The 112485-nt window shown below is 69.5% G+C and carries 109 protein-coding genes, 2 tRNA genes, 1 other RNA gene and 1 pseudogene (2 of these 113 cut by a window edge); 59 read left to right on the forward strand and 54 right to left on the reverse strand.

Annotated features, from left to right (window positions below):
- From ACGFK0_RS12780 to ACGFK0_RS12795, 4 genes are all read right to left on the reverse strand, one after another.
- Nucleotides 1–648 carry the 5' portion of an MFS transporter gene (locus ACGFK0_RS12780; RefSeq protein ID WP_392903778.1) on the reverse strand. It extends 663 nt beyond the left edge of the window, so 648 of the gene's 1311 nt are visible here — the first part of the coding sequence; its start codon is at nt 646–648; its stop codon lies beyond the left edge, outside the window.
- Nucleotides 649–782: 134 nt separating this feature from the next.
- Entirely contained in the window at nt 783–2552 is a 1770-nt protein-coding gene (locus ACGFK0_RS12785; RefSeq protein WP_392903780.1) for an ABC transporter substrate-binding protein, read from the reverse strand.
- A gap of 254 nt (nt 2553–2806) precedes the next feature.
- Nucleotides 2807–3886, reverse strand: a complete 1080-nt coding sequence (locus ACGFK0_RS12790; RefSeq protein WP_392903783.1) for an inositol-3-phosphate synthase — start codon at nt 3884–3886, stop codon at nt 2807–2809.
- Nucleotides 3887–3949: 63 nt separating this feature from the next.
- Nucleotides 3950–4597: a helix-turn-helix transcriptional regulator gene (locus ACGFK0_RS12795; protein WP_392903786.1), complete on the reverse strand. Its 648-nt coding sequence runs from the start codon at nt 4595–4597 to the stop codon at nt 3950–3952.
- Nucleotides 4598–4698: 101 nt separating this feature from the next.
- Here ACGFK0_RS12795 and ACGFK0_RS12800 point away from each other — a divergent pair, with 101 nt between their 5' ends.
- The 4 genes from ACGFK0_RS12800 (at nt 4699) to ACGFK0_RS12815 (ending at nt 12979) form a co-directional block, all read left to right on the forward strand.
- The gene (locus tag ACGFK0_RS12800) at nt 4699–4956 is read left to right on the forward strand and encodes a DUF5318 family protein (protein WP_392903788.1); all 258 of its coding nucleotides are present in this window, start codon (nt 4699–4701) and stop codon (nt 4954–4956) included.
- A 942-nt stretch (nt 4957–5898) separates the two neighbouring features.
- Nucleotides 5899–8481, forward strand: a complete 2583-nt coding sequence (locus ACGFK0_RS12805) for a transglycosylase domain-containing protein (RefSeq protein ID WP_392903790.1) — start codon at nt 5899–5901, stop codon at nt 8479–8481.
- Between the two features lie 286 nt (nt 8482–8767).
- Nucleotides 8768–11305: a transglycosylase domain-containing protein gene (locus ACGFK0_RS12810; RefSeq protein WP_392903792.1), complete on the forward strand. Its 2538-nt coding sequence runs from the start codon at nt 8768–8770 to the stop codon at nt 11303–11305.
- A 207-nt stretch (nt 11306–11512) separates the two neighbouring features.
- Complete coding sequence (locus ACGFK0_RS12815) at nt 11513–12979, forward strand: glycosyltransferase family 87 protein (protein WP_392903794.1); 1467 nt, start codon at nt 11513–11515, stop codon at nt 12977–12979.
- A gap of 35 nt (nt 12980–13014) precedes the next feature.
- Here ACGFK0_RS12815 and ACGFK0_RS12820 read toward each other — a convergent pair whose 3' ends face one another.
- The 4 genes from ACGFK0_RS12820 to ACGFK0_RS12835 all read right to left on the reverse strand — a co-directional run bounded on the left by ACGFK0_RS12820 (nt 13015) and on the right by ACGFK0_RS12835 (nt 15864).
- Nucleotides 13015–13965, reverse strand: a complete 951-nt coding sequence (locus ACGFK0_RS12820) for a MerR family transcriptional regulator (protein ID WP_392903796.1) — start codon at nt 13963–13965, stop codon at nt 13015–13017.
- 206 nt (nt 13966–14171) lie between these two features.
- The gene (locus ACGFK0_RS12825; RefSeq protein ID WP_392903798.1) at nt 14172–14549 is read right to left on the reverse strand and encodes a DUF4190 domain-containing protein; all 378 of its coding nucleotides are present in this window, start codon (nt 14547–14549) and stop codon (nt 14172–14174) included.
- Nucleotides 14550–14739: 190 nt separating this feature from the next.
- On the reverse strand, nt 14740–15507 hold the full coding sequence (locus ACGFK0_RS12830; protein WP_392903801.1) for a deoxyribonuclease IV: 768 nt from the start codon (nt 15505–15507) through the stop codon (nt 14740–14742).
- 51 nt (nt 15508–15558) lie between these two features.
- The gene (locus ACGFK0_RS12835; protein ID WP_392903803.1) at nt 15559–15864 is read right to left on the reverse strand and encodes a hypothetical protein; all 306 of its coding nucleotides are present in this window, start codon (nt 15862–15864) and stop codon (nt 15559–15561) included.
- A gap of 232 nt (nt 15865–16096) precedes the next feature.
- Between ACGFK0_RS12835 and ACGFK0_RS12840 the strand changes: the two genes are divergently transcribed.
- The 6 genes from ACGFK0_RS12840 to ACGFK0_RS12865 all read left to right on the forward strand — a co-directional run bounded on the left by ACGFK0_RS12840 (nt 16097) and on the right by ACGFK0_RS12865 (nt 19325).
- Complete coding sequence (locus ACGFK0_RS12840) at nt 16097–16264, forward strand: hypothetical protein (protein WP_392903805.1); 168 nt, start codon at nt 16097–16099, stop codon at nt 16262–16264.
- Nucleotides 16265–16532: 268 nt separating this feature from the next.
- Entirely contained in the window at nt 16533–16823 is a 291-nt protein-coding gene (gene rpsF, locus ACGFK0_RS12845) for a 30S ribosomal protein S6 (protein WP_392903807.1), read from the forward strand.
- Nucleotides 16824–16860: 37 nt separating this feature from the next.
- The gene (locus tag ACGFK0_RS12850) at nt 16861–17427 is read left to right on the forward strand and encodes a single-stranded DNA-binding protein (RefSeq protein ID WP_392903810.1); all 567 of its coding nucleotides are present in this window, start codon (nt 16861–16863) and stop codon (nt 17425–17427) included.
- A gap of 78 nt (nt 17428–17505) precedes the next feature.
- Nucleotides 17506–17742 carry a 30S ribosomal protein S18 gene (gene rpsR, locus ACGFK0_RS12855; protein ID WP_019631633.1) on the forward strand — a complete coding sequence of 79 codons (237 nt, stop codon included), beginning with the start codon at nt 17506–17508 and terminating at the stop codon, nt 17740–17742.
- A gap of 16 nt (nt 17743–17758) precedes the next feature.
- Nucleotides 17759–18205, forward strand: coding sequence for a 50S ribosomal protein L9 (gene rplI / locus ACGFK0_RS12860; RefSeq protein WP_358453198.1), 447 nt, complete (start codon nt 17759–17761; stop codon nt 18203–18205).
- 292 nt (nt 18206–18497) lie between these two features.
- Complete coding sequence (locus ACGFK0_RS12865; RefSeq protein WP_392903814.1) at nt 18498–19325, forward strand: peptidoglycan recognition family protein; 828 nt, start codon at nt 18498–18500, stop codon at nt 19323–19325.
- 21 nt (nt 19326–19346) lie between these two features.
- Here the strand turns inward: ACGFK0_RS12865 and ACGFK0_RS12870 are convergent, their stop codons facing one another.
- Nucleotides 19347–19535, reverse strand: coding sequence for a hypothetical protein (locus tag ACGFK0_RS12870; RefSeq protein ID WP_052357975.1), 189 nt, complete (start codon nt 19533–19535; stop codon nt 19347–19349).
- Between the two features lie 57 nt (nt 19536–19592).
- Entirely contained in the window at nt 19593–20921 is a 1329-nt protein-coding gene (locus tag ACGFK0_RS12875) for an MATE family efflux transporter (protein ID WP_392903817.1), read from the reverse strand.
- A 340-nt stretch (nt 20922–21261) separates the two neighbouring features.
- Here ACGFK0_RS12875 and dnaB point away from each other — a divergent pair, with 340 nt between their 5' ends.
- The 3 genes from dnaB (at nt 21262) to ACGFK0_RS12890 (ending at nt 25404) form a co-directional block, all read left to right on the forward strand.
- Nucleotides 21262–23694, forward strand: a complete 2433-nt coding sequence (gene dnaB / locus ACGFK0_RS12880) for a replicative DNA helicase (protein WP_392903820.1) — start codon at nt 21262–21264, stop codon at nt 23692–23694.
- Between the two features lie 136 nt (nt 23695–23830).
- A complete protein-coding gene (locus tag ACGFK0_RS12885; RefSeq protein ID WP_392903823.1) occupies nt 23831–24388 on the forward strand; it encodes an RNA polymerase sigma factor in 558 nt (185 codons plus the stop codon).
- 32 nt (nt 24389–24420) lie between these two features.
- Nucleotides 24421–25404 (forward strand): CU044_5270 family protein, encoded by a 984-nt coding sequence (locus ACGFK0_RS12890; protein WP_392903825.1) that lies wholly within the window; start codon nt 24421–24423, stop codon nt 25402–25404.
- 90 nt (nt 25405–25494) lie between these two features.
- Here ACGFK0_RS12890 and ACGFK0_RS12895 read toward each other — a convergent pair whose 3' ends face one another.
- Complete coding sequence (locus ACGFK0_RS12895; protein WP_392903828.1) at nt 25495–26361, reverse strand: helix-turn-helix domain-containing protein; 867 nt, start codon at nt 26359–26361, stop codon at nt 25495–25497.
- A 155-nt stretch (nt 26362–26516) separates the two neighbouring features.
- Between ACGFK0_RS12895 and ACGFK0_RS12900 the strand changes: the two genes are divergently transcribed.
- Nucleotides 26517–27470 carry an alpha/beta fold hydrolase gene (locus ACGFK0_RS12900; protein ID WP_392903830.1) on the forward strand — a complete coding sequence of 318 codons (954 nt, stop codon included), beginning with the start codon at nt 26517–26519 and terminating at the stop codon, nt 27468–27470.
- A gap of 11 nt (nt 27471–27481) precedes the next feature.
- On the opposite strand, the gene ACGFK0_RS12905 is transcribed toward ACGFK0_RS12900, so the two are convergent.
- Nucleotides 27482–28414, reverse strand: coding sequence for an NADP-dependent oxidoreductase (locus ACGFK0_RS12905; RefSeq protein WP_392903832.1), 933 nt, complete (start codon nt 28412–28414; stop codon nt 27482–27484).
- Between the two features lie 134 nt (nt 28415–28548).
- On the opposite strand from ACGFK0_RS12905, the gene ACGFK0_RS12910 reads away from it, so the two are divergent.
- The 3 genes from ACGFK0_RS12910 (at nt 28549) to ACGFK0_RS12920 (ending at nt 32442) form a co-directional block, all read left to right on the forward strand.
- Nucleotides 28549–29085, forward strand: a complete 537-nt coding sequence (locus ACGFK0_RS12910) for a MarR family winged helix-turn-helix transcriptional regulator (RefSeq protein WP_392903834.1) — start codon at nt 28549–28551, stop codon at nt 29083–29085.
- Nucleotides 29086–29326: 241 nt separating this feature from the next.
- The gene (locus ACGFK0_RS12915) at nt 29327–31009 is read left to right on the forward strand and encodes an NAD(P)/FAD-dependent oxidoreductase (RefSeq protein WP_392903837.1); all 1683 of its coding nucleotides are present in this window, start codon (nt 29327–29329) and stop codon (nt 31007–31009) included.
- Nucleotides 31006–32442 (forward strand): hypothetical protein, encoded by a 1437-nt coding sequence (locus ACGFK0_RS12920; RefSeq protein ID WP_392903839.1) that lies wholly within the window; start codon nt 31006–31008, stop codon nt 32440–32442. Before ACGFK0_RS12915 ends, ACGFK0_RS12920 begins: the two co-directional genes overlap by 4 nt.
- On the opposite strand, the gene ACGFK0_RS12925 is transcribed toward ACGFK0_RS12920, so the two are convergent.
- Nucleotides 32443–32805 (reverse strand): hypothetical protein, encoded by a 363-nt coding sequence (locus ACGFK0_RS12925; RefSeq protein ID WP_392903841.1) that lies wholly within the window; start codon nt 32803–32805, stop codon nt 32443–32445. It lies immediately after the preceding gene.
- 472 nt (nt 32806–33277) lie between these two features.
- Between ACGFK0_RS12925 and ACGFK0_RS12930 the strand changes: the two genes are divergently transcribed.
- The gene (locus tag ACGFK0_RS12930) at nt 33278–33859 is read left to right on the forward strand and encodes a hypothetical protein (protein WP_392903844.1); all 582 of its coding nucleotides are present in this window, start codon (nt 33278–33280) and stop codon (nt 33857–33859) included.
- 73 nt (nt 33860–33932) lie between these two features.
- Here the strand turns inward: ACGFK0_RS12930 and ACGFK0_RS12935 are convergent, their stop codons facing one another.
- Entirely contained in the window at nt 33933–34121 is a 189-nt protein-coding gene (locus ACGFK0_RS12935; protein ID WP_392903846.1) for a DUF397 domain-containing protein, read from the reverse strand.
- A complete protein-coding gene (locus tag ACGFK0_RS12940) occupies nt 34109–34999 on the reverse strand; it encodes a Scr1 family TA system antitoxin-like transcriptional regulator (RefSeq protein ID WP_392903849.1) in 891 nt (296 codons plus the stop codon). Before ACGFK0_RS12940 ends, ACGFK0_RS12935 begins: the two co-directional genes overlap by 13 nt.
- Nucleotides 35000–35081: 82 nt before the next feature.
- Between ACGFK0_RS12940 and ACGFK0_RS12945 the strand changes: the two genes are divergently transcribed.
- Nucleotides 35082–35474 carry an ATP-binding protein gene (locus ACGFK0_RS12945; protein WP_392903852.1) on the forward strand — a complete coding sequence of 131 codons (393 nt, stop codon included), beginning with the start codon at nt 35082–35084 and terminating at the stop codon, nt 35472–35474.
- Nucleotides 35475–35624: 150 nt separating this feature from the next.
- Here the strand turns inward: ACGFK0_RS12945 and ACGFK0_RS12950 are convergent, their stop codons facing one another.
- From ACGFK0_RS12950 to ACGFK0_RS12960, 3 genes are all read right to left on the reverse strand, one after another.
- Nucleotides 35625–36272, reverse strand: coding sequence for a dihydrofolate reductase family protein (locus tag ACGFK0_RS12950; RefSeq protein ID WP_392903855.1), 648 nt, complete (start codon nt 36270–36272; stop codon nt 35625–35627).
- Nucleotides 36273–36547: 275 nt separating this feature from the next.
- The gene (locus ACGFK0_RS12955; protein WP_392903857.1) at nt 36548–37051 is read right to left on the reverse strand and encodes a GNAT family N-acetyltransferase; all 504 of its coding nucleotides are present in this window, start codon (nt 37049–37051) and stop codon (nt 36548–36550) included.
- Nucleotides 37048–37506 (reverse strand): MarR family winged helix-turn-helix transcriptional regulator, encoded by a 459-nt coding sequence (locus ACGFK0_RS12960; RefSeq protein ID WP_392903860.1) that lies wholly within the window; start codon nt 37504–37506, stop codon nt 37048–37050. Before ACGFK0_RS12960 ends, ACGFK0_RS12955 begins: the two co-directional genes overlap by 4 nt.
- 89 nt (nt 37507–37595) lie before the next feature.
- Here ACGFK0_RS12960 and ACGFK0_RS12965 point away from each other — a divergent pair, with 89 nt between their 5' ends.
- Nucleotides 37596–37979 carry a nuclear transport factor 2 family protein gene (locus ACGFK0_RS12965; protein ID WP_392903863.1) on the forward strand — a complete coding sequence of 128 codons (384 nt, stop codon included), beginning with the start codon at nt 37596–37598 and terminating at the stop codon, nt 37977–37979.
- A gap of 615 nt (nt 37980–38594) precedes the next feature.
- On the opposite strand, the gene ACGFK0_RS12970 is transcribed toward ACGFK0_RS12965, so the two are convergent.
- Nucleotides 38595–39752: a methyltransferase gene (locus tag ACGFK0_RS12970; RefSeq protein ID WP_392903866.1), complete on the reverse strand. Its 1158-nt coding sequence runs from the start codon at nt 39750–39752 to the stop codon at nt 38595–38597.
- A 74-nt stretch (nt 39753–39826) separates the two neighbouring features.
- On the opposite strand from ACGFK0_RS12970, the gene ACGFK0_RS12975 reads away from it, so the two are divergent.
- The gene (locus tag ACGFK0_RS12975; RefSeq protein ID WP_392903868.1) at nt 39827–40171 is read left to right on the forward strand and encodes a YrdB family protein; all 345 of its coding nucleotides are present in this window, start codon (nt 39827–39829) and stop codon (nt 40169–40171) included.
- Between the two features lie 87 nt (nt 40172–40258).
- Here the strand turns inward: ACGFK0_RS12975 and ACGFK0_RS12980 are convergent, their stop codons facing one another.
- A complete protein-coding gene (locus ACGFK0_RS12980) occupies nt 40259–41116 on the reverse strand; it encodes a helix-turn-helix domain-containing protein (RefSeq protein WP_392903870.1) in 858 nt (285 codons plus the stop codon).
- Between the two features lie 101 nt (nt 41117–41217).
- Here ACGFK0_RS12980 and ACGFK0_RS12985 point away from each other — a divergent pair, with 101 nt between their 5' ends.
- Together ACGFK0_RS12985 and ACGFK0_RS12990 are read left to right on the forward strand one after the other, a co-directional pair.
- A complete protein-coding gene (locus ACGFK0_RS12985) occupies nt 41218–42606 on the forward strand; it encodes an MFS transporter (protein ID WP_392903872.1) in 1389 nt (462 codons plus the stop codon).
- Nucleotides 42607–42617: 11 nt separating this feature from the next.
- A complete protein-coding gene (locus ACGFK0_RS12990; RefSeq protein ID WP_392903874.1) occupies nt 42618–43370 on the forward strand; it encodes an SDR family NAD(P)-dependent oxidoreductase in 753 nt (250 codons plus the stop codon).
- Nucleotides 43371–43426: 56 nt separating this feature from the next.
- On the opposite strand, the gene ACGFK0_RS12995 is transcribed toward ACGFK0_RS12990, so the two are convergent.
- The 3 genes from ACGFK0_RS12995 to ACGFK0_RS13005 all read right to left on the reverse strand — a co-directional run bounded on the left by ACGFK0_RS12995 (nt 43427) and on the right by ACGFK0_RS13005 (nt 45104).
- The gene (locus tag ACGFK0_RS12995; protein ID WP_392903877.1) at nt 43427–43789 is read right to left on the reverse strand and encodes a nuclear transport factor 2 family protein; all 363 of its coding nucleotides are present in this window, start codon (nt 43787–43789) and stop codon (nt 43427–43429) included.
- An 86-nt stretch (nt 43790–43875) separates the two neighbouring features.
- Nucleotides 43876–44475, reverse strand: a complete 600-nt coding sequence (locus ACGFK0_RS13000) for a hypothetical protein (protein ID WP_392903879.1) — start codon at nt 44473–44475, stop codon at nt 43876–43878.
- Nucleotides 44472–45104, reverse strand: coding sequence for a TetR/AcrR family transcriptional regulator (locus tag ACGFK0_RS13005; protein ID WP_392903881.1), 633 nt, complete (start codon nt 45102–45104; stop codon nt 44472–44474). The genes ACGFK0_RS13000 and ACGFK0_RS13005 overlap by 4 nt, the downstream gene beginning before the upstream one ends.
- Nucleotides 45105–45208: 104 nt before the next feature.
- Between ACGFK0_RS13005 and ACGFK0_RS13010 the strand changes: the two genes are divergently transcribed.
- The 3 genes from ACGFK0_RS13010 to dnaN all read left to right on the forward strand — a co-directional run bounded on the left by ACGFK0_RS13010 (nt 45209) and on the right by dnaN (nt 48439).
- Nucleotides 45209–46681 carry an AlkA N-terminal domain-containing protein gene (locus ACGFK0_RS13010; protein ID WP_392903883.1) on the forward strand — a complete coding sequence of 491 codons (1473 nt, stop codon included), beginning with the start codon at nt 45209–45211 and terminating at the stop codon, nt 46679–46681.
- Between the two features lie 18 nt (nt 46682–46699).
- On the forward strand, nt 46700–47209 hold the full coding sequence (locus tag ACGFK0_RS13015; RefSeq protein ID WP_392903886.1) for a methylated-DNA--[protein]-cysteine S-methyltransferase: 510 nt from the start codon (nt 46700–46702) through the stop codon (nt 47207–47209).
- Between the two features lie 81 nt (nt 47210–47290).
- Nucleotides 47291–48439 (forward strand): DNA polymerase III subunit beta, encoded by a 1149-nt coding sequence (gene dnaN, locus ACGFK0_RS13020; RefSeq protein WP_392904063.1) that lies wholly within the window; start codon nt 47291–47293, stop codon nt 48437–48439.
- A gap of 15 nt (nt 48440–48454) precedes the next feature.
- Here the strand turns inward: dnaN and ACGFK0_RS13025 are convergent, their stop codons facing one another.
- Nucleotides 48455–49018, reverse strand: coding sequence for a helix-turn-helix domain-containing protein (locus ACGFK0_RS13025; protein ID WP_392903888.1), 564 nt, complete (start codon nt 49016–49018; stop codon nt 48455–48457).
- A 137-nt stretch (nt 49019–49155) separates the two neighbouring features.
- On the opposite strand from ACGFK0_RS13025, the gene ACGFK0_RS13030 reads away from it, so the two are divergent.
- Together ACGFK0_RS13030 and ACGFK0_RS13035 are read left to right on the forward strand one after the other, a co-directional pair.
- Complete coding sequence (locus ACGFK0_RS13030) at nt 49156–49821, forward strand: B3/4 domain-containing protein (RefSeq protein WP_392903891.1); 666 nt, start codon at nt 49156–49158, stop codon at nt 49819–49821.
- Nucleotides 49821–50702 (forward strand): EamA family transporter, encoded by an 882-nt coding sequence (locus ACGFK0_RS13035; protein ID WP_392903893.1) that lies wholly within the window; start codon nt 49821–49823, stop codon nt 50700–50702. The genes ACGFK0_RS13030 and ACGFK0_RS13035 overlap by 1 nt, the downstream gene beginning before the upstream one ends.
- 169 nt (nt 50703–50871) lie before the next feature.
- Here the strand turns inward: ACGFK0_RS13035 and ACGFK0_RS13040 are convergent.
- From ACGFK0_RS13040 to ACGFK0_RS13060, 5 genes are all read right to left on the reverse strand, one after another.
- Nucleotides 50872–50956, reverse strand: a tRNA-Ser gene (locus ACGFK0_RS13040).
- A gap of 10 nt (nt 50957–50966) precedes the next feature.
- Nucleotides 50967–51404, reverse strand: a complete 438-nt coding sequence (tadA, locus tag ACGFK0_RS13045; protein ID WP_392904066.1) for a tRNA adenosine(34) deaminase TadA — start codon at nt 51402–51404, stop codon at nt 50967–50969.
- A 163-nt stretch (nt 51405–51567) separates the two neighbouring features.
- The gene (locus tag ACGFK0_RS13050; protein WP_392903895.1) at nt 51568–52005 is read right to left on the reverse strand and encodes a tRNA adenosine deaminase-associated protein; all 438 of its coding nucleotides are present in this window, start codon (nt 52003–52005) and stop codon (nt 51568–51570) included.
- Nucleotides 52006–52119: 114 nt separating this feature from the next.
- Entirely contained in the window at nt 52120–52605 is a 486-nt protein-coding gene (locus tag ACGFK0_RS13055) for a tRNA adenosine deaminase-associated protein (protein ID WP_392903898.1), read from the reverse strand.
- A 154-nt stretch (nt 52606–52759) separates the two neighbouring features.
- On the reverse strand, nt 52760–52975 hold the full coding sequence (locus ACGFK0_RS13060; RefSeq protein ID WP_392903900.1) for a hypothetical protein: 216 nt from the start codon (nt 52973–52975) through the stop codon (nt 52760–52762).
- 345 nt (nt 52976–53320) lie between these two features.
- On the opposite strand from ACGFK0_RS13060, the gene upp reads away from it, so the two are divergent.
- The 5 genes and pseudogenes from upp to ACGFK0_RS13085 all read left to right on the forward strand — a co-directional run bounded on the left by upp (nt 53321) and on the right by ACGFK0_RS13085 (nt 57082).
- Entirely contained in the window at nt 53321–53959 is a 639-nt protein-coding gene (gene upp / locus ACGFK0_RS13065) for a uracil phosphoribosyltransferase (RefSeq protein WP_392903902.1), read from the forward strand.
- Between the two features lie 226 nt (nt 53960–54185).
- Nucleotides 54186–54446 (forward strand): hypothetical protein, encoded by a 261-nt coding sequence (locus tag ACGFK0_RS13070; protein ID WP_392903904.1) that lies wholly within the window; start codon nt 54186–54188, stop codon nt 54444–54446.
- Between the two features lie 115 nt (nt 54447–54561).
- Nucleotides 54562–54720: a hypothetical protein gene (locus tag ACGFK0_RS13075; RefSeq protein ID WP_392903907.1), complete on the forward strand. Its 159-nt coding sequence runs from the start codon at nt 54562–54564 to the stop codon at nt 54718–54720.
- 7 nt (nt 54721–54727) lie between these two features.
- Nucleotides 54728–55225 (forward strand): annotated as a pseudogene (locus ACGFK0_RS13080) (PH domain-containing protein); the annotation flags it as partial.
- Between the two features lie 408 nt (nt 55226–55633).
- Nucleotides 55634–57082, forward strand: coding sequence for a helix-turn-helix domain-containing protein (locus ACGFK0_RS13085; RefSeq protein WP_392903910.1), 1449 nt, complete (start codon nt 55634–55636; stop codon nt 57080–57082).
- Between the two features lie 37 nt (nt 57083–57119).
- Here the strand turns inward: ACGFK0_RS13085 and ACGFK0_RS13090 are convergent, their stop codons facing one another.
- The 4 genes from ACGFK0_RS13090 to ACGFK0_RS13105 all read right to left on the reverse strand — a co-directional run bounded on the left by ACGFK0_RS13090 (nt 57120) and on the right by ACGFK0_RS13105 (nt 59363).
- Nucleotides 57120–57428 carry a type II toxin-antitoxin system VapB family antitoxin gene (locus ACGFK0_RS13090; RefSeq protein ID WP_392903912.1) on the reverse strand — a complete coding sequence of 103 codons (309 nt, stop codon included), beginning with the start codon at nt 57426–57428 and terminating at the stop codon, nt 57120–57122.
- Between the two features lie 176 nt (nt 57429–57604).
- Nucleotides 57605–58741 carry a hypothetical protein gene (locus ACGFK0_RS13095; protein ID WP_392903914.1) on the reverse strand — a complete coding sequence of 379 codons (1137 nt, stop codon included), beginning with the start codon at nt 58739–58741 and terminating at the stop codon, nt 57605–57607.
- Between the two features lie 182 nt (nt 58742–58923).
- Nucleotides 58924–59008 (reverse strand) — tRNA-Ser (locus ACGFK0_RS13100).
- A 10-nt stretch (nt 59009–59018) separates the two neighbouring features.
- Complete coding sequence (locus ACGFK0_RS13105; RefSeq protein WP_392903917.1) at nt 59019–59363, reverse strand: DUF952 domain-containing protein; 345 nt, start codon at nt 59361–59363, stop codon at nt 59019–59021.
- Nucleotides 59364–59422: 59 nt separating this feature from the next.
- Here ACGFK0_RS13105 and ffs point away from each other — a divergent pair.
- The 5 genes from ffs (at nt 59423) to ACGFK0_RS13130 (ending at nt 63341) form a co-directional block, all read left to right on the forward strand.
- Nucleotides 59423–59518, forward strand: an RNA gene (ffs, locus tag ACGFK0_RS13110) — signal recognition particle sRNA small type.
- Nucleotides 59519–59586: 68 nt separating this feature from the next.
- On the forward strand, nt 59587–61590 hold the full coding sequence (locus ACGFK0_RS13115) for a DNA polymerase III subunit gamma and tau (RefSeq protein WP_392903921.1): 2004 nt from the start codon (nt 59587–59589) through the stop codon (nt 61588–61590).
- Nucleotides 61591–61777: 187 nt separating this feature from the next.
- Nucleotides 61778–62167, forward strand: coding sequence for a YbaB/EbfC family nucleoid-associated protein (locus ACGFK0_RS13120; RefSeq protein WP_392904068.1), 390 nt, complete (start codon nt 61778–61780; stop codon nt 62165–62167).
- Between the two features lie 30 nt (nt 62168–62197).
- The gene (gene recR / locus ACGFK0_RS13125; RefSeq protein ID WP_392903923.1) at nt 62198–62797 is read left to right on the forward strand and encodes a recombination mediator RecR; all 600 of its coding nucleotides are present in this window, start codon (nt 62198–62200) and stop codon (nt 62795–62797) included.
- Complete coding sequence (locus tag ACGFK0_RS13130; protein ID WP_392903926.1) at nt 62790–63341, forward strand: DUF5063 domain-containing protein; 552 nt, start codon at nt 62790–62792, stop codon at nt 63339–63341. The genes recR and ACGFK0_RS13130 overlap by 8 nt, the downstream gene beginning before the upstream one ends.
- Here the strand turns inward: ACGFK0_RS13130 and ACGFK0_RS13135 are convergent.
- Nucleotides 63338–63724 carry a hypothetical protein gene (locus ACGFK0_RS13135; protein ID WP_392903928.1) on the reverse strand — a complete coding sequence of 129 codons (387 nt, stop codon included), beginning with the start codon at nt 63722–63724 and terminating at the stop codon, nt 63338–63340. The two genes, ACGFK0_RS13130 and ACGFK0_RS13135, sit on opposite strands and share 4 nt — an antisense overlap.
- Before the next feature lie 68 nt (nt 63725–63792).
- Nucleotides 63793–64287 carry a winged helix-turn-helix transcriptional regulator gene (locus ACGFK0_RS13140; protein WP_392903931.1) on the reverse strand — a complete coding sequence of 165 codons (495 nt, stop codon included), beginning with the start codon at nt 64285–64287 and terminating at the stop codon, nt 63793–63795.
- A gap of 113 nt (nt 64288–64400) precedes the next feature.
- Here ACGFK0_RS13140 and ACGFK0_RS13145 point away from each other — a divergent pair, with 113 nt between their 5' ends.
- The gene (locus tag ACGFK0_RS13145; RefSeq protein WP_392903933.1) at nt 64401–65822 is read left to right on the forward strand and encodes an MFS transporter; all 1422 of its coding nucleotides are present in this window, start codon (nt 64401–64403) and stop codon (nt 65820–65822) included.
- Nucleotides 65823–65940: 118 nt separating this feature from the next.
- Here the strand turns inward: ACGFK0_RS13145 and ACGFK0_RS13150 are convergent, their stop codons facing one another.
- Both ACGFK0_RS13150 and ACGFK0_RS13155 read right to left on the reverse strand, forming a co-directional pair.
- Nucleotides 65941–66219, reverse strand: a complete 279-nt coding sequence (locus ACGFK0_RS13150) for a peptidoglycan-binding protein (RefSeq protein ID WP_392903935.1) — start codon at nt 66217–66219, stop codon at nt 65941–65943.
- A gap of 153 nt (nt 66220–66372) precedes the next feature.
- Complete coding sequence (locus ACGFK0_RS13155; protein ID WP_392903937.1) at nt 66373–67470, reverse strand: hypothetical protein; 1098 nt, start codon at nt 67468–67470, stop codon at nt 66373–66375.
- 394 nt (nt 67471–67864) lie between these two features.
- Between ACGFK0_RS13155 and ACGFK0_RS13160 the strand changes: the two genes are divergently transcribed.
- Together ACGFK0_RS13160 and ACGFK0_RS13165 are read left to right on the forward strand one after the other, a co-directional pair.
- On the forward strand, nt 67865–69139 hold the full coding sequence (locus ACGFK0_RS13160; RefSeq protein WP_392903939.1) for an aspartate kinase: 1275 nt from the start codon (nt 67865–67867) through the stop codon (nt 69137–69139).
- Nucleotides 69140–69235: 96 nt separating this feature from the next.
- A complete protein-coding gene (locus ACGFK0_RS13165; RefSeq protein WP_392903941.1) occupies nt 69236–69904 on the forward strand; it encodes a TetR/AcrR family transcriptional regulator in 669 nt (222 codons plus the stop codon).
- A gap of 19 nt (nt 69905–69923) precedes the next feature.
- Here the strand turns inward: ACGFK0_RS13165 and ACGFK0_RS13170 are convergent, their stop codons facing one another.
- The 3 genes from ACGFK0_RS13170 to ACGFK0_RS13180 form a co-directional block, all read right to left on the reverse strand.
- Complete coding sequence (locus tag ACGFK0_RS13170) at nt 69924–70775, reverse strand: hypothetical protein (protein ID WP_392903943.1); 852 nt, start codon at nt 70773–70775, stop codon at nt 69924–69926.
- A 151-nt stretch (nt 70776–70926) separates the two neighbouring features.
- Entirely contained in the window at nt 70927–72699 is a 1773-nt protein-coding gene (locus ACGFK0_RS13175; protein ID WP_392903946.1) for a prolyl oligopeptidase family serine peptidase, read from the reverse strand.
- A gap of 77 nt (nt 72700–72776) precedes the next feature.
- Nucleotides 72777–73538, reverse strand: coding sequence for a MerR family transcriptional regulator (locus tag ACGFK0_RS13180; RefSeq protein ID WP_392903948.1), 762 nt, complete (start codon nt 73536–73538; stop codon nt 72777–72779).
- Between the two features lie 144 nt (nt 73539–73682).
- On the opposite strand from ACGFK0_RS13180, the gene ACGFK0_RS13185 reads away from it, so the two are divergent.
- On the forward strand, nt 73683–73898 hold the full coding sequence (locus ACGFK0_RS13185; protein WP_392903950.1) for a hypothetical protein: 216 nt from the start codon (nt 73683–73685) through the stop codon (nt 73896–73898).
- A gap of 54 nt (nt 73899–73952) precedes the next feature.
- Here ACGFK0_RS13185 and ACGFK0_RS13190 read toward each other — a convergent pair whose 3' ends face one another.
- The 3 genes from ACGFK0_RS13190 to ACGFK0_RS13200 form a co-directional block, all read right to left on the reverse strand.
- Complete coding sequence (locus tag ACGFK0_RS13190) at nt 73953–74096, reverse strand: hypothetical protein (RefSeq protein ID WP_392903952.1); 144 nt, start codon at nt 74094–74096, stop codon at nt 73953–73955.
- Nucleotides 74097–74142: 46 nt separating this feature from the next.
- Nucleotides 74143–74418, reverse strand: coding sequence for a hypothetical protein (locus tag ACGFK0_RS13195; RefSeq protein WP_392903955.1), 276 nt, complete (start codon nt 74416–74418; stop codon nt 74143–74145).
- A 219-nt stretch (nt 74419–74637) separates the two neighbouring features.
- Entirely contained in the window at nt 74638–75525 is an 888-nt protein-coding gene (locus ACGFK0_RS13200) for a LysR family transcriptional regulator (RefSeq protein ID WP_392903957.1), read from the reverse strand.
- Between the two features lie 93 nt (nt 75526–75618).
- On the opposite strand from ACGFK0_RS13200, the gene ACGFK0_RS13205 reads away from it, so the two are divergent.
- Nucleotides 75619–76752, forward strand: a complete 1134-nt coding sequence (locus ACGFK0_RS13205; RefSeq protein WP_392903959.1) for a diaminopropionate ammonia-lyase — start codon at nt 75619–75621, stop codon at nt 76750–76752.
- A gap of 145 nt (nt 76753–76897) precedes the next feature.
- Nucleotides 76898–77350, forward strand: a complete 453-nt coding sequence (locus ACGFK0_RS13210; protein ID WP_392903962.1) for a hypothetical protein — start codon at nt 76898–76900, stop codon at nt 77348–77350.
- 21 nt (nt 77351–77371) lie between these two features.
- Here ACGFK0_RS13210 and ACGFK0_RS13215 read toward each other — a convergent pair whose 3' ends face one another.
- Nucleotides 77372–79030 (reverse strand): catalase, encoded by a 1659-nt coding sequence (locus ACGFK0_RS13215; protein ID WP_392903964.1) that lies wholly within the window; start codon nt 79028–79030, stop codon nt 77372–77374.
- A 208-nt stretch (nt 79031–79238) separates the two neighbouring features.
- On the opposite strand from ACGFK0_RS13215, the gene ACGFK0_RS13220 reads away from it, so the two are divergent.
- Nucleotides 79239–79532 (forward strand): hypothetical protein, encoded by a 294-nt coding sequence (locus tag ACGFK0_RS13220; RefSeq protein ID WP_392903966.1) that lies wholly within the window; start codon nt 79239–79241, stop codon nt 79530–79532.
- A gap of 32 nt (nt 79533–79564) precedes the next feature.
- Here the strand turns inward: ACGFK0_RS13220 and ACGFK0_RS13225 are convergent, their stop codons facing one another.
- Complete coding sequence (locus ACGFK0_RS13225; RefSeq protein ID WP_392903968.1) at nt 79565–81520, reverse strand: BTAD domain-containing putative transcriptional regulator; 1956 nt, start codon at nt 81518–81520, stop codon at nt 79565–79567.
- Nucleotides 81521–81578: 58 nt separating this feature from the next.
- Between ACGFK0_RS13225 and ACGFK0_RS13230 the strand changes: the two genes are divergently transcribed.
- Nucleotides 81579–82442 (forward strand): alpha/beta fold hydrolase, encoded by an 864-nt coding sequence (locus ACGFK0_RS13230; RefSeq protein ID WP_392903971.1) that lies wholly within the window; start codon nt 81579–81581, stop codon nt 82440–82442.
- On the opposite strand, the gene ACGFK0_RS13235 is transcribed toward ACGFK0_RS13230, so the two are convergent.
- Nucleotides 82420–83043 carry a hypothetical protein gene (locus ACGFK0_RS13235; protein WP_392903974.1) on the reverse strand — a complete coding sequence of 208 codons (624 nt, stop codon included), beginning with the start codon at nt 83041–83043 and terminating at the stop codon, nt 82420–82422. The two genes, ACGFK0_RS13230 and ACGFK0_RS13235, sit on opposite strands and share 23 nt — an antisense overlap.
- An 81-nt stretch (nt 83044–83124) precedes the next feature.
- Complete coding sequence (locus ACGFK0_RS13240) at nt 83125–83760, reverse strand: N-acetylmuramoyl-L-alanine amidase (RefSeq protein ID WP_392903977.1); 636 nt, start codon at nt 83758–83760, stop codon at nt 83125–83127.
- Between the two features lie 944 nt (nt 83761–84704).
- Between ACGFK0_RS13240 and ACGFK0_RS13245 the strand changes: the two genes are divergently transcribed.
- Complete coding sequence (locus tag ACGFK0_RS13245; protein WP_392904072.1) at nt 84705–84983, forward strand: MerR family transcriptional regulator; 279 nt, start codon at nt 84705–84707, stop codon at nt 84981–84983.
- A 128-nt stretch (nt 84984–85111) separates the two neighbouring features.
- Here the strand turns inward: ACGFK0_RS13245 and ACGFK0_RS13250 are convergent, their stop codons facing one another.
- Together ACGFK0_RS13250 and ACGFK0_RS13255 are read right to left on the reverse strand one after the other, a co-directional pair.
- On the reverse strand, nt 85112–85453 hold the full coding sequence (locus ACGFK0_RS13250) for a hypothetical protein (RefSeq protein ID WP_392903980.1): 342 nt from the start codon (nt 85451–85453) through the stop codon (nt 85112–85114).
- Nucleotides 85454–85466: 13 nt separating this feature from the next.
- Entirely contained in the window at nt 85467–85937 is a 471-nt protein-coding gene (locus ACGFK0_RS13255; RefSeq protein ID WP_392903983.1) for an RNA polymerase sigma factor, read from the reverse strand.
- A gap of 344 nt (nt 85938–86281) precedes the next feature.
- On the opposite strand from ACGFK0_RS13255, the gene ACGFK0_RS13260 reads away from it, so the two are divergent.
- The 8 genes from ACGFK0_RS13260 to ACGFK0_RS13295 all read left to right on the forward strand — a co-directional run bounded on the left by ACGFK0_RS13260 (nt 86282) and on the right by ACGFK0_RS13295 (nt 95162).
- Nucleotides 86282–87190 (forward strand): endonuclease/exonuclease/phosphatase family protein, encoded by a 909-nt coding sequence (locus tag ACGFK0_RS13260; RefSeq protein ID WP_392903986.1) that lies wholly within the window; start codon nt 86282–86284, stop codon nt 87188–87190.
- Between the two features lie 192 nt (nt 87191–87382).
- Entirely contained in the window at nt 87383–88567 is a 1185-nt protein-coding gene (locus ACGFK0_RS13265) for a hypothetical protein (protein ID WP_392903989.1), read from the forward strand.
- A 62-nt stretch (nt 88568–88629) separates the two neighbouring features.
- Nucleotides 88630–90264 (forward strand): SWIM zinc finger domain-containing protein, encoded by a 1635-nt coding sequence (locus ACGFK0_RS13270; RefSeq protein WP_392903992.1) that lies wholly within the window; start codon nt 88630–88632, stop codon nt 90262–90264.
- 42 nt (nt 90265–90306) lie between these two features.
- Entirely contained in the window at nt 90307–91020 is a 714-nt protein-coding gene (locus ACGFK0_RS13275; RefSeq protein WP_392903995.1) for a helix-turn-helix domain-containing protein, read from the forward strand.
- 258 nt (nt 91021–91278) lie between these two features.
- Nucleotides 91279–91698 (forward strand): transposase, encoded by a 420-nt coding sequence (locus ACGFK0_RS13280; protein WP_392903997.1) that lies wholly within the window; start codon nt 91279–91281, stop codon nt 91696–91698.
- 66 nt (nt 91699–91764) lie between these two features.
- Nucleotides 91765–92631 carry a transposase gene (locus tag ACGFK0_RS13285; protein ID WP_392903999.1) on the forward strand — a complete coding sequence of 289 codons (867 nt, stop codon included), beginning with the start codon at nt 91765–91767 and terminating at the stop codon, nt 92629–92631.
- Between the two features lie 539 nt (nt 92632–93170).
- Nucleotides 93171–94514, forward strand: a complete 1344-nt coding sequence (locus ACGFK0_RS13290) for a tyrosine-type recombinase/integrase (RefSeq protein WP_392904002.1) — start codon at nt 93171–93173, stop codon at nt 94512–94514.
- 123 nt (nt 94515–94637) lie between these two features.
- A complete protein-coding gene (locus ACGFK0_RS13295; protein WP_392904004.1) occupies nt 94638–95162 on the forward strand; it encodes an HAD domain-containing protein in 525 nt (174 codons plus the stop codon).
- Here ACGFK0_RS13295 and ACGFK0_RS13300 read toward each other — a convergent pair.
- Nucleotides 95143–95427, reverse strand: a complete 285-nt coding sequence (locus ACGFK0_RS13300; RefSeq protein WP_392904007.1) for a hypothetical protein — start codon at nt 95425–95427, stop codon at nt 95143–95145. The two genes, ACGFK0_RS13295 and ACGFK0_RS13300, sit on opposite strands and share 20 nt — an antisense overlap.
- Before the next feature lie 486 nt (nt 95428–95913).
- Between ACGFK0_RS13300 and ACGFK0_RS13305 the strand changes: the two genes are divergently transcribed.
- The 4 genes from ACGFK0_RS13305 (at nt 95914) to ACGFK0_RS13320 (ending at nt 109085) form a co-directional block, all read left to right on the forward strand.
- Complete coding sequence (locus tag ACGFK0_RS13305; protein ID WP_392904010.1) at nt 95914–101121, forward strand: DEAD/DEAH box helicase; 5208 nt, start codon at nt 95914–95916, stop codon at nt 101119–101121.
- 34 nt (nt 101122–101155) lie between these two features.
- On the forward strand, nt 101156–104080 hold the full coding sequence (locus ACGFK0_RS13310) for a helicase-related protein (RefSeq protein WP_392904012.1): 2925 nt from the start codon (nt 101156–101158) through the stop codon (nt 104078–104080).
- On the forward strand, nt 104077–108189 hold the full coding sequence (locus tag ACGFK0_RS13315; RefSeq protein WP_392904014.1) for an Eco57I restriction-modification methylase domain-containing protein: 4113 nt from the start codon (nt 104077–104079) through the stop codon (nt 108187–108189). The genes ACGFK0_RS13310 and ACGFK0_RS13315 overlap by 4 nt, the downstream gene beginning before the upstream one ends.
- Before the next feature lie 191 nt (nt 108190–108380).
- Nucleotides 108381–109085 carry a DUF1707 domain-containing protein gene (locus ACGFK0_RS13320; RefSeq protein WP_392904017.1) on the forward strand — a complete coding sequence of 235 codons (705 nt, stop codon included), beginning with the start codon at nt 108381–108383 and terminating at the stop codon, nt 109083–109085.
- Between the two features lie 960 nt (nt 109086–110045).
- Here the strand turns inward: ACGFK0_RS13320 and ACGFK0_RS13325 are convergent.
- From ACGFK0_RS13325 to ltrA, 4 genes are all read right to left on the reverse strand, one after another.
- Nucleotides 110046–110240, reverse strand: a complete 195-nt coding sequence (locus ACGFK0_RS13325; protein ID WP_392904019.1) for a DUF397 domain-containing protein — start codon at nt 110238–110240, stop codon at nt 110046–110048.
- A 1-nt stretch (nt 110241) separates the two neighbouring features.
- On the reverse strand, nt 110242–111117 hold the full coding sequence (locus tag ACGFK0_RS13330) for a helix-turn-helix domain-containing protein (RefSeq protein WP_392904021.1): 876 nt from the start codon (nt 111115–111117) through the stop codon (nt 110242–110244).
- 296 nt (nt 111118–111413) lie between these two features.
- Nucleotides 111414–112010: a methyltransferase domain-containing protein gene (locus ACGFK0_RS13335; protein WP_392904023.1), complete on the reverse strand. Its 597-nt coding sequence runs from the start codon at nt 112008–112010 to the stop codon at nt 111414–111416.
- Nucleotides 112011–112046: 36 nt separating this feature from the next.
- Nucleotides 112047–112485 carry the final stretch of a group II intron reverse transcriptase/maturase gene (gene ltrA / locus ACGFK0_RS13340; RefSeq protein ID WP_392904026.1) on the reverse strand. It continues 1349 nt past the right edge of the window, so 439 of the gene's 1788 nt are visible here — the last part of the coding sequence; its start codon lies beyond the right edge, outside the window; it ends in the stop codon at nt 112047–112049.

Genomic DNA, 112485 nt, shown 5'->3' on the forward strand with positions numbered 1-112485 from the left:
CAGCCCCGCCACGGCGTCCTCGGACGGGTGCGGCCCCAGCAGCCCCTTCGGCAGCAGGGTCGCGATCGAGCCCGCCAGCAGGAACAGGGCCGCCGCCGCCAGGAGGATCAGCGCCGTCCCGTCGTGCCCGCCGCCGAACAGCAGCCGCAGCAGATAGCCGATCCCGCCGCCGGCGAACGCGATGACGGTCCCGGACGTGACCGAGAACGCGTTGGCGGTGACCAGTTGATCGCGTCGAACCACGAGGGGAAGCGCCGCCGACAGCGCCGAGAGAAAGAACCGGTTGACGCCGAGCACGACCAGCACGCCGAGGAAGAAGCCCGCCCCGTCCTGCCCGGCCACGACCAGCCCCGCGACAAGGAGCACCAGCACGGCCCGCACTACCGGCGTCCACACCAGGATCTGCCGCCGTCGCCACCGGTCGATGAACACCCCGGCGAACGGACCGAGCACCGAATACGGCAGCAACGTCACCGCGAACGCCGCCGCGGCCTTGCCCGCCGTCGTCTGCCGCTCGGGGGAGAAGAACACGTAACCGGCCAGGGCCACCTGAAAGACACCGTCGGTCAACTGCGAGGCCAGCCGCGTCGCATAGAGCCGCCGAAAATCCCGCCCACGCAGGATCTCCCGCAACTCGCCAGAACGCATCAGATCACCATATGTGCTCCCTTGCCCAAGAAGAGCCGCTTCCGCCCACGCCAGCCCCCGGGCCCGAGGGCTTCGCGTTTGAACCCGTGTCAGCGACCCCAGCCCGCACCCCGGCCCCGCGCCGACCCTAAGAATCACTGCAAATAAACGCGCGTGTAGTCGTAGCCGGCGGTGGTGGGGAGGAAGTAGGCGTTGCGGACGCGGGACGAGTGGAAGATCGTGTGGGCGCGGTCGAGCAGCGGAATGATCGCCGCGTCCTGCATGATCTTCTGGTCGGCCTGCTGCCAGTAGCCGGCGGCGCGGGACGGGTCGGATGCGGTGAGGGCCGCGTCGATGAGGGCGTTGACTTCCGGGTTGTCGTAACCGCCGTAGTTGGTGGAGTTCTGCCCGTAGGTGCGGCCGTCGAACAGCGGCTGGATGATCGAGCGGCCGTTGTTGCCGTACCAGTCGGGTGTCCAGCCGGGGGCGGCGATGTCCCATTTGCCTTCGCGGGCGTTCGCGGGCGTGGAGATCGTGCCGGCGTAGAAGGAGCCGCCGGAGTCGGCGCTGAGTTCGGTCTTCACGCCGCAGGCGTCGAGGTTCTCGGCGATGGACTGGGCGATGAGCTTGTGGACGCTGTTGGTGCGGTAGGGGAACCGCAGCGTGAGGTCGGTGTGGCCGGTCTTGGCGAGTAGTTCCCGGCATTTGGCGGGGTCGCCGGATTCGCCGGGCGTCGGGTAGTGATTGGCGGGCGCGTGGCCGGAGTTGCCGGGCGGGATGACCGTGTGCAGCGGCTTGGCCACCGACGGGCCGCCGACGAGCTTGATGAGGGCGCTGCGGTCCACGGCGTACTCCAGCGCCTGCCGGACCTCGCGTTCGCCCAGCGCGCCGCCGTTGCTCGGGCTGAGCGTGTTGAACACCAGGTACGGGCTGTTGCTCGGGGTGTCCCTGATCGCGAACCTGGGATCGTCGCGCAGCCGGGGGATCGCGGACGTCGGGACCGGCTGGTCCCAGGCGAGATCGGCGACGCCCTGCTCGATCTGCTGCTGCACGGTCTCCGGTGAGTCCTGCCCGAGCGTGACCTGGATCTTCTCCACATGCCGTTCGCGGAGGGGGTCGCTGTTCTGCCGCCATGCCGGATTATGGGTGAGCAGGTACGACATGCCGGGACGGTACTCGCTGATCCGGTACGGGCCGTTCGAGATCGTGTTCTGCCTCAACTCCGCCGAGTCCGGGATGTACGTGTCGTACTCCTTCGGCGCGGCGGCCGTGTACGGCAGCGAGAGCAGATGGAGGAAGTCGCTCGCGGGCTGCTTCAGTTCGAAGACGAGCGTCCGGTCGTCCTTCGCGCGGACACCCTCGATCTCGTGGTCGCGCTGGTAGGCCGCCATCGCCTCGGCGTCCTTGGCGTCCACGGAGCCGAAGCCCGCGCAGAACTCCTCCATGCCCTTGAGCGTGGAGACGAAGTACCCCTTGCCGGCGGACGGCGACGCCGGGTTGCACAGCCGCTCGAAGCCGCGGACGAAGTCGTGCGCGGTCACCGGACGCGGCGGGTCGGTGTTCCACTGGACGCCGTCGCGCAGCCGCACCGTGTACGTGCTGCGGTCCTTGTCGACGTCGCCGTTCTCCCGGGTCGGGATCCGCGCGGCCACGTCGGGCCGGACGGGGATCGTCTCCTGGAAGTCGTTTGACGCCCGCGTCCCGAACAGCGTCCGCGCGAACGTGCGGGCGAGCCCGTATGCGCCGACGCTGGCCACGGACGTGGGGTCGAGGTGCTCGACGTCGGACGAGCCGACGATCTTCAGCGTCCCGCCGTCGCGGGGACTGCCCGCCGCGGACGCGTCGTCACCTCCCCCGGCGCACCCCGCAAGGCCGAGCACGAGCCCCGTCAGCCCCACCGTCACCTTGAACATCTCGCGTGCCATCAGGTTCTCACCTCGAAGACTCGGAACGTGGCCGTAGTCACCGGCGGTGTCACAGTAGGGCCGGAGCGTGACGAGGGGCCGGTACATCACCGTTTTCTCTACAAAAGTAAGGACGCCCTGACAGTGGAATGTCCACTGCCAGGGCGTCCCCGGGAGTTTGTGATCAGACTCTCAGCGGTCGAGCCGCCGCTGGGGGGACGACCCCCCAGACCCCCCGGGCAGAGCCGCTCCTTCGCTGGCGCTCAGTCGACGGCTCAGCGGTCGACGTCGCCGCGGATGAAGCTCTCCACGGCCTCGTGCGCCTGGTCGTCGGTGTACTGCTCCGGCGGCGACTTCATGAAGTAGGAGGACGCCGACAGGATCGGGCCGCCGATGCCGCGGTCCTTCGCGATCTTCGCGGCGCGCACCGCGTCGATGATCACGCCGGCGGAGTTCGGGGAGTCCCAGACCTCCAGCTTGTACTCCAGGTTGAGGGGCGTGTCACCGAACGACCTGCCCTCCAGCCGGACGTAGGCCCACTTGCGGTCGTCCAGCCACGGCACGTGGTCGGACGGGCCGATGTGCACGTCCGCCTTCGCCATCTCGTGCGGGATCTGCGAGGTCACCGACTGCGTCTTAGAGATCTTCTTGGACTGGAGGCGCTTGCGCTCCAGCATGTTCATGAAGTCCATGTTGCCGCCGAAGTTGAGCTGGTAGGTGCGCAGCAGCTCAACGCCGCGGTCCTCGAACAGCCGGGCCATCACGCGGTGCGTGATGGTCGCGCCGACCTGCGACTTGATGTCGTCACCGACGATCGGGACGCCCGCGTCGGTGAACTTCTGGGCCCACTCGGGGTCGGTGGCGATGAACACCGGCAGCGCGTTCACGAACGCGACCTTGGCGTCGATCGCGCACTGGGCGTAGAAGCGGTCGGCGTCCTCCGACCCCACCGGCAGATACGACACCAGGACGTCCACCTCGGCGTCCTTCAGCGCCTGCACCACGTCGACCGGCTTCGCGTCCGACTCCTCGACCATGTCCAGGTAGTACTCGCCGAGACCGTCGTAGGTCGGGCCGCGCTGGACGGTCACGCCGGTCGGCGGGACGTCGGCGAACTTGATCGTGTTGTTCTCGCTCGCGTGGATGGCCTCGGACAGGTCCATCCCGACCTTCTTGGCATCCACGTCGAATGCCGCGACGAACTCGACGTCACCCACGTGGTACTCGCCGAACTGGACGTGCATCAGGCCGGGGACTCGCGTCTCGGGGGCCGCGTCCTTATAGAACTCGACACCCTGGACGAGCGAAGAGGCGCAGTTGCCCACACCAACGATGGCTACGCGCACCGAACCCATCCTGTTGCTCCTTCTCTCTTGTGGAACATGTGGTGTTTCTTCACCCGACCCCGGTGCCACCGCTCAGCGGTCGTTCTCCCGAGGCATGTCCTGTGTGGTTTCTGAAGACCTGGTTTGCTGTTCCTGCTTGGCTTGCTGTTCCTGCTCGGCCTGCTCGGCCCGCTCTCGGCCGATGAGCTCGTTGAGCCATCTGACCTCGCGTTCGACGGACTCCAGCCCGTGGTTCTGCAGCTCCAGGGTGTAGGAGTCGACCCTTTCGCGAGTGCGCGCCAGGGCCGCCCGGAAACCCTCCAGGCGCTCCTCGAGCCGGCTGCGCCGGCCTTCGAGGATCCGCAGCCGGACGTCGGCGCGGGTGTGCGAGAAGAAGGCGAAGTGCACGCCGAACCCCTCGTCCTCCCACGACGCCGGACCGGCCTCGGTCAGCAGTTCCTGGAGGCGTTCCTTGCCATCGGCGGTGAGCTTGTAAACGATCTTCGACCGGCGGCTCTGCAACGCCAGCGCCGTGTTCGGTTCCTCCGGCCGGTCCTCCATGATCAGCCCGCTGGCCAGGAGCTGCTTGAGGCACGGATAGAGGGAGCCGTAGGAGAACGCGCGGAACATGCCGAGCAGGGCGTTGAGCCGCTTGCGCAGTTCGTAGCCGTGCATCGGATACTCGTGCAGCAGGCCGAGCACGGCGAGCTCAAGTACGCCCGCGCCCTTCCTGGCCGCCATCCGGTCACTCCTCAGCAGAGCCGATGTCTCGATCCGATGTATCGAGCTAATGTATCGGCTCGATACATCGACACGATACGTAGACCGGCCCGTCCTGGCAAGTGGCGACCTGTCCCGGCCCGCCGGGCGGGCCCTGCTCCGTCTGCCGTCATGAACCCTTGACCCACGTCACCTACGTATACGGGGATGAGTCGGGACGCTACGCGGGGCGCGTGAAGGACGCCGCCGAGCTGGCAGAGATGGACCGCGAATACGGCGAATTCAGGGTGTATGTGGTGGAAGTGTGTCAAAGTTGCGCTTGGAATCATCTGGCGATGTCGTACGTCCTCGGCCACGGGGAGCAAGGCCCCGAGCGGTAGACGAACAAGGAGGATCCCGCCGACCGCAACGTCCGGCGGGGGCGTGACCAGCCAGGAGGTAGCTTCGACGTGCACATGCTCCCCCCGCTCACCAGCCCGCACAGTACCCTTCGGACGGCACACGAGTCGTGGCAACGCTGGGGAGCGATCCCCTGCCCTCGGCATCGATCAGCTGTCCCCTGTTGATGAGGTCGCGTGAGTAATCCAAGCCAGCCCCGACCGGAACCCGGGTCGCAGAGGCCGGGCGGGCAGCAGGTCCCCCGTCCCGGCGACTCTGACGACCCCGGCCATCCGGGAGTCCACCGCGAGTCCGCCGCGGGCTTCCCCGGCGTGCCGGGCGATGCCGGCGCGCAGGTGACACCGGCCGGACCGCCGGACAACCTTCAAAGCCCGGGCTTCATGGGCGGCCACGCCGTCCCCGGCGGGCCGGGGGCCCCCGGCCCCTTGAGCGGCCCCGGCGCCGGCTCCGGTGCCCCGCCGACGGCCCCCGGCCCCGCCATCCCCGCGGACTCCGGCCTTCGCGGCGCCCCGGGCGGCCCCCACCTTCCCGCCGCGCCGAATCAGCCCGGCGGCCATGGCGGTCCCGGCGGTTCCGGGATGAGCGGTGGACCGGGTACGCCGAGCGCCCCAGGTGCCTTTGGCGGCCCAGGTGCACCCGGCGGCCAGGGCGCTTTGAGCGGCTCCGGCATGGGCGGAACGCCGAGCGGCCCCGGCGGCCCTGGTGGCCCTGGTGGTGTGGGTGGTTCCGCCGGTCCGGGGAGCCCAGGTGGTTTCAACGGTCCCGGAATCGGGCGTGGTCCAGGGGCAGCGGGCGGTCCCGGTGGTCCCGGGATTCCGAGTGGAGCCGGTGGGGCAGGTGCTCCAAGGCCGCCCGGTAGGCACACCATGGGGAGCGTGCCGGGCGGTCCCGGTGGTCCTGGCGGTGGTCCCGGTGGGCCGGGGATGGGCGGCGTCCCGGGTGCCGCGGGTGCGGCCGGGTTCGGGGTCGCCGGCAAGCCCGGTGTCAAGGGGAAGCTCGGCGAGCTCGGGAAGGCCGGCCAGGATCTCGGCTCCAAGGTCACCGCGAAGTTCCGTGGCGGCGGCGTCCGCGCGGCCAACCGGTCGGGTGGGGCGAACCGCCCTGCGGGACCCGGCGGCCCCGCAGGACCCGGAGGCCCCGGCGGGCCGGGCGGTCCCGGACGGCCTGGTGGTCCCGGACGGCCCGGTGTGCCCGGTGGACCCGGTGTGCCCGGTGGCCCCGGGCAGAAGAAGACCGGCTTCATCGATCACCTGCGGTCGCGGGAGTCGGGCTGGCGGCGGTACCTCCCGTCATGGAAGGTCGTGGCCGGTGTCTGCGGGCTGGGGTTCGCGGCGTTCATCACCCTGATCTGGGTCGCGTACGCGAACACGCCGACGCCCGAGGAACCCACGGTCGCGGGTGTCGAGGACCAGGCGTCGATCTTCTACTACACCAACGGCCAGGAGATCGGCCGGATCGGCAAGAAGCGGCAGAGCGTCGAGCTGGACAAGATCCCGCCGCACGTCCAGGAGGCGGTGCTGGCGGCGGAGAACCGCAGCTTCCGCACCGACCCCGGGTTCTCGGTCAAGGGCACCACGCGGGCGGTGTGGGACAACCTGACCGGCGGGTCGGGCGGCGGGTCCACGATCACGCAGCAGCTGGCGAAGAACTACTACTCCGACCCGAACAACCGGACGATGAGCCGGAAGTTCAAGGAGCTGTTCATCTCGCTGAAGCTGGAGGACAAGCACAGCAAGGACGAGATCCTCAAGCTGTACCTGAACACCATCTACTTCGGCCGCAACACCTACGGCATCCAGGCCGCGTCCCGGGAGTACTTCGGGACGGACGTGTGGAAGCTCAACCCCGACCAGGCCGCCCTCCTCGGCGGCATCATCCAGAACCCCAACCGGGATCCGGGTGCCAAGGCGAACGCGGCGTGGGCGAACGCGAGGTACGAGTACACGCTCAAGGGCATGGTCTCGATGGGCAAGCTCAGCCAGGCCGACGCCGACAAGTACCTCAAGCAGGGGCTGCCCGACGTCCGGAAGGCGGGTACCAGCGACCAGCTGTTCGGCGGCCAGCGCGGGTACATGCTGATGCGCGCCAAGGAAGAGCTCCGCCGGATGGGGATCGACGAGAAGGAGCTGACGACCAAGGGCCTGCGGGTCTACACGACGTTCGACCGCAAGCGGATGGCGATGGCCAAGAAGGCGGCCGAGAAGACCGTTCCGCAGGTGAACCCGAAGAAACTCGCGAAGAAGAAGATCCGCGTCGGGCTGGTGTCGGTGAACGCCGCGAACGGCGAGGTCGTCGCGTTCTACGGCGGCCCCGACTATCTCGACCAGTCCTTCAACAACGTCTGGCAGGGATCGGCGCAGGGCGGGTCGGCGATGAAGCCGTACGTGCTCGCGACTGCGCTGAAGCAGAACTACAGCCTGAAGAGCACGCTTGAGGGACGGTCGAAGACGCCGATCGGCCCGGACGGCAGCGTGGTGTCGAAGGACGCCCCGAACGCGGTGATCGTCCCGAACAGCCATGACGTGGGCACGCCGATCAACATGATCACGGCGACGAAGGACTCGGTGAACACGGCGTTCATCCAGCTGATGGGCAAGGTCGGCATCGAAGAGGTGATCAAGACCGAGACCGATGCCGGGATCGAGAAGTACCTGCTGGAGCCGCACGACTGCTGCCTGAACCTCGCGCTGGGCGTCAACAACATCCGGCCGATCGAGCAGGCGGCGGGCTACGCGGTGTTCGCCAACGGCGGCGTGTACCACGAGCCGCACGTGATCCGCCAGGTGAAGGAGTCCGACAACAAGACGGTCCGGCTGAAGCCGAAGTACGAGAAGCGCCGGGTCTTCCAGGCGCCCGTCGCCGCGGACGCCACGTACGCGATGCAGCAGGTCGTCAAGGGCGGTACCGCGACGGCGGCGGCGCTGCCGAACCGTCCGGTGGCCGGCAAGACCGGTACCACCGACCGGAACGTCGCGACGTGGTTCGTCGGGTACACCCCGCAGATCTCCACCGCCGTGACGATCTACAACGACGACACGGGGCCGGACGGGAAGAAGAAGTCGGTGGTCCTTCCCGGGATCGGCACGGTGGAGGGCGGTACGATCCCCGCCCGCATCTGGCGGTCCTACATGGCGAATGCGATGCAGGGCATCGAGGTCGAGGCGTTCCCGCCGCCGGCGTGGGGCGGAATCGTGCAGAAGTGGGCGAGGCCGCCGAAGAAGAAGAAGGACGACAGGCCGCCGTGGTGCGACAACCCGATCGGCCGGTTCGACCCGCGCTGCCAGGGCGACGGTGACGGCGGCGACCGGGGCAGGAAGCCGCCGTGCCAGTCGCCGATCCCGAACGACGACTGCGACCCGAGCAAGCCGCCGAGCAACCCGCCGCCCCGGTGGTGGTGCCAGCTTCACCAGGGTGACCGCGCCTGCCGCCCGCGGGGTGGCCGCGCCACGGAACCCAACGCGGCGAGCATCGCGCCGCTGTTGCCGCTGTCAAGGCCGCCGGAATGAACCCGGGGGGCCGTCGCGTGCGAACCGTCCTATGGAGGCGGTGGTGTGACATGAAGCATGTTCGCGGATTGCCGCACGCCAGCGGGCATGATCGAGTGCGTCCGGACGGGCGCGGGACGGGGAGCATCGCTCCCTCGGCCCCCGCGGCTCCGGGTGCGCAGTACCCTCTGACGACGCACAGCCGTATCCCAGTTGATGAGGTCGCGTGAGTAACCGAAGCCGATACGGACCGGAACACGGAGATGGCCCCGGCCGCAGGGGCGCCCCCCGCCCCGGCGGTTCGGGCATGCCCGCCGGTGCGCCGCGCGGCGGGCCGTCCGGCTCGCCCGCGCCCGGCAAGGGCCCACGTCCCGGCGGCAGGCCGGGTGGGCGGGGCGGCGGGCCCGCGAGGGTGGGCGGCTCCGGCGGCGGCCGGCGCCGTGCCGCGCCGTCGGCCATGCGTTCGGGCCCGGGCGGCCGTCCACCCGGGCCGGGTGCCCCAGGCGGTCCCGGTGGTCCTGGTGGCCCCGGTGGACGTGGTGGTTCGGGCGGCTCCGGTGGTTCCGGTGGCGGCGGCTTCTGGGACGAAGAAGGCCGCGGCAAGCGGTCGGACGATCCGGACGCGAAGACCGGCTGGCGGCGGTACATCCCGTCCTGGAAGATCATGGTCGCCGTCGTCAGCGTGATGATCCTCGGGATGGCGACGCTCGTCATCGTCGCGTACGCCAACACCCCGATCCCGACGGAGAAGCAGCAGGACGCGATCCGCCAGGAATCGGTGATCACGTACGCGGACGGCTCGCCGCTCGCCCGGATCGGCACGCACCGCGAGAACATCCCGCTCGAGAAGGTCCCCAAGCACGTGCAGAACGCGATCCTCGCCGCAGAGGACCGGGGCTTCTGGACCGAGCCGGGCATCTCGCCGACCGGCATCGCGGGCGCGGCGTACCGGGCCCTGAGCGGCGGAGAGATCGCGGGCGCCTCGACGATCACCCAGCAGATGGCCCGCAACTACTACGCGGGCCTCAGCCAGGAGCGGACGGTCAGCCGCAAGCTCAAGGAAATCCTCATCTCCGTCCGCCTCGGCAAGGAGATGAAGAAGGAGAAGATCCTCGAGCTGTACCTCAACACCGTTCCCTTCGGGCGCCGGTCGTACGGCATCCAGGCGGCGTCCCGGGCCTACTTCCACAAGCCCGTCACCAAGATCAACGAGTCGGAAGCGGCGGTGCTGGCGGCGATGATCCAGCGCCCCGGATACTTCGCGACCTACGGCCCGGCGTCCAACCCGCGCAAGCAGGCGCTGATCGACCGCTGGAACTACGTCCTCGACGGGATGGTCGAGGAGGGCTGGCTCGACTCGGGCAAGCGCGCGGCGGCGAAGTTCCCGCAGACGCAGCAGAACTGGAGCGACGTCCCGGACGACCCGAACGCCGGCTATCTGGAGGCGCGGGTGATCGCGGAGCTGAAGGCGCTCGGCATCAACGACCAGATGCTGGAGACCGGCGGCCTGAAGATCAAGACCACGTTCAACAAGGATCTGCAGGACTACACCAACAAGGCCGTCAAGCAGATCAAGAAGGAGAACGGCCTCGGCAAGGAGATCCACTTCGGGCTGGCGGCGGTCGAGCCGAAGACGGGAGCGGTGGTGGCCGCCTACGGTGGCCCCGACTTCCGCAAGCAGCAGTTCGACAACTCCTTCCAGGGAAATGTGCAGCCCGGTTCGTCGTTCAAGCCGATCGTCCTCGCCACCGCCCTCGATCAGGGCATCAGCCTGAAGACGACGATGGACGGCAGCTACAAGCGGACGATCAACGGCGCGACGTTCACCAACGACAACCGGGCGGAGAACGGCGTCTACACGCTCAAGCAGATGACGGCGATGTCCATCAACACGGCGTACGTCGAGCTCGGGCAGAAGGTCCAGTTGTCCAATGTCGTGGAGATGGCCAAGAAGATGGGCATCCCCAAGGACACCGAGAACCTCAACCCCAGCTACACGTCGCTGCCGCTGGGCGTCATCGACACGACACCCGTCACCATGGCCTCGGTCTACTCGACGTTCGCCGCGGATGGGCAGCACCGCCAGTCCCACGTGATCGCCAAGATCACCGACAACCAGGGCAACCCCATCACGAACGAGGAAGGCGAACTCCTGGAGAAGCTTCCCTGGGAGACGCCGGTGAAGGCGTTCTCCCAGGGCGTCGCGCGGGACGCCACGTCGGCGATGCAGGCGGTCGTCACGTCCGGTACCGGTAAGCGCGCGAGCCTCGGCACCCGCCCGGTCGCCGGCAAGACCGGTACGACGGACGAGAACAAGTCGGCCTGGTTCGTCGGCTACACACCGGAACTCGCGACGGCGTCGGCGATGTGGCGCCAGGACAAGAACGGGAACCGCAAGTCGCTGATCGGCGTGGGCAACTACAGCCAGGTCTACGGTGGTACGGTCCCCGCCGACCTGTTCAAGACGTTCATGCTGAAGGCGCTCGAGGGCAAGGAGATCAAGCAGTTCCCCCCGGCGGTCTACGGTGGCGAGATCGCCCCGTGGGCGAAGGCGAGGCCGGAGCCCAGCCCGTCGACGACGCCGTCCCCGTCGACCACGCCGGACTGCCGGCCGGGCCAGCCGACCCCGGCGCCGGGCTGCCAGACGAGCTCGCCGGGTCCGACGTTCTCACCGACGCCTCCGCCCGGGCAGGGGGAGCCCTGCAACCGGATCGGCATGCCGGTCGGCTGCGATCCCAACCTGCCGCCCGAAGGTGACAAGGACTGGTGGTGCGCGCAACCCCAGCACCGGGACGATCCCGCCTGCCGTCCGGCCGACGACCCGAACAGCGGCACCCAACAGTAGCCGCCGCGGCGGGGACGACCGTCCCGGCGTCCCCGCCGAAGTGAAATGGTCCGGAGCCCGCAGCGGCTCCGGGCCGTTCCGTTTTGATAAGGCGTCGGTGCTGAGCATTCGTCCCACGACTCTCCGTTCTATGAGCCCCTGTTCATGAGCGTCTGTTTCGGAGCGTCCGGACCGAGGTGGGTGCCATGACCAATAGTCTTTCTGTTCATGTCGTCGTCTTCTGAGAGGCTCGCGATGTCCGCCGCCGACACCGACACCGACAGCGACGAGGCGGATGGTCCGCCGTCCCGCCGCCGGGACCGGTTGATGCGGTCGGTGCCGGTGCTGACGGGCCTCACCGCCCTGGTGTGCCTGCTCGGCTGGCTGCAGAAACGGCCGTGCGCGTCGACGAACTTCGACTTCATCAAGACGACGACGAACGCCTGCTACACCGACATCTATCCGCTCTACTACGTGCGTGGGCTGAGCGACGGCAAGCTCCCGTACTTCGACTCGTTCGCCGGGTCCGACATCCATTACGTGGAGTACCCGGTCCTGAGCGGCGCCTTCATGCAGCTGGTCGCATGGCTGGTCCAGCCGTTCGGTGTGGACGCCCGCGGGATGGCGTTCTACAACGTCACCGCTCTGCTCCTCGCCGTCCTCGCCGTCGTGGCCGTGCTCGCGACCGCGTACGTGGCGGGTCGGCGTTCGCTGCGCGCCGGGCTGATGGTGGCGCTGTCCCCCGCGCTGCTGCTCACCGCGTACATCAACTGGGATCTGCTCGCCGTGGCGCTGTCCGCGCTGGCCCTCGCCGCCTGGTCGGCGCGGCGCCCGGCGCTCGCGGGCGCGATGCTCGGCCTGGCGATCGCGGCGAAGTTCTACCCGCTGCTGTTCCTCGGCCCGCTGGTCCTGCTGTGTCTGCGCGCCGGGCAGTGGCGCGCCATGGGACGGGTGCTCGCCGGCACCGCCGCCACCTGGCTGCTGGTCAACCTGCCGGTGATGGTCTTCGCGTGGGACGGGTGGAAGGAGTTCTACACCTTCAGCCAGGGCCGCGGCGTCGACTGGGGTTCGATCTTCTTCTACCTGGGGGACCACGGGCTGGACGGGCCGGCGTCCGATACGGAGCTGCTCAACCTCCTCGGGACGGGCACGTTCCTCGTCCTCGCGGCGGGCATCGCCGTTCTCGCCCTCGCCGCGCCGCGCCGGCCGCGTCTGCCGCAGCTGATGTTCCTCGTGCTGGTCGCGTTCATGCTGCCGAACAAGGTCTGGTCACCGCAGTATGTGCTGTGGCTGCTGCCCCTCGTCGTCCTGGCGCGCCCGAAGCTGCCCGCGTTCGTGGCCTGGCAGGTCGGGGAGATCATCTACTTCTTCGGCATCTGGTGGTTCCTGCTGTCGGTCTCCGCCCAGACGCCCGGCGCGAACCTTCCGGACACGGTGTCGGCGGTGTTGGGTTTGGGCGCGCCGGAGGGCGGTATCAGCCAGGACGTGTACCACCTGGCCCTGCTCGCGCGGTTCGTGACCGTTCTGGCGCTGGCGGCTCTGGTGGTGTGGGACGTGCTGCGCCCGTCCAGCGACGTCGTGCGGTCCGACGGAGTCGACGACCCCGCGGGCGGCGTGCTCGACGGCGCGAAGGACGTGATCTCACTGGGACGCTGGCGTGGCCGCCACCACGCCGGCGTCCCAGTGCCGTCCTGACCGGGCGCAGCGTCACCCAGGAAGAAGCCTTCGCCCTATTCGGCGTCCTGGCTGCGCAGGGCCTCGATGAACCATTCGAACGACGGGGTCATCGCCGGCCACACAGGCCATCCGTTGATGACGGCGAGCAGCTGCCAGTACCGCTCCGCGCGCGGGTCGGTGCCGAGTTCCGTCCGCCTCAGCAGCTCACGCCTGAACTCGGTGCCGTCCGTGGCGCCGTAAGCCCGCGCGTAGGCGGTGGCGAGCTCGTCGACGATGGGGCGGGCCGCGTCCGAGCCCGGCTCGATCCCGTTCTCGATCGCCGCCGCGATCTTCTCCCCCGTGAGCCGGCCGAGCTGCGCCGGGTCCTCCGGGTACGCGCCCTGTTCGATCTCGGCGGCCTGGGCCTCGGCCATCCGCCGTACCGACGCCCGGAATCCGGGGTCGCCGACCAGCTCGGCCAGCTCCACCCACGCGTCGACCTGCTCGGGCTCGGGGTCGTCGGGCAGTTCCGGCAGCGCGGACCGCATCTTGGCCTCGAAGCCGGGGTCGACGTCGAGTCCGGCGAACGACTCGTCGATGAAGTCGGTGATGATGCGCCGCCGCTCTTCGTCGGAGAGGCGTGCGAGCTTGTGCATGAGTTCCATCTCCTCGGGACTGGATGCTCGTTCGGCGACGGCCCGCAGCACGGCGCGGCGCAGCCGGAGCGTGCGGATCTGCACGTCCAGCGCCTCGGCGTGCGCCGCCGCGACCTCTCCGACGCCGATCTCGCGGTCCAGCACCCGCTGGACCGTCCCGAGATCTACGCCGAGGTCGCGCAGCGTCCGCACCAGGTCGAGGCGTGCGACGGCGTCCATGTCGTACAGCCGGTAGCCGGCGGCGGTACGGGATGTCGCCGGCACCACGCCCGCGTCGGAGTAGAACCGGATCGTGCGCACCGAAAGCCCGGTGCGCCGCGCCAGCTCACCGATCGTGTACCGGGTGTCGCCTTCCATGCCGTCCACCATGAGGCCTCCAGTCACTGGAGACTCAAGCGCTCGTCCCCGAGGAGTCGCTGGACGAGGGGAACTGGCACGCCCCGTGAGTTTCTGGACGAGTCGGTGAAGGTGTGGCGGGACACCTTCACCCCCGTGACCGTCCTGATGTCGAGCGTCGGTGTGAATCCGAGTCTGGAATCAAGCCGCAGGCGTCCCCCGCCCTGCCTGACCGGACGTCAGTAGGTGCTCGTGCTGCCCGTCTCGGCGGCGAACATCGCCAGGCCGAGGATGTAGAGGAACCAGAAGACGATCCAGCCCGCCGAGATGAGGTAGCCGAGGATGAGGCCGGTAACGGCCATTCCGTGGCCGCCCTCACCCGTCCGCTTCATCTGGCTCTGTGCCACATGCCCGAAGATGATCGCGAGGATGGACGTCAGTCCGCAGGCGAAGAAACCGATGAGCCCGCACACCATCGACGCGGTGGCCATCCCGTTCGTCGGCGGGGCGACGGGGGCCGAGGGCCCGTAGTAGTGGTGCTGCACGGCGGGCGGCTGCTGGGAGTAGGACTGGCCGTAGGGGTCCTGAGAGCCGTAGCCGTAGGGGTCGTATGCCATGTGCTTCCCGATCGGTTCGCGCGCCCGCCGCCGAGAGTACGCGCGTGCGCTGAGGCTGGGTTCCGGATTATGCCAGTGTGACGCGACCTTCGGTTTTTGTCGCCATGCTGGTCTTACACGTTCTTAGATGACGTGCCCGCCGGAAGGGTTCCATCGTCCGGCTCCGCGTGGTCGGGCAGGCTACGCGGGGTCAGAGATTCGAGCGCAGCCAGGAGATGTCCTCCGCCTGGCCGTCCGCCGGCGTCTCCACCACGACCGGCGCGCCCGCCGCCCGCACCACTCCCAGGATCAGCTCGGGGTCGATGCTTCCGCCGCCCAGGTTGGCGTGCCGGTCGGCGCCGGACCCGAACGCGTCGCGGCTGTCGTTGCAGTGCACCAGATCGATGCCGCCGGTGATGGCCTTGATGCGGTCGACGGCGTCCACGAGTTCCTCCCCCGCCGCGTGCGCGTGGCAGGTGTCGAGGCAAAAGCCGATCTTCGACTCCAGCCCCGGGACTCCGGACAGCACCTCCCACAGCCGTGCGATCCGGTCGAACCTGCGCGCCATGGCGTTCCCGCCGCCCGCGGTGTTCTCGATGTAGACGGGGATGGGGCACTCGACCCGCTCGAACACCTTGCGCCAGTTCTCGAACCCCATCTCGGGGTCGTCGTCCTTCAGCACATGGCCGCCGTGCACGATCAGCGCCTTCGCGCCGATGGACGCGGCGGCCTCCAGTTGCTGGGCGAGGTTCTTACGGCTCGGGATGCGGATCCGGTTGTTCGACGTCGCCACATTGATCGTGTAGGGCGCGTGGACATAGACGTCCACCCCTGAACCCGCCAGCGCCTCGACGCCCTCCGGCAGGACGGGCTTCTTCCAGCCCTGCGGGTCGCCCAGGAAGAACTGAACGACGTCCGCCCCGATCGCGCGGGCGTTGTCGAGCGGGTTGGTCTGGTCGACATGGGCTCCGATGCGCATGCCACGAGACTAGCCCGGCCATCGGACAACGCACACGAACGGAAACGGGGGTCAGAACGTGAGGCCGCCGTTGTTCAGTGCGAAGCCGATGCCCAGGAACGATGCCACCATGCCGATGACGTTCAGCCACCGCTCGTTCGTGGTCTCGGAGATCATCTGGGAGTACAGGGCGAGCGGCAGGCCGATCAGGCCGGCGACGGCTCCGGGAAAATGGGTCGCCGGGATCCAGCCGAGGATGAGCGCGGCGAGCCCGATCGTGATCGACGCCACCGCCAGCACGTCCTGGAGCCGGTGCCGTTCAGGTCGGCCGTCGAGGCCGATGGCCTGCCTCTTGGTGCCTGCTGCCTCCTGCGGCATCGGGACCCTCCTCCACGTCGAGTCTCCCGCGTGAGGGGCACACGCTGCCCGCGGGGAACGGACGGACCGTGCTCGTAGGGATTCCCAGCCGGACCGAAGATCAACCGGTGCGGACGCCCGGAAATTGTCGGCGGCACCCGGTAGTGTCGAACACAGATTCGAGAACATGGATTCGAGAACACCGGCCCGGTACGGCCCCCGGGGGGAAGCGGGGGAGAGCAGGAGGTGAACCATGGTGACGAAAGCGGAGCTGGGGCTCATCGGTGACGCGGAGCTCGTGGAGGAGTTGTCGCTGCTGACGACCCAGGCCGCCCGCATGCGCGCCCGGATGGCCGACATCATGGCCGAACTGGAGCGCCGGCGCTGTACCAAGAACGCCCGGCCGAGCATGCGGCGCTGACGGTGGGGTCCACCGGGGGCCGGCACGGGTTTCGCGGCGAAGGCCGGTCCCTCACCGCACCGCGGGGGTGGCGTGCGAGCCGGCCCCTCCGTCTCGCCGGTGCTCCACTTCCGAACCGGCTCGTACGCTGCCAACTGTTGGTAGCCTGGAGCGGTCTCGCGGCAGGTGCGCCCGGCGATCCGGGGTCCGGCGCCGCCGCGGGAGACGCAACAGCCCTCCTGTCACGGAGAGACCGTGACCGCATCAGTCCAGAGGAGGTAGGGACAGCATGCGTCGTTACGAACTCATGACCATTCTCGACCCCGCCATCGACGAGCGCACCGCGAGCGCGGCGCTCGACCCGTTCCTGAAGGTCGTCAAGGACGACGGCGGCAGCGTGGAGAAGGTCGACGTCTGGGGCCGCCGGCGCCTGGCGTACGACATCCAGAAGAAGTCCGAAGGCATCTACGCGGTGGTCGACCTGTCGGCTGAGCCTGCCACGGTCAAGGAGCTCGACCGGCAGCTCAACCTGAGCGAGTCGATCCTCCGTACCAAGGTCATCCGCCCCGAGGTCCACTGAGCCAGGCTCAGCCCTCTCACCAGCCGGAGCGAGCCCCATGGCAGGCGACACCGTAATCACGATCGTCGGGAACCTCGTCGAGGACCCGAATCTGCGCTTCACCCCGAGCGGCCAGGCCGTCGCGTCCTTCCGCATCGCCTCGACCCCGCGGTACTTCGACCGCCAGTCGGGTGACTGGAAGGACCGCGAGGCCCTGTTCCTCACCTGCAACGTCTGGCGGCAGGCCGCCGAGAACGTGGCCGAGACCCTGCAGCGCGGCATGCGCGTGATCGTGCAGGGCCGTCTCCAGCAGCGGTCGTACGAGACCCGCGAGGGTGAGAAGCGCACCGTCTTCGAGATCGAGGTCGAAGAGGTCGGTCCGTCACTGCGCAACGCCACCGCCAAGGTCAACAAGACCCAGCGGCAGGGCGGCGGCGGTGGCGGCGGTTTCGGCGGCGGCGGCAATGGCGGCGGCCAGGGCGGCGGCGGTTTCGGCGGTGGTGGCGGCGGCCAGCAGGGCGGCGGCTTCGGCGGCGGCCAGCAGGGCGGCGGCGCCCCTGCCGACGACCCCTGGGCCACCGGCGGTGGCGGCGGAGGCGGATTCTCCGACGACCCGCCGTTCTAGACCGGCCGTTTCCGGACCAGCAAGATTAAGTACACGTCCATTCCCGCGTGAGCGGGGCTCTCCCAAAGGAGCACCACGATGGCGAAGCCACCTCCCCGCAAGCCGAAGAAGAAGGTTTGCGTTTTCTGCCAGGAGAAGATCTCCTACGTCGACTACAAGGACACCGGCCTGCTGCGGAAGTTCATCTCCGACCGCGGCAAGATCCGTGCCCGGCGGGTGACCGGCAACTGCACCCAGCACCAGCGCGATGTCGCCACGGCGATCAAGAACGCCCGCGAGATGGCGCTGCTGCCCTACACCAGCACCGCGCGCTGAGGCAGGGGGAACGATCATGAAGCTCATCCTGACCCAGCAGGTCTCCGGGCTCGGCGAGCCCGGGGACGTCATCGAGGTCCGGGACGGCTACGGCCGCAACTACCTCGTCCCCCGCGGCTTCGCGATCAGGTGGACCCGGGGCGCCGAGAAGGAGATCGACTCGATCAAGAAGGCGCGTTCGTCCCGCGAGATCGCGACGGTCGAGCACGCCAAGGAGGTCGCCGGCCGGCTGGCGGCGCTGCGGGTGACGCTGCGCACCCGCACCGGCAGCGGCGGCCGCCTCTTCGGCGCCGTGACCGCCGCCGACATCGCCGAGGCGGTCCGCGCCGCCGACGGACCCGACCTGGACCGCCGCCGCATCGAGATCGGCAACCCGATCAAGACGGTCGGCACCCACCGGGTCAGCGTCCGCCTTCACAGCGACGTCAACGCCACCATCGACGTCGACGTCGTCGAGGCCTGACACGCTCCACCGAACGACCCTCGCGCCCCGGGACCACCCGAGGCGCGAGGGTCGTTTCGTGTTCGCCACGACACCTTCGCCGCCGAGAACCGCTCGACACGAGGGCCGCATCGGGGGCCGGGCGGCTCTCATGTCGGCAATCTCTGTTGCAAGACCTGGCGTTGCCCTGTTCAAGCGAGGGTGCTGTGCCCGGGGTTTCATGTGAAACGTCCGCGAACCGCCCTGTGTTTGGTTGATCAACTGAGCGGCCAATACGTTCCGTAACCAGATCGACGCGGAACGAAGGGGGACGGTGTTGATCGCGCATTCGGGGGACGGCGCGGACGGCCGGGAGCGGTGCGGCCCGCCGGTGACGCGCCGGTCGCTCATCGGCGGCGTGGTGGGGGCGGGCCTGCTGGAGGCCCTGGCGATGGGGTCTTCCGTCCAGAATGCGGCCATGGCGGACGAGCTTTCCGCGGGGCCGGGTTCCATGGCGGGCGAACACGTCGCGTTCAAGGCGGACGCCCCACACGTGTACACGCGCGCACAGTGGAACGCGCGGCGGCCGCGGCGTCCCGCAAAGGTGCTCGACCGGCCGCCCGACCGCATCATCGTGCATCACACGGCGACGGCGAACTCCGGTGACCGTTCGCTCGGCCACGCGTTCGCCCTGTCCCGGTTCATCCAGGACTTCCACATGGACAAGAACGGCTGGGACGACACGGGCCAGCAGCTCACGATCAGCCGCGGCGGCATCGTGATGGAGGGACGCAACAGGAGCCTGAAGGCGGTCCGGGCGGGCGATCTCGCCGTCGGCGCGCAGGTCCTCCACCACAACGGGCACACCATCGGGATCGAGAACGAGGGCACGTACACGAAGAAGGCGGTTCCGGGCCGGCTGTGGGATTCGCTGGTGGAGGTGTGCGTCTGGCTCTGCCAGTCCTACGACCTCGACCCGTCCGAGGCGATCGTCGGCCACCGGGACTACAACAGCACCGCGTGCCCCGGCGATGTGCTCTACGCCCGGTTGCCGAAGCTCCGCAGGGCGGTGGCCGGCCGCCTGGACGGTTCCCCGAGCTCGGGCGGCGGCCCCGGCGGGCAGGAAATGCCGGTGTTCCCGCCCTTCGACGACTTCGGCTGACCGGCCCGCCGGTCAGCGCCGCTACGTTTCGGGGGTGGTGTAACGGGTGCGGCGGCGGGCGATCTCGGGGTCGATGCCCTCGACCAGGGACCAGATGCCCGCGACGCGTTCCACCAGGGTCTCCGGGGGCAGTCCTGCGAGGCCCTCCGCCGCCAGGTCGTCGATCGCCTGTGTCAGCCGGGCCATCCGCTCGCCATGCGTGGAACACATGTTCGAATAGTAGCGAGTGTGGTGGGCGGTGCGGGTGTGCTTCGCGGAAATCGGCCCTCAGCGGACGGCGCCGGTGACCATCCAGCGGTCGCCGCGGGCGCGCAGGCCCAGGGTGAGCATCCGGGTCAGCATCCACAGGCCGATCGCCGCCCAGAGCCCGATCAGTCCGGCGTCCACCCGGTAGAGGACGATGGCGGCGGGCAGGAAGACGACCGTCGCGATCAGCGTCGTCGCTGCGAGGTAGGTGCCGTCGCCCGCCCCGATCAGGATTCCGTCCAGGACGAACACCACGCCCGCGACGGGCTGCATCAGCGCGACGAGGAGCAGCGAGGCCAGCAGCAGTTCGCGGACTCCGCCGTCCGATGTGAACAGGCCCGGCAGCCACGGACGCACCAGCAGGATGATCAGTCCGAAGGCCATGCCGCAGCCGATCCCCCACCACACCATCCGGCGTGTGACGGCCCGCGTGCCGGTGATGTCGGACGCGCCCAGGTAGCGCCCGGTGATCGCCTGCCCGGCGATCGCGATGGCGTCGAGCGCGAACGCCAGGAGCGTCCACACCTGGAAGCCGACCTGGTACGCGGCGATCTCCTCGTCCCCCATGCGGGCCGCGATCGAGGTGCCCACGATGAGGACGACGCGCAGGGCCGCCGTCCGGAGCAGGAGCCCGAACCCAGCCGTAGCGGACGTCTTCAACCCGGCCATGTCGGGACGCACCGGCGCCGAATGCCGCCGCGCCGCCCGCAGGACGACCAGGACGTAGACGGCGGCGCTTCCCGTCTGGGCGATCACGGTCCCCCATGCCGAGCCGGCGATCCCCCAGTTCAGGACGATCACGAACAGCACGTTGAGGACGATGTTCAGTGAGAACCCGCCGATCGCGACCAGAAGCGGTGTGCGGGTGTCCTGCAGGCCGCGCAGCACGCCCGTCCCGGCCAGGATGACCAGCATCGACGGGATGCCGAACAGGCTCACCCGGAGGTAGGTCTCGGCATAGGGGGCGACGACGGGGGATGCGCCGAACGCGTTTACGATCGGCGGGATCAGCGGCCAGCAGGCGACGATCAGCGCGACCCCGATGGCGAGCGCGAGCCACATGCCGTCGATGCCCTGCCGGATCGCGGCGCGCAGGTCCCCCGCGCCGACCTGCCGGGCCACCCCGGCCGTCGTTCCGTAGGCGAGGAAGACGCACAGGTAGACCAGCGTGCTCAGGGCCTGCCCGGCGACTCCCAGGCCGCCGAGCTGTGCGGTGCCCAGATGCCCGACGATCGCCGAGTCCGACAGCAGGAAGAGGGGTTCGGCGACGAGTGCGCCGAACGCCGGGACGGCCAGGCGCAGGATCTCGCGGTCGTGCGCGGTCGCGGGCCGCTGCCGGGAGGTCGTCACCGCGCCGAGAGTACCAGCCTTGTAATTCTCGTCAGCGACTTGACCCCTTACATCGGATGGGAAGGCCGACTTTCTTTACCGCACACCCGGTGGATGACGTTTTCGCAGTTCAGCAGGCTGCTGCCGGAGTCTTCCACGATGAATCCACAGAGTTTTCCACAGGTCGTGCACAACCTTTCCGGCGTGTCTGCACAGGGACTCCACAGCCTCGTCCACAGGACGCTTTGCTCGCCGCCGCGTGGGCTCGGGAGAATGTCCGACGCGTCAGGTAGACGTGTGATGAACGGTCGGCGATGAGGCGGACGGGGCCGCAGGCGACCGAGATGAAGGGGGTGCGACGGTGAGCGTGGCCGAGCTTGGACCGCACGAGCCGGAGTTCGAGCGCACTCCACCGCACGACATCTCCGCGGAACAGGGCGTGCTCGGCGGGATGCTGCTCTCACCGGACGCCATCGCGGAGGTCGTCGAGCTCCTGCGCACCCCGGACTTCTACCGTCCCGCGCACCAGATCATCTACGACATCATCCTCGACCTCTACGGCCGCGGCGACCCCGCCGACGCCGTCACCGTCGCCGGCGAGCTCACCAAGAACGGCGAGATCGGCCGCATCGGCGGCGCCCCCTACCTGCACACCTTGATCTCCCTGGTGCCCACCGCGGCCAACGCCGGGTACTACGCCAAGATCGTCCACGAGCGTTCGATCCTGCGCCGCCTGGTCGAGACCGGCACCCGCATCGTCCAGATGGGCTACGCCGCCGACGGCGCCGACGCCGACGACGTCCTCGACCGCGCCCAGGCCGAGGTCTTCGCCATCGCCGAGAAGCGCGCCGGTGAGGACTACGTCGCCCTCAGCGAGATCATGCCGGGCGCGCTGGACGAGATCGAGGCGATCGGCAGCCGCGGCGGCCAGATGGTCGGCTGCCCCACCGGCTTCGCCGACCTGGACGCCCTGACCAACGGCCTACATCCCGGACAAATGGTAGTAGTCGCTGCTCGGCCTGCGATGGGAAAGGCGATTTGTCTAAAAACTCCCCTTCCGACCCCAAAGGGTTGGACCACTATGGGCGAAGTGTCTGTTGGGGACTACCTGATCGGAGCCGACGGCAAACCGACTCGCGTTGTCGCCGCGACCGAGGTGATGCACGACCGTCCGTGCTACGAGATCGAGTTCTCAGATGGCGAGGTGATAATCGCCGACGCCGAGCACCAGTGGCGAACGACAACCCGAGCAGCCCGTCGCCAGCAGAGTGAGACGCGTACGACCTATTACTGGTCCGATGAGGCGATCAACCGGGTCCGGTGGGTGACGGCGGATGCTAACGAGAGACCTCGTCGCCTCCTTACGCATCGCGAGGCGACGGAGACGACCGAGGATATCGCCGCGACGCTGCGCTGCGACGGCGACAACCGCCTCAATCACGCGGTCGAGGTGGCCGCGCCATTCCAGTTTCCGACCGCCAAGTTGCTCATTGATCCTTATGTTCTCGGTGCATGGCTCGGTGATGGATGTCGCACTCACTGCTCCATCACTTGTTTTGACGAAGAGATCCTGGAAGAGATTGAAGCGGCAGGTCAGCCGGTCTCACGACGAAAGACGCCGGGAAGCTTCGGCCTTCCCGGTCTGGTCACCATGGTCAAGGAACTTGGGCTGTGGCGAAACAAGCACATCCCGGCCGAGTATCTGCGGGCGTCTGAGGAGCAGCGGCGGGCGTTGCTGGCCGGGATGCTCGACACCGACGGATACGTGTCGGAGATCGGGCAGGTGCAGCTCGGGTTCGTCAACAAGCGCCTTGCGGAGGGGGCGCACGAGCTGATTCTCAGTCTCGGCTACCGCGCGACGATGACGACCGAGCCGGTTGCGGGACGCTCTCCAGAGACCTCGATCTTCTACCGCATCAACTTCACGCCGACCGAGACGGTGTTCCGGCTGTCGCGCAAGGCGGCTCGGCAACGGAAGAACGTCCATCCGAAAGCGCGGGTGCGGTACATCGTGGACGTCCGGCCGGTAGAGAGCGTGCCGGTCCGGTGCGTCCAGGTCGACAACGCCGACCACATGTACCTGGCGGGGCGGTCGTGCATCCCGACGCACAACTCGACCCTCGCCCTCGACTTCGCTCGGGCCGCGTCCATCAAGCATGGGCTCACATCCGCGTTCTTCAGTCTGGAGATGGGGCGGAACGAGATCACGATGCGGCTGCTGTCGGCGGAGGCGCGGGTGGCGCTGCATGCGATGCGGTCCGGCACGATGCAGGACGAGGACTGGACGCGCCTCGCCCGGCGGATGAGCGAGGTCGCCGAGGCTCCGCTGTTCATCGACGATTCGCCCAACATGTCGATGATGGAGATCCGGGCGAAGTGCCGGCGGCTGAAACAGCAGCATGATCTGCGGCTGGTCATCATCGACTATCTGCAGCTGATGACCTCGGGGAAGCGCGTGGAGAGCCGCCAGGTCGAGGTGTCGGAGTTCTCCCGTTCACTGAAGCTCCTCGCAAAGGAGCTGGGTGTCCCGGTCATCGCGTTGTCGCAGCTCAACCGAGGCCCAGAGCAGCGGACGGACAAGAAGCCCATGGTGTCCGACCTCCGTGAAAGTGGATCGATCGAGCAGGACGCGGACATGGTGATCCTGCTGCACCGCGAGGACGCCTACGAGAAGGAGTCGCCGCGCGCGGGTGAGGCCGACCTGATCGTGGCCAAGCACCGCAACGGCCCCACCGCCACCGTCACCGTCGCCTTCCAGGGCCACTACAGCCGCTTCGTCGACATGGCGCAGTAGACCGGCGCCACCGAACCCGGCGCCGGCCCGGCCACCGGGGGCGGTAACACCGGCGGATCTCTCGACACGTAAGGGGTGTCCCCCCAAGCGAAGGAGATGCGCGTGTGCCATGAGAGATCCGGCCATCGGGGCTTCGATGGATGATCGCAAGGCCAGATTCGAGGCGATGTACGCCGCGACGTACGAGCCGATCCTGGGCTATGTGCTGCGCCGCTGTCCGTCGCCGGATGACGCCGCCGATGTCGTCGCGGAGACGTTCACCATCGCGTGGAGGCGGCTGGAGGAGATCCCGTCCGGTGGCCGGTCGCGGCTGTGGCTGTACGGCGTCGCGCGCCGGGTGCTGGCCAACCACTGGCGCGGCGAGGCGCAGCGCCGGCGGCGCACGACGAGCCTGCGCCACGACCTGAGGGACGAGATCGCCGCGGTCGGCGCCGGGGATCCCGTGGAGGCATCGGCGATCGCCGATGCGTTCCGCGGCCTGTCCGACGACGATCGCGAGTTGCTCGGCCTGGTCGCCTGGGAGGGGCTGGACCACTCCGCCATCGCCGCGGTCCTCGGCTGCTCGGCGGGGGCGGCGCGCGTCCGGTTGCATCGGGCGCGCAGGCGCTTCTCCCATGCGCTGCGTGCGGCGCAGACCGATGTGATGCCCACCGTCAACAAGCGTCCCATCAGCGAACGGAGTTCCCTCACATGAAGCCTCATTCCACGGACGAGATGGTGCGGTCGATGGCTCGCGTTCGCGACGAGTCCCTGGCCGGATTCGCCGATCGGCCGGCCGCGCGGACGCTGGTGAACGACGTCATGGCGGCCGCGCCGGACGAGGATTCCCTCGCCGGGATCCCGGCCGGTGGCGGTGCGGTGAAGCCGGAGCGGCCGCACGGCCGGTTCCGCCTGCCGCGGTTGGGTGTACGCCTCGTCGCCGCCGGCGCGCTGGCGGCGATGGCCGCCGGTGTGATCGTCCTGACCGGCGACGATGGACAGCGGACCCAGCCGTTGCCCCCGGACGTTCCGCTGGGTTCGGTCGTCCAGGCGGCACACGTCCTCGACCAGGCCGCCAAGGCCGCGGAGACCCGGCCGTTCACCGCCCCGAAGCCCCGGCAGTGGGTCTACACGAAGATGCAGCTGACAACGTCGGCCAAGGCGGGCGGGCTCGTCACGGGCGGTCCGTACAAGACGAACACCGAGGAGCTCTGGCGGCGGGTCGATGGCAAGCGGTACGCCGCTTACAAGGACGGCAAGGTGGAGACCGGGCCCGAACTCCGGACCCCGTCCGTCGCGGCCGAGTTCGATCCTCTTCCGAGCGACCCCGAGGCGCTGCTGCGGAAGGTCGGTGGGAGCAAGGGCCACTACGAGATGGCCTACCAGACGCTGGTCACCATTCTGCGTGAAAGCGTCCAGTCCCCCGAGAGGGAGGCGGCGATCTTCCGGGCCATCAAGCTGATCCCCGACGTGAAGCCGATCGAGGGCAGGGTCGACGTCAACGGCCGGCCGGTGATCGCCCTGGGACGGACCTTCCACGGGTGGCTGCACGAGGAGGTGCTCCTCGATCCGAAGACCTACGCCTACCTCGGGGAGCGTGCGATCGCGGTCAAGAACCACACGACCGAGTCGGACGGCGAACCCTCGGACACGGTGAAGGCGGGGACCTTGCAGCGTCTCATCGTCCGCGACGCCATCGCTGTCGTCGACGATCCCGGCCGGCGGCCCTGACGGGGCATCCCGGACGGTGCGCGCCGCGGTGGTTTCCTCCGCGGCGCGCACCGCGCGGGGTGCGGAGAGTTCAACGCCGAGGCGGAGAACCTACGGGGGCGGGGGTTGCCGGTCCCCGTGGCTCGTCCATGCGGTGTCGTCGACCGCCAGCCATGGTTCACCGGCGACGGTCGACGGGGTCGCCCCGGTGAGCGCCACGACGTCCCGATGCAGGTGGGGCTGGTCGGCGTAGCCGCTCTCCGCCGCGACCCGGGCCGGGTCCCCGCCCGCGGCCAGGCGGTGGGCGGCATGGTCGAATCGGACGAGCTTCGCGGCGCGCTTGGGCGGCAGGCCGATCTGCGAGCGGAACCGGGACCACAGGCGTTTGCGGCTCCAGCCGACCTCGGCCGCCAGTTCGTCGACCCGGAGCAGACCGCGGCAGGCGACGATCCGGTTCCAGGCGCGGGTGACCTCCGGGTCCACGGACGACCGGGCCTCCTGTCGGCGGGAGAGCAGCGCGTCCGTCAACGCGAAACGGGCTTCCCACGAGGAGGCTTCGCTGAGCTGCTCCTGGATCCGTGATGCTTCCCGGCCCCACAGGTCGTCGAGGGCCACCACGGCGCCGTCCAACTCCGCCGGGGACGCGCCCAGGATCGCGCGTGCGACCACCGGGGACAGGCGCACCTGCACGCCCTCGAAGTTCTCGCCCCGCATCCAGACCGGGCCGAGTCCGAACCCGAGCCCGGCGACGAGACTTCCCCGGTGCCGCCGCCCGCCTGCGTCGTCCACGACGAGTGAGCCGCCGCCGAACATCAGCGCCAGCGTCACGGCCGGATGCGGCACCGCCCGGTGGGCGGCCGCGGACGTGCCGCGGTCGCGGAACCCGGCCATGCCGACACCCGCGACCCGGCTGGACCGCGCCGGACGGACGACGTCCCACACGGCCGTATCGTCACGTTCGTGCGCGCTGCGCCGCATCCCCACATGCTAGGCGGAGCCGCCCGACCGGGAACATTCGTTCAAGCCACGGCGCGAGCGGACGGCGACAGTGGGCCCATGGTCACTTTTCTGGGGGCCGGTGACCCCGGCCGTTGGACGACGCCGTTCCGAGGTCCTCTCCCGGGCGGCCGGACGTGAGACGCGCGGGAAGCCGCCGCGGGCGCCGCGTCATCGTTGTCTCGGCCGTCCTCCTCACGGTCGGCGGGCTGCTCGTGGCGAACGCGGCGGTGGTGTCGCGGCAGGACGCGCAGGCCGCCGGGACCTCGATCCTGCCTCTCGACGGCGGGGGCGTCCACGTGCGCCAGGACGGCCCCCGTGACGCCCCGGCGCTCGTCCTCATTCATGGGCTCGCCGGGTCGACCCGCTGGTGGGACTCCTTCGTTCCGGAGCTGGCGGGGTCCTACCGCGTCCTCCGGGTCGATCTGCTCGGGCACGGCCGGTCGGCCAAACCGTCCGGCGAGGGCTACGCGATACCGGAGCAGGGACGCCGGGTCGGTGAGGTACTGGACCGGCTCGGCGTGGAGCACGCCCTGGTGGTCGGCCATTCCACCGGCGGTTCGGTCGCCACCGCACTCGCCGAGCAGCGGCGCGATCTGGTGAGTGCGGTGGCGCTCATCGACTCCGGGCCCCGCCTGGACGCCTTCGTCTCGGACGGGTTCGTCGGCCGGCTCCTGTTCGTGCCCGCCGTCGGGCAACTGCTGTGGCGGTTCCGGACCGACAGGGTCGTTCGCCAAGGTCTGGGCACCGCGTTCAGCCGCCGCGGCTACGACGTCCCGCAGCAACTCGTCGACGACGTGCGCGCCATGACCTACCACGCGCTCACCGCGACATCGCGGGCGGCGGACGACTTTCTGGAGCGGCGCGCTCTCCCCGATCGGCTGGCGGCCCTCGGCAAGCCGCTGCTGGTGATGTTCGGCGAGGAGGACCGGAGATGGCGGCCCTCCTCCGCTGCCGACTACCGCACCGTCCCGGGCGCGAGGGTCGTGTTGCTGCCCGGCCTGGGACATTCACCCATGCTGGAGGATCCGTCGCGGACCGCCGAGCACCTTCTGGCCTTCGCGGAGACTCACGGCGCGCCGCGGGCCTGACCGAGACCGGGTCAGGGGATCAGGACGGTCTTGCCGGGCAGGCGTCCGGCGTCGGAATCGTCGTGGACGGCGGGCAGGTCGGCCAGGGGGCGCCGCTGGGCGACGTCGATCTTCAGGTCGCCGGCGTCGACGCGGGTGACGAGGCCGGCGAGCTGGGAGGCGTCGCTGCGCACGAACATCTGCACCGTCCGTACTCCGCGTCCGGCGTCCTGCGGGCCGGGCGGAACGGTGTTGACGAAGGCTCCGCCGTCGGCGACCAGGTCCACGAGCTGCGAGGTCTCCCCGGGGGTGGTCCTCACCAGGTTCAGGACGACGTCGAACCGCTGCCCGGCGACCGCCTGCGGAAGGGGCGTGCCGGTGTAGTCGACGATCCGGTCGGCCCCGTAGGAACGGATGCGGTCGGCGCTGCGGGCGCTCGCGGTCGCGGTCACGGTGGCGCCCGCCTGCACGGCGAGCTGGACGGCGTAGCCGCCGACCGCACCGCCCGCGCCGTTGACCAGGATGCTCTGCCCGGCCTTCAGATCGGCGTGCTCGAACAACGCCTGCCAGGCCGTCAGGCCGGACGAGGGCAGTGCCGCCGCGTCGGCCGGCTCGACCGTGCGGGGGGCGGCGGCGAGCGCCTCGGCGGGTGCGACGGCGTATTCGGCGGCTGCTCCCGGCTCGTTCATCGGCAGGAACGCCACCACGGCGTCGCCGATGCTCCAGTCGCCGGCCCCTTCGCCGACCTCCGCGATGGTGCCCGCCACGTCGAAGTTCGGGGTGTGCGGGAGGGCGAGCGGGAAGGGCTCTCGCAGGTATCCGCCGCGGAGCCCGGCGTCCACCGGGTTGAACGAGGTACCGGCCACCTTCACCACCACCTGTCCCGCTCCCGCCGCCGGACGGTCGGCGTCCTCGTACACCAGGACGCCGCTGTCGCCGTAGGAGTGGTAGCGCACTGCCTTCATGATCTCTCTCCTCCGTCAGTGCTTCGAAGTCGAAGCATGTAAGGACCGTAACCTGCTTCGACTTCGAAGCAATACCCGTCGGACGGGTGGGCCTCGTCACATTGCTTTGATTTCGAAGCACGTACGATGACGGCATGAGCGCCACCCGCCCAGACGCCGACGCCGGTGAGGCGCTCGATCCCCAGCAGCTCAGGGCCTACTTCATGCTCATGGAGGCCGTCAGCCTGCTCCAGCATCAGGTCGAGCAGCAGCTACGTGCCGAGGGCGACCTCAGCTACGTGCAGTTCCAGCTCCTGGCCCGCCTCGCCGACGCGAACGGCCCGCTGACCATGACGCAGCTGGCCGACGGCGTCGTCTACAGCCGCAGCGGCCTCACCTACCAGGCCGGACAGCTGGAGAAGGCGGGCCTCGTCACCCGCGCGCCCGGCCGCGACGACGAGCGCGCCACCCTGGTCACCATCACCGAGGACGGGCTGGCCCTCTTCGGCCGCGTCCTGCCCGGCCACGTCGAGGGCGTCCGCCGCCTGCTGTTCGATCCGCTCTCCGGCGACGACCTGCACCACCTCGGCGACATCATGACCCGCGTGCGCGACCACATGCGCACCCGGCCGCCCCGCTCCGCCGCCCCCCGCAAGCGCCGCACTCCTCCGGAGGCCCCGGCCGCGCCGTGACCGGCCCCGCCCCTCGCGGCGGAATTCGAGGTCGCTCCGCTGAACCGGCCGGCCGCGTCCGCCCGTACGGGGAAGCGAGTGCCTCGGAGTCGGGACGCGCCGGTTTTCACGGGTGGCGGTTCGCGCGGTCCCGGGGTGCGCTGGGACGGGGACGAGCGGGCGGCCCCGCCCACGGCGGGGACGGTGATTCGACGTGCGGCTTCGGGAGCAGGGACCTACGGCGCTCAGGGGTGGCGTCAGGGTGCTCATCGGGATGGGCAGCGGGCTGGTGTCGGGGCTGGCGGTCGGCGCGCTGATGGCCTCGCAGAACCTGCTCGCGTCCCACGGGACGTTCGGCTGGGCGGTTTTCGCCGTGTACGCGGCCGTCGTCGGTGAACTGCTGGGCGTGTTCGTCGGCCGGCGGCCGTCCGGCCCGGCGGTGTCGGCGGCGGGCGGGCTGCTGCTCGGCCTCCTCGGCTGGACGGTGTGGTGGCTGACGCTGGATCCGTGGCTGCGGGGCAGCAGCCCGACCTGGTCGGTCGGGGCCGCCACGGCCGTGTATCCGGAACTGGTCGGCTCACTGCTCCAGGGGACGCTCGCCGGGATGCTGTTCCACGTCTCCGTGCGGCGGCTGCCCGCACGCCCGGAAACTTCGGAAAAGCCCGCACCGCGCGTCGTCATCGTCGGGGGAGGTTTCGGCGGCGTCAGCGCCGCGCGCCGGTTCGAACGGCTGAACCTGCGCGGTCACCGCATCGACGTGACGCTGATCAGCGACTCCAACTATCTGCTGTTCACGCCGATGCTGGCCGAGGTCGCGTCCGGTGGGCTGGAGGAGCGGCACATCAGCTCACCGGTCCGGGCCGCCGCGTCCCACACGCGGTTCCGGCACGGGCGGGTCGCCGGCGTCGACGTCGCACGGCGGCGCGTCGTCCTTGAGTCGGGGGGCGAGCCCGTCGGGTACGAGCATCTGGTGCTGGCGGCCGGGTCCGTCCCGCATTTCCCCGACCTGCCGGGCGTGGCGGAGCACGCGCTGACGCTGAAGTCGCTCGCGGACGCGGTGCGGCTGCGCGACCGGGTGCTGGCGCTGCTGGAGCGCGCCGACCAGGAGGCCGATCCGGCGGAGCGGAGGCGGCTGCTGACCTTCGTCGTGGCGGGCGGCGGGTTCGCGGGGACGGAGTCGGTCGCCGAACTGTACGACCTCACCCACGACGTGCTCCACTTCTACCCCGCCATCGACCCGGACGAGCCGCGTTTCATCCTCGTCCACTCTGACGAGCGCATCCTTCCCGAGCTGTCGGAACGGCTGGGCGACTACGCGCTGAAGAAGCTGCGGGCCCGCGGCATCGAGTTCCGGCTCGGTGCCCGCGCGGCCGCCGCGACCGGCCGCAGTGTGCGGCTCGACGACGGCGAGGTGATCGAGACGGCGACCTTCGTGTGGACGGCGGGCAACCGGTCGAACCCGCTGCTGCGGATCCTTCCCGGTGAGAGCGGCCGCCGCGGGCAGGTCGTCGTCGACCGGACCATGCGCGCGTTCGAACTGGACCGCGTCTGGGCGATCGGTGACTGCGCCCAGATCCCCACCGAGGACGGCACCCTCTACCCGCCGACCGCCCAGCACGCGATGCGCGAGGGCAAGGCGGTCGCCGACAACATCGCCGCCGTCCTGAGGGGCCAGCGCCCCCACCCGTTCCGCTTCCGGACCATCGGGACCTTCGTCGCGCTCGGCCATCGCACCGCCGCGGGGGAGATCCGCGGACGCCCCTTCTCCGGCCTGGTCGCCTGGCTGCTGTGGCGCGGCATCTACCTCGCCAAGCTGCCCGGCGTCGAGCGCCGTGTCCGCGTCGTCCTCGACTGGGTCCTGGACACGGCGTTCCCACGCGACATCGTCGTCACCGGCCCACCCGCCGACGCTCCGGCGCCGCTGCCCGGGCAAGGTGCGCGATGACGGCGGAGGCGGTCCGCGAGCCGGCGTTCCCCGGACGCGGCGCACCCGCCGGCGCCTTCGCCGGCGCAGCCGGGGGCCTGGTCTGGGGCACGGCGATGCTGTCGCTCGGCACGCTCCCGGACGTCGCGGTGCTCGCCGGGTCCAGCGCGCCGTGGCTCGGCTTCGTCCTGCACATGATGATCGCGGTCACGGTGGGCGCCGGATTCGGGCTGCTCGCGGTGCACCAGCGGATCCGGTCGAGCGAGCTGCTGTTCTGGGGCCTGGCCTACGGCGTGTTCTGGTGGTTCCTGGGGACGTTGACGCTGCTGCCGCTGCTGTCGGGAACGCCGATGACCTGGAGCCTGGACGCCGCGCAGGCGGCGCTGCCGAGCCTGCTGGGCCAGCTCTACTACGGCGCGGTCACCGCGGTCGGCTTCGCGCTCCTCCAGCGGGACGGCCGGTCCGCCGCACGGGACCATCTCCGTCCGAGAACACTCCTGCGAGGGCTGCTCGCCGCCGTGATCGTCGGCGGCCTCCTCGTCCTCGCCTTCGGAGTCGGCGCCGGGGCGCGGCTCGGATGGCTGCCCGCCGTCGCGGTCGGCATGGGCATCGCCTACCCGCTGCTGTTCACCGGGCGCGCGGAGGGGACCGGCCCGGCGATCGTCCGCGGCACCGCCTACGGCTTCCTGTGGTGGGTCGTCGCCGGCCTCACCGTCGCGCCGCTGCTGGACGACGGCACCCTCGACTGGTCGCGGCCCGCCGTGGCGGACGCCGCGACCAGGCTGCCGCCGTACCTGCTGGCGGGCGCCGGGATCGCGGCCGTCTTCGGCTGGCTCGGCTCACTCGCCCGCGCCCTGTTCGTCGACGACGTGCGGCTCCGCACCCGTCCGATCGGGACACGCGGCCTGCGGGTCGTCGGCTACGGCGCGCTGTCCGGACTCGTCGGCGGCGTCCTCTTCGGTCTCGTGTGGGGCGCCGTGGACGTGCTGACCACGGTGGCGAAACTCGTCGGCGCGGGCGGCGATGTCGCCGGGTGGACCGTCCACCTCCTCATCGCCCAGGGCATCGGCGTGTCCTACGCGCTGCTGTTCCGTGGACGCGGTTACGACCTGGTGTCCGGCGTCGGCTGGGGGCTCTCCTACGGGTTCTTCTGGTGGGTCTTCGGCGGCCTGACCCTGATGCCCGCGGTGCTGGACGTCCCCCTGTGGTGGACGGCCCCCACGATCGCCGCGGACTTCGCGAGCCTCATCGGCCATCTCGCCTACGGGGGCGCGCTGGGCGCCGTCCACGCCTGGCTGGAACACCGGGAGAATCCGTGGTGGCTGACCCGCAACGACCTGGAAGCGGCCCGCGCCACCGCCCGCCGCGAACAGGTCCTCGGCTCGGCCCCCGCCCTGTGGACCCTGACGGCCCTGATCGCGCTGACGATCCCGGTCATGGTGGCCGGCGCCTGATCAGCCGACCTTGGTGTAGATCAGGTCGAAGTCGTGCTCCCAGGTGGCGTTGTCCAGGGACTTCTCCCACGTCGCCCGGATGGTGCGCCCGTCGTCGCTGAGCGTCCCGGTGAAGCGCTGGTCGAAGCCCGGCGCGTCCCGCCACATCTTCCAGACGCCGCCCTCAAAGGTCATTCGGTAGACGCGGGACACGCCACGCGAGTCGTAGTAGAGGACGGTGTAGACGTTGGACGAGTCGTCCCCGCTGACGAGCTGCGTGGAGTTCGGCGCCGGATCCGGCGGCTCGGCCTGGATGCGCACGAAGGCCCGCCCCTCAAGCCACTCGATGCTCACCGGTGCGGACCCGTCCCCGAACTGGGGCACCTCGACTCTCCACTCACCTATCAGCGGCTCAAGCGACTCCAACACCGGATTTGGCGGCAGCGACGCCATAACTGTCCTCCCCGCTCGTCATTTCCCGCGTCAGCCCGGCCTGTGGGCCGCACCCCGATCGCCGCCTCCCAAACGACACACGCGGAACCTGATGCCATCAGAACACGAAGCGAGGCACGAAACCCAGACGCGCTGCACTGGAAGCTGACCCTGCTCAAGATGCTCGCTTGGCTGGACGCCGTCACCGCCGGAAACAGGTTCGCTGATCGCCAGTTGCCCTGAGTTGTTCGCGGGATGCCCCCGTCAGATGCAGGACCCAGCCTTCAAACGGTTACGACGGTGGGCGGCTGGAGCGTGCGGGGCGAAACGATTCGCCAGGCTTGTCGTGGCTGCCGGCGTGGCGGCCTGCATTAGAGGGCTCGTATTCTGCGCGGGCGCATGGTTCGAGAACGGGGTGACGAGCATGAACGATCTCGAAGCGCTGTCGGCTCTGTGGGAGCGGCAGTGGCCGGCCCGAGCAGGTGATGTTCAGATGCGCTCTGTGTGTCAAGACCGATGGGTTCGCTTTCACAGCCTCCCGGAGTCCAAGAGATACCCCGATGACGAGGCCGAGTACGCAATCGTGCTCGAACGGCATCACACCCTGTTGAACGAGCTGGGGCCGAATGAAGATGAGCTGTATGTGGTCACTCACGAGTGGAACGGGGACTCTCAACCGGCCGTTCGCATGAGCCGGCTCCAAGAAGTCGATCCGGATGCCCGGCACTGGGGTAGTCGCGTCCACGACGATGAGTTCCCCGATGACGTTCTTTATGAGCATCTATACATCAGTCGCCGTCCGCGCAGCAGAGAGGCCCTGGATCCCCTGTTCCGGCTGGTGACCGATGACGTTATCGCGGGAGTCGGCCTGGCCCCACTCGACCTCCGCTGGCTCTACCATCCCTACGACGGTGGTGGAGATGTGTTCGCGCCCAACAGCGCTATCAGAGACGCCCTCAAGGCCGCGCATCCCGACTGGCTCTCCACCCATCGTTCCGGCCTATAGGAGCTTCTGCTGCGCCCCGATCCAGGTGAGGCGAGGGGTCACGTTTCTCATCGCTCCTCCGTTCTCCGGAAGGTCAGCGCTTGAGCGCCGCCACAAGGGCCGTGAATTCGTCGGCGTCCATGAGCAGCTTGGGGCCGTCCGGGTCCTTGCTGTCACGGAGACCGATGACTCCGTTGAGGCCGGCCAGTTCAACGCAGTCGTCCCCCTGTGAACTGCTGTGGCTGCTCTTTCGCCACGCGGGGTGGGGGGTCATGGCTTCCATACTTCCTCCGCGATCTCCCTGATCAGCACTGCCGACAGTTCGGCCGGAAGTGCGTAAGTGGAAATGTCCGCGAACCGCTCGTCCAGTCGTTCGATGTCGGACAGCCCATCCAAAATCCTGCCGTGCGGCTCGGAGACAGTGTAAGCGGCCCGCAGGCTGCCGGGCAGGGTCGCGATGATGAAGGCTCCCGAGTTGCCCGGATGTGGGGCACCGTCCGGAATCACTTGAACGGACAGGCGTGGGGATACGGCATCGGCGAGTCGGTGAAGTTGTTCGTACATCACCTCGGCGGTGCCGACCCGTGAGCGCAGGACCCGTTCCGGCAGGATGTAGATCAGCCTCGGCGGGGGCGGTTCGTCCCTGACGAGGATGGCCTGCCGGTCGATCCGGCCTTGCACCGCTTGCTGGTCGCCGTACAGGAGCACCTCGGCATAACTCGGCGTCTGCAACAGGCCGTGGATCACGAGCGGCTGGTAGGAACGCAAGGTCTCGGCCTTGGCCTCGTACTCGGGCCATCGGGCGAAGTGTTCGGGGAAGACGGCCGTGCGGCCGTCGAAGAGGCCGTCGTGGAGGTGGGCGAGGGCTTCTCGGGTGTCGAGTACCTGGTCGCACTGCTCGGCGAACACTCGGTCGCAGCTTGACTCGCCTCGCTCGATCTCACCGATGGTGGACGCGGCGTACGGGATCTGGTCCGCGACTTGGGCGAGGGAGAACCCCGCCAGTTGCCGGTATCGGCGCACCTCGGATCCGAACAGGTCCAGGGGGCCGCGCGAGGGGGTCAGGCGCTTCGGACGTTGTGGCATGTCGTCTCCTCCGACCGGTGATGACCGAACGATGAACGGTGGCGAACGCAGAGTCGCCGTGATGCCCGCGACCACGTGTTCTGTGCCTCGTTGGCATTCTTTCGCGCGGGACGCTCCGTTACAGCCCAATCACGGAATGTTCCGGAGGTGATCTGAAGTGGCCGCTCCGACATGTGCGCCCGAGACCCCGACGCTCGTACTCGATCCCACAGACGAGGCTCCGCGGCTGGCGCGGCGGTTCCTCGCCGAGCGGTTCGCGGAGTGGGGAATCGCCGACGACTACGTGGGACGGCTCGTCGTCTGCGAGCTGGTCACCAACGCATGGCAGCACGGGAAAGGGCCGATCGTCGTGCGAGTGTTCCAGGACGAGCGCGACGGCCTCGTGGTCGTGGAGGTGTGGGACGGCGGGGAGGGCCGGCCGGTGATCAAGCCGGACGACTACGCCGCGACGTCCGGCCGTGGGCTGGCCCTGATGGCGGAGCTGGTACAGAGGTGGGGCGTCCGCCCCCTCAACGAGGAAGGGAAGGTCGTGTGGGCCGAGCTTCGCTGACCCACCGGCGGCCCGAGGCGAACGAGCCCGTCACGTTGCTGCTGCTCCAGCACCTCTTCCCCGGCTGGACGATCGCGCGGGACGAGCGCGGGATCTGGCGGGCAATCGGTCGGGTCCGTCCCGGTTACCGGAGACCTCGCGGCTTCCTGGTCACAGACGCTTGTTGGTGAACGTCAGGTGCGTGACGCCGCTGGGCGTGGAGACCGCCTCGATGTCGTACGTGTCCTCCAGCGACTCCAGGCCGTCCCAGAGCCGGACGCCGCGGCCGAGCAGGATCGGCACCTGAACCACGTGCATGTGGTCGACCAGACCCTCGGCGAGGAAGTCGCGTATCACCGAAGGCCCGCCGCCCAGGCGGACGTCCTGGCCACCGGCCGCTTCGCGGGCCGTGGCGAGCGCCTCCGCGGGTGAGGCGTCCAGGAAGTGGAACGTGGTGCCGCCCTCCATCTCGATCGCCGGCCGGGGCCGGTGGGTGAGCACGAAGACCGGCGTGTGGAACGGCGGGTTGGGGCCCCACCAGCCCCTGTAACCGGGGTCGTCCTGCCAGCCGGGCGGGCCGAACTTTCCGGCGCCCATGATCTCGGCGCCGATGCCGGGGCCGTGCATCGCGGCGAACACGTGGTCGGCGCCGGAGCCGCCGCCTTCGGTGCCGGTCATCTCGCCCCAGAACCGGGTGACGAACATCCACTCGTGCAGGCGCTCGCCGGCGTGGCCGAACGGGGCGTCCGGGGCCTGCCCGGCACCGGTGCCGAAGCCGTCCAGCGAGATGGCGAAGTTGTGAACGCGAACCTTGGACATCGGGTGCTCCTTCTCTCCATCGGCACCATCGTCCGGTGCCGTCACGAGAAGGTCGGAGCCGACCCGACCGTCTCGACATCACCTCGTCGTGGTTTTGGTCATCTCGCTCACCACGTCAGCGTCCAGGTGGCACCTATTCCCGGCACACCAGGACCAACTGCCCTGCACAGGGAGATGAGCCACGGGGAGCAACTGACAGTTCGGAGATGGTGTCGACGACCATGTGGTCGAGTGATCGAGCACCGGCGGCGTCCGGGGCGGCGGGCCCCCTGCCTTCAGCGGGCGGGGCGGTCGAACAGCAGCTCTCGGCCGTCTTCTTCGTCCCACTGTTCGCCGACGTGGGTGAAGCCGTGGCCTGCGATTGTCGCCAGCGATGCGGCGTTGTCGGGGCTGATCGACGCGCGGACGGTCTTGACGGACGGTTCGGACGCGGCGCGGTCGAGCAGGGCGGTGAGCATCGCGCGGGCGTAACCCCGGCGGCGGTGAGCGGGGTCCACGGCGTAGGCGACCTCGACCCTTCCCTCGGGGGTCGGTGCGCTCTGGAAGCCGGCGTGTCCGATGACGACACCCTGGGGCTCCGCTAGGACGGCGCGCACGATCCAGGGCGTGTCCCCCGGTTCGCGGGCCAGTTGGGCGAGCCGGAACTTCCAGAGGGATTTCGCGTCGTCGGTGACGAAGTAGTCGGTGAGGGCGACTCCGGCGATGGCGCTCGCGGCGGCCAGGTCGCCGTCCAGCAGGGCGGTCATCGCGGTGGTGGGGAGTTCAACGAATCGGATCATGGGCGGCTCCGGGTGTGGTGGTCGATGACCCGGGTCAGCAGGTCGGTGAGTTGGTCGCGTTCGGACGGGGTGAGGGCGGCGAGAAGGTCGTCCTGGACCTGGTCCACCACCTCCTGCAGTTCGTTCAGGTGGCGTGAGCCGTCCGGGGTGAGGGTGATGACGTTGCGGCGGCGGTCGGACGGGTCGGGGGAGCGTTCGACCAGGTTCTTCCCGGCGAGTTCGTTCAGGGCGGCGACGACGTCGCTGCGGTCGATGCCGGTGCGGCGGCCGAGGGCGGCCTGGCTGGACGGGCCGTTCTCATCGAGGGCGGCGAGCAGCCGGTAGTGGTAGCCGCGGGCGCCCGCGGCGGCGAAACCGTCGCTGACCAGGCGGTGGCTGTGCGCGGAGGCCAGGTTGATCAGCCAGCTCGGGGCGTGCCGGAGGCGTGCGGGCGTCCGGGTGTCGGCCGTCATCATGCGGATCAGTTTACCGGGTTGTTGGTTCTGCCAACGATTGATAACGTTGGTCTCACCAACGTTGGCACTACCAATGAAATGAGGGGATCATGGACGATCGTCGTGAACTGACCGAGCTGGTCAGCCGGCTGGGGCTGTGGCTGGACGACAAGAGCTTCGATGAGGGACGCGCCCTCTTCACCGAAGACGCGGAGGCCCACACGCTCGGCGGGGTCGCGAAGGGCGTCGACGCGCTGGTCGCGCAGGCGCGGCGCAACCACACGGTGCCGACCCAGCACTTCATCACCGACCGGCTGATCGATGTGGACGCAGACCAGGCCACGATCAGGGCGAACCTGCTCGTCGTCTTCGCGCATGAAGGCGGGCCTCGGCTGCTGGGTGAGCGTTATGAGCTGGTCGCCGCCCGCACTGAGGGCGGCTGGCGGATCTCGCGGGTGCAGGCACGTCCGGTCTGGGAGGTCGCGAATGCCTGAGATCACGCCGTTCCGGCTCGACGGCCGTCGGGTACGGGCTGACGGACTCGCCCGTGGGGCAGCTCGCCTGGATCGCCGACAAGGTCACAGAGGGGACCGACCCGGCGAGCGGAATCGACGACGACCGGTTGCTCACGACGGTGATGCTCTACTGGCTCACCGGTACGGCTGGGTCTTCGTCACGGCTGCATAGGGAGAACGCCGCGCGGGGCGGTCCGCCTGCTCCGTGTCGGGTTCCCCTGGGCGTGGCGGTGTTCGCGCGCGACCTCGTCCGGCCGCTCCACCATCGCCACGTGGCCGGTGTCGAGTTCGGTGTACTCCGCGCCCGCGATGCCGGCGAACAGCTCACGGTGGTTCTCGACGGGACCGTCTGGTCGCGCGTGCAGCCGATGACCAGCGTCGGAGCCTCGATCCTCGGGAGCAGGGCCCGGATGTCGAGGCGCTGGACGAGGTCGGGACGCAGCGCCGCGGCGGCGGCCGCGACGGGGGCGCCGAGCGAGAAGCCCACCACGTCTGGGAGCGGCACGAGGTCGCCGTGCGCCGCACCAGCCGCATGAGGGTCCTGCACCCGGACATCGGCGGCTCGTACTTGACGGCGTAGTGGCCGGACACGCGTCACAGGCCGGGGGGCCGCCCGTCCAGCCCGCGCCTGAGCCTGAGCCGCCAGAGGGTCGTCGTCTCGGCGGCGCGGGCCGCGTGGAGGGGGTCGTCGGGGTCTGCGGCGCGGGGGTGGGTCGGCTTGGTGTCGTGCCTGCCCGCGACCTCAAGGCGGGACGAGGAGAACATCGCGAGGAGGCCGTCGCGGGTGCGCAGGCCCAGGTGCTCGGCCAGATCCGACATGATCAGCCAGCCTTCGCCGTCCGGCTCCAGGTGGCCGGTGAGGCCGTCGAGGAAGCCGCGGAGCATCCGGCTTCCCGGGTCGTAGACGGCGTGTTCGAGGGGCGAGCTGGGTTTGGCCGGTACCCAGGGCGGGTTGCAGACGACCAGGCCGGCCCGTCCTTCTGGGAAGAGGTCGGCTTGGACGACGTCGACCTGCTTCGCAACGTCCAGCCGGTTGAGGTTCTCCTGGGCGCATGCAAGCGCGCGCGGGTCATGGTCTGTGGCGACTATGCGCTCGATGCCGCGACGGGCCAGGACGGCCGCCAGGACACCCGTCCCCGTTCCGATGTCGAAGGCCGATGTCGTTGACGGCAGCGGCGCTGCGCCGACCAGGTCTACGTACTCGCCTCTGACCGGCGAGAAGACGCCGTAGTGCGGGTGAACACGGTCGCCGCCGAGCGCGGGGATCGGTACGCCCTTCACACGCCACTCATGGGCGCCGATCAGCCCGAGAAGTTCGCGCAGGGACGTCACGTATGGCTGGTCGTCCGGTCCGTGGACCTCGGTGCAGGCGGCCTGCACGTCCGGTGCCCGTCGGAGCGGGATCACGTGTCCGGGGTCGAACGGTATGAGCAGCATGCCCAGCGTCCGCGCGCGCTGGGCACGTGCTTGGCGGTGAAGGTGGAACGCCTGTACCTGCGACGGTTCGGCCTTGTGCCTACGTCGCCGTGGAGGACGGTCGATCCGGCGTGCCATCGCCTGGAGGAGCTGCCGCGCGTTCTGGAAGTCGCCGCGCCACAGCAGTGCCGTGCCCTCGCAGGCCAGCCGGTAGGCGTCGTCCGCCCGCGTCTCGTCGTCGGCGGTCACGACGCGGCGGGGTGGCGGGGCCCCGCTCTCCGAACGCCAGCGGACGCGCTGCGCCCGGCCGTCCTCATGCCAGGCGATCTCGTCCACAGGGGGTACGTTAGCGCCGCCGGCGGAACGGGTGGGAAGATCAGCCCGTGCGACTACCAGGAGCTTTGCGTGTATTGAACGAGGGGCTCGCCTTCCTGCTGGAGATGGCCGCCTTCGCCGCCCTTGCCTGGTGGGGGTTCACGACCGGGGGCAACGTGCTCGTCGACATCGTCCTCGGCATCGGGACGCCGGTCGCGGCCATGGTCCTGTGGGGGATGTTCGCCGCACCCAAGGCGAAGTTCAAAGTCGCGCTGCCGTTCGTCATGCTGGTGAAGGCGGTGGTGTTCGGTGCCGCCGCGCTCGCCTTTCACGGGGTAGGGCGTCCCGCGCTCGCGATCACGTTCGCCGTGGTCGCCCTGGTCAACACGGCCCTGCTGACCATGGACCGCGAAACCCGCCTGCGCACCGCCACCGAATGAGCCGATACGCAAGAAAAAGGGGCAGTGGCCACAGTGTGGCGAGTGCCCCTTCAAGTCGGGATCGAACGTACCACCGCGCGACTTTGTTCAGGCCAGGTCGGCGCTGGAGAGGTGGGTGGACGTCTCGGCCAGCCCCCGGAGTGCCTTCTCCGAGGCGGAACCCGGTTCGGCGGCGTAGAGCATGAGGCGGCTGAGGTCGGGGTCGCCGGGCAGGTGCAGGGTCTCGAACGGCAGGACGAGCCGTCCGGCGTCCGGGTGGTCGATGCGGGCCTCGCCGTGCGTCAGGTCCGTCACGTGGTGCGCCGACCACATCCGCCGGAATTCGGGGCTGCGTTCCCGCAGGCAGTCGATCAGCGTGCGCAGCCGCGGGTCGTCCGGGTCCTGCCCGGAGCGGAACCGCAGGTAGGCCGCGTTGCGGCGGGCGACCGCGGGCCAGTTGTCCCCGAGCCGCGCCTTGTAGTCGTCGTTCAGATGGATCTGGTGCGACCAGGTCCGCTCGTCCGCCGGGACGTTCGCGAGGTCGACGAACACGGCGGCGGTGAGCCGGTTCCAGGCGACCACGTTCGTGTGGTGCCCGACCACGTACGCGGGCGCGTGGGTGATCGAGTCGAGCAGATGCCGGAGCGGAGCGCGCAGGCGGGGCGGGTCCGTGGCGGGCTCGCGGCGCGGCGGGTGCGCGAGGCGGTGCAGGTGGGCGTGTTCGTCGCCGTCCAGCCGCAGGGCCCGGGAGATCGCGCCGAGCACCTCGGCGGACACGCCCTCGGCCGTCCCCTGTTCGAGCCGGATGTAGTAGGCGACGCTGACGCCGGCGAGCTGCGCCAGTTCCTCCCGCCGCAACCCCGGCACACGGCGCCGGCTCCCGTACGACGGGATGCCCACGTCCTCGGGCCGCAGCCGTGCCCGCCGCGACTTGAGGAACTCGCCGAGTTCGACGTTGCGCGCCATGCGCAGAGGCTATCCGGCGGGCATCACGGAGCCTGCTACTGCGGGTGGTACGAACGGGCGGGGGCTGGGTAGCCGCTTCCTGCGGCGTGAGGGTCTCTGCCATGACCGCACTCACCACCGCCGTCTCCGCTCCTCCTGGGCGGATGTCGTCACGGCACAAGCTCGTACTGACCCTTCTGCTGGGCGCGCAGTTCATGCTCGCCATCGACTTCTCCATCCTGAACGTGGCGCTGCCCGTCGTCGGCAGGGGACTGGGCTTCGACCTGGACGACCTGCAATGGATCGCGACCGCGTTCGCGCTTCCCGCCGCCGGATTCACGTTGCTGTTCGGCCGCGTCGCCGATCTGTTCGGACGGCGCCGGATGCTGCTGGCGGGCATGGCGCTTCTGGCGGGAGGTTCCCTCATCGGCGGGCTGGCCGCGTCGCCGGCGATGCTGCTGACCGGGCGGGTCCTGCAGGGCCTGGCCACGGCGATCGCCACACCGGCAGCCCTGTCGCTGATCACGACGTCCTTCCCGGAAGGGCCGATGCGGACGCGGGCGCTCGGCCTCAGCGGCGCGCTCATGTCCGCCGGGTTCACCGTCGGCGCGATCCTCGGCGGTGTGCTCACGGACCTGCTGAGCTGGCGGTGGGCCTTCCTGATCAACGTGCCGGTCGCGGTGCTGATCCTCGCCGTCACACCCGCGGTCGTTTCGGAGAGCCGGTCGCGGAACGGGGCGAAACTGGACGTCCCCGGCGCGGTGACCGTGACCGGCGGTCTCCTCGCGCTCGTGTACGGGATCACGTCCGGCGGCTCGCGGGGCTGGGGCGACCCGGTGGCACTGGGGGCGCTCGTGGCCGCGGCCGTCCTGCTGAGCGTGTTCGTCCTGGTGGAACGGCGGTCGCCGGCCCCGCTCGCGCCGCTGAACGTCCTGACGCGGCGGACCGTCACCTGGGGCAACGTCGGCGGGTTCGTGGCGTTCGCCACCGAAACGTCGCTGGTGTTCCTGATGACGCTCTACCTGCAGAAGGTCCTGGACTTCTCGCCGCTGACCACCGGGCTCGCGCTCGGCGTCCTCGGCGCCGGGACGTTCGCCGGCGGTGTCGCCGCACCCCGGATCATGGGACGGTTCGGCGGCCGCGCGACCCTCGTCGCCGGGCTCGTCCTGCAGGCCGCGGCGACGGCGGCGCTGCTGGGGATCGGCGAGTCGCGCGACGGGCTCGGCCTGATGCTCGCCGCCACCGCGATCGGCGGATTCGGGAACCTCGTCGCGATCGTGGCGTTCATGGGGACCGTCACGTCCGGGCTGCCGGACGGCGAGCAGGGCCTCGCGACCGGCGTCGCCACCATGACCCAGCAGGTCGCCATCACGCTCGGGATCCCCGTGATGAGCGCCGTGGCCACCGCGAACACGTCCGTCCTCGGCGGCGTCCACACCGCGATCGCGGTGAACGTCGCCGTCGTCCTCGCCGGCGCGGCCCTCGTCGGGTCGTTCCTGCGCCGTTCCTGAAGGGGCCCGCCATGGATCTCGAACTCGACGGCAAGGTCTTCATCGTCACCGGGGCGTCCGCCGGGATCGGTGCGGCGGCGGCCGCGCTGCTCACCGACGAGGGCGCGCAGGTCGTCGGTGTCTCCCGCAGCGGCGACGTCGCCGCCGACCTGACCGACCCCGCCACCGCGCAACGCGCCGTGGACGTCGCGCTGGAGCGGCACGGGCGGCTGGACGGACTGGTCAACAACGCGGGTGCGCTCGACTCCCGGATCGGCTTCCTCGACGTGACCGACGACCAGTGGCATGCGACCTTCGAGCTGAACTTCCACGCGGCCGTCCGGATGGCCCGCGCGGCGCTGCCGGCCCTGATCGACCAGGGCGCGGGGAGCATGGTGCACGTGTCCAGCGAAGCCGGACGGTTCCCCGATACGCCACTGGTCGACTATGCGGCGTCCAAGACGGCGCTGTTGTCGGTGTCCAAGACGCTGGCTGGGGAGTTCGGCCGGTGTGGAATCCGCTCCAACGTCGTCACGCCCGGCCCTACACGAACCAGGTTGTGGGACCAGCCGGGTGGGTTCGCCGACCAGCTCGCCGCCCAGTTCGGGCTTCCAGTGGAGGAGGCCATAGAGCGGTTCGTCCGCGAAGAGCGCCGACTCCCCGTCGGACGCCTGGGCACACCCCAGGACGTTGCGCGGGTCATCGCTTACCTGCTGTCCCCGCCGGCCTCCCAGGTCACCGGGGCGGAGTGGACGGTCGACGGCGGCGCGCTCCGGCAGATCTGACCGCGACCAGGGCGGCGTGCCGGGCGCGGGACGTCCGGCACGCCGCCCGCCCGTCGTCAGGCGGGCACCTTGTCGAGGAAGCCGTGGACGCGGTCGAAGCGGCCGTCGTCGGCGAAGACCGCCACGTCGAAACCGACGACGATCGCCTCGCCGCCCTCGGGGCCGAGTTCCCAGGTGAAGCGGGCCACGTTGTGGTGGGCGTCCAGGGTGCCCGCGGGGCGGAAGACCAAGCCGGGGAACTGCTGCTGCGCCGCGCCGACGAAGGCGTCGATGGCGTCTCGTCCTTCGGCTACGCCCAGCGGGTCGACGTACAGCGGCTGTTCCGTCCACAGGGCGTCGATCGCGGCGCGGCGCACGGCCGGGTCGGTCTCGTTCCAGATGGCCAGGTACCGCTCGACCCGCTGCTGAACGTCGCTCATCTCATGACTCCCGTCTGATCCGCCGGGTCCGTCCCGGTGCCCCCTACGCTGCCAACGCCGCGGCAGAAGATCGATTACCTGGGAGGTCATGCCCGGCGCGCGGACCGGCCGTATGGCTCCTCGGGGACGGCGTGCGCGACGGCGAGCTTGATCAGCAGCGCGACGGGCAGCCAGCCGAAGCCCTCGGGATGGGAGACCGACGGCGCGACCATCACCCCGCCGAGGACGGCGAAAAGCCCGGCCGGGCGGGCCAGGTAGAGCGGCGCGCGGGCGACGAGGACGACGCCGGTCAAGGCCCACGCGTACCACAGCGGCCCCCACCACCAGGGCCCGCCGAACACCAGGCCGACCACGATCGGCTGGACGTGGCACGCCGCGAACCCGATCTCGTTGTGCATGAGCCGGTTCAGGCGCGTCGGCGGCAGCGGCAGCGGCCCGTGGTAGAAGCGCTTGACGGCGTTCAGCCCGTTGGCGACGACGCCGCCGGCGATGTCGTACGCCACGACCGCGCCGATCAGGCACTTCCACCAGGGCCACGGCAGGTCCCGGGCGATCCACAGCAGAACGGCCACGCCGAACGCCCCCGCCAGATAGGCGAGGGCCCGTTCGTGCGCCGTCGCGCCACTGCCGAGGAACCAGCTCGGCTTCGCGGACGTGGTTTCCCAGTCGATTCGGCCGCCGGTCATGGTGTCGGCCTCGTTCTGCCCAGCCCACTGCCGTAGATGGTCACCGCCTCGTCCGCCCATCTGGTCATGCCTTCGGCCGACAAGGGGTCGGACCCCAGTACGTCGGCAAGCCGGTCCCGCAACAGGAACACGGCCAGATCGTTGACCAACAAGAACGCCGCGCGGACGGCCGGATCGTCGCCCGGAGCCGCCTCGCCTGCGGCGACCATGGCGTCCAGCTGGGCCCGGCTCACCTCGAACAGGCGCCGGAACAGGCGCCGTCCGGGTTCGCCATCGTCGAGAAGGAGCCGCCGCAGGTACGCGGGTACAGGTGAGCCGGATGGCAGGTGCCGAAGCACGGCCTTGGCCAGGGACCCGGCGTCGGCGTCCGCGGCGGTCTCCCCGGTCGCGCCGGTCTCGCCGGTCAGTTCGCCGATCATCCCGTCGAACATCTGCAGGACGTGCTGGTCGACGCTTTCGCGCAGCACGTCCTTCGAGCCGAAATGGTGCATGACCAGCGCCGCCGAGACGCCCGCGGCCTCGGCGACCTGCCGCACCGTGACCGCGTCCGGGCCGCGCAGGGCGAACAGCCGCAGCGCCTCGTCGCGGATGACGGCCCGGGCCGTCCGGTCATCGATCATTGAACACATGTTCAGCATGCTAAACGCTTGTTCAGTCGCTCGGCAAATGCACCTGAGCGTTGATGTCGGAAATCCGCTAGTGGGCGCATGTGACCATCGGTGATGCTGGGGGCATGCATGAGGACGCGGAAAGGTGCGTGCGGGCCGTCCAGGCGAAGGACGCCCGGTTCGACGGATGGTTCTTCACCGGGGTCGTCACCACGGGCATCTACTGCCGCCCGAGCTGCCCGGTCGTCCCGCCCAAGCCCGGCAACATGCGCTTCTACCCCAGCGCCGCCGCCGCACAGCAGGCCGGTTTCCGCGCCTGCAAGCGCTGCCGACCCGACACCAGCCCCGGGTCACCGGAATGGAACCACCGCGCGGACGTCGTCGCCCGTGCGATGCGGCTCATCGCCGACGGCGTCGTCGACCGTGAGGGCGTTCCCGGGCTCGCAGGACGTCTCGGCTACAGCACGCGTCAGATCGAGCGTCAGCTCAACGCCGAACTGGGCGCCGGCCCACTCGCCCTGGCGCGAGCTCAGCGTGCGCAGACGGCGCGGCTCCTCATCGAAACGACAGCCCTCCCCATGGGTGATGTCGCGTTCGCGGCGGGCTTCGCCAGCATCCGCGCCTTCAACGACACCGTCCGAGAAGTGTTCGCGCTGACGCCGAGTGGACTGCGCGACCGTGTCGCCAAGGGCCACCCGCCCGCCGGCTCAGGGGCGCTGTCGCTGCGGCTGCCGTTCCGGGCGCCGCTCTGCCCCGACAACCTGTTCGGCCATCTCACCGCCACCGCCGTCCCCGGCGTGGAGGAGTGGCGGGACGGCGCGTTCCGCCGCGCGATGCGCCTGCCGCACGGGCACGGCATCGCCGCGCTGCGGCCCCGGCCCGACCATGTCGCCTGCACGCTCATCCTCAGCGACCTGCGCGACCTCGCCATCGCGATCAGCCGCTGCCGCTGGATGCTCGACCTCGACGCGGACCCGGTCGCCGTGGACGACCTGCTCCGCACCGACCCCGTCCTCGCACCGCTGGTCGACAAGGCGCCCGGACGGCGCGTCCCCCGCACCGTGGACGGCCCCGAGTTCGCCGTCCGCGCCGTCCTGGGGCAGCAGGTGTCGACGGCCGCGGCCCGAACCCATGCGGGACGGCTCGTCACCGCCTACGGCGACGCCATCGACGACCCAGGCGGGGGACTGACCCACCTCTTCCCGACCCCGTCCGCCCTGGCGGAACTCGACCCGGAAGCCCTCGCGTTCCCGAAGACCCGGCGCACCACCCTCCTGACCCTTGCCGACGCGCTCGCGAGCGGCGAGATCGACCTCGGCGTGGGAAGCGACTGGGAGGAGGCCCGCGCGCGCTTGTCCGCCCTCCCGGGCTTCGGTCCCTGGACCACGGAGACGATCGCGATGCGCGCTCTCGGAGACCCCGACGCGTTCATCCCCGGCGACCTGGGAATCCGCGCCGCCGCCAAGTCGCTCGACCTCCCCTCGACGCCGGCGGCCCTCACCCGCCGCGCCGCGCAATGGCGTCCATGGCGCGCCTACGCCGTTCAGTACCTGTGGGCCACGGGCGACCACGCCATCAACCTGCTTCCCGCATCCTGACCAGGAGAGGATCGCCCCATGAACCCGACGCACGTCGTCGTGGACAGTCCCGTAGGCCCGCTCACGCTGGTGGCCATGGACGGCGCCCTGTCCGGCCTCTTCATGGACGTGCAGCGGCACCGTCCGTCCGAGGAGACCTTCGGCGCGCCCGGCGACCCTCACACCGGCCCCTTCGCGACCGTCGCGGAACAACTCTCCGCGTACTTCGCCGGTGAACTGACCGAGTTCGACCTCCCGCTCACCCTCCGCGGCACGCCCTTCCAGCAACGCGTCTGGGGGCTGCTCCGGGAGATCCCCTACGGCGAGACCGCCACCTACGGCCAGCTCGCCACCGAGATGGGCAAGCCGTCCGCGTCCCGTGCCGTCGGTCTCGCCAACGGACGCAACCCGATCAGCGTCATCGTCCCCTGCCACCGGGTCATCGGCTCCACCGGCGGCCTCACCGGCTACGGCGGCGGCCTCGACCGCAAGCGCTACCTCCTCGACTTCGAACGCAAGACCCACGGCACCGCCGACGCACTTTTCTAAGTCTTGTCAGAGGCTGGGGATAACGTGCGTGTCATGGCCGGTCCCCGGCCCGTCAAGCAGTCGCCGGAAAGGCTGATCAAGGTGGAGTTCCGAGTCGACCGCCAGACCCTCGCCGACGCCGTGGCGTGGGCCGCGCGGACACTGCCGGCACGCCCCGCGCTCCCCGTCCTCGCGGGCATGCTCATCGAGGTCACCGACCAGGGCGAGCTCACCCTGGCCGGGTTCGACTACGAGGTCTCGGCCCGCGCCACGGACGAGGCCGCCGTCACCGAGCCGGGCCGTGTCCTCGTCCCCGGACGGCTCCTGTCCGACATCGTCCGGAACCTTCCTCCACAGCCTGTGGATATCTTCACGAAGGGCTCGGAGGTGGTGGTCCGCTGCGGCCCCGCCGAGTTCGGCCTCCTGACGCTGCCCGTCGAGGACTACCCCACCCTTCCCGAGCCGCCGGCCCGCGCCGGAACCGTCCCGGGCGACCTGTTCGCGACCGCCGTCGCCCAGGTCACCCCGGCCGCCGGACGCGACGACACCCTCCCGATGCTCACCGGCGTCCGCATCGACATCGAGGGCGACACGATGTGGCTCGCCTGCACCGACCGCTACCGCATCGCCGCCCGCGAGCTGACCTGGTCCCCCGCCGATCCCGGCTTCACCGCCGGCGTCGTCGTCCCCGCCCGCACCCTCGCCGACACCGCCAAGGCGATCAAGCGCGGCGCGGACGTCGCCATCGACCTCGGCGGCACCGCCGACACCCTCATCGGCGTCTCCGGCGGCGGCCGCAGCATGACCAGCCGCCTCCTGGACGACCAGTACATCAACTACCGGTCCCGGCTCACCGGCACCTGGACGTCGGTCGCCGAGATCCCCGTCGCCCCGTTCGTCGAGGCGATCAAACGCGCCGCCCTGGTCACCGAGCGCGGCACCCCGATCCGGCTGGCCTTCACCGCCGACAAGGTCCGCATCCGCGCCGCCACCGGCGACTCCGCCCGCGCCAACGAGAGCCTCGCCGCCCGGCTCACCGGCGACGACATCGACATCGCGTTCGCCCCCCAGTACCTCCTGGACGGCCTCGCCGGCATCGACACCGAGTACGCCCGCCTCGAATGCACCGATGCCACCAAGGCCGCCCTCCTCACCGCCATCCCCGACAAGAAGGACGACGAGGACGCTGCCGACGACACCTCCGACACCGGCTACCGCTACCTCGCCATGCCCGTCCGCCTGACCTCCTGACCGGCGCTTCCCAGGTCACAGATCCAGGACGGCGAGGACGAAGCGGACCTCCAGGTCGCCCGCGTTGCCGTACGAATGGGGGCGGTCGCCGACGAACACGGCGGCCGCGCCCTCCTCGACGAGATCGGTCCGGCCGTCGACGCCGAGCGTCAGGGTGCCCTGCTGCACGTAGACGATCTCCTTGGTGCCGGGGACGTGCGCGTCGCTCTCCCGCGTCTCCCCCGGCCGCAACTCCCAGCTCCACAGCTCCAGCGACGGCCTCGGGTCGCTCCCGGCCAGCAGCGTGCCCGTCCCGCCCTTCTCGCCCTCCCAGAGCACGACGTGCCGGTCCGGGCGGAACATCCGTACCGGCGGCTCCTCCTCCACCTGCACCAGCCGCGTCAACGGCACACCGAGCGCGTCGGAGATCCGGATGAGCGTCCCCAGGTTCGGGTTCCCGCGGCCCTGCTCCAGCCCGACCAGGACGCCCTTGCTCACCCCGGCCCGGCCCGCCAGCTCGTCCAGGCTCCACCCGTGCCCGGCCCGCAGCGCCCGGACGGCCCGCGCCACGGCCTCCCCGGCCGCACCCTGCTCGCTCAATCGCCCTCCCGTTCCAGAACGTCCACTCAACGATCCCACCCCGCCCTCCGATCATGGGCGGATGGGCGGAGACGGCACGGTCGGTCGGTATGATGATATCTATATGTCATTAAAGTGACCGTCCCGGAGGGCTGGAGATGCTGGAGCAGGTCGTTGTGGACGAGGCCGTGCGGGAACTGCGTCCCGACTTCGCCGTGCTCGTCATGACCGCCGAGGGGCTGGTGAACGGACCCGGCGACCAGGAGTCGCAGGGCTGGCTGGCCGAGGCGGCCGGGAAGGCGGACGCCGCCGACCCCCACGTGGAGGCGTGGCGCGACGCCTACCGGGCGTTCGGGGCGAAGCCGCAGCGGACCCGTCCCTCGGTGGACGCCTTGCTCCGCCGGGCCGACGCGCTCCCGTCCATCAACAAGGTCGTGGACGCCTACAACGCGGTCAGCGTCGAGTACGCGCTGCCCATCGGCGGCGAGGACCTCGACGCGTACCAGGGCGCGGCGCGCCTGATCAGGGCCACCGGCGACGAGACGTTCGACGTGATGGCAGGCGGCGAGCCCGCCGTCGAGCACCCGAACGCCGGCGAGGTCGTCTGGCGCGACGACGCGGGCGTGACCTGCCGGCGCTGGAACTGGCGGCAGTGCGTCCGGACGCGGCTGACGGAGACCACGAAGAACGGCCTCTTCCTGCTCGAAAGCCTTGAGCCGTACCCGCTGAAGCGGCTGGCCGAGGCGGGCGGCCGGCTCGCCGGGCGGCTCCGGGCGATCACACCGGACGTCCGGATCGCGAGCCGGGTCATCGGCGGACGGTGATGGTCACGGTCCTGGCGCTGAGCGCGGCGCTGGCCTACGGCGTGGCCGACTTCCTCGGCGGTGCCGTGACGCGCAAGTCGACGGCGTTGAAGGCGCTGACCTGGTGCGTCCCGATCGGCCTCGCGGTCGTGCTGGTGTCCGCTCTGCTCGCCGGAGGCACCGCGTCCCCCGGTCCGATGGCCTGGGGCTTCGCGGCCGGGCTCAGCGGCGGCGCGGGCCTGATCACGTTCTACCGGGCGCTCGCGCGCGGGCCGATGAACGTGGTGGCGCCCGTGTCCGCGCTGGCCGCGGCCGTCCTGCCCGTCGCCGTCGGCGTCGCGATGGGCGAGCGGCTGGACGCGTCCGTCCTCGCCGGTGTCCTGCTGTGCCTCGTCGCGATCGGGCTGGTCAGCATGGAGGCCGACGGCGACGGGGAGGCCGTTGGGCCGGCCGCGGCCGGATGGCGGCGGCTCCTGGACTCGGGCCCCGCGATGGCCGGAGTGTCCGGGACCTGCTTCGGGATCTTCTTCGTCCTGCTGAAGGCCGCCGGGGACGGCACCGGCCTCTGGCCGATCGTCGGCGCCCGCGTCGGCAACCTCGTCATCGTCGCCGCGGCGCTGCTGTTCATGGTGCTCCGCGGCGGCGACCTCGGCCCCCGCATATCCGGGCGGACGCTGATCGGCCTGGCGCTGCTGTCCGGCACCCTGGACGCGGGCGCGAACGTGCTCTACTTCCTTGCCGCCCACAGCGGCCTGCTCAGCCTCGCCGCCGTCCTCACGTCCCTCTACCCGGCGATCACCGTCCTGCTGGCCCGTATCGCCTACAGCGAGCGCCTGCGGGTGATCCAGCGCGTCGGCATGGGCGTCGCCGTCGCCGGCGTCGCCCTGGTGACCGTCGGCTGACACGCTGGCCGGCGCAGAGGAGACGAGGGTACGCAGCGGAGGGTGGGCGCGACCGTCAGCGGCGAGTGTGGTGTGTGTCGGCCGTGCGACGGGGTGGACCCGCACCGTTCGCGGGGGCCGGATGAGCAAGGGCCGCGACCCGGTTTCGGGTTGCGGCCCTCGGCGTAGGCGGTGGTGGTGGGATTCGAACCCACGGAAGCTTGCACTTCACACGCTTTCGAGGCGTGCGCCCTCGTCCACTAGGCGACACCACCGCGGGAGAGCCTACCCGAATCTGCGGTGCGTGAAGAACTCGGTTAGCAGCGCGGCGCACTCGTCCGCGAGCACCTCCGCGACGATCTCCGGCCTGTGGTTGAGGCGCCGGTCCCGGACGACGTCCCACAGCGACCCGACCGCGCCCGCCTTCAGGTCGACGGCGCCGTACACGACCCGGTCCAGCCGGGCCTGGACGGACGCTCCGGCGCACATCGTGCACGGCTCCAGGGTCACGACCAGCGTGCAGCCCGAGAGCCGCCACTCCCCGAGGGCGGCGGCCGCCTCCCGCATCGCGACGATCTCCGCATGCCCGGTCGGGTCGGCGGACCGCTCACGATCGTTGTGCCCCGCCCCGATGACCTCGCCCGACGCGTCCAGCACGACGGCCCCGACCGGGATCTCCCCGGCCTCGAACGCCTTGCGCGCCTCCTCCAGCGCCCGCCGCATCGCCGCCTCGAACCCCGCGACCACGGCATCGCCCGGCACACCGACCTCCGCGACCGGCCCCGGCCCCGGTCCGGGTTCGGCCGGCCGTGCGGTTTCGGCCGCCGGCGGCTCGGACGCGGGGTGGGGCATGCCGGTTCCGGGGTCCCGGCCGGCGGGGCGCGGGTCAGTCACGGAGGCGGTCGAACTCTTCACCGAAGCCGGCGTGTTCGGCGACGGTGAGCAGCGCGTCACCGGGCAGGGCGCGCTCGCCGAGGTCGCCGAGCCGCTTGGCGTCGAGGCCGAGGTCTTCGAGCAGGGCCGGGTCGCCGCCGGGATCGCCGTCCGGGACCTCGCCGACGAGCTGCTGGAACAGTGCGCCCAGCCCGTTCTCGCGGACGGCGGACACGTAGGCGCGCGGCTCGTCCTGCCCGTCCAGCCGGACGACCGCGAACCAGTCGTCGTCCTGCTCGATCAGGAGCACCACCGGGTCGCCGTAGGACTCGACGGCCGCCTCCCGCATCAGGTCGGCGACGTCGTCGACGTGATCGGCCTCGGCGAGCACGGCCTCGGTCCCGACCCAGCCCTCCGGGGTCTGCGCGAACACGGCGGCGAAATAGGACACGTGTTAATTGTGACCCACGGGGTTGCCCGGGTCACAGCCCCCAGCGGTCGCGGGATCGCTCCAATCCCGATGAAATGTCTGTTCTGCCAGGGATGACCGTGCCCGTGGACGCCGTCAGACGATGGCGTCCACGGCGCGTTCGAAGGCGGGGGCGAAGCCGATGCGGCCGGCGATGCTGAGCAGCATCTCGTCCGGGTAGAGCTCCAGGTCGCCGGAGATGGCGCCGAGCTCCATCTCGTCCAGGCCGAGATCGGCGAAGATCGACATGTCGCCGACGGGGAGGACCTGGTCGAGTTCCTCGTCATCGGGGATCGGTATGTCCAGGTACTCGAGGACCTGGCCGGCCAGCGGCCAGTCGACCGAGGCCGTGACGTCCGACAGGAACACCATGACGTCGTCGCCGAGCAGGCGGATCGCCACGAAGAAGTCGTCGCCGACCGAGACCAGCCCGACCGTGCCGCCGAGGCTCGGCTGCTGGCGCAGGGCATGGATCAGCCCCGCGAGGTCCTCGGTCAACGCGACCGGGAGGATCTCGGCCTCCCAGCCCTCGTCTTCCCGGTACACCACGACGGCGAAATCCGTCGCGTCCACATCCGTCATTTCCACCCCACCGGCGCGTAACTTGCCAGGGCATGGTCCCAGATGCGGCGGGCCCGCGCGCGCTCCAACGCCAAACTGGGCGCCGCACCCGCGCGTGAGACCGGGAGTCAGTGCCGCAATCCGGTGCCCAGCGGAAGAATCTGGTGGATCCGCGTCAATTTATGCGGAACGTGCGGCGGCGCAGCTGCGCATGGATCCGCGCGCGCCGCGAGCGGTGCGGCGTCACCCGGCGGCGCAGCTCACGGGCCTCCGCCAGCTCCCGCAGGAAGATCGCCCGGCGCCGCAGATGCTCGCGCACCTGCTCGGGGGAGATGTCGCCCTGGGGGCCGGGGCGCGGCCGGACGTCCTGCCCGGCTGTGACATCGGTCACCGGGGGCTCGGCGGACGCCGGCGCGTCCTCGGAGGCGGAGGCGGTGGAGGCGGGATCACCGGAGGCGGGGGGAGCGGGAGACTGCGCCGCGGTTCCGGGCGGGGGAGCCGCGGCTCCCGGAGGCGGCGCCGCGGCGGCACCCCCGGGCGAGTCCGGCCGCCCACCGGCCGAACCCGGGGGAGCCGGCGGCTCAGGCGGGTCGGGCACGGTCTCCCGAGCCCGCGCCGGACCATCCGGCTGGTGATCGCTTTCGCTGTTCATAACGCCATACTGCCCAGCTCAACGGCGTCCTATCCAACTTCGGCGAGGTCCGGCCGATCGCGGACGGTGGGCTACGGTGATCGCATGCAGACCCTCGCCGTCGATCACCCGCTCGTCGCGCACAAGCTCACCACGCTGCGGGACGTCCGCACCGATTCCCCCACGTTCCGCCGCCTCGCCGACGAGCTGGTCACCCTGCTCGCCTACGAGGCCACCCGCGACGTCCGGGTCGCGGACGCCACCGTCCAGACGCCCCTCGTCCCGGCGCAGGGCGTCCAGCTGGCGAGCCCGAAGCCGCTCGTCGTGCCGATCCTGCGCGCCGGCCTCGGGATGCTGGACGGCATGACGCGGCTGCTGCCCACCGCCGAGGTCGGTTTCCTCGGGATGATCCGGGACGAGGGCACCCTCCAGGCGCAGACGTACGCGACGCGGCTGCCGGACGACCTGTCCGGCCGGCAGTGCTACGTCCTCGACCCGATGCTCGCGACAGGGGGGACGCTCGCCGCCGCCATCCGGCTGCTGTTCGACCGCGGCGCCGACGATGTGACCGCGATCTGCCTGCTCGCCGCCCCGGAGGGGCTGAAGCACCTGGAGCAGTCGTTCACCGACATCACGGCGCCCGTCCGGGTCGTGACGGCCGCGATCGACTCCCACCTCAACGAGCAGGGCTTCATCATGCCCGGCCTCGGGGACGCCGGAGACCGGCTCTACGGCGTCGTCTGACCCACGCGGGTTCCGAGGGGTGCGGGGCCGTCGTCCCACCACGGGAAACCCGCCGGCCATCCACGTCATCACGATTCGGATGCCCGACCTGACCTGCGATGTTCGTTCGCTCCGGCGGAGGGTACGAAGGCGCTACGGAACGCCAGTGCGCGTTCCCCTCCGCCGCCCCGGCACAGGGGACCGTTACGGACCGGGCGGTGTGAGCGAGCTCGATCGAGGACGTGTGATGGCTCACCTAGGGGATGGCGACCTGCCGCGCTACACGGCGATCGGCGAGAGGCTCACCGAAGAGTTCGACGGGGTGCACGGCGCCGACACGGTGGACCGGTGCGTCTCCGCCGCCAGGCACGGCGCCGAGGAGGTCACGGGGTCGGCGCCGCCCGATCTCGTGGAACGGATCGCGCGCCGGCACCTGGAGGTGCTCGCGACCGTCGCGGCCGAGAAGCGCCGCCGGGCGCGCCGTTCGTCGCTCGACAACGCGCCATAGGCCGCGACGGCGCGTCACAAGCCGTCGTCAACGCGCCATAGGCCTTGCTTTGCCGGTCGTGCGGGCTGTGCGAAACTGAACCGGGGTCCGTGGGTCAACGCTCCGGGAGGCAGCCGTGCCCGCAAAAAAGTACGTGACGTGGGCCGCGGTGGCCTTCGTGGCTTTCTACGTGATCAAGCAGCCGGACGGCGCGGCGCAGTCGGTGCACAGCGCCGCCAGCGGCATCGCGTCCGCCGCCGGATCCCTGGCCACCTTCGTCAACGCGCTCGCCTGAGGCCGCCATGAGGCTCGTGACCCCCGGCGACTCCGCGCCGGCATCGGTGAACAAGTACCTGCTCCCGCACGAGAACCAGGTGATCACGGTGCGCCGGCATCCGGCCGTGCTGATGGTCCCCGTCGGTCTCGTCCTCGGCGGCCTGATCGTCGCGGGTGTGCTGAGCAACACCGTCACCGCTGCCATGACCTGGATCTGGTGGGGCTGGCTGATCCTGCTGGGCTGGTTCGTGTGGCGGGTCGCGGAATGGTCCGTCGACTACTTCGTCATCACCAACCAGCGCATGCTGCTGACCACGGGCCTGATCACCCGCAGGGTCGCGATGATGCCGCTGGCCAAGGTCACCGACATGAGCTTCAAGCGGACGATCGCGGGCCGCATGCTCGGCTACGGGGAGTTCATCCTGGAGTCCGCCGGCCAGGACCAGGCGCTCACCAACGTCGACTACCTGCCCTACCCCGAGCAGCTCTACCTCGAAGTCTGCGAAATGATCTTCCCGAACAAGAACCCGGCGCCCGAGGAGAAGACGCTCCCCCCGCCTCCGCCGCCGCGCCGCCCGAGGGAGACGGTCGATGCGGACGACGTCCCCACCGCCCCGGGCCCCGACGACCAGGGCTGAGCGGCCGGGCCGCTAGCCGTTAAACGCGGCGGGCTGATCAATATCGGTGGTTTTTCTGATCATGCGTGGATGGTCGGATACCTTCCGAGGGTGACAGGCGTCGCGATCGCCGGGGGATCCACCGGCCGCAACCGGCGCGCCACGACGTTGCAGCAGCGTGCGCGCGGGGCCGGGCGGGGCCCGACCAGCCGATCTCGTCTCCTGCCGCTTCATTACTCTCGATGTGCGATAACCCGCAATGTGCAATCATGTCGGCACTCCAGCCGCCTGTTTACTTCCGCTAAGTGAGTCCACATGCCGGGTCCAGGCAACGTCGGCGAACGTGTCCGCAACCTGCGGCTGACCAGACGCTTGTCGCAGGCACAGCTCGCCGGTCACGACCTTTCCGACAGCTACATCTCTCTGATCGAGTCGGGCAAGCGCACTCCGACGCCCACCGTCCTGCGCATGCTGGCCGAGCGCCTCGGCTGCACCCCCGAATATCTCGCGGAGGGCGTCGAGCCGGAGCAGCGCGCCCATCTTGAGGTACGGGAGCGCCACGCGCATCTGGCGCTGCTGCGCGGCGACCCGGTCACGGCCGAGGCCGGCTTCGACGAGGTGATCGCCCGCAGCGACGACCCCGACCTGACGGCCCGCGCCCGCTGGGGACGCGCCCGCGCCCTGGAGGAGCTGGGCCGCACCGACGACGCGATCGCGCTCTTCGAGGAGCTGCGCGAGCAGGCCGAGCGCGACCCGGGCCGGGCGAGCGGGCTGCCGCCGGTCATCGCGCTGGCCCGCTGCTACCACACGGTCGGCGACCTGGGGCAGGCCATCGCGCTCGGCGAGCGCGCCGCCGCGCGGCTGCACCATCTCGGGCTCGGCGTGGGCGAGGAGTACACCGAGGTCGGGCGGATCCTGCTGCTCGCCTACGTGGATCGCTCGGATCCGGCGCGCGCACATGAGCTCGGGCGGCGGCTCCTGCACCCGGAGGGTTCCGCGGACGAGCCGGCGAGCGTCCATTACCAGCGGGCCAGCATGCGTGCCCTTGAGGAGGGAACGATCGGCGACTCGCTGTACTTCGCCGACCGGGCCCTGGCCGTACGCAGCGACACCAGCCCGGAGCAGGCTCGCGAACGGCTGTCCCTTGCGGCTGCCAAGGCGTTGCTCAGGGGCGTCATGCCGTTCTCGGCGGACGCGCCGTCCCTTGCCGTTCCCGCCGGTGAGTACGGGTTCGAATGTCCGCGCGCCGAGGGTTCCCGTGAGGCCGCGCTGGAGGCGCTCGACCTTCTCCGGGGGACGGCCAATCTCGACGGTGCCGAAGCCACGGAGAGGACGATCGCGAAGGCTCGTGCGCTCGTCCTAGTCGGCGATCTGGACGACGCCATCGCCACCTTGGAGCAGTTCCTCGACACGGGCATGGCCCTGGCCGCCCCGACGTACTCCCCTCCCGTGACCCCGCAGCCTGACAACGACCGTGCGGCGCGCACGCAGAAGACCGTCCTGGCCCGTCTCGTCCTCGCGCGCGCACGCGTCGCCCAGGGGGACCGGATGGCGGCACAGGTCGTTCTGCGCGCCGCGTCGGAACAGCTGGCGACGCTGCCCGCGGGACGTCCGGCGGCGCATCTGCTCAGGGAACTGGGTGAGCTGCTCGAACTCGTCCACGATCCGGAAGAGGCCGCGACCGCCTACCGGAAGGCGCTGGAGGCCGCCGGTCTCCGCGCCGCCCGCCCGCAGGCGGCCAACCGGGACCTGGGACGCGTCTGACAGGCCGAAGCCGTCGCTGATCAGCCGATGTCGACGATCAGGTGATGTCGACGGCGTCCAGGTCGAGCACGCGCGCGTGCAGGACCTGCCGCTGGTGAAGCGCGGCCCGCAGCGCCCGGTGCAGGCCGTCCTCCAGGTACATCTCGCCCTTCCACTGGACCACGTGCGGGAACAGGTCGCCGTAGAACGTGGAGTCCTTCGACAGGAGCGACTGCAGGTCCATCTCGCGTTTGGTGCTGACGAGCTGGTCGAGACGTACCTGGCGAGGCGGGATCTTGGCCCAGTCCCGGGACGAGAGTCCGTGCTCGGGATAGGGCCTTCCCTCACCCACCGCCTTGAAGATCACACTTCGAGTCTACGGCGTCGGGGTGACCTGGAGAAGGCAACGCAACAACATGCGTCACTCTGCTTGCCACCACCGGTAAACCAGTTACCTCCCAGCTCAACGGCTTCGTCAGTAAGTACCGGCCGCGGTGCCGCTCCCGTGACGGAGGCCCCCGCGCTCGCCCGCCGGTCGTCGATCTACCAGGTGTCGATCTCCAGGTCGTCCAGCTCGTCGACGGCGACGCGGTCCTCCACGGCGAGGGTCGTGACCATCCGCTCGGCCTCCTCGGCCGTGACGAACCTGCCGTGCAGCTCCCGCTTGTCGGGGTAGGGCGTCTCCAGCCACAGCTGCGGCCGGTCCGGCCCGTCCCCCTTCCACATCACCTGCACGGTGCCGCCGGAGCGGCCGTTGAACACCAGGAAGTACCCGTCGACCCGTTCCAGGTTCCCCAGCGCTGTGAGCGCCTGCTCCAGCGGGACGGGCGACTTGAGGGTGCCGTCGCGGTACCGGTCGTTGGCCCGCATCACCAGCATCGGATAGGAAACGTCCGGGTCGGCGACCAGGGTGGCCTGGTCGGCGTCCGCGCCGTGGAACAGCGGGCCGAGCCCCTCCCACAGCCGGTCGGCCGGGACGGACACCTCCAGCTCGTTCCGGCCGTCCGTCAGGGCGCCGTTGTAGCGGTCCCAGTCGCGGCACAGCCGCAGCTCCCGGCCCCGGACGTCGCGCAGGACGATCTCGATGTCCGGGGTGAGGCTCCTCGCGTAGTTGTCCAGCGCGGTCTTCGCGGACATGATCATGTCCTGCGCCTTCGGGAGGGGCAGCCCGCGCTTCGGGCCGTTGGTCCGGCTGACCAGGGCGCGCGGCACCGGATTCCGGTCCCATTCGCCGTGACGCAGGGACAGGCCCTTGCCCATGACGGCCCACCGGAACCGCGAGGCGGGCTCCCCGTCGGCGACCTCGCCGCGGTAGGCGGGGACGACCTGCAGCCCGCGCTCCCTCAACTCCGGGTCGCGTTTGTCCCAGAATGGGGCCTGACCGGGGCCGAGCAGGACGGCCCGGTCCAGCGCGAAGCCCGGCACGTCGATCGGCCGGACGTGAACGGTGTCGCCGAGCTCGGCGTCCATCAGATCGGCCACGGCGTCCAGCAGCGCTTCCACGACGTCCTCGCGATAACCCCGGTTGGATTGGCACACCAGGACGCGGTCGCCGCGGAAGAGGTGGACGAAGGTTCCTATCAAGCCTTCGATGAGGACGTCGTGCCGTCCGATCTGTTTGCTTTCCCAGTCCTGCGAGGCACGCTGCTCTTTGGCGAGCGCGACGAGATCGAGAGCCATGCGCCCGCACGATAACGCCCGCCGACGACATTCACCGGCGAACTGCGGAACGTCCCGTCGGCCGGCGACCTCGGCCCGGAGGACCTGCAGAAGCTCTCGGCCTAGTCCAACGCCGTCCGGCAGGGCATGCGGCCGGAGCACGAGAAGAGGCCGGTGCCTGCTGGGCACCGGCCTCGTAGCGGCGGAGGATGCGAGATTCGAACTCGCGAGCGCTTGCACGCAACACGCTTTCCAAGCGTGCGCCCTAGGCCACTAGGCGAATCCTCCACGGGGAAGCCTACCGGTTCTCGGGCAGTGACCTGACATCAATTACGGCCGAGACCGGGATCGGTCCGTAGACGTGCGGGAAGACCTCGTCGCCCGCGGGTTCGTAGCGGACGGGGGCGTCGAGCCGGGACACGTCGACCACCAGCAGCACCAGGTCCGAGCGGGGAACCCCCGTGTAGAAGCGGCCGAGGACGCCCTCGACCTGGGCCATGTCGGACGAGCAGTGGACGAAGCCCTCCTCGCCGAGTGTCCGCCCGAGCGTCGACATCGTGTACGACACTCCGGTGTCGCGGGCGGCGTCCCAGTGGGTTCGTTCGGCGATGTGCAGGAGCGTGCCGTGCGTCGGGGCGGACATGAGGCGGAGACTACGCGGAAGCGTGGCCATCCTGGGCGGCGGATGCCATAGACTCTGAGGCAGACCCCTCGCATGGCGTCACCCTGTGAACCTCCCCAGGGCCGGAAGGCAGCAAGGATAAGCAGGCTCTGGCGGGTGTGCGGGGGGTCCCTTGATTTAGGGACACCGCGTCCATGGGACACCGCGTCTGACGCTCTGCTTTTCGAGGGAGGGCGGCTCCCCGATGAGTCTGGCTCTGTACCGCAAGTACCGGCCAGCGACGTTCGCCGAGCTGAAGGGCCAGGAGCACGTCGCCGAGCCCTTGCAGCAGGCGTTGCGCAACGGCCGGATCAACCACGCGTACCTGTTCAGCGGTCCGCGCGGCTGCGGTAAGACGTCCAGCGCCCGCATCCTCGCCCGCTCCCTGAACTGCGAACAGGGGCCGACCCCCGACCCGTGCGGCAAGTGCGACTCGTGCGTCGCCCTCGGCCCTGCGGGGACCGGGCACATCGACGTGATCGAGATCGACGCCGCGTCCCACGGCGGTGTCGACGACGCCCGCGACCTGCGGGAGCGGGCCTTCTTCGCCCCGGTGTCGGCGCGCTTCAAGGTGTACATCATCGACGAGGCGCACATGGTCACCCGGGAGGGTTTCAACGCGCTGCTGAAGCTCGTGGAGGAACCGCCGCCGCACCTGAAGTTCGTGTTCGCGACGACCGAGCCGGAGAAGGTCATCGGGACGATCCGGTCCCGGACGCACCACTACCCGTTCCGGCTGATCCCGCCCGGTGTACTCACCGAACTCGTCGAGGAGATACTCCGGTCGGAGGACGTCCCGTACGAGGCGTCGGCGCTGCCGCTGGCGGTCCGGGCGGGCGCCGGCTCGGCCCGCGACACCCTGTCGATCCTCGACCAGCTCCTCGCCGGTTCGGACGAGGACGGCATCACCTACGCGCGGGCCGTGTCCCTCCTCGGATACACCGACTCCGCGCTCCTGGACGAGGTCATCGCGGCATTCGCGGCCCGCGACGGCGCGGCGGTCTTCGCCGCCGTCGACCGGGTCGTCGAGAGCGGCCAGGACCCCCGCCGCTTCACCGCCGACCTGCTGGAACGCGTCCGCGACCTGGTGATCCTGTCGAACGTCCCCGAGGCGGGCGGGTCCGGGCTGCTGAACGTCGCACCGGACGAGCTGGAGCACATGCGGCGCCAGGCGGCCTCTCTCGGGCGGGGCGAGCTGACCCGCGCGGCGGACCTGCTGCACACCGGCCTCACCGAGATGCGCGGCGCCACGTCCCCGCGGCTGCTGCTGGAACTGATCTGCGCACGGATCCTGCTGCCCGCCGCATACGAGGACGAGGCGTCGATGTTCGCCCGCCTCGACCGCCTCGAACGCCAAGCCTCCCAGGGCGGCTTCACCGGCGCCCCGGCCCCGGCGGCGACGCCGGCTCCGGCTCCAGCCACGCCCACGCCGCCGCCCACGCCGCCGCCCACGGCTCCGGCTCCGGCTCCGGCTGAACAGGCTCCCCGTCCGCCTGAACAGGCTCCCCGTCCGCCTGAACGCCCTTCTCCGCCGCCCGCGCGGGAACGTCCGCCCGCGGCCGCCGCCGAGCCGGCACCCGGTCCGGCGCCCAGTCCGGCCGCAGCCGGCGGGGGGATGGACTTCTCCGCCGTGCAGCGGCTCTGGCCGGACGTCGTCGAGGCCGTCAAGCAGAAGAGCCGCGCCACCTGGATGGTCATCATGGCCGGGGTGCAGCCGGTCTCGCTGGACGGGAAGGTCCTCACCCTGGGGTTCGACGCCGAGGGACGCCGCCTGGGCTTCGTCAACGGCGGGCGTGACACCGTCCTCCGCGAGGTCTTCAAGGAACGGATGGGCGTCGACTGGCGGATCGAGACCGTCGTCGGCGCCGCGCCCGCCGGGCGGCCGCCCGGCCGGCCGGGCCCTAATGGCGGGTTCGGTACGGCGGCCACACCGAACCCGGCCTCACGGCAGCAGCCGCGGCCGCCCGCGCAGCCGGCCGCCGCGCCGCCGGCCCCCCGGGCCGAGGCGGCCCTGGAACCACCGCCTCCGCCGCCGGACGAGCCTCCGCCGCCACCCGAACCCACCCCGGTGGACGAGAGCGACGAGGTCGACCCGGAAGGCGACGCGGACGCCGACGGCGCGGAGGCCGAGATGAGCGGGATGGCGCTCATCCAGCGTGAGCTGGGCGGCCAGATCATCCGCGAGATCGACAACTCCTCCACGCGTTAGCGGGGACGCGGAACACCCGTCCAAGATCTTCACGTTTGGGCACACCGGCGACCGTACTTACGGCGGGGCGCCGGAAACCCGTAGTCTCGGGGGACGGACATCCGGTGGCTGGCGGAGCGCCAGAGAGAAGGCCCTCTCGGGGGGCCGGAAGAGGGAGTGCACCGTGGAACCCGGTGGTCAGTTGAACATGCAGGAACTGCTTCAGCAGGCGCAGGCCATGCAGGAGCAGCTCTTCAGCGCGCAGCGCGAACTCGCGGAGGCCGAGGTGAAGGGTACCGCCGGCGGCGGGCTCGTCACCGCGACGGTCAACGGGCAGGGCGAGGTCACGGGACTGTCGATCGACCCGAAGGCCGTCGACACCGACGACGCGGCCGACACGGCGGAGACCATCGCCGACCTGGTGCTGGCCGCGATCCGCGACGCCGGCCGCGAGGCACAGCAGCTGCAGCAGGAGAAGATGGGACCGCTCGCCGAGGGCCTCGGCGGCGGAGGCGGCATCCCCGGTCTCGGTGGAGGCGGCGGGCTGCCCGGCGGTTTCCCCGGCCTCGGGGGCCCCGGTTCCGGCTCCGGCGCCTGATCCGGCCGGTCGAGAGAAAGGAGGGGTCCGTTGTACGAAGGGGTGGTCCAGAACCTCATCGACGAGCTGGGCAGGCTGCCCGGCGTCGGCCCCAAGAGCGCGCAGCGGATCGCCTTCCATCTCCTCGCCGCCGACCCGGCCGACGTCGAGCGTCTCGGTAAGGCGCTCAAGGAGGTCAAGGACAAGGTCCGCTTCTGCATGACGTGCGGGAACGTCGCGGAAGAGGAGGAGTGCCGGATCTGCCGTGACGCGCGCCGCGACCCGAGCGTCATCTGCGTCGTCGAGGAGTCCAAGGACGTCGTCGCGATCGAGAAGACCCGCGAGTTCCGCGGCCGCTACCACGTCCTCGGCGGCGCGATCAGCCCCATCGAGGGCGTCGGCCCGGACGACCTGCGGATCCGCGAGCTGATGCAGCGCCTCGCGGACGGGACGGTGACGGAGCTGATCCTCGCCACCGACCCCAACCTGGAAGGCGAGGCGACGGCGACGTATCTCGCCCGGCTCGTCAAGCCCATGGGCCTCACCGTCACCCGTCTGGCCAGCGGCCTGCCGGTGGGTGGCGACCTCGAGTACGCCGACGAGGTGACGCTGGGCCGCGCATTCGAAGGACGGAGGCTGCTCGATGTCTGACACCAACAGCCCGCAGGACTGGAACGCCCTCGCCGAACGCGTGGCGTGCCATGTCGACAACTACCTGAACGGACTGGAGGCCGTCGCCCGCGGTGACGGCGGTACGCACACCATCCCGCTGCTTCTCCTTGAGGTGTCGCAGGTCATCCTCGCCGGTGCGCAGCTCGGCGCCAGCGCCGACGTGATCCTCCCGGACAACTGGGAGCCGGAGGTCGGCGACGACCCCGACCTCGACGCCGTCCGGCAGGGCCTGTCCGAGCGGCTGGTCGCCCTGGACGAGTACGTCGAGGTGTTCGACCCGTACAAGGACACCGAGCCCACGTCCTACCGCCTGTCGGACGACCTGGTCGACGTCGCCAGCGACCTCGTCCACGGGTTGCGCCACTACAACCAGGACCGCCCCCTGGAAGCCCTCTGGTGGTGGCAGTACTCCTACTTCAACCACTGGGGCAACCACGCCGGTGCCGCGCTGCGCGCCCTTCACGCCTTCGTCGCCAACGCCCGCCTGGACGTCGCCCCAGAGGCCGAGGCGGCGCCCGCCTAGCCGGACGCGCCGGGCCCGGCCGGCGCGCCCAGCGCCCACGCGATCACCTCGGCCGCCTTCTCGGCGTCCGAGCCGATCTGCCCGCCGGTCTCCGAGCCCCACGCGTACGACCCGAGGTCGCCGTCCCACACGACGTGCGCCTCCTGCCCCCGGTACGCGACGTGCAACCGGGGATCGCCGTCGCCGTCGCCGTCCGGACGCGTCGCGGCCACCTGCGGCGCCCGCCGCCGTAGCGCCGCGTACAAGGATTCCAGCGGCCCCCTGCGGACCCGCGGCAACTCGGCCATCAGCTCTCCCATCAGCTCGGTCACCGCGGCGCACGCCCCGGCCGGGGCGGGGCACGGACGCAACGGATCACGGGCGGGCGGGATGAACCACGGCATCCCGCCGGCCCCTGCCGTTACATAGACGCTTTGCCCCACTATTCGGTGGTCCGCGTGGAGGGGCGGGGTCAGCGGATGGCGGTGAGGACCTCGTGGGCGACGGCGTCGCGTTCGGCCGCCTCCTGCTCCGCCGCCTCCTTCTCGGCCTGGACGCGGGTGTCGTACGCGGCGCGGGCGGCGGCGATCGCGTTCTGGTGCTCTTCCGTCCAGGTGACCAGCGAGCGGATCGTCTCGTGCAGGGTCACCCCCATGGGCGTGAGCGCGTAGTCGACGCGCGGCGGGACGGTCGGATGCACCGTCCGGCTGACCAGCCCGTCCCGCTCCAGATGCCGGAGGGTTCTGGCGAGCATCCGCTGGCTGATGCCGTCGATCCGGCGGCGCAGCTCGGTGAACCGCAGCGAACGCTGGTCCAGCAACGCGATGATCAGCAGCGACCACTTGTCCGCGACGCGCTCCAGGATCTGCCGGACCTCGCAGTCGTTGCGCGTGTGCCACTGCAGGACGTCCTCGTCGGCGGCGGTATCCCCGCAGTAACCGGGGGACGCGAAAGTTCCGTCTTCCATGATGCCCAATGGTGACTGACGATGCTGTCGGTAACAAGAGGGAACCGGCATCCATGAAGGTAACCGGGCCCTCCTCCCAGAGGAGTCGGCTCATGTCCACATCCGCTGCCCGTATGGACAGACGTGCCTGGGCGCAATTGCTCGTGCTGTGCGGCGCTGTCTTCCTGGAGGGCATCGACGTCGCGATGCTCAACGTCGCGCTGCCGTCGATCCGGGCGGACCTCGGCCTGTCGACCGGGATGCTCAGCGGCGTCATCAGCGCCTATGTGCTCGGCTACGGCGGGTTCATGCTGCTGGGCGGACGCACCGCCGACCTGCTCGGCCACCGCCGCGTGTTCCTCTTCTGGCTGGTGGTCTTCCTGCTGTTCTCCGGGCTCGGCGGGTTCGCCACGAGCGGCTGGACGCTGCTGGCCGCCCGGTTCGTCACCGGGGTCGCGTCGGCGTTCATGGCCCCGGCGGGGCTCGCGCTCGTCACCGCCATGTTCCCGGCCGGACCCGCGCGCACCAGGGCGCTCGGCGTCTACGCGGGCACGGCCGCGGGCGGCTTCACGCTCGGTCTCGTCGCCGGCGGGCTGCTCACCTCGCTCGGCTGGCGCTGGGTGTTCTTCGCGCCGGTCATCCTGGCGGCGGTCATCCTGGCCGCGGCGGTTCCCCTGGTCAGGGATCCTGACTCCGCCCGGCCCCGCGGCATCTCGGGCGGCTTCGACCTGGTGGGCGCGTTCAGCGTCACCGGCGCGATGCTGCTGCTCGCGTACGGGGTCGTCCGGCTGGAACGCCCCGGCGACGGCGCCGCGCTGACCGCGGGCGCCTTCGCCGGCGGCCTGGCGCTCCTCGCCGCGTTCGTCGCGGTCGAGCACAGGGCCGCGAAGCCGCTCGTCCGCCTCGGAATCCTCCGTTCGGCCGCACTGGTGCGGACGGATCTGAGCGCGCTGCTGTTCATCGGCGCCTTCGCGGGCTTCCAGTTCCTGATGACGTTGTATCTGCAGGAACTCCGCGGCTGGACGACCTGGCAGACCGGCCTGGCCATGCTCGTCCTCGGCATCGACACCGTCCTCGCGCCCACCGTGACGCCGCGCCTGGTGAACCGCTTCGGGAACCTCCGGGTCCTGCTCGGCGGCCTCGTCCTCGCGGCCGCGGCGTACGGGCTGTTCCTGCCCGTCGGCCTCGACTGGGCCTACACGACCATGTTCCCGATCATGGGATTGCTGGGGCTGGCGTTCGCCCTGGCCTACGGCCCGCTGACGATGGCCGCCACGGAAGGCGTCGACGAGAGCGAACACGGCCTGGCCGGCGGCCTGTTCTACACCGCGATCCAGTTCGGCACGGCGCTCGGCCTGTCCGCCGTGACCGCCGTCCAGGTCGCGGCTCTGGGCGGCGACGGCTCGCGGGGCGCGAGCCTCGACGCCCTCCGGATCGCCCTTGCGGTCCCCTTCGCGGCCGCCCTGGCCGCAGCTGTGATCACCGCGTTCGGCCTCCGCGCCCGTGCGACGCGAACCGCCGAACCGGTGCCCGACCCCATCAAGATCACCACTTAGGGGTTCGCCCGCGCCCCGTGCCGTCGGCCCGTGCCGTCGGCCCGGTGAGCGGGCGGGGCCGCGCAGTGAGCAGCGGGCGTGCCGCGCAGTCCGGCACGCCCGCTTCCGCTGGTCTCGATCAACCGCCGGGTTTCGTGATCGGCGCCGTCCAGGTCGCCTTCCATGTCTTCGGACCGACGATGCCGTCGATCTGAAGCTTCTTCTCCTTCTGGAATGCGCGGCAGACCTTCTCGGAGTGCGGGCCGTAGATGCTGTCCACCACGATGCTCGTCCAGCCCCGCTTGCGCATCTGCATCTGCCAGGTGCGGACGTCATCGCCCTTCATGGGCGGTGGCTGCGTGATGTTTCTGCCCGGCCACGGCGGAGCCTTTGCCGTCTGAGTTTCATGCTCAGTCATGATCGTTACTCTCCTGTACTCGGTTTCTCCGACAAAACTCACTCTCCGTCCGGTGAGTTCGCGTATCAACGTCAATCAAGGAAGATTTCAGTAAAGAGCGCTGTAGCTGCATTCTCCGGCGGACTCCGGATGAACCTAGATATAATTGGACATTCAACCCCTGGTGCGGTTCCGCCGGAACCGACCCTTTGGTGCGCTGCCGTTCGGCGACGGCGACGGCGACGGCGACGGCACCGTGGCCGTCGCTTCCGGACGGACGATCTCACCTGACGCCCTCGGATCGGCGGTTCCGTGCACGCCTTCCAGCACCGCCTGGCCCTGCCTGTCCACGAACTTCGTGAACAGCTCCTGCGAGTAGCCGAAGATGACCGCCCAGGCGATGATCTGGGCCGATGTGTCGAGGGCGCTCAGTCCGGGGATGAACGCGCCGCGCAGGAGCAGGAGCCCGAGTACGGCCACGAGCGCCCCGGTGGGGAGTTTCAGGAGGGCGAGCGCAACGGGGATCCCGAAGGCGGTCGACGTCCCCCGGACCTTCCGCAGGGCCGTGGCCGCCGCGATGCTGGCCGCCGTCACGCCGGCGATCTCGACGATGGCGTAGTCCGCCGGCGCGGCGACCCGGCCGACCTGCTGCTCGGCCTGCGCACCGGGCGGCAGCGGAGCGGACCTGCTGGGGCAGACGATGCCGAACTCCTGCTGGGAGCCGTTCGCGAGCGTGAAGCACAGCGGCACGGCGGATGTCCAGATGGCACTGAACACGGCGATGGCGACCGCCAGACAGAACAGGAGCGCCGTCACCCACCGGACCATGCGCACGAAGTTCGTGGCGCGCAGTTTCTCCTTCAGCGAGGCCTCACGCGCGGCGTCGACGGCCTCCAGCACGGCCCCCACAGACTGGGGCGACGGCGTGAAGTCCTGGTTCGCCAGCTGCGCCTGCTGCATGTTCCGTGCGAGGTTCTCGGCGGCGACCCTGCGCGTGTCGTCCGCCGGCAGGTGCTGCTTGATGATCGCGAACAGGTCCGGCAGGTGCGGCACGACGTCCTCGGCCGGAAGCGTTCTCAACCACATGGTGCGCGCGGAATTGACGTGCATCTGCGCCGCGGTCACATGGGACGCCGTCGGGGCCCGCCAATGCTGATCGAAATCGATGACGCTGTGCGCCCGGTCCAGCGCCTGCCGGGCGCGGGCCAGCAGGTGTGCGCGTTCGGCGGATTGGGGCTTCGTGAACTCGCCGGCATCCAGCGCGGCGTCCAATTCCCGGGCATTCGCGCGAACCGCTTCGCAGAGCGCCCATGAAGTGCGTTCGCTCCGCCATTCGGAGACTCTGGACGCGAAAGGTAGTCGCGATTTCGTTCGGCTCATGCGCGCAAGTCCCTCCGGGATGCCGCGCCGCCCATCGTCCTCGGAGCCCAGAGTTCAGCGTAATTGTGCGGCAGCCGTGGAAATCCATGCCACGGTACATTGTGCGTCACGTTCGAACAGCTCACGCGGACGGTCGGACGGCGGGCGCGGCGGACGGGGGCCCAGGCGACCGCGCGGCCGCCTCCCCGCTCCGCGGGCAGAGAGTTACCTGGTTGTGATCCATTTTGGCGGGCTCGGTACACTCGTCGTTCGGTACGCCTGACCCCGATCCGAGGAGCGCCCGCTCGTGGCTCTAATCGTGCAGAAGTACGGTGGCTCCTCCGTCGCCGACGCCGAAGGCGTCAAGCGGGTCGCCCAGCGCATCGTCGCGACGAAGAAGGCGGGCAACGACGTGGTCGTCGTCGTGTCCGCCATGGGTGACACGACGGATGATCTCATCGATATGGCCAAGCAGGTCAGTCCCCTGCCGCCGGGCCGTGAGCTCGACATGCTGCTCACCGCCGGCGAACGGATCTCGATGGCCCTGCTGGCCATGGCCATCGCGAACCTGGGCCACGAGGCCCGCTCGTTCACCGGCTCCCAGGCCGGTGTGATCACCGACGGCTCGCACGGCAAAGCGAAGATCATCGATGTGACGCCGGGGCGGATACGGACCGCGCTGGACGAGGGCTCGATCTGCATCGTGGCCGGTTTCCAGGGGGTCTCGCAGGGCACCAAGGACATCACCACGCTCGGCCGCGGCGGGTCCGACACCACCGCGGTCGCGCTGGCGGCGTCGCTCGGCGCCGACGTCTGCGAGATCTACTCTGACGTCGACGGTGTTTTCACCGCCGACCCGCGCATCGTGCCCGCCGCCCATAAGATTCCGAAGATCTCCTACGAGGAGATGCTGGAGATGGCGGCGAACGGTGCGAAAATCCTGCATCTGCGCTGCGTGGAGTACGCGCGCCGCTACAACATCCCGATCCATGTGCGGTCCTCGTTCAGTCAGAAGGAAGGCACCTGGGTCGTCGACAGCAGCGAGATCGAAGGACACGACATGGAGCAGGCGATCATCTCCGGCGTCGCCCACGACCGGAGCGAAGCCAAGATCACCGTGGTGGGCGTTCCGGACAAGGTCGGTGAGGCCGCCGCGATCTTCACGGTGCTGTCCGATGCCGAGATCAACATCGACATGATCGTGCAGAACGTGTCGGCGGCGTCCACCGGACGCACCGACATCTCGTTCACGCTCCCGTCGACCGACGGGCAGACGGCGCTGACCGCCCTCAACAAGCTGAAGGACCGCATCGGGTTCGAGTCGCTCCGCTACGACGACCGGATCGGCAAGGTCTCGCTGATCGGCGCGGGGATGCGCTCGCACCCCGGTGTCACCGCCAAGCTGTTCGGCGCGATCGCCGACGCCGGGGTCAACATCGAGATGATCTCCACTTCGGAGATCCGGATCTCCGTCGTGGTCGCCCAGGACGACGTCGACACCTCGGTCGCCGCGGCGCACCACGCGTTCGACCTCGACGCCGAGCAGGTCGAGGCCGTCGTCTACGGAGGCACCGGCCGCTGACCAGCGCGAAGGCCGCGCGGCCGGAGGAGCGGGCGCCGGTCGCGGCGGCCTTCGCGGAATGAGCACGACGGCGTGGCGGGCTTTAGGGTGGCAGGCGTGACCGAGACGAAGGCCGTGAAGTCCGAGCAGACGCGGTCCCTGATCGTCGAGACGGCGCTGCGGCTGTTCAGGGAACGCGGATACGAGGCGACGACGATGCGGGCGATCGCCAAGGAGGCGGGCGTCTCGGTCGGCAACGCCTACTACTACTTCGGCTCCAAGGAAGAGCTGATCCAGGCCTACTATGACGAGTTGCAGGACGAGCACCTCGCCGCCTGCCGTGCCGTCCTGGACGCGGAGACGGAGTTCGCGCGGCGGCTGCTGGGCGTGCTGATGGCCCGCGTCGACACGATGGTCCCGTACCACGAGTTCGCGGGGAAGTTCTTCAAGTTCGCCGCCGAGCCGACGAGCCCGCTCAACCCGTTCAGCGCCGAGTCGGGCCCGGCCCGCGAGTCGGCGGTCGCGATCTACCGCGAGGTCGTGGAAGGCTCCGACCTGAAGATCGACAAGGAGTTCCGGGCGGAGCTGCCCGAGCTGCTGTGGATCTACTCGATGGGCATCGTCCTGTACTGGGTGCACGACAGCTCGCCGGGCTGCCGCAAGACGTATCTGCTGGTGGAACGGACGGTCCCGCTGGTCAACCGTATGGTGTCGATGTCGCGCATGCCGGGTTTCAAGTCGGTGACCCGGGAGCTGGTCGGCATCATCCGCGAGGTCCGCGCCTGACCACGCGGCGCCTGTGCGCTCACCGGAAGGTGACGTCCCAGTGGTCCTTCTCGCGGGCGAACAGCGCACCGCCCGGTGAACGGTAGAGCTCGGCGCCGTCGCCCCGGACACCGGCGGACGGGTAGCGCTTGATCGCCCGGTCGACGCAGCGTCCCGGTGCGATGTCGGCCTTGTAGCCGTTCCAGTGGCTGTGGGTGCCGCTCGCGTGCCCGCGCTCGGTGCCGCCGGTGACGGTGATCTCGCAGCCGCTTGACTCCGCGAAGCCGATCAGCCCTTTGATCGTCCCCCAGCGGATGTTCTCGAACGATGTGCAGGTCGTGACCTTCCGGTTGGAGCAGCCGCCGGTCGACGTCCAGCGGATGCCGTTTCCCCGCAGAATGTCCTTGACGAACCGCTGCTCCAGGCGCTGTGACTCGGGAATGTCCAGCGGCAGGACGCCCGGACGCACGGCACCCGAGGGGGCGGCGGCCTTCTCAGGCGCGACGCCCTGGGAAGGCGCGTGCTGTGGCGCGGCGTTCGCGGATGTGGCGCCTTGGGGTGCGGCACCGGTGGGCTCGGTCCCCGGGAGCATGGCGCCCTGCGGTGGGACGTCCGGAGACGCGGCGTTCTGGGGTGGGACGTCCGGTGGTGCGGTCCCCTGGAGAAGAGCCGGCGGTGAGGCCGAACGAGGGAGCGGCCCGGGTCCGGCAGCCGGATCGGTGGCCGGGTGGGCGGCGGATGCCCGGTCTGGTGCGGCGGTGAGCGTCGTGGTGGCGACGGCGAGTCCGGTCACCAGGGCCGTCAGGCGGAACGCCGGGCCGTGCACCCCGGGTTTTCGATGGCCGGCGGCGGCCTGCCGGACGAGCGCATGGACGTGCTGAAGCCGTGTCATGTGATCCCCCCGATCAACGACGGTCGAGCGCCGGGGGGCGAGCCGGGTCCTTACCGGCTCATTGCTCAGTGGCGGCCGGTCGGAGGAATGCCCGACCTTCGATCTTGTAAACCCGGGGGCGGGCGAGGCCCTCGCCCGCCCCCGGGGTAGATCACGACATACCGAGATGCTTCCGTGCAAAGCCGATTTCGGCGGCCATCTGGGTGATCCGTTCCTCGACGACGAGGGAGCCGTGCCCGGCGTCGTACCGGTAAACCTCGTGCGGATGGCCCAGCTCGCCGAGCCGCCCGAGGTAGTTGTCGATCTGCCGGATGGGGCAGCGCGGGTCGTTCTCCCCGGCCAGGATCATCACCGGCGCCCTGACCTGCGAGACGTACGTGATCGGTGACGATTCGCGGTAGCGGTCCGGGACCTCGTCCGGGGAGCCGCCGAACAGCGACCGGTCGAACGCCTGCAGGCCCTCCATCTCGTCCTCGTACGCGGCGACGTAGTCGGCGACGGGGACGGCCGCGACGCCGACGCTCCAGTCGTCCGGCTGCGTGCCGACGCCGAGAAGGGTAAGGAAACCGCCCCACGACCCGCCCGTCAGGACGAGCCGCGCCGGGTCGGCGAGCCCGCTGGACACCGCCCAGTCGCGGACGGCCTTGATGTCCTCCAGTTCGGTGAGCCCGACCCGTCCCTCGATGGCGTCGCGCCACTGCGACCCGTAGCCCGTCGACCCCCGGTAATTGACGCGGACGACGGCGAACCCATGGTCGATCCAGGCGGCGACGGGCGCGACGAACGAGTCGTCGTCCTGCGCCGTCGGCCCGCCGTGGACGTCGAACACGGTCGGGTGGGGACGGTCGCCGTCCGGCTTGCTGACCAGCGCGTGGATGCGGCCGCCGGGGCCGTCGACCCACACGTCCTCGACCGGGACGGACGGCGGCGCGGCCGGACCCGGCGGCGTGAGGACGACCGCACCGGACGTCGACCTGATCACCGGGGGTTCGGCGGCGGACGACCAGGAGAACTCGACGGTCCCGTCCGGCCGGACGTCCGCGCCGCCGAGCACCCCGCGCGGTGTGTCGATCTTCGTGAGGGTCTCGTCGGACAGGTCGTAGCGGTACAGCTCGTCGCGCGCCTCGTGCGAGTGGGAGATCAGCAGCGCCGTCCCGTCCGGGTACCAGCCGGCGCCGATCTCACCGGGCAGGTCGAGGACGATCTCCTGTTCGGTGCCGATGACGGGGTCCCAGATCAGCATCTCGTCCCGGCCGCGCCGCTCGTGGTTGACCAGGAGCCGCGAATCCCCCTCGACCGGGGCGAACCCGGCCCCGTACACGCCCTTGCCGGGACCGTCCCACAGGTCGCGGACCGTGGCGCCGTCCGGGCGGACCACGCGCAGGGCCATGTGGCGGCTGTCGCCGTGCTCGCTGTGCCCGATCGCGATGAGGCTCTCCCCCCGCGAGAGCGCGGCGACGTGCGCGTCCTCCGCGTGGTGGTAGAGCACCTCGGGTGAGGCGCCGGCCTGGCACAGGTAGATCGTGTTGCCCTCGTCGGTCGTCCGCCCGACGACGGCAAGTCCGGTTCGGCCCAGGCACAGCCCGGACGGGTACGACGGCTCCAGTCCGGGGACGGCCTCGACGCTCTCCGCCCCTTCCTCCGCGTCGAACGGGACGCGTTTCCACACACCGAACTCGTCGCCGTCCGTATCGGCGAACCACCACACCCATTCACCGGACGGGTCGATGGTGCCCATCCATGTGCCGTTGGGCCGTTCGGTCACCTGACGTTGCGCGCCGGTGTCACGGTCCCACGTGTAGATTTCCCAAGTCCCGGTGACGTTCGACCGGTAGATGCTGTGGCTCGGGGCGTCTCGCGCCCATCGGGGCAGGCTCATCCGGGCGGCCCGGAATCGCGCCTTCCAGCGTTCGTCGTCGACCATCTCCCCGATGTTACGGCCGATCAGACGTTCGTCGACACCATGACGGCCGCGTTCCGCCGAACGGCCGTCCGGGCGGGTCAGGGGGCGGTGAGGCGGCCGAGGAGCTGATCGATCGCGGCGCGGACCTGCCGGTCCATGGCGCGGGCGAAGCCCGCCTCGACGGTGACCTGGGCGCCGGGGCGCAGCCGCGCGAGGGTGTCGGTGAGATCGCCGAGGTCCTGCTCGTCGATGCGTCCGACGACGTGCGTGGCGATCAGCCGGATGAACATGGCGGCCAGGTCGTCCATGCTGCGCTGGAGCTCCTGCCCGGCCGAGAGGACCTCTTGCAGTGGAACCCCCGCCTGGACGAGCGTCACCGTCGCCTCCAGCTGGCGGCGGCTCCAGTGGGTGACGCGGTCGCCGTCCACTTCGATGTGGCCTAGGGCGACGGCCCTCTCCAGGGATTTCGGGTCGACCTCTCCAGGGAACAGCGCTGCCAGATCGTCCAGCGTCATCGTCACCGGGACTTCCTGCGACCACGGCGTCGTGACGGCCTTCTCGACGCCGAGGACGGCGCCGATGTCGCGGCCCTGCTCCCACGCCGACAGCAGTTCGCGGATGCCTTCGAGGGTGTGGCCGCGTTCGAGGAGGTTCCCGATCATGCGGAGGCGCGCGAGATGGTCCTCGGAGTAGAGGCCGATGCGTCCTTCGCGGCGCGGTGGCGGCAGCAGCTTGCGTTCCTGGTAGTAGCGCAGCGTCCGCACCGGGACGCCGGCGGCCTTCGCGAGTTCGCCGATGCGGTACTCGCGGCCACCGCCGCCGGGGTGGACGTCCTGATCGTCCATCGGCTCTTCGCTCACGGCCGCAAGCATAGTTCGCGGCCGGAGACGGTCACGCCCCGTATCGTCCGCTGGCGGAACGTGTCAGTGATCGCGCACGTCGGAGACATGTCATCGTCCTGGAGACACGTCGTCGTCTTAGTCGCAGCCGCGGAAAGGCCGAACATGCCGAAGAAACGTCCCGTCGCCCTCGCGCTCACCGTCCTGGTCGCCACGTTCGGGCTGACGGCCTGCGGTGGGGGGAGCCGCTGGTGCGAGCACGACGCGACCGACCGGGAGGTCGCCGACCGGTACTGCGAGAACAACACGCCGGGGTACGAGTGGGAGTCCGGTAGCAAGTCCAAGAAGAAGTCCAAGACGAAGAGCAGGACGCGCCACTGACCCGGAACGTCCGCCCTCGACCGGCGGACCGCGCGGGGTGTCTCGGCGCGGCGGCTAAGTGACGCGCCGGACGGTCATGGTCTTGCGTTGTCGACGCCGGCGCCTTTCGTTCACGGCCTGGGACGCCTCGGTGGCGAGCAGGTCGCGCAGCGAACGCGGGACGATGTCCTCGCGCCGGTCGGTGAACGGTGAACGCATCGGGCTTCCTCCCTTGTCGTGGGGACTGTCAGGTGTCGTGGGGCCGTCAGGCGGCGGTGACGAGGTCGCGGTGGTAGGCCTCGGACACGGTGGTGAGCGCCCAGCGCATCCGCTGGAGGTAGGTCTCGGGGTGGTCACCGGCCTCCTGGGCGACGGCTGCGACGCAGGCGGAGCGGTCGCCGCCGCACGCGCCGAACCGGTCGCCGATGGCCGTCCGGACCTGCTCGGCGGAGGGGTGGTCGGAGGCCTGGATCCCGCAGCAGAACAGGATCTCGGCCAGGTCGGACGTGGTGAGCGAGGTGAGGGTCGGCGTGTTCGACATCTTTGCCTTCTTCCTGCGGAGGGGTCCTCGTTCCCCTGCTGCTGAATATGACTCTGCCCGCGGGGCGAATTAATCGCCATCGGGGAAAACCCCCAACCGGGGTGGAGTAATCCCCCGGGAGATCCGTGGTCCTGGCCCCCTGAGACGGACCCTGACCACTGGGGTGGAGTCAGGGTGCGGGGGGCGGGGTTCCGGCGCGGTGCTCGGTGACTTTCCAGGTTAGTTCCGCTCTGCAAATCCGCCGGCGAGCGCGTCCCGGAAGGCGTGCACGGCCGGGTGCGAGCCGCCTCCGCGGCGGGACGCGGTGAAAAGGCGGCGCACCCGCTCCTCCTCCGGAAGCCGCACGACCGGCACCGTCGGCGGCCGTCCCGACCACACGAGCCCCGGCAGCAGCGCGGCGGCATGACCGCGCTCGGCCAGCCGGAGATGCAGCAGCAGGTCGGTGGACTCGAACCGCACGTCCGGCTCGAACCCCGCCGCGCGGCAGAGCCTCGTCGCCCACCGCCGGGACGCGGTACCGGCGGGCTCCATGACCCACGGCACCCCCGCGAGATCCGCCGGCCCCCCATCGGCCGGTGCGGGGATGGCCAGGGTCATCTCGTCCTCGCCGAGTTCGGCGTACTCGATCCCCGCCGGGCGCGGGCTCGGGTCGCCCGGGTACTCCTCGGTGATGACCAGGTCGAAGTCCCGCGCGAGCAGGCCGGGGAGGGCACTTTCGGGCTCCCGCTGGGTGAGCTCCACGCGCAGCCGCGGATGGGCGTCGCGGAGCAGGCTGAGCGCGTCCGGAACGAGTGCGAGCGCGGCCGTCTGGAACGCGGCGACGCGCAGCACCCCGGTGATGCCCCGCAGGGACGCGGCGAGGTCGGCCTCCGCGCGTTCGAGGCGCTCCAGCACGGCCTCGGTGTGCGCGACGAGGATCTCCGCCTGCGCCGTCAGCCGGACGCGCCGCCCCACCGGCTCCAGCAGCGGCACGCCGGCCTCCTTCTCCAGGACGGACAGCTGCTGCGAGATCGACGACGGACTGTAGGAGAGGGCCTCGGCGACGGCGGCGAGCGTCCCGCGATGCTTCAGCTCGCGGAGCAGCCGGAGCCGGTGGAGATCCAACACGGAGACCCCTCCCCATTCATCGGTTCTGCTGATGATTATCGCTCAGAAACATTCGCTGGACCGATGGAAGTGGCCTGCGGAAACGTGTGACCCATGGCCACAGCTCCCGCCTCGCTCGGTTTGTCCTGGTTCACTCGTCCGGCCGCCAGGGCGTGGACGTGCCCGCCCGCCCCCGCCGACGTCGCGTCCTTCCACCGGACGCTCCCCGGATACGCCCCCACGCCGCTCGTGGAACTGCCGTCCCTGGCCGCCGAACTCGGTGTCCGGCGGCTGTTCGTGAAGGACGAGTCGTCCCGCCTCGGGCTGCCCGCGTTCAAGATCCTCGGCGCCTCGTGGGGGGTGCACCGGGCGCTCTGCGAGCACCACGGCCTGCCGCCCCGCGCCCCGCTCGCGCGGCCGCGCGACCTCGCTCGCCACGGCGGCGCAGCCGGGCCTCCGGTGCGGCTCGTCACCGCGACGGACGGCAACCACGGCCGCGCGGTCGCCGCCATGGCCCGCATGCTGGGGCTCGCCGCGGACGTCTTCGTCCCGCACGGCGTCCACCCGGCCGCCGTGGCCGCGATCAAGGAGGAGGGCGCGGGCGTCACCGAGGTGCCGGCACCCTACGACGAGGCGGTCCGGTTCGCGGCGGACGTCGCGGCCTCCGACCCCTCGGCGCTGCTCGTCCAGGACACCGCCTGGCCAGGCTACGAGCGCGTGCCGCAGTGGATCGTCGACGGCTACTCCACACTCTTCACCGAAATCGACGAACAGCTCGCCGCGGCCGGCGCGGTCCCAGCCGGCCTTGTCGCCGTCCCAGCCGGCGTGGGTTCGCTGGCCCAGGCGGCCGTGACCCACTACAGGGCCGGACGATCCGCACCCACCTTGCTCTGCGTGGAGCCTGATGCGGCGCCTTGCGTGTTGGCGAGCCTCCACCACGACCGTCCGGTCACCGTCCAGACCGGATCGACCACCATGGCGGGGCTCAACTGCGCCACACCGTCCAGCCTCGCCTGGCCGTTCCTCCGCTCGGGCCTGGACGCGGCGGTGGCGGTCACCGACGCCGCCACCGCCCGCACGGCCCGCGACCTGGCCGCCCTTGGCGTTTCCGCAGGCCCCTGCGGAGCCGCCTCCCTGGCCGGAGCCCGCGCGGCCCTCACTCCGCGTCGTCGCTCCGCTCTCGCGCCCCAACACCGAGAGACGGTCGTCCTCCTGAGCACGGAGGGCTCGACAGCCAACCCTGCTTGATGCGCGGTGTCGCGCATGCCATGAACCGATGCCTCTTTAGGGACATTGCGGAGAAAGGGGTTAATTTCGTCCCTACGCGTCGGTAACATGCCTACCCCACCGCGCTCGCGCGGGCGGCACCCGCCAACGACATGGGGGACATCCCATGAAGCCCGACCTGGAGCAGTTCCTCACCGAACGCCTCGACGAGATCACCGCCGAGGTGGTCGGCGAGATCACCACCCGCGTCCCCGCCTACACGCATGTGCGGGCCAGTGCCGTGCTGACACTCGTCCGGGACGCCCTCACCGGCTACCTCGGCGTCCGGGACCGGGGGGCGGTGCTCGACTCGTTCCGCGACCTCGGAGCCAGCGAGGCCCACGCCGGCCAGGAGATCCACCACTTCGAGTCGGCGCTGCGCGCCGGCGCCCGCGTCGTCGTCCGCCGGACGGCCAACGCCGCCGCCCGCATCTACCCGCCCACGACCGAGTTCATCACGGTCATGGAGACCGCCTTCACCGCCGAGGAGGAGATCGTCGATGCCGCGGTCGACGGCCACTGCCGGGCCATGCGCCCCGAAATGGACCGCCGCCTCCACGCCCTCCTCAGCGAGAACTAGGCCGGACGCTCGTCCCTGCCGCTAGTGCTGGTGGACCGCCCTTTCGTTCGGGACGCAGTGGGTCATCTTCAGCCCGTCCACGTTCCGCGGGCCGTTCTTCCCGAGGTTCTCGAGCCGCTGCCTGTCCTCGTCCGTGAGGTCCTGGCCGGGTAGCGGATCCAGATGCTTGACGTCATCCGGGCCGATCCCGAGCCCGTCGCCGACGCGCAGCCCCAGGTCGTCCTCGACCAGCAGGAAATGCCACACCATCCGCTCCTGCACGGGACGCGCGCACTCGGAGATCAGCTCGACGAAATTGCTCACCAGATCGTCGCGCTCCCAGTCCTCCATCAGCCGGTACCGCTGGCCCGCCTGCCTGTAGTCGTTCGCCCGCTCGATGCGCATGCGGGTCAGCCGGCCGCGGATCTCCGGGCCCTGCTCGTCGTGCACCGGATCCCGGCCCTCCCGCAGGCCGCCGGTGATGGACGGCTCGTAGTTCACGTGCGGGTTCTCGCCCCCGGAATCGACGTAGTAGGCCATCTCCCCGTCGCGCTGATTCGTCTGCACCCGGGAGCCCTTGGCCTGGTTCACGGGCAGCTGCAGGTAATTCGGCCCCACCCGGTGGCGCTGCGTGTCGCTGTAGGAGAACGTCCGCCCGACGAGCATCTTGTCGTCGGAGAAGTCGAGGCCGTCGACGAGAACACCCGTGCCGAACGAGATCTGCTCGTTCTCGGCGAAGTTGTTCTCGACGTTCTTGTCCAGGACGATCCGTCCCACCGGCAGCGCGGGGAACTGGTCCTCGGGCCAGACCTTGGTGTCGTCGAGCGGATCGAAGTCCAGTTCCGCGTGTTCGTGGTCGTCCATCATCTGAACGAGAAGCTCCCACTCCGGGAACTCGCCGCGGTCGATGGCGTCGCGCAGATCCTTGGTGGCATGCCCGAGTTCACCGGCCTGCACCGCCGCCGCGTCCTGCCCCGTCATGCTCCGCACACCCTGCTTCGGCATCCAGTGGTACTTGACGAGCTTCGTCTCGCCCGCCTGGTTCACCCACTTGTAGGTGTTCACGCCGAAGCCCTGCATGTGCCGGTAGTCGGACGGGATTCCACGCGGGCTGAAGAGGTTGACGAGCATGTGCATCGACTCGGGGCTCTGCGACATGAAGTCGAAGATCCTCGCCGGTTCCTGGCGGAACGTCACCGGGTCCGGCTTGAGCGCGTGGATGACGTCGGGGAACTTGATGGCGTCGCGGATGAAGAAGACCGCCAGGTTGTTCCCGACGAGGTCCCAGTTGCCGTCCTCGGTGTAGAACTTGATGGCGAACCCACGCGGGTCCCGCGCCGCCTCGGACGAGTCGCGGCCGCCGATGACCGTGGAGAACCGCAGCGCGATCGGCGTCCGCTTCCCCTGTTCCTGGAACAGTTTCGCCCGGGTGTACGACGCGATCGGCTCGTCGCCCCATTTCCCGTACGCCTCGAAGAACCCGTACGTCGTCACACCCCGCGCATGGACGACACGTTCTGGAATGCGCTCCCGGTCGAAGTGGCTGATCTTCTCCAGGAACTGATAGTTCTCCAGCGTCGCCGGGCCCCGGGAACCCACCGTGCGCTGGTTCTGGTTGTCGTAGACCGGGTGGCCCTGCCGGTTGGTGAGCACCGGACGCTCGTCCCCCGGCTGCGGCCCCCCACTCGAAACGTCCGTCACGACACCGTCTCCTCTCGCTGGTTTCGTGCGGCCCTACCCGAAGGGCGCGCAAACCAACGTCCCCCCAGGTAAACCGTCATCCAGCCCCCCACCCACCACCATTCAGCGGACGAGCTTCGCGCGGCCACGCCGACTGCGCCAGTGGACGCTGGCAGTTTGTTGCTTGGGTGACAAGAAATCTGCGTCCGCCGTCGTCAGAATCAGGGCCATGAAGAAGCTGAGCAAGGCGGCGGCGGTTCTGGCGCTATCCGGGACGCTGACCCTGGCCGCAACGGTCCCGGCCCAGGCGGCCCCCACGCCCGAGCCCGAACGCCAGGTCCCGGAGAGCGTCGTCAAGCAACTCCCAGCCCCTCTCCAGACAGCTGTGGAGGAGAACATGGGCGACATCGGATGGGACGACAAGGGCCCCTACATCGTCTGGGGCAACATGAACTGCCACATCCACCTCCTACTCCCCTGGGAATGGACGTGGGCGTGGGGAACAGGCCCCTGCTGGTTCTAGAGACCCCGGGTCAGGGACCAGAGCGGTCCTGATCAGCGGAGTGCGGCCGTGAGGTCGTCCAGGTACCGGGAAACCGGGCCGAAGGTGAGGAGCCCGCTGCCGGCGCCGGCCAGTTCCTCCGCGGCCGGGGCCAGTTCGTCGCGTGCACGTTCCATCGCCTCGCGGTCGTCGACCGCGATGGCGGCCCGTGCGGTGAGGCACCACATGGCCTCGAACAGCAGATCACGCGGCGGATCCGGTGCCTTCCGCAGTGCCGTGGCGCCTTCGCCTCGCCGCCCTTCCGCCAGCAGAACCAGCGGACGGGCCCACGGCAGGTAAGGCCCCCAATCGGTGTGCGCGTCCGTCTGCGCAGGCCGCCCGTCCCGGACCCGGAGGGCCAGTTCCGCCAGCGCGGGCAACCCGGCCTCGAACCCGGGCATACCGGAACCGTCCATCCGCGCAACGGCGTCCCGGTAGGCGGCCTCCACCTCTTCTCCCGGCACCTGATCGGACGCGGCGAGCCGCAGCGCCCGATACCAGGCGGTGAACACACCCACCAGCGGACGCTCATGGCGCTCGGCAAGACGCTCCGCCGCCGCGGCATGGCCATCGGCTCCCGCGAAATCGGCGAGCGCACTCCGGGCCTGGAGCCGGACGAGGTGTCCCAGCACCTCGTAGCTGACCAAACCGTGCCGGGCGGACAGTTCGACGAGTTCGGCGCCGATCCCGTCCCGCTGCGGAGCCGACCCCGCCCGATGGAAGCTCTGCATGAACACGCCGTTGAGAGTGAACGCCAACAGCGCCGGATCGTCCAGGCCGCGGGCTATCCGCTCCGCTTCCCGAGCCGCTTCACGACCGCGGCCGGTGCGGGCACCGCGCGACTCCAGCGCGACCGTGGCCAGCAGCCGCGCCCGCGTCACCGAGGGCCCGCCGGCCGTCAGCGCGGCGAGGGTGCGCTCCGCCGCCGCCACCACCTGCGATGCCTGCTCCGGGTCGTCCGACCGCGTCCAGATCGCGGGGACGTCGTATGCGCCGATCACCCGCGCGGTCAGCTCGGCATCGCCCAGCTCCTCGGCCGCCGCGATGGCCGCCATGCGTTGCTCGCGCGCCGCCTCCAGTCCACCGCCGCCGGTCACCGCGAGGTTGCGCAGGATCCCGACCGTCGACTCCAGCCGGGACCGCGCACCGGACGCCACCGTGCGGTCATACGCCTCGGTCGCCTGCGCCCACACGCGGGACGCCGCGTCCTGGCCGGGCTCCAGGCGGTCGGCCTGGTGCAGCATGTCGTCCTCCAGCCCGCGCAACGCCGGACCGGGGTCGATCCCGAGCTGCTCGACCAGCAGCGTCCGGGCCCGGCGCAGCACCGCCAGCGCGTCCCCCTGCCGGCCCGTGCGGTACAGCGCGAGGGCCAGCAGCCGCCACGCCTCCTCGCGCCAGGGATGCTCGGCGACATGCGCGTCCAGATCCGGCACCGCATCGGCGGCGAGCCCCAGCGCCAGTTTCGCCTCGGCCCGGCGCTCGACGGCCCGCAACCGCAACTCCGCCAGACGCGCACGCTCCGCACGAGCCCAGTGCTCGTCGGCGAAATCGGCATAAGCAGGCCCGCGCCACCACCCCAGCGCCTCGTCCAGACGCGGAATCAGCTCCTCTGCCGGACGGGTCACGTCACCTACCACCTGCTCGAACCGCCAGGCGTCCACCCCGTCCACGTCGGCCCGCAGCGCATACCCGGGTCCCTCGGTGACCAGCAGCCGGGACGGTGCCCTCGGCGGACGCTCAGGCTCCAAGGCACGCCGCAACGCCGCCACGAACGTACGAACCGCCCCCACCGCGTCTGGCGGCGGATCCAGCCAGAGATCGTCGACCAGCCGCGTCACCGGGACGACACGCCCCCGGGCGACGATCAGCCGCGCCAGCACCGCACGATGTCTCGGCCCCCTCAAAGCGAGCACGCCGCCGGAGCCGTCCCACGCCGTCACCGGCCCCAAAACCCCGAAAACGACCCCCACGCAGGCAACGCTATAGCGCGCTCATCGAATGCTCATCCACGCCCGGCAGCCTGAAGTCATGCCAACCATCACCGGATTCGACTATCGCCGCATCCCCGTCGCCGACGGCGTCTCCCTCAACGCGGCCGTCGCGGGCACCGGAACCCCGGTCGTCCTCCTGCACGGCTTCCCGCAGACCCACCTGATGTGGCGCCACGTCGCCGCCGACCTGGCGTCCGACCACACCGTCATCTGCCCCGACCTCCGCGGATACGGCGACAGCGACAAGCCCGCCGACGGCTACTCCAAGCGCACCATGGCCGCCGACATCGTCGCCCTGGCCCGCGCCCTCGGCCACGACCGCTTCGCTCTAGCCGGACACGACCGCGGAGCCCTGGTCGCCTTCCGCGCCGGCCTCGACCACCCGGACACGGTCACCCACCTCGCCTGCCTCGACGTCCTCCCGACCCTCGACATGTGGGACGCGATGCACGGTGTCACCGCCGCAGTCGGCTTTCACCTCTTCCTCATGGCCCAGCCGCCGGGCCTGCCCGAAGAACTGATCGCCGGCGCCCCGGACGCCTTCTTCGGCCACTTCCTGGACATCTGGGGGAGTGGCTCGTCCGCGATCCCCGCCGACGTCCGGACCGCCTACCTGGACGCCGGCCGCAACGCCATCCCGTCGATCGTCGCCGACTACCGCGCGTCCGCAGGCATCGACGTCGAACACGACCAGGCCGACCGTGACGCGGGCACTCGACTCCGCATGCCCGTGACCGTCCTCCAGCAGGACTGGGGCGCCGCCCTCGGCTACGACGCCGTCGCCCTGTGGCGCGCATGGGTCGCCGACCTCGACCACACCACCGTCCCCTACGGCCACTTCATGGCAGAGGAGGCCCCCGCCGAAGTGACCAAGGCCCTCAGGAGTCTGCTGACTCGCTGAACGGTTCAGGACGGATCATCACCGGCTCGGACGCCGTCCCTCTGATGACCACAACGGCACCCAGAGCGCGCGCGGCGTCGTCCGGCGGCTCGGCTTGCCCCAGAACGCTGACCTGGGCTCCTTGGTCGATGACCCCTTCGTACAGGCGGATCCGGCAGGTCGCTGGAGAACCGTTGCGGTAACCGCCGGAACGCAGCAGGTCATCGACCCAGGGAACCTTGTCCAGCGTCGTCACCGGCGCCTCGAAGTCCCGCGCCACCGCGACCCGTCCGCCCGCGGCCCTGACGAGTGCGACACCACTGCCGTCGTCCAGCAGGAAGTCGACCGCCTGCCCGAACCGGTGCGTCCCGTCCGAATCGCCCGAACTCGGCACGATCGCCAGCTCACGCGCCAGGTACGAACGTCCGCTGGCCTCACTCGCCGGGACGGCGCCCACCGCCCTGGCCCGCCCCGACAGCCGGCACACCCCGGAAGCCGCCGCGACCGTCGACGCGGGTGCCTTCGCGAACGCCCGCTTCACCGAGCCGCCGGCCCGCAGATACAGGAGAACCAGCCCGCCGACAGAGCCGGCGACCACGAGCAGAACGAGTACCAGATCCATGAGATCTCCCAGGGGCACGCGGCCCGCAAGCCGCATCCTGCCGGGAAACCCCGCCCACCGCCAGGGGCAACGCAACACGTTCTATCGGCTGAAGTAATCCTCGAAACCCTTGGCCAGAGAGTCGGCCATGCGTCGCCGGAACGTGAGACTGGCCATTTTGGCCGCCTCCACCTCGTTGCTCATGTTGCCGCACTCGATGAACGCCGTCGGCACCTTGGCCAGGTTGAGCCCGCCGAGGTCATCGCGCTGGTCCAGGCCGTCCTCGCCGATGTAGGTGGCGTACGGCAGGCCCGTCCCGGCGTGGTAGGCCGCACGAATCGCCTTGCCGAGCTGCACGGACTCGTCCACGATTCCCGCGTTTCCCGCCACGGGCGCCGGCACGATGACGTGGAAACCGTGCCCGGACGGTGGACCGCCGTCCCCATGAATCGACAGGGCCGCGTCGGCGCCGACCCGCCCACCGGTCGCCGCCCGCTCCGTGATGCACGGCCCGACGCCGATGTCGCTCTCCCGCGTCAACGTGACTTCGGCGCCCTTGTCCCTGAGCACCTTCGCCAGCCGGTTCGCCAGATCCCAGTTGAAGGCGTGTTCGGAGTAGCCCTCCGGCGTGACGGTGCCGGTCGTATCGCATGCCTTACGCCCGTTCCCGACCGACACCTGCTTGTTGATCTCCTCGGGATGTGACGCGTTGCCCCCGTTATGACCGGGATCGAGCACGATCACCTTCCCGCGAACCGAAGACCCCTCCGCGGTGGCCGGCGCATCGCCGCCCCCGTCGCCGTCCGCCCCGCACGCCGTGAGCAGGCCAAGGCACAACACCACCCCGGCAACGTTCCGAAAGCACCCCACAGGCCCGCCTCCCCCGCTGACGGCCTCGTACCTGAACAGTCTGCACCGGAAGACACCTGGTCAAACGGCGAGACGCCCCCTCCCGCCGACCGCCCTGACACCGACTCCGACAGCGCGAAGAACACGTTAGGTGGATCACAAGAAATATGTGCCCACGGAAGTAGATTTTCCGGCGAGAGGTGGGTAGAGTCTCTGCCATCGACGAAGAACAAGTCCATGAGACGTGGCAGAGGACGAACTGCCCGGTGAGATGGATGACGCAGGCCGGGCGTGCCGGGGTCAACGCAGTGGAAGGGACTCCGACACCCCGCCTGGTCACCGGTGGCCAACGGGCTGCCGGCCGCAGGAACGCAAGTGATGGCAAGAGAACAGGTAGTGAACAGAAGGTAGGAAACGAAAGGAGGAAGGCGGCACCATCGGGATCGCCCGTCGCAGGCTCCAGTCACGCCGCTCGGGTACCGCAGCTCCACAGATTCGACAGTGGTCACGGTCACGCAACTGCGATCCCCGCGCCTTCGCCCCGTCTGAACGGGCAGTGCGAAGGCCGGACAGATGGTGTTGTACCTCATGGCCCCGGCGCCGCCCATTCGGCGCCGGGGCCAGCGGCGTTTCCTCTCTACATTGAGCCTTGAAAGCAGGCACATGGCAGTACGGAAGGTTTTGTGAACTCCACCCACCCGGCTCGATCCGGCAGTCACCAAGAGCACCAGGACCCGCAGACCACCTCACCAGGCCCGGCGACCGCCGCACCCGCCGGAGCCGGCGATGCCCTGGACGACAAACTCGACGACGAGGACTACCCCGCCTACAGCATGGGCCGAGCCGCCGACATGCTCGGCGTCACTCCGGCGTTCCTGCGCGGCCTTGACGCGGCCAAGCTCTTCGTCCCGCAACGCTCCGCCGGCGGCCACCGCCGCTACTCCCGCTACCAGCTGCGCCTGGCCCAACGCGCCCGGGACCTGGTCGACGAGGGCACCCCGCTAGAGGCGGCCTGCCGCATCATCATCCTCGAAGACCAACTCGCCGAAGCCATGCGCATCAACACCGAACTCCGCGGCCACCCCGAACAGCCACCCGACGCCGGCGCCTGACCAAGCGCGCCCGGGGGCGGAACCGGTGAGCGATCGGTTCCGGCCGGACGCGCCCACCGCCCACCGCTGTGATCACCTGATTCCGTGATCGCAGCGGTGGGAGGCTCACGTCCCGTCCTCTGAGCCGACTATCGGGGGAGTTCGTTGGTCCATCCGGACGTGGAGTTGGTCGAGCCCATCGACTCCCGCCCCCCGTTGATGTCGGCGAAGCCTTCGGCGTTCACCGCGGAGGTCTTCGGGTTGACCACCAGGTTCGTCCCGCCACCGTCGGCGGCGAACAGCAGGCTCTGCCCACCGGGGACCTTCCCCCGGTTCTCGACGTGGGGCAGCGCGGCGAGGGCGCGCAGGGCCGCGGCGCGGACCTTGGGCGGCGCCGGTACGTCCCCGAGCAGGCCGGTCAGGAGCAGGAGCAGGTGGGTCTCCTCCGTGATCTCCGCGTTCTCCTGCTCCGTGGTCCTGCTCTTCAGCAACGTCGCCTTCAGTTCAGCAGGGGACGTCGGCAGCTCCGCGATCTCCGCGATCCCCAGATCGGTGCCGCGCAGCGTGACGGGATGCCGCCCAGGAACCTTCTTGAGCGCCCCACCGTCGAAGCGGGTCCACTGCCGGCGCCGTGCCATCGGCAATGCCGAGCGTCTGCGCCACTTCCCCATGACTGAGCTGGCCGAGGGCGATGAGCAGGACGACATCGCGCTCCCGCTGGTTCAGCCCGGTAAGGGCCGCGAGAAGCTGCGGCTGCAAACGCTGCGCGGCCAGCGAGGTGACGACACGGCTTTCGTGCCCGAACGTTTCCGCGGCGATGTCCTCGCCGGTCTGCACGTCCAGCCGCCCGACCGCATACCGGTACACATCGCGGAAGTAGCGATCGTAGACAGCGGTGAACTCGTCCGGATCCCGCCGAAACCTGTCGGTGAGCTCCGCGTCCGCCACCGGCGGCCGATCCACGTCCGCGGTCAAGTTCGCGTCTCCATCACGTACGCCTCTCATGCGAAGTACTCGCCCATCACCCCCTTCGCCGCATCCTCCGAACGCGTTCCCGTCCCGCGGACCGTACTGCCGTCAGCTGTCCTCCAACGGAGCCCACCTGCAGACCGTCTGCAACTGGTAGAGATCAGAACTGGTCCACCTGGTGGCCGGTCCTAAAGGAGGCAAGGCCAAGTGGATAGGAAGCCATGGTGAAACAGGCGCGGGCAGGCGGCGGCGCGACGACGCTGACAACAGCAGTGTCCAGGTGGGCGGCCCGACGAGATCCGGACGATGACGAGGACGAGAGACGACGATCGGCTTGGACGCGTGGCCGGGTGCTGGCCGCGCTCGCGGCGGTGACCGCCGGCCTGCTGGCGTTCCACAAGGCCGTGCCCAACTCCATCGGCCATCTGGGAAGCCTGCTGGAAACGTTCCTGCCATGGCTCGGCCTGCTGGTCGTGGTGCTGCTCGCCCTGGCGGTGCTGTGCCGTTCGGCCACCGCGCTGGTGGCCCTTCTCCTGCCGGTGGCGGCTTGGGCGCTCCACTTCGGCGGGCTGCTCCTGCCTGCGGCCGAGCCCGGGGCGAGTGACCTGGTCGTCGTCCAGCACAACGTCAGCGACGAGAACACCGATCCGGCGGGCACGGCACGCGCCCTGGCCAACACGAAACCGGATCTCATCGCGCTGGAAGAATTGACGCCCTCGGCCCTGCCGGTCTATGAGAAGGCCCTCGCCTCCGACTTCCCGTACCGCACGGTCCACGGCACCGTCGGACTCTGGTCAAAGCATCCGCTGACCGCGGCCCAGTCCCTGGACATCAAGGCCCAGGCAATCACGGAGCCTTGGAGCCGCGGATTGCGGGCCGTGGCCCGAACATCGCACGGTGAGATCGCCGTATACGTCGCGCACCTACCCTCGGTCCGCGTCGGGACGAGCGGCCTCGCATCCTCCCTACGCGACGAGAGCGCCACCCTGCTGGGCAGGGCCGTCGCCGCCGAAAAGCTGAAAGCGGCAATCCTGCTGGGCGACCTCAACGGCACGGTCGACGACCGCGGGCTGGCCCCGCTGACCTCACAACTGAACGTGGCGGAGCGCGGCCTGGCCTTCAGCTTCCCCGCCGCCTTCCCCTTGGCCCGGATCGACCAGGTCATGGCCCGCTCGGCGACCATCGGCCACATCCGCACCCTGCCTACCACCGGAAGCGACCACCTACCGATCACCGCCCACATCAACCTGACCACATAACCGCCCACCCCCGATGCAACACCGGCGCCACCCTTGTGGTCGCCCGGTTCGGATGAAATCTCACATCGTTCGCGCGGCGTCACTACTCTGACGAGAGTGACAAGGCTGAACGATGCCGAACTGGACGCGCTGGTGGAGCTGCCCACGTCCTGGGTGTCCTACCAGCACTGGGCCCGCTGACGACGAGCGAAGATGAGCACTTACCAGTACTACGAGTTCCTGGCCGTCGACCAGCCTTTGGACGAACGGCAGCAGGCTGAAGTCCGCGCACTGTCCACGCGGGCACGGATCACCGCCACCAGTTTCACGAACGAATACGACTGGGGCGATTTCCGGGGTGACCCGCGCACGATGATGCGCCGCTATTACGACGCCCACCTGTACGTCACCAACTGGGGCACCCACCAGGTGATGCTCCGACTTCCCCGCACGCTGCTCCCCCTCAAGGCCGCCGAACGGTATTGCATCGACCCCCACGTCACCGTCGAGGTTTCCGGCAAGCACCTCATCCTTGACCTGACCAGCGAGGACGAAGGAGGCGACTGGGTCGAAGGCGCCGAGGACTCCCTCTCGGCGATCATCGGAGTGCGCACCGAACTCGCAGCCGGAGATCTGCGCCCCCTCTACCTCGCCTGGCTCGCGGCCTACGGAAGGTGGGAACGCGACGAGGACGCCTTCGAGCAGGACGAAGAAGACGAACTCGAGCCGCCGGTACCCGCAGGACTGCGTGCCCTCACCGCCTCCCAGCGCGCTCTTGCCGACTTCCTCCGCCTCGACCCCGACCTGCTCCAGGTCGCCGCCCGGACGAGCCCGCCCCTGGCCGAGGCCAAGGACGACTCCGGCCGGCTCGCGGAATGGATCGAGGAACTGCCGGTGAAGGCCGGGAAGGCTTTCCTCCTCCGAGTCGCGCAAGGTCAGGGGCACCAGGTCCAGATGGAGCTACTCCGTAGTTTCCGTGGCGAACCCGACGCCGGAAAGGACGACCGTCCCCGGCGCACGGTGGCCGAACTCCTGGACACCGCCGCCGAAGTCCGCCACGAGCGTGAACGCGAAGCCGAGGCGGCACGCACGGCGCAGGAGGCCCGCCGCGAGCAGCAGCGCGCGGCGGCTCGCGAGAAGAGACTCGACGCCATCGCCCGCGACCCGGAGATCACCTGGGCACGTGTCGACGAACTGATCGACGCCCGCAAACCGTCCGACTACGACGTGGCCGTCGAGCTCCTCAAAGACCTACAGGTCATCGCCGAGCGCGCGGGCATCCTCCGGGAGTTCACCGAACGGTTCACGCTCCTGCACCAAAAGCACCACCGCAAACCCAGCCTCATCGCCCGCTTCGACCGCGCAACTCTCCCCGCGGGACGACCCTCGGTCGCCTGACGTCGCGGCGGGAATGACCGAATGCGGCGCTGCGCCGCTACGGCCGCGGGACAATGGGCCGCATGGCCAGTGTAGAGATCACCGAGCAGACCGTGCGCTCCCAAGCCGGGGAGGATGCGTTCGAGTCCGGCCGCTCGCTCGCCGATCGCGGCTTGGTGGATGCGGTGACGGTGGAGGGGACGCGCGTCGGCGCGCACGTCGAGGGCATCGCGACGAATCTGCTCGTCACCACGGCGGGGTTGGGCGCGAACTGCGCCCACATCTCCTGCGCGGCCCCGGCCCCGCAATTGTGCGAGCATGCGGTGGCGGTGGCGCTGACCTGGCTGCGCTCGGGTCGCGAACGGCGTGAACCGAACCTGCTGGCCGTACTGCGCACCAAGGACTCCGGGTGGTTGGCGGCCAAGCTCGCCGAACTGGCCGTCGGCGACCCCGCTCTCACCAGCCGGCTGCTGGAGGCGGCCGGCGGTCCGGACGCCCTTGTCATCCAGGAACTGCGCGACGACATCGCGAGCGTCGTCGCCGAGTTGACGGCCGAGCGCGATGACGGTGATGACTACGGGTTCGACGAGTGGTATCCCGATACCGAGGAGCTTGAGGAGGTCCTCGACGACATCGAGGGTCTGCTCGAGGAGGCGCCCGACGCCGTTGTCGACATCACCGAGGATGCCATCCGCCTGCTGGAGGAGGTCCTGGAGGACGGATGCTCCGGCGGTGACCTGCCCGACGCCCTCGTGCGCGCCGCCGACCTGCACCTGGACGCGTGCCGCGCGGGTGCCCCCGATCCCGTCGCACTCGCCGGACGGCTGCTGGCCGGCGCCCTGCGCAGCGGCTGGGGAACCTTCGACAACCTGGTCGACTACGCCGACGTCCTCGGGCCCGAGGGCCTGAACCGCTACGGGGAGCTCCTGGAACGGGAACGAGCGGCCCCGGGCGGGAACGGCCGGGAGCCTTACAAGCTGCGGAAACTGCGGGAAGGGCTGGCCCGTGCCCAGGGCGGAACCGACGCCGTAGTGGAGTTCCTGGCCCGCACGGCGTCCAGATCATGGGACTTCGTCCATATCGCCGACGTCCTGATCGGCGATGGCCGCGATGACGACGCACTCGTGTGGATTACCAAGGGACTGAGCGACGAGCCGGCGAATTCCCGGCTGCTGTCGCTGGCCCTGGACTGCCACCGGCGCGCCGGCCGTGACGTGGACGTGATGGAGGTGCTGTGGACCAGGTTCACCACCGCCCCCACCGTGCAGACCTACGTCGACCTGACCGACGCGGCCGGCCAGGACGCCACATGGCGAGCACGTGCCATGGACCTGCTGCGCGCCCGGACTGCCGAGCATGCGGACCTGCTGGTACGGATCCTGCTGCGCCAAGACGACGTTCCCGCGGCGTGGGGCATCGTGCAGAATCACCGGGTCGACCACGATCTGCGGATGCGCGTCCTCGAGGCCCACGCGCGGACCCACCCTGAGGACGCGATCCCCTTCTACCGGGATCTGGCCGAAACCCACATCCGGCGCGGGAGCCGTCCAGGCTATGAGGACGCCATCCGATGCCTGCTCACCGCACGCAACCTCGCCGGGCGATGCGGCCGTGAGCTCGAGCACTCCGAGTTCGTCGCCCGACTCCGCGCCGCCCACCCGGGAAAGAAAGTGCTCCAACAGCTACTCGACCAGGCGGGGTTCCACCCGCCGGGCTGAACTCCGACCAGATGACCGCACCCGATACCCCTGAAGGCGCACATGAACAACGACGAACTCCTGGCCCGGGTCAGGGAACTCCGCGCGTCCGGACGTTCTCCCAAACAGATCGCCCGTGCTCTCGGTCTGTCCCCGGCCAAGGTGACCCCGCTGATCCGGGCCGTGGCAGCGGCCCACGCGAAATCCGATGAAATCGTCGCCTGCTACGTCACACCGGAATGGAGCAGCGGACTGACGGTCGCGGGTGAGCCCGACTGGCCCGGCCTCGTTGCACCCGAATCCGAGTCATCCGGCCTGGCCGGGGTGTTTGTCGCACGGACCGCCGGACACAACCGGGTCAGGGCCGTGGGATTCCTGGTCGACGTCTACTGCCTGGGCGTCAAGAACGCATGGCCGCCCAAGGAGATGGCCGCGAGCCGCCTCCCCGAGTACACCGACAAGTTCTTCTTCTCCTTCTCCGGCAGGCGCGTGCCCGCGCCCCCGGAGCTGGCTCGGCATCTGGTGTACGGAGCGGTCGACTACGCCCGCGGCCTCGGTTTCGAACCCCACCCCGACTTCGAGGCCGCGGCCGAGCTGCTGGGGCCGTGGTCCCCGCCCAGCGCCATCACCTTCGGCAAAGACGGCAAGCCCTTCTACATCCAGGGTCCACGCGACAACGGCCAGAAAATCATCAGGACGCTCGAACGCACGGCCGGCACCGGCAATTACGACTACCTGGCCGTCATCGATCCATCCGAGGCGGTCGGCCTGCTGTGAGGAGCCCCGGGCCCGCTGGGTCGCCCCCGGGCCGGTCCGTATGCCGGTGCTCCGGGAGTGATCCCCGGGAGTTGGCTGACGTGGTCGGTGTCAACGGATCGGGAAGCCCGGCCGTCTAGCAGTCGTGCGGTGCGCTGATACGGCAGCTGTAGATCGTGGCTGTGGGGATGATGCTGCTGGTCGGCGGGGCGCCCGGGGATGATCACGATCGGGTGGAGTTCCGGACATGCGAGACGGCCGCCGTGATCGTTGCTTTGTGTGACGAAAGTAAAGAGCCCGGCGGCCGTCGGGGGCACGATAGCGCATGCCGGTAATGAGCGCCGGGCGGATTTCCTGGACGCGGTGATGGCCCGGATCGCGGGATGTTTCCGCAGGTGTGAGCCCCGGCGACTGGTCCGGGAGTTCGTGCTGGGGCTGCTGATGGAGCTGGAGGACCACAACTGCTGGACCCTGGGCGAGGCGCTGGGGCACACCGGCCCGCACCGGCTGCAGCATCTGCTGTCGCGGGCGAAATGGGACGAGCGGCAGGTCCTGGACCAGACCGCGGTGTGGGCGGCCGGGCACCTGACCGGCGATGATCCCCACGCGGGTCAGGACGCGGTGTTCATCCTGGACGAGACCGGCGACGCCAAGTCCTCCACCGACTGCGTCGGCGCCGCCCGCCAGTACTCGGGCTGAGCTTCCCCCCGTTCCACGGACACCCGATCTGAGTTGACCTTGATCAACTTGGGAAGGAAGTGTCTCGTGCCACCACCTCACCTGCCAGAGTTCCGTCGCCGCGCCGTCGAGCTGGCCCGTACCGGTGACAAGTCGGTCTCCGCGCTGGCCAAGAGCCTGGGCATCAGCCAGTCGTGCCTGAGCAACTGGATCCGTCAGGCCGCCGGCGACGAGGTCTACGGCGGCCGCGACCTGCGCCGCCACATCCGCAGCCTGGGCATGAACTATGTGATGGCGGTCAAGCACGACCACCCCGTGGCGCTCGGCCCGCACACCACCACCGCCCGCAAGGCCGTCCGCCTGATCGGCGACGGCGGATGGCAGCGCGTACGCACCGGAACCGGAACCAAAGGCGTCCGCTCCTACAACTGGGCCATACTCGCCATCGCTCCCGACGACACCCCCAACGGCCCAGACCAGGCCGGTGACCAGGCCGGTGACGCGGTCCTGCTGGTGCGGCGGCACCGCTACACCCGCAAACTGTCCTACTACCGGTGCTTCACCACCGGCCCGGCGCCGCTGGCCCGCCTGGTCGCGGTCGCCACACTGCGCTGGAGGATCGAAGAGGACCACCAGCTCGCCAAACAGGCCTGCGGCCTGGACAAAGGCCAGACCACCCGGTGGAGGTCCTGGCACCGCTGGAGCTGCCTGGCCCTGCTGGCCTACACCTACCTCGCCGTCACCGCAGCCACCGAACCCACCGGCCCGGACGAGGACCCCGACATGATCGCGATCACCGTCCCCGAACTCCTGCGCAACATCCGAGGACCGATCGTGCCGGAGCCCTACCGCGATCCCGAACACCGCCACGCATGGTCCACCTGGCGCCGACGCCACCAATACCGAGCCCGAAAATGCCACCAGGCATGGCACGCCTACGCCGACACCACGTGATCACCGCAGGCCACAGCCCCAATTACAGCTGCCGTAGCTGAGAACCGGATGCCGGAGGGCGTGTTGCCGGCAGGCCGAACCTGGTCATGTTAACTGTGGGCACGGTCGGCTTCGTAACGGGCCTTGGAGGCTTGATCGCGCTTCCGGTGACGCTTCCGGCGAACATCACGGCCAGGCCGTTCTCAACGCCAGGATGGTCAGGGCGAACGCCCACTTGCGCGGCTGGAATCTGGGAGACGAGATCGTGCGGAACGCCATCCTGATCGCGGTCGCCGGCGGGTCGCCGAATGCCGTGTTTTCGGGATTCGGAGTCAGCCTCTGACCTGAATCTTTGTGTCGGGGTGGCGGGATTTGAACCCACGACATCTTCATCCCGAACCCCAAATCATGGCCATTCGGGGGTCGTGCAGGTAAAGACGATTCGCGTTAAAATCCCAGGTAGACGGCCTGTGGCGGTGTCAGCCATTCACGGACAAGGATGGCCCGTCCGCCACCGTCCACGGACAAATCACGGACGGATGATCATGAAGGATCGCGCCTTGGGATACGCGAAGAAACGCAAGGGCAACAACGGAAAGTACCGCTACACGGCCTGCTACGTCGACATCAGAGGTCGACTGCGGTCAGCCGGGACATACTCCAACAAAAAGGACGCCGACAAAGCATGGCAACGAGCGGAGGTCGAAGTCTCCAGAGGCCGCACGGGAGACCCCGGCCGAGGCAGACAACGCTTCAAGGACTACGTCGAGGACACCTGGCTCCCGAACCACCAGGTCGAGGCCACCACCCGTGAGGGCTACACGTACGCGATCTACAGGAACATCATGCCGATGTTCGGCTCGATGCGGATGATCGACATCCTCCCCGAGCACGTCCGCGCGTGGATCACCGCCCTCAAGAACCAGGGCATGAAGCCGGTGAGCATCCGCTACAACAAGATCATCCTCAGCGCCATCTTCACCACGGCCATGGACGACCAGGTCACCTTCATCCACCCCTGCCGCGGAGTACGCACGCCCCCGGTCGTCCGCAAGCCCCTCGAGATCATCACCCCCGAGCAGTTCGACGACGTCTATCACGCACTCCCCGAGGGCGCCTTCCGGCTCCTCGCCGAAACCGAGATCGAGAGCGGCCTCCGCTGGGGCGAGCTCAGCGAGCTGCGCGTGAAGGACCTCAACCTCAGGTCCCGCATCCTCACGGTCAGCCGCACCGTCGTCGAGCTGAACCCGAAGTTCCACCCGGAAGGCCGCCACTTCCTCGTCAAGGACTACCCGAAGGACAAGGAGTACCGCCGCTTCAAGCTCAGCACCCAGATCACCGAGAAGCTAGAGGAGCACATCCGAGCAGCCAACCTGACCCAAGACGACCTCCTCTTTCAGATGCCACCCCAGGACAAGCCCCGAGCACGCATCACCGAGATCCCAGACCCAGCCACCCTCGGCCGCACGGAACCGAACGAGAAGGGCCGCACCTACAACCACGGCACCCTCAGCGGCTACACCGCCGGCCGCTGCCGCTGCGACTACTGCCGAGGCGCCTTCACTCTCTACCGAGCCGCCCGCCGGGCGGACGGCAAAGACAACCCCCGCCCCCGCCGCGTCCGCGAGACCGATGGCCACATCCCCAACGACTGGTTCCGCCGCAAGATCTGGTACCCCGCCCTGGCCGCCGCCGGCCTCAACTTCAGACCGACCATGCGCGACCTACGCCACGCCCACGCCTCCTGGCTCCTCAACGGCGGCGCCGACCTCCAGGTCGTCAAGGAACGCCTTGGCCACGCCTCCATCGCAACAACCGAGCGCTACCTACACACCCTCCCCGACGCCGACGAAACAGCCCTCGAAGCCCTGGCCAGAACCCGCAACCGCTCAACCACCCGTTAGACGAAAGAGGTCGACGAGCAGGGCCGGACGCTCCGGCCCTTCTCGCTTTGGAAGTCCTGACCGCGAGCTCGCGTGCACCTGATCGATCCATCCAGGCTGCAACTCTGCCGATATCGTGCGGCCGTGACCGGATCCAAGCAGCGTCCGCTCCTCTTCCTCGATGTCGACGGCCCTCTCATCCCCTTCGGAGCCACGCCTGGGGAGTATCCGACCTACGAGGCGGTCTCCTCACCCGATGCCGACGAGAATCCGCTTGTGGCCCGGATCGATCCCGAGCACGGAAAACGGCTGTTGGCGCTCGGCTGCGAGCTGATCTGGGCCACCAGCTGGATGGACGACGCGAACGACTGCATCGCACCGCGCCTCGGGCTATCCCAGCTGGCGATCGTGGCCTGGCCGGACGCGCCCGCGACCGAAGAGCAGGACGTACGCGACGGCTTGCACTGGAAGACCCGGACCCTGGTCGCCAGGGCGGGAGGGCGCCCCTTCGTCTGGCTCGATGACGAGATCACCGACAGCGATCGTGTATGGGTATCCGCAAACCACCCTGGCCCGGCTATCTTGCACCGAGTCAACCCAAACAGCGGCCTCACTCCGGTCGACTACCAGGCTGTCGATGAGTGGCTAGCTAGCGCGGCCCATCCGTGACCACGTCGAAGCCCAAGCGCGTGAGGAGGCGTCCTACCGTTCGCCGCCCCCCGGAGAACTCGCCTGCGGTCAGCGGATGCCCTGTCACGTAGCGGTGGGCCACTCCGATGATGGCCTTGGAGTCGTAGTGCACACCGTCGTGACGGAGGACGTACCGACGGGCACGTTCGAAACCGTACATCTCGAGGAAGCGGTCTCGGCCGACGTGATCACACTCAGCCATCGCGTTCAGGACTGCCTCGCGCGTGATCAGCGACAGATTCATGTGGGCATCGTACGTCTGAGCTGGCAATTATGGTGCAAGGTCCATCTATGGGTCTTCCCAAGCAGGACGGGGCTTCCGCTCGTGTGCACGGCGGCGATCATTGGTCCGTGCGGAATCGGCCTGTGTCGGGTCTTGCAAGGCACCACCTGCTCGCTGGCATGTAGTGGCCACTTGGGTGCTCACCTCTTGACTTTTGGAGTCAGCTCCATTAAGCGCGTACATGCGACATGGTCTCCAGTGTGAACAAACAACGAGGATGCCGACGCGAATATCACTCTCCGCAGGCGCGCTGTCACTAATTCTCGGCTGGATGAAATCCTTGCTCGACGGCGTCAACCTGCCGCTTAGCCGCCGCGTCCCTTTCTCTAGACGGTTGACAGTGACTCTGTGCGGTCGAAGCCTAACTGTTATGACGGGGGGTTGCGTCGCCCCTTGCGTATATGGCAACAGGGTGGAGTCGGGTGCGTGGCTGCGTAAGAGGGGGATATGGACGTCTTCGGAGTGCATGATCAGCTCATCCGGGACTACCGGGAGTTCACGTCAGGGGCGGTCAACGTCCGGGACGACGACATCGCTGATCATGTACGGCGAGGGCTGGACGCGGGAGAGCAATGGCCCGACCCGTGGCTGTCGTTGAACCCGAGCTTCGCGGACGGCGGCTCTGTTCCCGACCTCGTGCGGTCCGGGATTCTGCACCCGGAGACCGAGCGCATCTTCCGGCTCCACAAGGCAGAGGATTCGCTCGCTGGCGAGCCGATGATGCTGCGCCGGCACCAGCGCGACGCGATCGAAGCCGCAAGGACCGGCGACAGCTATGTCCTGATCACCGGCACCGGATCCGGCAAGTCGCTGGCCTACATCATCCCGATCGTCGACCGGGTGCTGCGGCTCCGCGAAGAAGGAGCACCGGCGGGCGTCAAGGCGATCATCGTCTACCCGATGAACGCCCTCGCCAACTCGCAGCTCGAGGAGCTGGGCAAGTTCCTGCGCAATGGCTACGGCGAGGGCCACGAGCCCGTGACGTTCGCCCGCTACACCGGTCAGGAGAAGGAGGCGCAGCGCCGCGCCATCCTGGACGATCCGCCAGACATCCTCTTGACCAACTACGTCATGCTCGAACTGATGCTCACCCGTCCGCGTGAGCGTCAGCACCTCATCCAGGCCGCCCGCGGCCTGCGCTTTCTCGTGCTGGACGAGCTGCACACCTACCGGGGCCGGCAGGGCGCGGACGTCGCGATGCTCGTTCGCCGTGTCCGGGACGCCTGCGACGCGCGTGATCTGCAGTGCGTCGGCACGTCCGCGACGATGGCGAGCGAAGGCGGCACTGAGAACCAGGCGCGCACCGTGGCCGAGGTGGCGAGCAAGGTCTTTGATACTCCGATCGAGCGGCACCGGGTCATCGGCGAGACGCTGACGCGCTCAACGGAGGACGGCGGCTTCGACCCGGTCGAGCTGGCGGTCCAGATCGCTCAGCCGCCCCTCGGCGCGTCTTACGACGAACTGGTCGGCAACCCGCTCGCGCGCTGGATCGAGACGACGTTCGGCGTGGAGACGGAGAAGGGCACGGGACGGCTGATCCGCCGCAGGCCCACGACGGTGCAGAAGGCGGCCGAGGAGCTGGCGGAGCTGACCGGCATGTCGGAGCAGCGCTGCGCCGAGGCGATCAAAGCCACGCTGAAGGCCGGCTCGGAGGCACCGCACCCGACCGTCAAGGGCCGGTACCTGTTCGCTTTCCGGCTCCACCAGTTCCTGTCGAAGGGCGACACGGTATTCGTCTCGCTCGAACCAGAGAACGTTCGCCGTATCACCCGCGACTATCAGCTGCGGGTCCCGGGCGAGCCCGACAAGCTGCTGCTGCCCCTGGCCTTCTGCCGCCAGTGCGGCCAGGAGTACCTGTCGGTTGCGCGCGAGGAGCAGGCGGGCCGCACCGTCATCCGGCATCGGCGCGGCGATGACGACCAGGCCGGCTACCTCTACATCTCCGAGCAGTCGCCGTGGCCGGAGACGACCGCCCAGGCGCTGGAGGAGCAGCGCCTGCCCGACAACTGGCTCACGCTGGACTCGGGCGGCAATCCCGAGGTGATCCCGTCCCGCCGCAAGTACGTCCCGCAGGTGTTGCGCGTCCTCCCGGACGGCACCGTCCTCGACCGCGACTCCGGCGCCACCGACGGAGTCCGCGCCGCGTTCGTGCCCACGCCGTTCGGCTTCTGCCTCAGCTGCGGCGTCTCCTACGAGCAGGCGCGTGGCAACGACTTCGGCAAGCTCGCCCGGCTCGACCAGGAGGGACGCAGCTCGGCGGTGTCGGTGCTGAGCGGCAGCATCGTCCGCAGCCTCCAGGCGATGCCGGAGGAGGAGCTTCCCGAGAACGCCCGCAAGCTGCTGACGTTCGTCGACAACCGACAGGACGCCAGTCTCCAGGCGGGCCACTTCAACGACTTCGCGCAGGTCGCGCAGCTCCGCGGCGCTCTCTACCAGGCCGCGCTCGCGGAGGGGGACGAGGGCCTCCACCACGAGAACGTCGCGCAGGCGGTGACCGCTCAGCTCCATCTCGACCATGCCGACTACGCCCTCAACCCGGAGGAGCTGTCGACGCAGCGCAAGCGCACCCAGCGGGCGCTACGAGAGGTCGTCGCCTACCGCCTCTTCGTCGATCTTGAGCGCGGCTGGCGCGTGACGATGCCCAACCTGGAGCAAACCGGCCTTATCAGGATCGACTACGCCGACCTGGACGAGCTGTCGGAGCTGGAGAAGACGTGGACCGGCACGTGCGGCCCGCTCCGCACCGCCGACCCGCGGACGCGTGCCGAGCTGATCCGCATCCTGCTCGACGAGATGCGCCGCGTCCTCGCCATCGACGTCGAATGCCTCACCGATCTCGGCTTCGAGGAGATGAGCAAGCTCTCCCGACAGCTGAAAGACCCGTGGGCCCTCGCCGAGCGGGAGCGGATGGTGCCGGTCGGCGCCGCCTTCGCTCGCTCGAGCAAGAGGGGCGGTAGCCGCAGCGACCTCAACCTGTCCGGCCGCAGCAGGTTCGGCCGCCACCTGCGCCGTCCCGGACGCTTCCCGGCCTGGACAGACAAGATCGACACCGAGGACGCCCAGCAGATCATCAGCGACCTGCTGCACGTCCTGTCCAACCACGGGCTGATCACCGAGGCCGTCCCGGCGAAGAACGGCGGAGTGCCGGGCTACCGCATCAACGCGGCCGTCATCATCTGGCGGGCCGGCGACGGCGAGTTCGGTGTCGCCGATCCGCTGCGCTGGCAGTTCAACGGCACCGACACCCGCCCGCGCGTCAACCCGTTCTTCCGCGACCTCTACCAGAAGCAGTCGCGGGGCTTCGCGGGCCTGTTCGCCCGCGAGCACACCGCGCAGGTTCCCAGCAACGTCCGCCAGGACCGGGAGCGGGCATTCCGTAAAGCGAAGCTGCCGCTGCTGTACTGCTCCCCGACGATGGAGCTCGGTGTGGACATCGCCGGGCTGAACGCGGTCACGATGCGGAACGTTCCGCCGACCCCGGCCAACTACGCGCAGCGCAGCGGACGCGCCGGCCGGTCCGGCCAGGCCGCCCTGGTCACCACCTACTGCGCCAGCGGTAACAGCCACGACCGCTACTACTTCCGGCGCTCGGACCAGATGGTCTCGGGATCGGTGGCGGCACCGCGCCTCGACCTCGGCAACGAGGACCTCGTCCGCTCGCACGTCCAGGCGATCTGGCTCGCCGAGACGGAACTGCCACTTGGACGCGCCATGCCGGAACTGATCGACATCGGCAACCCGGAGCTTCCCCTGCTCCGCCATGTGCGCGAGCAGATCAACGCCGAGCCGGCGCAGGAACGCGCCCGGCAACGCGCCGAGCGGATGCTCGCCGGCCTCATGGTGGAGTTGGAGAAGGACACCTCATGGTGGGACGACGAGTGGCTCGAACGTGTCGTCCGATCGGCACCGGGAGAGTTCGACGCCGCCTGTGAGCGGTGGCGGACCCTCTACAAGCGGGCCAAGGCCGAACGCGAACTCCAGCATGACCGCGCCGACGACTACACCCTCACCACCGATGCCCGGCAGCGCGCCAAGCGCCGCCGCGCCGAGGCCGAGACCCAGCTGAAGCTGCTGCGCAACGAGCAGGACGGCGGCACCCTCTCGGACTTCAACCCCTACCGCTACCTCGCGTCGGAAGGCTTCCTGCCGGGCTACTCGTTCCCGCGCCTGCCGCTGGCCGCCTACATCCCCGGACGCGGCGGGAAGCTCGCCGACCGCGACGGCGACTACCTGCAGCGTTCCCGGTTCATTGCCATTCGTGAGTTCGGCCCCGGCGCCCTGATCTACCACGAAGGAAGCCGCTACCAGGTCAAGCGCGTCCAGGTGCCCACAGAGGAGGGCGGCGACGTCGCGACAGGCGAGGCACGCCGCTGCCGCAACTGCGGATACCACCACGAGCCGCGCCCCGGCCTCGACAAGTGCGAGATCTGCGAGACGCCGCTCCCCACCGCCACCAGCGGCTGGATGCAACTCCACACCGTCTTCACTGAGCGCCGCGAGCGAATCTCCTCCGACGAGGAGGAGCGCCGCCGGGCCGGCTTCGAGCTGGAGACGTCGTACCGCTTCCACGATCATGGCAAGCGGCGCGGACGCCTGGAGGCGAGCGCGGTCGACGGGGACGGGCCGATCGCGAACCTCGACTACGGCGACAGCGCCACCGTCCGCGTCGCGAACCTCGGCTACCGGCGCGGCAAGGACCGCGAGACCGGCTTCTGGCTCGACACCGTCAACGGCCGCTGGCTTCCGTCCCGCGACGCCAAGGCCGCCGCGCCTGGCACCGAGCTCACCGACGAGGAGACCGGCCTCGCCGACGGCGAGACCGAGGACAAGGTCCGCAAGCTGCGGGTCGTCCCGTACGTGGAGGACCGCCGCAACATTCTTGTCCTGACCCTCTCCGAACCGGTTCCCGCCGAGACCGCGATCTCGCTCCAGTACGCCCTGGAACGCGGCATCGAAGCTGTCTTCCAGCTGGAGGACTCCGAGCTGGACAGCGAGCCGCTGCCGCCCGACAACGGCCCGGACCGGCTGCGGATGCTGTTCGTCGAGTCCGCCGAGGGCGGCGCGGGTGTCCTGCGCCGCCTCCAGTCCGACCGGGACGCGCTGGCCCGTGTGGCACGCGAAGCGCTGCACATCGCCCACTTCGACCCGGACACCGGGGACGACCTCGGCGGGCCGCGGCCGGAGAACCGCTGCGAGAAGGGCTGTTACGACTGCCTTCTCTCCTTCGGCAACCAGCTGCTCCACCACATGATCGACCGGCACGCCGTCCGCGACCTGCTGCTCCGCCTCGCGCAGAGCAAGGTCGAACGCGACGAGCAGCCCGCCGTGCTGATTGAGAAGGCGGGAAGCAGCCTGGAGGGCGAGCTGATCACGTGGTTGCAGGAGCGCGGCTACCGGCTCCCCACCGAGCAGCAGGTCCTCGTCACCGAGGCGCTCGCGCAGCCCGACTACGTGTACCGGCTTCCCGGACAGGCCAAGGTCGCCGTGTTCGTCGACGGCCCGGCTCACGACGACGAGCACGTCAGCACGCGTGACGAGGATGCCGAGGAGCGACTGATCGACGCCGGATGGCACGTGGTCCGGTTTGGCCACAACGGCGACTGGCACGCCACGGTTTCCGCCAACCGAAGCATCTTCGGCCCCGGCGACAAGTAAGCGGCACGGCACCCCCCGAAAGGACCCCCGGAACATGAGCATCAACGTGCCAGAGGCCGCCCAATTCGCCCCAGGTGTACTGGTTCGAGCACGCGGCCGTGAATGGGTCGTGCAGCCCGGCTCTGATGCCGAGCTGCTGGTGCTGCGCCCCCTCGGCGGCGCACAGGACGACCTGGTCGGCGTGCTTCCCGCGCTGGAAAAGGTCGAGACGGCAAGCTTCCCGCCGCCCACCCCGGACGACCTGGGCGACCAGAGCTCGGCCGGGCTGCTGCGGTCGGCGCTGCGCATCGGTTTCCGCTCCGGCGCCGGGCCGTTCCGCTCCCTCGCCCAGCTCGCCGTCGACCCGCGCTCCTACCAGTTCGTGCCGCTGCTGATGGCGCTGCGGCAGGAGACCGTCCGGCTGCTGATCGCCGACGACGTCGGCATCGGCAAGACCATCGAATCGGGCCTCATCGCCGCCGAGATGCTGGCGCAGGGCGAGGCGTCCGGCCTGGCCATCCTGTGCAGCCCGGCACTGGCCGAACAGTGGCAGGACGAGCTGCGCGACAAGTTCGGCATCGACACCGAACTCGTGCTCGCCTCTACCGTGCCGCGGCTGGAGCGTTCACTTGACATCGGCGAGTCGCTGTTCCAGCGGCACCCGAACGTCATCGTCTCCACCGACTACATCAAGAACCCGAGGCACCGCGACGAGTTCATCCGGCACTGCCCGGACCTGGTCATCGTTGACGAGGCCCACACCTGCGTCGCCGCCGGCTCCACCGGATCCCGCGACGGACGCCAGCTCCGCCACGACCTCGTCAGCAAGGTAGCCGCGGACACGTCCCGGCACCTCATCCTCGTCACCGCAACCCCGCACAGCGGCAAGGACGAGGCTTTCCGCAACCTGCTCGGCCTCCTCGACCCCGAGCTGGAAACCGTCCCGCTGGACACCGACGCGGGGCGCCGCCGCCTCGCCCGCCATTTCATCCAGCGGCGCCGCGCGGACATCCGCACCTACATCGGCGAGGAGACCCCGTTCCCCAAGGACCGGGAGAGCAAGGAGGTCTCCTACAAGCTCTCCGCCGAGTACCGGAAGCTGTTCACGGCCGTCCTCGACTACGCCCGCGAGCAGGCCCTCGACGAGAGCGACGGCGTCGTCCGGCAGCGCGTCCGCTGGTGGTCGGCCCTCGCGCTGCTGCGCTCTCTCGCGTCCTCGCCCCGCGCCGCCGCGCAGACCCTCCGCACCCGTGCCGCCAACCTGGACGCCAAGACCGTCCCCGAAGCGGACGAGCTGGGCCGCATCGCCGTCATGGACCTCACCGACGACGACTCCACCCAGGCCGTCGACGCCGCCCCCGGAGCCGACCTGGAGGACGCGGACGGCACCGCACCGCAGCAGCGGCTCCGCCGGATGGCGAAGCAGGCCGAGGCCCTCGAAGGCGCGGCCGACACCAAGTTGGGCGAGCTGACCAAGCTCGTGAAGAAGCTGCTCAAGGACGGCTACAACCCGATTGTCTTCTGCCGCTTCATCCCCACCGCCGAATACGTCGCCGAGCACCTGGGCGACGCGCTCGGCAAGAAGACCGAGGTCGTCTCGGTCACCGGCACCCTGTCGCCGAAGCAGCGCATCGCCCGCATCGAACGCATGATCTCCGGCGCTCCCGCCGACGAGGACAACGAAGAACAGACCCGCCCCGAGCAGCGCGTCCTCGTCGCCACGGACTGCCTGTCCGAGGGCGTGAACCTCCAGGAGGGCTTCGACGCCGTCATCCACTACGACCTGGCCTGGAACCCCACGAGACACGAGCAACGCGAAGGCCGTGTCGACCGGTACGGGCAGCGCCGCGACGTCGTCCGCACCGTCACCCTCTATGGGGCCGACAACCAGATCGACGGGATCGTCCTCGACGTCCTGATCCGCAAGCACGCCGAAATCCGCAAGGCCACGGGCGTCTCCGTCGCCGTCCTGGACGAGTCGGACAGCGTGGTCAACGCCGTCCTCGAAGGTCTGCTGCTCCGGGAGGAGGACGCCGAGCAGCTGAGTTTCGACTTCGGGTTTACCTCCAAGCGCGACGACCTGCACGCCGACTGGGTGAGCGCCGCCGAACGCGAGCGCGCGTCCCGTGCCCGCTTCGCCCAGCACGCCATCCACGCGGACGAGGTGGCCCGCGAGGTCACCGAGATCCGCGCCGCGCTGGGTTCGGGTGCCGAGGCCGCCGAGTTCGTCCGGACGGCAGTGGTGAAGCTGCGCGGCCAGATCTCCCGCGAGGCCGCCGACGGCTCGTTCACCGCCGACACGGGCGGGCTGCCGTCCACGCTGATGAGCGGCCTGGAAGCCGTCCTCGGCCCGAAGAACGCCCGCGAGATCGCGTTCCACCCGCTGCCCCCGGTCAAGCGCGGCGAGGCGGCGCTCGTCCGGACCGACGCGACCGTCAACACCATCGCCCGCTTCGTCCTGGACGCGGCCCTCGATCCGAAGCTGGACGACTGGCAGCGCCCGGCCCGCCGCTGCGGCGTGATCCGCACGACCGCCGTGCCGACCCGGACGACGCTGCTACTCGTCCGCTACCGGTTCCACCTCACGCTGCCGACCCGCGACGGTGGCCGCCGTCAGCAGATCGCCGAGGACGCCCGCGTCCTCGCGTTCCGCGGCAGCCCCGCCAAGGCCGAATGGCTCAGCGAGGACGAGGCGCTCGCCCTCCTGGACGTCCGCGCGGACGAGAACACCGCGCCCGAGTTCGCCACCGCCACGGCGACCCGCATCCTGGACGGCCTGGAAACGCTCCGGCCCCACCTCGACCAGTACGGCCGCGACCTGGCCGACAGCCTCCGCGCGTCGCACGCACGCGTCCGCGAGGCCACTCGCCGCCGTGAAACCGGCGTCGTCACCCGCGGCCTTCGCGTCGAGGCCGACCCCAACGCCGACGTCCTCGGCCTGTACGTCTACCTTCCCGTCACCGGAGAGGCCGCCCGATGAGCCGCACCAGCACCCTTCCCCTCGGCATCGCCTCCGTTGGCGGACTTCTCCCCGAAGAGACCCTGCTCCGCATCGCCGGCGGCAACAGCGACCTGCCCGGCGCGAAGCCCGCCGCGTACCACCTGGCCAAGGACGAGACGGTCACCGACGTCGCCGAGCGCTCCTGGACGTACCTACGCGGACGGTACGCCGCGTTCAAGGAGCAGCTCACCGACGGCGACCCGGCCGTCGGCGTCACCCGCGAATACTGGCTCGGACGCCTCTTCCAGGAACTCGGCTACGGCCACCTCCCGCGCGTCCCCGCCGGAGGACTGCCCAGCGACGACGGCGAGAAGCAGTTCGCCATCAGCCACCACTGGCAGCACGTCCCGATTCACCAGCTCGGCTGGGGCGTCGAACTCGACCGGCGCGCAAAGGGCATCCCCGGCGCCGCCGACGCGGCCCCGCAGTCGGCGGTGCAGGAGTACCTAAATCGCAGCGCCGCAGCCCTCTGGGGCATCGTCACCAACGGACGGCTGCTGCGCGTCCTTCGCGACTCCAGCGCCCTCGCCGGCTCCGCCTACGTCGAGTTCGACCTCGAAGCCATCTTCGAGGGCGAGGCGTTCGACGCGTTCGTGCTGCTGTACCGGGTCGCGCACTCGTCCCGGTTCGAGCACCAGGGCGAGGACGCCGGCCCGGCCTCCTGCTGGCTGGAGAAGTGGCGCCAGGAAGCCATCGACTCCGGCGCCCGCGTCCTCGACCAGCTCCGCGTCACCGTCAAGGAAGCCATCGAGACCCTCGGCACCGGCTTCATCCAACACCCAGACAACCAGACTCTTCGGGACGCGCTCAAGGACACCGACAACAAGGCCGTCACCCCGGAGACCCTGCACCGCGCGCTGCTCCGGACTGTCTACCGCCTGTTGTTCCTCTTCGTCGCCGAAGACCGCGAGGTCCTGCTCTCCCCGGACGCGCCCCAGACGGCCCGCGACCGCTACACCACCTACTTCTCCACGGACCGCCTCCGCCGCATCGCCGCCCGCCGCCACGGCGGCCGCCACGCCGACGAGTGGCAGGCCGTGACGCTCATCCTGGACGGCCTGAACCAGGAAGGCGGACGTCTCGAACTCGGCCTCCCCGCCCTCGGGGGCATCTTCGAGCTCTCCGATGCTGACCACGCCCTGCACGGGCTCTCCCTCACCAACGAGCACCTGTTCAACGCGGTGCGGTCGCTGTCGCGCGTCCACGACCAGAAGGCCCGCCGCATCCGCCGCGTCGACTTCAAACACCTCGGCTCGGAGGAACTGGGGTCGGTGTACGAGTCGCTGCTGGAGTACGTCCCCAAGCACGACCCGGCCAAGGGCGCCTTCGAGCTGCGGCAGCTCAGCGGCAACGACCGCAAGACGAGCGGCTCGTACTACACCCCGTCCTCCCTGATCGACACCCTCCTCGACTCCGCCCTTGAGCCCGTCATCGACGACGCGGTGAAGTCCGGCAACACCCCCGAGGAGCAGGAGGACGCGCTCCTCGCCCTCACGGTCTGCGACCCGGCCTGCGGCTCCGGCCACTTCCTCGTCGCCGCCGCGCGCCGCATCGCCAAGCGCCTCGCCTTCATCCGCACCGGCGACCCGGAGCCGTCCAACGAGGCGATCCGTCACGCCCTGCGCGACGTGGTGTCCCGGTGCATCTACGGCGTGGACATCAACCCGATGGCGGTCGAGCTGGCCAAGGTCTCCCTCTGGCTGGAGGCCCTGGAGCCCGGAAAGGCCCTGACCTTCCTCGACGCCCACATCAAGGTCGGCAACGCCCTCCTCGGCACCACCCCGAAGTTGCTGGACGCCGGCCTGCCCGACGACGCCTTCAAGGCCATTGAGGGCGACGACAAGAAGTGGGTCACCGCCCTCAAGAAGCGCAACAAGGGGGAGCGCGAGGCGTACGAGAAGCGCCACCTCGGCGTGCAGGGCGAACTGTTCGACGAGACCGGCCTGCGAGCCGGCAACCACGGCCTGGCCCGCCGCGCCGCCGCCATCACGGACGCCCAGAGTGACGACCTGACCCACGTCCACGCCCAGCAGAACGCGTACCAGGAGCTGCAGGAAGCGTCCGAGTACCTGGAGCAGAAGGAACTCCACGACGCCTGGTGCGCGGCCTTCGTTTGGACGAAGAGGGAGGACCACGCCCCCGCCATCACTACCCGCGACCTCATCAAGCTCAGCCAGGACGCGGACACGCTCGCCCCGCGCAGCCGCGCCGAACTGCGGAAGCTGGCCAAGCAGTACCGCTTCTTCCACTGGCACTTGGAGTTCCCGACCGTCTTCACCGTCCCTGAGGATGAGAACGCCCCCGGCACCGACCCCCGAACCGGCTGGACCGGCGGTTTCACCTGCGTCCTCGGTAACCCCCCGTGGGAGCACCTTGAGCTTAAGGAGCAGGAGTTCTTTGCTGCGCGGGCACCCGAGATCGCAGAAGCTGCTGGGGCAACGCGAAAGCGCATGATCGCTGCACTCAAAGATGATTCCAGCGCGAAGATGCTCTGGCGAGAATACGAGGATGCTAAGCGGCGGGTTGATGTAAGTCGGAGGATGCCTTCCAATTCTGGCGCCTATCCGCTCTGTGGACGTGGCCGCGCTAAGAGTGACGCGCTGTTTGCTGAACTTGGCACCACGATCATTAGTCGGTCCGGGAACATGGGCATGGTAGTGCCCACCGCAGTCGCCACCGATGACACTACGAAATACTTCTTTCGTGACCTCGTGGAGCGGCGGGCTATAGCCATGCTTTATGATTTTGAAAACCACGGGAAGCGTTTCTTTGGGAGTGTCGATTCAAGGTACAAGTTCTGCATTCTGTCCCTGGTGGGACGGGCAAAACGAGAGGCGAAGCCCGACTTTGCCTTCTTTGTACGCGATGTCGAGGAACTCCGCGAGGTCGACAAGCATGTTCCTCTCACGCCCGACGAAATTCTCCTGGTTAATCCGAATACAGGCACTTGCCCAATTTTCCGTTCGCCACGTGACGCGCGTATTACGCTAAACATCTATCGTCGTATCCCAGTGCTGCTGAAGAAGGGAGATTCGAACGGAAACCCTTGGAGCATCAGCTTCATGCAGGGGCTTTTTAACATGACTTCGGACTCTCATCTCTTCCGTGAGCGAGAGGATCTCGAAACGGACGGCTGGCGCCTACAGGGCAATGTCTTCACTCGCGGCGACCAGCGCTACTTGCCTCTGTACGAGGCCAAGATGATCCACCACTATGATCATCGGTGGGCAACATATGAGAACGATGGCGCTATCCGCGACGCCACTCTGGCCGAGAAAATGGACCCGAGTTTCGTAGTTATGCCTCGCTACTGGGTCCCGGAATACGATCTCTCAAGTGGAGAGCTCGATAAGTATGGAAAGCCGATTATGTACTCCGGTGTCAACTCTCGTCTCGCCGCAAAGCGCTGGTATCATGACTGGCTCCTCGGCTGGCGGGATATCTGTCGTGCGACTGACGAGAGAACTACTATCGACGCGGCCTTCCCGAAGGTAGGCGTCGGCAACAACCTTCCCATCATGGTAACGCCTGAGGCGGCGGACTTGACGCTTTGTCTCGTGTCTCAGCTCGGCTCGTATGTCTCTGATTACGTTGCGCGGCTCAAGAATGGTGGGACTCACCTAAACTTCTTTGTTTATGAGCAACTGGCCGCGTTGCCTCCAAGTACCTACCGAGAGCCGACCGCCTGGTCGCTTGATGTACCCTTGAATCGGTGGCTTGTTAGGCGCATTGCTGAGCTCAATTGCGTTTCACGAGATATGTCAGGCCTGGCGCGAGAGGTGGTTGGCGCAGCGCAGCTGTTCCGGTGGGATGAGGAGCGACGGCGGTTGTTGCGGGCAGAGTTGGATGCGGCCTTCTTCCACCTGTACGGGATCGAGCGGGACGACGTCGACTACATCATGGAGACGTTCCCGATCGTGAAGAAGAAGGACGTCGCGGCGTTCGGGTCGTATCGGACCAAGGAGCTGATCCTTGAAGTGTACGACGCCATGGCGCAGGCCATCCGTACCGGAGAGCCGTACAAGACCATCCTCGACCCGCCCCCCGGCGAAGGCCCCCGCCACCCGGAGTCCTCTCGGCCGGCTTGAGGTAGGTCGGTCACCTGGTACCGGGTCGGTGGCGGTTCGAGCCGGTCGGCTCCCGATCCCGGCCCTGCGTGCCTCTGGATACCTGAGCACCTATTACGATGCCTCTGCGTCTCTTGCCAGTGGCGCCTCGTGAAGGCATTACCGCTGTGCCGTTGGTGGGGTGCGAACCCCCGGACTTTATAGGAAGTGTTATGTCGGCTGACGACCTGGTTGGCGATATTGAGCGTGACCAAGCTGCCACCGTGCTACGCGAAGCGTATTCCGCAGGCAAGCTGACGGGTGAAGAGTTCCATGAGCGCCTGGAAGCCGCTATGGGCGCCAGGACGGAAGGTGATCTCGACCGGACGCTCACTGGTCTAGGTGGTTGGAACGCTATAAAGCCAGGCATGAAGTTCCGTCCGAGGTACGCGGTCGTCGCGGCTTCACTCGTCGCTCTTATAGCCGGAGGCGGCCTGGTCTGGAGTCAGGTTTCTGGCGGTGAGGAAACGAAAAAGGCGAGCAGCAACCAGAAGAAGACGGTGACGATCACAGTCGAGACCGAGAGCCCCGCCCCGGGATCCGGTTCGCAGTCACCTGCTACGGAGGACGTCAGCAAGCTGTACAAGGCGGCTCGGAGCAAGATGAAGGTGAACTGTCCCGGCGGATTCTGCTATTCGGACATCTACCTCACCATCAAGAACGTAGACAGCAAGGTCCACGAGTTCTGGTTGGACTACGTAGGGCTGGACAGCAGGGGCGTCATCGTCTACGAAGGAACTACATCGACTGGGAAGCTCGAGCCAGATGAGGCTAAGAAGCTCCAGCTATCGGCTTCCGACAACGAAAACCCGAAGAACAAGGTGGTCAAGATTCAGGTGAAGCCGATCAGGCTTACTGCTTGGGCGCCGGCCTCCTAGCGAGCTAGGGATTACCGTTGCTCCCGCGGTACTCCGGATGCCGGCTTTCTCAAAGTTCCTGGCAGTCGCTTATGTAGGTGGAGGGAGCGTTTATGTGGCGACGAGGCAATAAATTTTTTGTCCTGTATGTGACGGTAAGCCTGGTGGCAACTGTGCTGGCGTGTGCCTTTCTTGTCCGAGAGACGCGTAATGCCGACGGATCTGCAACTTATGAGGCGGAAGATACCCAAGCGCGCCCTGCGATGGTCGTGGCGGAGCGGAAGTACCAACCGGCTAGATCCCAACCCCATACGACCTGGGTGACGACTGGGTGCCGGCAATATACAAGCTGGGGAAACTGTATGCTGCCGGAAAGGCGGCCGGTAACCACCTATGCGACTGTCCCGGAAGCTTATTACGTGACCGTTTGGAGTAGACTGGACAACGCTACAAAAACGTTTACGGTGACCGCCGCTGAGTACGAGCGATGCAGCGTCGATGCACCCTGGCCCGACTGCCGTGGCTGAGGCGGCGGGCGAGCCAGGGTGCCGATTCGCTAAATCGTCCCGCCGGGCACGGTAGGCGAGACCAGAGAGCCCGGGTCATCGAGCCAGATGTGTCTCACCAGCGCTTCGAGCATCCTGGCGACGATGTGCGGCGCGCTGGCCGAGCTGGCCGGCCAGATCCCTCGCTCGGTGGCCCCGTCATCGACCTGCGTGATGATCGAGCCGGCGGAGCGGGCCAGCTCGAGTCACTGCCCCAGACCGTCCGGTCGGCGCAGGGGAACCCGCCCAGCCATCCTCCCTGCGCCCCCAGACGACATCGGGACTGAACGCTTCACGCGGGACTCGCCTGAGAATATCGGCGACGGTCGTCCCGGCTGACCTGTACTGCCACACCCACTATGGGGCATCTCCCGACGCTGACGGGCGAAGCTGATGAGGGGCCGAGCCCGCCTCGACGGGCTCGGCTGGCGGCTGCCTATGCCTTGGTGGAACGAACGGTCAGGATGAAGTGAGCCCACTCTTGGCGGGTGAAGGCCAGAATGGGACCGTTGCCACACTGCTTGGTGTCGCGTACGCCGATGGTGCCGTGGGGGGAGCGGCCTACTTCGACGCAAGTGGAGTCCGGGACGCTGTGCGTCGACTTGCGCCAGCCGCTGTACTGCTGCTTCACGTTACGGGCCTGCCTGTTCGCTCAGCCGGTCGGCCGCGTCCGTCAGAAGAGAGAGGCTCTCTAGGGCGGGAAGTGCAGCCTGCCGGAGCCGGTCATGTAGACGTTCATACCCTGCCACCTCACTCAGGGTTGTGTGAACCAGGCAGTTGCTGGTCTCAGCGACGACCAGCAATGGGTCCTGCGGGTCGGGGAACGAGTAGATCGTGTAGGCCGATGCCGGAAGTCGGGTCGCTGGGACGCGGGCGTCCAGCGGGAGGACGAGGACGGTGAAGCGCGGTTCGTGGGTCACGAGCTGAACCATGTGGCGAAGTTGCGTCGCCATGATTGCGGAAGGAACAGCCAGTCTCTTCAAGACGAACTCATCGATGATGACTTCGACCGTTGGACCTCCAGGGCGGAAGACGTTCTCCTGCCTTCGCTGACGTGCTTCCACGCTCTTCTCGGGCACGTAATTGAGCTTGGATCCATCGAGCTTGTCAAGCTCGATGAGTGCCCAGTTGTATTCGAGACACTGCAGAAGCCCAGGAAGGGCGGTCTGGTTGTACTCGTGGATCGTGGCGGCGCCGGACTCGATGTTGGCGTACATGCGTTGCCGGGCGCCCATGGCATCGCCGTAGGAGTCCCACCAGCCGCGCGCGTTGGCATCGAGCGCGATCTCGATGATCTCTTGGGTCTGCTCACGGGGGACGCCGAGTGCATTAAGGATGTTCGAGACGTCGCCGACGTCGGGGCGGGTGCGGGCGTTCTCGAGCTTGGAGATCGTCGTGCGGGAGCGGAAGATCGCTTTGGACAGCTCGTCGGCGGTGATGCCGCGCTGCTCGCGCAGGGTCCGTAGTTCGGTGGCGAGTCGTTGCCGGCGGACGAAGGGACTGGTCACCGGTGACCTCCGTGATCGGGCCGGTGAGGGCTGGGGGCAAACTGCTGACCGGGGACAGTCGAACTTATGACTAAGGGTTATCATGTGACCGCTCAGCGTGTCATCGATTGCCGCTGTCTCGAACGGGTCTCGACGAATGTCTTCGTGCCGAGGATGAACGTGCGCATCCGTGCACGTTCACGAATGCGCACGTCGTCGTCCGAACGAGGCACCTACGCCTCCGCGCGCGACTCCGGTGCGACCGGCGGACCGGACGCCGCAGCGGGGGGTGCGCACCGGGGCAGGGCGACGCTTCGCTAACCGGCGCTGTGCGGCAGGGTGGGCGGGACGGCGTTGTCCGGGCGGTCGAGCCAGATGTGCTGCGTCGTGGCGGTCACGGTGAGGCCGAACCGCGTGACGGCCGGCTCGCCCATCTCCTCCCAACGCTCGCGGGTTCGGTGCCTGACGTCCTGCGGCATCCGCTGATCCCGCAGCGGCATGAACCAGGCGGGGGACGTGAAGCGCCCTTCGGCCGTCCCGTCCTCCCCGCCGATGAGGACCGCCAGCGGATCGTCGGGGTGGAAAGTCGGTCCCCAGGGGGCGAGGATGCGACCGCCCGGCCGCGTCTGCCGCACCCACGCGTAAGGCAGTCGGCACGCCGCGGCCGTGGCGATCACGCGATCGTAGGGAGCGTTCGCGGCGTGGCCATGCGTGCCGTCCCCGGTCACCACCTGGACGCGGCAACCGGCTCGCGCGAGCGCGGCACGGGCCTGCTCGGCCAGACCGGGGTCTATCTCGACCGACGTGACGTTCTGCGGCCCGGCCAGCTCCGCCAGCAGCGCCGCGTTGTAACCGGTGTCAGGTAGGACCGCCGCATTACTGCGGCGGTCCCCCTTCAGAACCGTGCGTGCCACTTTCGCGGCACACGGCTCAAGCGAATCCTGTTGGCGTCACGGAGGTGAAGCACGCAGGTGCGCAGACGGCTGCTGCTCCAGCCGTTTTACGCAATGTGAGTGGAGGAGTTGTGCCGGTGGCTTCCGATCGCAATCGCTCCCAGGTTCCGTCTGGACGACCGCTTGATAGCGGATCGCCTTACGGATTCCGGTAAGCCATACCGTCCAGTCATCAGGGTGTTGTGGCTCAGTATCAGCGAAGAGTAGATACTCGCCGCAGAGCGGGCACTGTCCGTTTTGGTGTCGCATCATTGCAAGGCGACCATCTGACAGTGGCGGCCTTTGTTTGCGCCGCCTCCGCGTCCAGTATTCAGCCAGCTCCGGGTCGTCTGGGGAGGCGTTCCCAGCGACCATCACGTGTCGGACGATCGGGGTCCAGGCAAGCTTGATGAGATATCGACCCGTGGCTTGGTCGCCGAAAATCCATCTGGCTTGA

It is taken from the genome of Spirillospora sp. NPDC048823, from assembly GCF_043198445.1.
Classification (GTDB): Bacteria; Actinomycetota; Actinomycetes; order Streptosporangiales; family Streptosporangiaceae; genus Spirillospora.

What these genes read in the sequence shown, in the direction of transcription:
- ACGFK0_RS12785 (WP_392903780.1), bottom strand. Translation starts at nt 2,552, where the DNA reads ATGGCACGCGAGATGTTCAAGGTGACGGTGGGGCTGACGGGGCTCGTG.
- ACGFK0_RS12790 (WP_392903783.1), bottom strand. Translation starts at nt 3,886, where the DNA reads ATGGGTTCGGTGCGCGTAGCCATCGTTGGTGTGGGCAACTGCGCCTCT.
- ACGFK0_RS12795 (WP_392903786.1), bottom strand. Translation starts at nt 4,597, where the DNA reads ATGGCGGCCAGGAAGGGCGCGGGCGTACTTGAGCTCGCCGTGCTCGGC.
- ACGFK0_RS12805 (WP_392903790.1), top strand. Translation starts at nt 5,899, where the DNA reads ATGGGCGGCGTCCCGGGTGCCGCGGGTGCGGCCGGGTTCGGGGTCGCC.
- ACGFK0_RS12810 (WP_392903792.1), top strand. Translation starts at nt 8,768, where the DNA reads ATGCCCGCCGGTGCGCCGCGCGGCGGGCCGTCCGGCTCGCCCGCGCCC.
- ACGFK0_RS12815 (WP_392903794.1), top strand. Translation starts at nt 11,513, where the DNA reads ATGTCGTCGTCTTCTGAGAGGCTCGCGATGTCCGCCGCCGACACCGAC.
- ACGFK0_RS12820 (WP_392903796.1), bottom strand. Translation starts at nt 13,965, where the DNA reads ATGGTGGACGGCATGGAAGGCGACACCCGGTACACGATCGGTGAGCTG.
- ACGFK0_RS12825 (WP_392903798.1), bottom strand. Translation starts at nt 14,549, where the DNA reads ATGGCATACGACCCCTACGGCTACGGCTCTCAGGACCCCTACGGCCAG.
- ACGFK0_RS12830 (WP_392903801.1), bottom strand. Translation starts at nt 15,507, where the DNA reads ATGCGCATCGGAGCCCATGTCGACCAGACCAACCCGCTCGACAACGCC.
- ACGFK0_RS12835 (WP_392903803.1), bottom strand. Translation starts at nt 15,864, where the DNA reads ATGCCGCAGGAGGCAGCAGGCACCAAGAGGCAGGCCATCGGCCTCGAC.
- ACGFK0_RS12840 (WP_392903805.1), top strand. Translation starts at nt 16,097, where the DNA reads ATGGTGACGAAAGCGGAGCTGGGGCTCATCGGTGACGCGGAGCTCGTG.
- rpsF (WP_392903807.1), top strand. Translation starts at nt 16,533, where the DNA reads ATGCGTCGTTACGAACTCATGACCATTCTCGACCCCGCCATCGACGAG.
- ACGFK0_RS12850 (WP_392903810.1), top strand. Translation starts at nt 16,861, where the DNA reads ATGGCAGGCGACACCGTAATCACGATCGTCGGGAACCTCGTCGAGGAC.
- rpsR (WP_019631633.1), top strand. Translation starts at nt 17,506, where the DNA reads ATGGCGAAGCCACCTCCCCGCAAGCCGAAGAAGAAGGTTTGCGTTTTC.
- rplI (WP_358453198.1), top strand. Translation starts at nt 17,759, where the DNA reads ATGAAGCTCATCCTGACCCAGCAGGTCTCCGGGCTCGGCGAGCCCGGG.
- ACGFK0_RS12870 (WP_052357975.1), bottom strand. Translation starts at nt 19,535, where the DNA reads ATGTGTTCCACGCATGGCGAGCGGATGGCCCGGCTGACACAGGCGATC.
- ACGFK0_RS12885 (WP_392903823.1), top strand. Translation starts at nt 23,831, where the DNA reads ATGGATGATCGCAAGGCCAGATTCGAGGCGATGTACGCCGCGACGTAC.
- ACGFK0_RS12890 (WP_392903825.1), top strand. Translation starts at nt 24,421, where the DNA reads ATGGCTCGCGTTCGCGACGAGTCCCTGGCCGGATTCGCCGATCGGCCG.
- ACGFK0_RS12895 (WP_392903828.1), bottom strand. Translation starts at nt 26,361, where the DNA reads ATGCGGCGCAGCGCGCACGAACGTGACGATACGGCCGTGTGGGACGTC.
- ACGFK0_RS12905 (WP_392903832.1), bottom strand. Translation starts at nt 28,414, where the DNA reads ATGAAGGCAGTGCGCTACCACTCCTACGGCGACAGCGGCGTCCTGGTG.
- ACGFK0_RS12910 (WP_392903834.1), top strand. Translation starts at nt 28,549, where the DNA reads ATGAGCGCCACCCGCCCAGACGCCGACGCCGGTGAGGCGCTCGATCCC.
- ACGFK0_RS12920 (WP_392903839.1), top strand. Translation starts at nt 31,006, where the DNA reads ATGACGGCGGAGGCGGTCCGCGAGCCGGCGTTCCCCGGACGCGGCGCA.
- ACGFK0_RS12930 (WP_392903844.1), top strand. Translation starts at nt 33,278, where the DNA reads ATGAACGATCTCGAAGCGCTGTCGGCTCTGTGGGAGCGGCAGTGGCCG.
- ACGFK0_RS12935 (WP_392903846.1), bottom strand. Translation starts at nt 34,121, where the DNA reads ATGGAAGCCATGACCCCCCACCCCGCGTGGCGAAAGAGCAGCCACAGC.
- ACGFK0_RS12950 (WP_392903855.1), bottom strand. Translation starts at nt 36,272, where the DNA reads ATGTCCAAGGTTCGCGTTCACAACTTCGCCATCTCGCTGGACGGCTTC.
- ACGFK0_RS12955 (WP_392903857.1), bottom strand. Translation starts at nt 37,051, where the DNA reads ATGATCCGATTCGTTGAACTCCCCACCACCGCGATGACCGCCCTGCTG.
- ACGFK0_RS12960 (WP_392903860.1), bottom strand. Translation starts at nt 37,506, where the DNA reads ATGATGACGGCCGACACCCGGACGCCCGCACGCCTCCGGCACGCCCCG.
- ACGFK0_RS12965 (WP_392903863.1), top strand. Translation starts at nt 37,596, where the DNA reads ATGGACGATCGTCGTGAACTGACCGAGCTGGTCAGCCGGCTGGGGCTG.
- ACGFK0_RS12980 (WP_392903870.1), bottom strand. Translation starts at nt 41,116, where the DNA reads ATGGCGCGCAACGTCGAACTCGGCGAGTTCCTCAAGTCGCGGCGGGCA.
- ACGFK0_RS12985 (WP_392903872.1), top strand. Translation starts at nt 41,218, where the DNA reads ATGACCGCACTCACCACCGCCGTCTCCGCTCCTCCTGGGCGGATGTCG.
- ACGFK0_RS12990 (WP_392903874.1), top strand. Translation starts at nt 42,618, where the DNA reads ATGGATCTCGAACTCGACGGCAAGGTCTTCATCGTCACCGGGGCGTCC.
- ACGFK0_RS12995 (WP_392903877.1), bottom strand. Translation starts at nt 43,789, where the DNA reads ATGAGCGACGTTCAGCAGCGGGTCGAGCGGTACCTGGCCATCTGGAAC.
- ACGFK0_RS13000 (WP_392903879.1), bottom strand. Translation starts at nt 44,475, where the DNA reads ATGACCGGCGGCCGAATCGACTGGGAAACCACGTCCGCGAAGCCGAGC.
- ACGFK0_RS13005 (WP_392903881.1), bottom strand. Translation starts at nt 45,104, where the DNA reads ATGTGTTCAATGATCGATGACCGGACGGCCCGGGCCGTCATCCGCGAC.
- ACGFK0_RS13010 (WP_392903883.1), top strand. Translation starts at nt 45,209, where the DNA reads ATGCATGAGGACGCGGAAAGGTGCGTGCGGGCCGTCCAGGCGAAGGAC.
- ACGFK0_RS13015 (WP_392903886.1), top strand. Translation starts at nt 46,700, where the DNA reads ATGAACCCGACGCACGTCGTCGTGGACAGTCCCGTAGGCCCGCTCACG.
- ACGFK0_RS13030 (WP_392903891.1), top strand. Translation starts at nt 49,156, where the DNA reads ATGCTGGAGCAGGTCGTTGTGGACGAGGCCGTGCGGGAACTGCGTCCC.
- ACGFK0_RS13035 (WP_392903893.1), top strand. Translation starts at nt 49,821, where the DNA reads ATGGTCACGGTCCTGGCGCTGAGCGCGGCGCTGGCCTACGGCGTGGCC.
- tadA (WP_392904066.1), bottom strand. Translation starts at nt 51,404, where the DNA reads ATGCGGCGGGCGCTGGAGGAGGCGCGCAAGGCGTTCGAGGCCGGGGAG.
- ACGFK0_RS13055 (WP_392903898.1), bottom strand. Translation starts at nt 52,605, where the DNA reads ATGACGGATGTGGACGCGACGGATTTCGCCGTCGTGGTGTACCGGGAA.
- upp (WP_392903902.1), top strand. Translation starts at nt 53,321, where the DNA reads ATGCAGACCCTCGCCGTCGATCACCCGCTCGTCGCGCACAAGCTCACC.
- ACGFK0_RS13070 (WP_392903904.1), top strand. Translation starts at nt 54,186, where the DNA reads ATGGCTCACCTAGGGGATGGCGACCTGCCGCGCTACACGGCGATCGGC.
- ACGFK0_RS13085 (WP_392903910.1), top strand. Translation starts at nt 55,634, where the DNA reads ATGCCGGGTCCAGGCAACGTCGGCGAACGTGTCCGCAACCTGCGGCTG.
- ACGFK0_RS13095 (WP_392903914.1), bottom strand. Translation starts at nt 58,741, where the DNA reads ATGGCTCTCGATCTCGTCGCGCTCGCCAAAGAGCAGCGTGCCTCGCAG.
- ACGFK0_RS13105 (WP_392903917.1), bottom strand. Translation starts at nt 59,363, where the DNA reads ATGTCCGCCCCGACGCACGGCACGCTCCTGCACATCGCCGAACGAACC.
- ACGFK0_RS13115 (WP_392903921.1), top strand. Translation starts at nt 59,587, where the DNA reads ATGAGTCTGGCTCTGTACCGCAAGTACCGGCCAGCGACGTTCGCCGAG.
- ACGFK0_RS13120 (WP_392904068.1), top strand. Translation starts at nt 61,778, where the DNA reads ATGCAGGAACTGCTTCAGCAGGCGCAGGCCATGCAGGAGCAGCTCTTC.
- ACGFK0_RS13130 (WP_392903926.1), top strand. Translation starts at nt 62,790, where the DNA reads ATGTCTGACACCAACAGCCCGCAGGACTGGAACGCCCTCGCCGAACGC.
- ACGFK0_RS13135 (WP_392903928.1), bottom strand. Translation starts at nt 63,724, where the DNA reads ATGCCGTGGTTCATCCCGCCCGCCCGTGATCCGTTGCGTCCGTGCCCC.
- ACGFK0_RS13140 (WP_392903931.1), bottom strand. Translation starts at nt 64,287, where the DNA reads ATGGAAGACGGAACTTTCGCGTCCCCCGGTTACTGCGGGGATACCGCC.
- ACGFK0_RS13145 (WP_392903933.1), top strand. Translation starts at nt 64,401, where the DNA reads ATGGACAGACGTGCCTGGGCGCAATTGCTCGTGCTGTGCGGCGCTGTC.
- ACGFK0_RS13150 (WP_392903935.1), bottom strand. Translation starts at nt 66,219, where the DNA reads ATGACTGAGCATGAAACTCAGACGGCAAAGGCTCCGCCGTGGCCGGGC.
- ACGFK0_RS13170 (WP_392903943.1), bottom strand. Translation starts at nt 70,775, where the DNA reads ATGACACGGCTTCAGCACGTCCATGCGCTCGTCCGGCAGGCCGCCGCC.
- ACGFK0_RS13175 (WP_392903946.1), bottom strand. Translation starts at nt 72,699, where the DNA reads ATGGTCGACGACGAACGCTGGAAGGCGCGATTCCGGGCCGCCCGGATG.
- ACGFK0_RS13185 (WP_392903950.1), top strand. Translation starts at nt 73,683, where the DNA reads ATGCCGAAGAAACGTCCCGTCGCCCTCGCGCTCACCGTCCTGGTCGCC.
- ACGFK0_RS13190 (WP_392903952.1), bottom strand. Translation starts at nt 74,096, where the DNA reads ATGCGTTCACCGTTCACCGACCGGCGCGAGGACATCGTCCCGCGTTCG.
- ACGFK0_RS13195 (WP_392903955.1), bottom strand. Translation starts at nt 74,418, where the DNA reads ATGTCGAACACGCCGACCCTCACCTCGCTCACCACGTCCGACCTGGCC.
- ACGFK0_RS13205 (WP_392903959.1), top strand. Translation starts at nt 75,619, where the DNA reads ATGGCCACAGCTCCCGCCTCGCTCGGTTTGTCCTGGTTCACTCGTCCG.
- ACGFK0_RS13210 (WP_392903962.1), top strand. Translation starts at nt 76,898, where the DNA reads ATGAAGCCCGACCTGGAGCAGTTCCTCACCGAACGCCTCGACGAGATC.
- ACGFK0_RS13220 (WP_392903966.1), top strand. Translation starts at nt 79,239, where the DNA reads ATGAAGAAGCTGAGCAAGGCGGCGGCGGTTCTGGCGCTATCCGGGACG.
- ACGFK0_RS13230 (WP_392903971.1), top strand. Translation starts at nt 81,579, where the DNA reads ATGCCAACCATCACCGGATTCGACTATCGCCGCATCCCCGTCGCCGAC.
- ACGFK0_RS13235 (WP_392903974.1), bottom strand. Translation starts at nt 83,043, where the DNA reads ATGGATCTGGTACTCGTTCTGCTCGTGGTCGCCGGCTCTGTCGGCGGG.
- ACGFK0_RS13245 (WP_392904072.1), top strand. Translation starts at nt 84,705, where the DNA reads ATGGGCCGAGCCGCCGACATGCTCGGCGTCACTCCGGCGTTCCTGCGC.
- ACGFK0_RS13265 (WP_392903989.1), top strand. Translation starts at nt 87,383, where the DNA reads ATGAGCACTTACCAGTACTACGAGTTCCTGGCCGTCGACCAGCCTTTG.
- ACGFK0_RS13270 (WP_392903992.1), top strand. Translation starts at nt 88,630, where the DNA reads ATGGCCAGTGTAGAGATCACCGAGCAGACCGTGCGCTCCCAAGCCGGG.
- ACGFK0_RS13275 (WP_392903995.1), top strand. Translation starts at nt 90,307, where the DNA reads ATGAACAACGACGAACTCCTGGCCCGGGTCAGGGAACTCCGCGCGTCC.
- ACGFK0_RS13300 (WP_392904007.1), bottom strand. Translation starts at nt 95,427, where the DNA reads ATGAATCTGTCGCTGATCACGCGCGAGGCAGTCCTGAACGCGATGGCT.
- ACGFK0_RS13305 (WP_392904010.1), top strand. Translation starts at nt 95,914, where the DNA reads ATGGACGTCTTCGGAGTGCATGATCAGCTCATCCGGGACTACCGGGAG.
- ACGFK0_RS13310 (WP_392904012.1), top strand. Translation starts at nt 101,156, where the DNA reads ATGAGCATCAACGTGCCAGAGGCCGCCCAATTCGCCCCAGGTGTACTG.
- ACGFK0_RS13315 (WP_392904014.1), top strand. Translation starts at nt 104,077, where the DNA reads ATGAGCCGCACCAGCACCCTTCCCCTCGGCATCGCCTCCGTTGGCGGA.
- ACGFK0_RS13320 (WP_392904017.1), top strand. Translation starts at nt 108,381, where the DNA reads ATGTCGGCTGACGACCTGGTTGGCGATATTGAGCGTGACCAAGCTGCC.